Annotated in this window: 105 protein-coding genes and 2 tRNA genes (1 of these 107 running past the window's edge); 71 read left to right on the forward strand and 36 right to left on the reverse strand. The window is 70.9% G+C overall.

The window, feature by feature from the left end; translation table 11 throughout:
- Positions 1–85: 85 nt before the first annotated feature.
- Positions 86–784, forward strand: a complete 699-nt coding sequence (locus ACIQM0_RS08115) for an SIMPL domain-containing protein (protein ID WP_401284537.1) — start codon at positions 86–88, stop codon at positions 782–784.
- A 124-nt stretch (positions 785–908) separates the two neighbouring features.
- On the forward strand, positions 909–2,342 hold the full coding sequence (gene pyk / locus ACIQM0_RS08120) for a pyruvate kinase (protein ID WP_401284539.1): 1,434 nt from the start codon (positions 909–911) through the stop codon (positions 2,340–2,342).
- Positions 2,343–2,348: 6 nt separating this feature from the next.
- Here the strand turns inward: pyk and ACIQM0_RS08125 are convergent, their stop codons facing one another.
- Both ACIQM0_RS08125 and ACIQM0_RS08130 read right to left on the reverse strand, forming a co-directional pair.
- Positions 2,349–3,134: a helix-turn-helix domain-containing protein gene (locus ACIQM0_RS08125; protein ID WP_401284541.1), complete on the reverse strand. Its 786-nt coding sequence runs from the start codon at positions 3,132–3,134 to the stop codon at positions 2,349–2,351.
- Positions 3,135–3,222: 88 nt separating this feature from the next.
- Positions 3,223–3,305: transfer RNA gene (locus ACIQM0_RS08130), tRNA-Leu, on the reverse strand.
- Positions 3,306–3,399: 94 nt separating this feature from the next.
- Between ACIQM0_RS08130 and ACIQM0_RS08135 the strand changes: the two genes are divergently transcribed.
- Positions 3,400–4,050 carry an ANTAR domain-containing response regulator gene (locus ACIQM0_RS08135; protein ID WP_123469404.1) on the forward strand — a complete coding sequence of 217 codons (651 nt, stop codon included), beginning with the start codon at positions 3,400–3,402 and terminating at the stop codon, positions 4,048–4,050.
- Between the two features lie 70 nt (positions 4,051–4,120).
- Here ACIQM0_RS08135 and ACIQM0_RS08140 read toward each other — a convergent pair whose 3' ends face one another.
- The 7 genes from ACIQM0_RS08140 to ACIQM0_RS08170 all read right to left on the reverse strand — a co-directional run bounded on the left by ACIQM0_RS08140 (position 4,121) and on the right by ACIQM0_RS08170 (position 13,290).
- On the reverse strand, positions 4,121–4,837 hold the full coding sequence (locus tag ACIQM0_RS08140; RefSeq protein ID WP_124283812.1) for an ABC transporter ATP-binding protein: 717 nt from the start codon (positions 4,835–4,837) through the stop codon (positions 4,121–4,123).
- The gene (locus ACIQM0_RS08145) at positions 4,834–5,736 is read right to left on the reverse strand and encodes an ABC transporter ATP-binding protein (protein ID WP_401285097.1); all 903 of its coding nucleotides are present in this window, start codon (positions 5,734–5,736) and stop codon (positions 4,834–4,836) included. The genes ACIQM0_RS08140 and ACIQM0_RS08145 overlap by 4 nt, the downstream gene beginning before the upstream one ends.
- A 5-nt stretch (positions 5,737–5,741) precedes the next feature.
- Positions 5,742–7,538: a branched-chain amino acid ABC transporter permease gene (locus ACIQM0_RS08150; RefSeq protein ID WP_401284543.1), complete on the reverse strand. Its 1,797-nt coding sequence runs from the start codon at positions 7,536–7,538 to the stop codon at positions 5,742–5,744.
- 5 nt (positions 7,539–7,543) lie between these two features.
- Positions 7,544–8,473 (reverse strand): branched-chain amino acid ABC transporter permease, encoded by a 930-nt coding sequence (locus ACIQM0_RS08155; protein WP_124283810.1) that lies wholly within the window; start codon positions 8,471–8,473, stop codon positions 7,544–7,546.
- A gap of 101 nt (positions 8,474–8,574) precedes the next feature.
- Entirely contained in the window at positions 8,575–9,786 is a 1,212-nt protein-coding gene (locus ACIQM0_RS08160) for a branched-chain amino acid ABC transporter substrate-binding protein (protein WP_401285100.1), read from the reverse strand.
- Between the two features lie 644 nt (positions 9,787–10,430).
- Positions 10,431–10,901, reverse strand: a complete 471-nt coding sequence (locus ACIQM0_RS08165; RefSeq protein WP_362953760.1) for a hotdog fold thioesterase — start codon at positions 10,899–10,901, stop codon at positions 10,431–10,433.
- Between the two features lie 97 nt (positions 10,902–10,998).
- Complete coding sequence (locus ACIQM0_RS08170) at positions 10,999–13,290, reverse strand: FdhF/YdeP family oxidoreductase (protein WP_401284546.1); 2,292 nt, start codon at positions 13,288–13,290, stop codon at positions 10,999–11,001.
- A gap of 158 nt (positions 13,291–13,448) precedes the next feature.
- Between ACIQM0_RS08170 and polA the strand changes: the two genes are divergently transcribed.
- A complete protein-coding gene (gene polA / locus ACIQM0_RS08175; protein ID WP_401284547.1) occupies positions 13,449–16,160 on the forward strand; it encodes a DNA polymerase I in 2,712 nt (903 codons plus the stop codon).
- Positions 16,161–16,184: 24 nt separating this feature from the next.
- On the opposite strand, the gene ACIQM0_RS08180 is transcribed toward polA, so the two are convergent.
- Positions 16,185–17,057, reverse strand: coding sequence for a DUF4184 family protein (locus ACIQM0_RS08180; protein WP_401284550.1), 873 nt, complete (start codon positions 17,055–17,057; stop codon positions 16,185–16,187).
- A gap of 185 nt (positions 17,058–17,242) precedes the next feature.
- Here ACIQM0_RS08180 and ACIQM0_RS08185 point away from each other — a divergent pair, with 185 nt between their 5' ends.
- From ACIQM0_RS08185 to ACIQM0_RS08195, 3 genes are all read left to right on the forward strand, one after another.
- Positions 17,243–18,940 (forward strand): lytic murein transglycosylase, encoded by a 1,698-nt coding sequence (locus tag ACIQM0_RS08185; RefSeq protein ID WP_401284552.1) that lies wholly within the window; start codon positions 17,243–17,245, stop codon positions 18,938–18,940.
- A 137-nt stretch (positions 18,941–19,077) separates the two neighbouring features.
- Positions 19,078–19,215 (forward strand): SPW_0924 family protein, encoded by a 138-nt coding sequence (locus ACIQM0_RS08190; protein WP_123469382.1) that lies wholly within the window; start codon positions 19,078–19,080, stop codon positions 19,213–19,215.
- 74 nt (positions 19,216–19,289) lie between these two features.
- On the forward strand, positions 19,290–20,297 hold the full coding sequence (locus tag ACIQM0_RS08195; protein WP_401284555.1) for a DUF3068 domain-containing protein: 1,008 nt from the start codon (positions 19,290–19,292) through the stop codon (positions 20,295–20,297).
- Here the strand turns inward: ACIQM0_RS08195 and hrpB are convergent.
- Together hrpB and ACIQM0_RS08205 are read right to left on the reverse strand one after the other, a co-directional pair.
- Positions 20,284–22,794: an ATP-dependent helicase HrpB gene (hrpB, locus tag ACIQM0_RS08200; protein ID WP_401284557.1), complete on the reverse strand. Its 2,511-nt coding sequence runs from the start codon at positions 22,792–22,794 to the stop codon at positions 20,284–20,286. The two genes, ACIQM0_RS08195 and hrpB, sit on opposite strands and share 14 nt — an antisense overlap.
- A gap of 49 nt (positions 22,795–22,843) precedes the next feature.
- Entirely contained in the window at positions 22,844–23,656 is an 813-nt protein-coding gene (locus ACIQM0_RS08205; protein ID WP_401284559.1) for a class I SAM-dependent methyltransferase, read from the reverse strand.
- Between the two features lie 398 nt (positions 23,657–24,054).
- Here ACIQM0_RS08205 and rpsA point away from each other — a divergent pair, with 398 nt between their 5' ends.
- Positions 24,055–25,578, forward strand: a complete 1,524-nt coding sequence (rpsA, locus tag ACIQM0_RS08210) for a 30S ribosomal protein S1 (protein ID WP_363021459.1) — start codon at positions 24,055–24,057, stop codon at positions 25,576–25,578.
- Positions 25,579–25,684: 106 nt separating this feature from the next.
- On the opposite strand, the gene ACIQM0_RS08215 is transcribed toward rpsA, so the two are convergent.
- Complete coding sequence (locus ACIQM0_RS08215; protein WP_401284562.1) at positions 25,685–26,647, reverse strand: right-handed parallel beta-helix repeat-containing protein; 963 nt, start codon at positions 26,645–26,647, stop codon at positions 25,685–25,687.
- Between the two features lie 369 nt (positions 26,648–27,016).
- On the opposite strand from ACIQM0_RS08215, the gene ACIQM0_RS08220 reads away from it, so the two are divergent.
- The 3 genes from ACIQM0_RS08220 (at position 27,017) to ACIQM0_RS08230 (ending at position 29,081) form a co-directional block, all read left to right on the forward strand.
- Positions 27,017–27,955 carry a PAC2 family protein gene (locus ACIQM0_RS08220; protein WP_363068403.1) on the forward strand — a complete coding sequence of 313 codons (939 nt, stop codon included), beginning with the start codon at positions 27,017–27,019 and terminating at the stop codon, positions 27,953–27,955.
- Positions 27,956–28,021: 66 nt separating this feature from the next.
- Positions 28,022–28,624, forward strand: coding sequence for a dephospho-CoA kinase (gene coaE / locus ACIQM0_RS08225; RefSeq protein WP_401284565.1), 603 nt, complete (start codon positions 28,022–28,024; stop codon positions 28,622–28,624).
- Between the two features lie 88 nt (positions 28,625–28,712).
- Entirely contained in the window at positions 28,713–29,081 is a 369-nt protein-coding gene (locus ACIQM0_RS08230; RefSeq protein WP_362953781.1) for a tetratricopeptide repeat protein, read from the forward strand.
- 67 nt (positions 29,082–29,148) lie between these two features.
- Here ACIQM0_RS08230 and ACIQM0_RS08235 read toward each other — a convergent pair whose 3' ends face one another.
- Positions 29,149–29,433 carry a DUF6343 family protein gene (locus tag ACIQM0_RS08235; protein ID WP_401284568.1) on the reverse strand — a complete coding sequence of 95 codons (285 nt, stop codon included), beginning with the start codon at positions 29,431–29,433 and terminating at the stop codon, positions 29,149–29,151.
- 90 nt (positions 29,434–29,523) lie between these two features.
- Between ACIQM0_RS08235 and ACIQM0_RS08240 the strand changes: the two genes are divergently transcribed.
- From ACIQM0_RS08240 to ACIQM0_RS08250, 3 genes are all read left to right on the forward strand, one after another.
- On the forward strand, positions 29,524–30,642 hold the full coding sequence (locus ACIQM0_RS08240; protein WP_401284570.1) for an ADP-ribosylglycohydrolase family protein: 1,119 nt from the start codon (positions 29,524–29,526) through the stop codon (positions 30,640–30,642).
- Between the two features lie 300 nt (positions 30,643–30,942).
- A complete protein-coding gene (locus ACIQM0_RS08245) occupies positions 30,943–31,296 on the forward strand; it encodes a VOC family protein (RefSeq protein WP_401284572.1) in 354 nt (117 codons plus the stop codon).
- A gap of 192 nt (positions 31,297–31,488) precedes the next feature.
- On the forward strand, positions 31,489–32,184 hold the full coding sequence (locus ACIQM0_RS08250; protein WP_401284574.1) for a class I SAM-dependent methyltransferase: 696 nt from the start codon (positions 31,489–31,491) through the stop codon (positions 32,182–32,184).
- A gap of 33 nt (positions 32,185–32,217) precedes the next feature.
- Here ACIQM0_RS08250 and ACIQM0_RS08255 read toward each other — a convergent pair whose 3' ends face one another.
- Positions 32,218–32,565 carry a hypothetical protein gene (locus ACIQM0_RS08255; protein ID WP_401284576.1) on the reverse strand — a complete coding sequence of 116 codons (348 nt, stop codon included), beginning with the start codon at positions 32,563–32,565 and terminating at the stop codon, positions 32,218–32,220.
- A 281-nt stretch (positions 32,566–32,846) separates the two neighbouring features.
- Here ACIQM0_RS08255 and ACIQM0_RS08260 point away from each other — a divergent pair, with 281 nt between their 5' ends.
- The 3 genes from ACIQM0_RS08260 (at position 32,847) to ACIQM0_RS08270 (ending at position 38,423) form a co-directional block, all read left to right on the forward strand.
- The gene (locus tag ACIQM0_RS08260) at positions 32,847–33,956 is read left to right on the forward strand and encodes a slipin family protein (RefSeq protein ID WP_401284579.1); all 1,110 of its coding nucleotides are present in this window, start codon (positions 32,847–32,849) and stop codon (positions 33,954–33,956) included.
- Positions 33,957–34,140: 184 nt separating this feature from the next.
- Positions 34,141–37,113, forward strand: coding sequence for a DEAD/DEAH box helicase (locus ACIQM0_RS08265; protein WP_401284582.1), 2,973 nt, complete (start codon positions 34,141–34,143; stop codon positions 37,111–37,113).
- Positions 37,110–38,423 carry an SWIM zinc finger family protein gene (locus tag ACIQM0_RS08270; RefSeq protein WP_401284584.1) on the forward strand — a complete coding sequence of 438 codons (1,314 nt, stop codon included), beginning with the start codon at positions 37,110–37,112 and terminating at the stop codon, positions 38,421–38,423. The genes ACIQM0_RS08265 and ACIQM0_RS08270 overlap by 4 nt, the downstream gene beginning before the upstream one ends.
- Positions 38,424–38,427: 4 nt before the next feature.
- On the opposite strand, the gene ACIQM0_RS08275 is transcribed toward ACIQM0_RS08270, so the two are convergent.
- Complete coding sequence (locus ACIQM0_RS08275) at positions 38,428–38,736, reverse strand: hypothetical protein (RefSeq protein ID WP_401284586.1); 309 nt, start codon at positions 38,734–38,736, stop codon at positions 38,428–38,430.
- 119 nt (positions 38,737–38,855) lie between these two features.
- Here ACIQM0_RS08275 and ACIQM0_RS08280 point away from each other — a divergent pair, with 119 nt between their 5' ends.
- Both ACIQM0_RS08280 and ACIQM0_RS08285 read left to right on the forward strand, forming a co-directional pair.
- Entirely contained in the window at positions 38,856–39,587 is a 732-nt protein-coding gene (locus ACIQM0_RS08280; RefSeq protein ID WP_401284589.1) for a hypothetical protein, read from the forward strand.
- 33 nt (positions 39,588–39,620) lie between these two features.
- Positions 39,621–39,707 (forward strand) — tRNA-OTHER (locus ACIQM0_RS08285).
- A 316-nt stretch (positions 39,708–40,023) separates the two neighbouring features.
- Here the strand turns inward: ACIQM0_RS08285 and ACIQM0_RS08290 are convergent.
- Complete coding sequence (locus ACIQM0_RS08290) at positions 40,024–40,647, reverse strand: peptidase (protein ID WP_401284592.1); 624 nt, start codon at positions 40,645–40,647, stop codon at positions 40,024–40,026.
- A gap of 30 nt (positions 40,648–40,677) precedes the next feature.
- The gene (locus tag ACIQM0_RS08295; RefSeq protein WP_401284594.1) at positions 40,678–41,889 is read right to left on the reverse strand and encodes a pyridoxal phosphate-dependent aminotransferase; all 1,212 of its coding nucleotides are present in this window, start codon (positions 41,887–41,889) and stop codon (positions 40,678–40,680) included.
- Between the two features lie 85 nt (positions 41,890–41,974).
- On the opposite strand from ACIQM0_RS08295, the gene ACIQM0_RS08300 reads away from it, so the two are divergent.
- Both ACIQM0_RS08300 and ACIQM0_RS08305 read left to right on the forward strand, forming a co-directional pair.
- Complete coding sequence (locus ACIQM0_RS08300) at positions 41,975–42,652, forward strand: winged helix-turn-helix transcriptional regulator (protein ID WP_401284596.1); 678 nt, start codon at positions 41,975–41,977, stop codon at positions 42,650–42,652.
- A 107-nt stretch (positions 42,653–42,759) separates the two neighbouring features.
- On the forward strand, positions 42,760–43,305 hold the full coding sequence (locus ACIQM0_RS08305) for a cupin domain-containing protein (RefSeq protein WP_401284599.1): 546 nt from the start codon (positions 42,760–42,762) through the stop codon (positions 43,303–43,305).
- A 61-nt stretch (positions 43,306–43,366) separates the two neighbouring features.
- Here ACIQM0_RS08305 and ACIQM0_RS08310 read toward each other — a convergent pair whose 3' ends face one another.
- Complete coding sequence (locus ACIQM0_RS08310) at positions 43,367–43,732, reverse strand: nuclear transport factor 2 family protein (protein ID WP_401284602.1); 366 nt, start codon at positions 43,730–43,732, stop codon at positions 43,367–43,369.
- 41 nt (positions 43,733–43,773) lie between these two features.
- Here ACIQM0_RS08310 and ACIQM0_RS08315 point away from each other — a divergent pair, with 41 nt between their 5' ends.
- The 8 genes from ACIQM0_RS08315 to ACIQM0_RS08350 all read left to right on the forward strand — a co-directional run bounded on the left by ACIQM0_RS08315 (position 43,774) and on the right by ACIQM0_RS08350 (position 52,168).
- Positions 43,774–44,436, forward strand: a complete 663-nt coding sequence (locus tag ACIQM0_RS08315) for a nucleotidyltransferase domain-containing protein (protein WP_401284605.1) — start codon at positions 43,774–43,776, stop codon at positions 44,434–44,436.
- Positions 44,437–44,501: 65 nt separating this feature from the next.
- Positions 44,502–45,149: a uridine kinase gene (locus ACIQM0_RS08320; protein ID WP_401284608.1), complete on the forward strand. Its 648-nt coding sequence runs from the start codon at positions 44,502–44,504 to the stop codon at positions 45,147–45,149.
- Between the two features lie 123 nt (positions 45,150–45,272).
- The gene (locus ACIQM0_RS08325; RefSeq protein ID WP_401284611.1) at positions 45,273–46,241 is read left to right on the forward strand and encodes a carbohydrate ABC transporter permease; all 969 of its coding nucleotides are present in this window, start codon (positions 45,273–45,275) and stop codon (positions 46,239–46,241) included.
- A 330-nt stretch (positions 46,242–46,571) separates the two neighbouring features.
- A complete protein-coding gene (locus tag ACIQM0_RS08330) occupies positions 46,572–47,240 on the forward strand; it encodes a carbohydrate ABC transporter permease (RefSeq protein ID WP_401284614.1) in 669 nt (222 codons plus the stop codon).
- Complete coding sequence (locus tag ACIQM0_RS08335; protein WP_401284617.1) at positions 47,237–48,574, forward strand: alpha-L-fucosidase; 1,338 nt, start codon at positions 47,237–47,239, stop codon at positions 48,572–48,574. Before ACIQM0_RS08330 ends, ACIQM0_RS08335 begins: the two co-directional genes overlap by 4 nt.
- Positions 48,575–48,632: 58 nt before the next feature.
- A complete protein-coding gene (locus tag ACIQM0_RS08340; protein ID WP_401284619.1) occupies positions 48,633–50,060 on the forward strand; it encodes a polysaccharide lyase 6 family protein in 1,428 nt (475 codons plus the stop codon).
- Between the two features lie 460 nt (positions 50,061–50,520).
- A complete protein-coding gene (locus ACIQM0_RS08345; protein WP_401284622.1) occupies positions 50,521–51,714 on the forward strand; it encodes an SGNH/GDSL hydrolase family protein in 1,194 nt (397 codons plus the stop codon).
- Between the two features lie 91 nt (positions 51,715–51,805).
- On the forward strand, positions 51,806–52,168 hold the full coding sequence (locus ACIQM0_RS08350; RefSeq protein WP_401284624.1) for a cupin domain-containing protein: 363 nt from the start codon (positions 51,806–51,808) through the stop codon (positions 52,166–52,168).
- A 22-nt stretch (positions 52,169–52,190) separates the two neighbouring features.
- Here ACIQM0_RS08350 and ACIQM0_RS08355 read toward each other — a convergent pair whose 3' ends face one another.
- From ACIQM0_RS08355 to ACIQM0_RS08365, 3 genes are all read right to left on the reverse strand, one after another.
- Positions 52,191–53,492 (reverse strand): MFS transporter, encoded by a 1,302-nt coding sequence (locus tag ACIQM0_RS08355; RefSeq protein ID WP_401284625.1) that lies wholly within the window; start codon positions 53,490–53,492, stop codon positions 52,191–52,193.
- Between the two features lie 47 nt (positions 53,493–53,539).
- Entirely contained in the window at positions 53,540–54,082 is a 543-nt protein-coding gene (locus tag ACIQM0_RS08360; protein ID WP_401284628.1) for a methylated-DNA--[protein]-cysteine S-methyltransferase, read from the reverse strand.
- 80 nt (positions 54,083–54,162) lie between these two features.
- On the reverse strand, positions 54,163–55,176 hold the full coding sequence (locus ACIQM0_RS08365; protein ID WP_401284631.1) for a glycerophosphodiester phosphodiesterase: 1,014 nt from the start codon (positions 55,174–55,176) through the stop codon (positions 54,163–54,165).
- A gap of 209 nt (positions 55,177–55,385) precedes the next feature.
- Between ACIQM0_RS08365 and ACIQM0_RS08370 the strand changes: the two genes are divergently transcribed.
- The 5 genes from ACIQM0_RS08370 (at position 55,386) to ACIQM0_RS08390 (ending at position 62,438) form a co-directional block, all read left to right on the forward strand.
- Positions 55,386–56,261 (forward strand): MHYT domain-containing protein, encoded by an 876-nt coding sequence (locus ACIQM0_RS08370; protein ID WP_401284633.1) that lies wholly within the window; start codon positions 55,386–55,388, stop codon positions 56,259–56,261.
- A gap of 38 nt (positions 56,262–56,299) precedes the next feature.
- Complete coding sequence (uvrB, locus tag ACIQM0_RS08375) at positions 56,300–58,417, forward strand: excinuclease ABC subunit UvrB (protein WP_401284636.1); 2,118 nt, start codon at positions 56,300–56,302, stop codon at positions 58,415–58,417.
- A 130-nt stretch (positions 58,418–58,547) separates the two neighbouring features.
- Complete coding sequence (locus ACIQM0_RS08380; protein ID WP_123469311.1) at positions 58,548–59,126, forward strand: TerD family protein; 579 nt, start codon at positions 58,548–58,550, stop codon at positions 59,124–59,126.
- Positions 59,127–59,247: 121 nt separating this feature from the next.
- Complete coding sequence (locus ACIQM0_RS08385; RefSeq protein ID WP_401284639.1) at positions 59,248–61,173, forward strand: TerD family protein; 1,926 nt, start codon at positions 59,248–59,250, stop codon at positions 61,171–61,173.
- A gap of 263 nt (positions 61,174–61,436) precedes the next feature.
- Positions 61,437–62,438, forward strand: coding sequence for a TerC family protein (locus ACIQM0_RS08390; RefSeq protein ID WP_401284642.1), 1,002 nt, complete (start codon positions 61,437–61,439; stop codon positions 62,436–62,438).
- Between the two features lie 75 nt (positions 62,439–62,513).
- On the opposite strand, the gene ACIQM0_RS08395 is transcribed toward ACIQM0_RS08390, so the two are convergent.
- Positions 62,514–63,170 carry an MBL fold metallo-hydrolase gene (locus ACIQM0_RS08395; RefSeq protein WP_401284644.1) on the reverse strand — a complete coding sequence of 219 codons (657 nt, stop codon included), beginning with the start codon at positions 63,168–63,170 and terminating at the stop codon, positions 62,514–62,516.
- A gap of 10 nt (positions 63,171–63,180) precedes the next feature.
- Complete coding sequence (locus ACIQM0_RS08400; RefSeq protein WP_401284647.1) at positions 63,181–63,873, reverse strand: maleylpyruvate isomerase family mycothiol-dependent enzyme; 693 nt, start codon at positions 63,871–63,873, stop codon at positions 63,181–63,183.
- A gap of 175 nt (positions 63,874–64,048) precedes the next feature.
- On the opposite strand from ACIQM0_RS08400, the gene uvrA reads away from it, so the two are divergent.
- Together uvrA and ACIQM0_RS08410 are read left to right on the forward strand one after the other, a co-directional pair.
- The gene (uvrA, locus tag ACIQM0_RS08405; RefSeq protein WP_401284650.1) at positions 64,049–67,153 is read left to right on the forward strand and encodes an excinuclease ABC subunit UvrA; all 3,105 of its coding nucleotides are present in this window, start codon (positions 64,049–64,051) and stop codon (positions 67,151–67,153) included.
- A gap of 248 nt (positions 67,154–67,401) precedes the next feature.
- Complete coding sequence (locus ACIQM0_RS08410) at positions 67,402–67,830, forward strand: Rieske (2Fe-2S) protein (protein ID WP_363021499.1); 429 nt, start codon at positions 67,402–67,404, stop codon at positions 67,828–67,830.
- 35 nt (positions 67,831–67,865) lie between these two features.
- Here ACIQM0_RS08410 and ACIQM0_RS08415 read toward each other — a convergent pair whose 3' ends face one another.
- Positions 67,866–68,792 (reverse strand): hypothetical protein, encoded by a 927-nt coding sequence (locus ACIQM0_RS08415; protein ID WP_401284654.1) that lies wholly within the window; start codon positions 68,790–68,792, stop codon positions 67,866–67,868.
- 227 nt (positions 68,793–69,019) lie between these two features.
- Between ACIQM0_RS08415 and ACIQM0_RS08420 the strand changes: the two genes are divergently transcribed.
- The 14 genes from ACIQM0_RS08420 (at position 69,020) to ACIQM0_RS08485 (ending at position 83,804) form a co-directional block, all read left to right on the forward strand.
- A complete protein-coding gene (locus ACIQM0_RS08420) occupies positions 69,020–69,631 on the forward strand; it encodes a papain-like cysteine protease family protein (RefSeq protein ID WP_401284656.1) in 612 nt (203 codons plus the stop codon).
- Positions 69,632–69,635: 4 nt separating this feature from the next.
- Positions 69,636–70,538 (forward strand): hypothetical protein, encoded by a 903-nt coding sequence (locus ACIQM0_RS08425; RefSeq protein ID WP_401284659.1) that lies wholly within the window; start codon positions 69,636–69,638, stop codon positions 70,536–70,538.
- Positions 70,539–70,691: 153 nt separating this feature from the next.
- Positions 70,692–72,773, forward strand: a complete 2,082-nt coding sequence (uvrC, locus tag ACIQM0_RS08430; protein ID WP_401284661.1) for an excinuclease ABC subunit UvrC — start codon at positions 70,692–70,694, stop codon at positions 72,771–72,773.
- Complete coding sequence (gene rapZ, locus ACIQM0_RS08435; RefSeq protein ID WP_401284664.1) at positions 72,770–73,735, forward strand: RNase adapter RapZ; 966 nt, start codon at positions 72,770–72,772, stop codon at positions 73,733–73,735. Before uvrC ends, rapZ begins: the two co-directional genes overlap by 4 nt.
- Positions 73,732–74,766 (forward strand): uridine diphosphate-N-acetylglucosamine-binding protein YvcK, encoded by a 1,035-nt coding sequence (gene yvcK, locus ACIQM0_RS08440; protein ID WP_401284667.1) that lies wholly within the window; start codon positions 73,732–73,734, stop codon positions 74,764–74,766. Before rapZ ends, yvcK begins: the two co-directional genes overlap by 4 nt.
- A complete protein-coding gene (whiA, locus tag ACIQM0_RS08445) occupies positions 74,757–75,746 on the forward strand; it encodes a DNA-binding protein WhiA (protein ID WP_024494235.1) in 990 nt (329 codons plus the stop codon). Before yvcK ends, whiA begins: the two co-directional genes overlap by 10 nt.
- A gap of 258 nt (positions 75,747–76,004) precedes the next feature.
- A complete protein-coding gene (gene gap, locus ACIQM0_RS08450; RefSeq protein ID WP_363021506.1) occupies positions 76,005–77,015 on the forward strand; it encodes a type I glyceraldehyde-3-phosphate dehydrogenase in 1,011 nt (336 codons plus the stop codon).
- Positions 77,016–77,123: 108 nt separating this feature from the next.
- Positions 77,124–78,335, forward strand: coding sequence for a phosphoglycerate kinase (locus ACIQM0_RS08455; protein WP_401284670.1), 1,212 nt, complete (start codon positions 77,124–77,126; stop codon positions 78,333–78,335).
- Positions 78,336–78,341: 6 nt separating this feature from the next.
- Positions 78,342–79,118: a triose-phosphate isomerase gene (gene tpiA / locus ACIQM0_RS08460; protein WP_385036946.1), complete on the forward strand. Its 777-nt coding sequence runs from the start codon at positions 78,342–78,344 to the stop codon at positions 79,116–79,118.
- A 113-nt stretch (positions 79,119–79,231) separates the two neighbouring features.
- Positions 79,232–79,468, forward strand: coding sequence for a preprotein translocase subunit SecG (gene secG / locus ACIQM0_RS08465; protein ID WP_072483071.1), 237 nt, complete (start codon positions 79,232–79,234; stop codon positions 79,466–79,468).
- Positions 79,469–79,576: 108 nt separating this feature from the next.
- Positions 79,577–79,912, forward strand: coding sequence for an RNA polymerase-binding protein RbpA (locus ACIQM0_RS08470; protein WP_078617917.1), 336 nt, complete (start codon positions 79,577–79,579; stop codon positions 79,910–79,912).
- Between the two features lie 166 nt (positions 79,913–80,078).
- Positions 80,079–81,746 (forward strand): glucose-6-phosphate isomerase, encoded by a 1,668-nt coding sequence (gene pgi / locus ACIQM0_RS08475; protein WP_401285102.1) that lies wholly within the window; start codon positions 80,079–80,081, stop codon positions 81,744–81,746.
- 4 nt (positions 81,747–81,750) lie between these two features.
- A complete protein-coding gene (locus ACIQM0_RS08480) occupies positions 81,751–82,254 on the forward strand; it encodes a PH domain-containing protein (RefSeq protein WP_363021509.1) in 504 nt (167 codons plus the stop codon).
- On the forward strand, positions 82,251–83,804 hold the full coding sequence (locus ACIQM0_RS08485) for a PH domain-containing protein (protein WP_401284674.1): 1,554 nt from the start codon (positions 82,251–82,253) through the stop codon (positions 83,802–83,804). Before ACIQM0_RS08480 ends, ACIQM0_RS08485 begins: the two co-directional genes overlap by 4 nt.
- Before the next feature lie 93 nt (positions 83,805–83,897).
- Here the strand turns inward: ACIQM0_RS08485 and pgl are convergent, their stop codons facing one another.
- The 5 genes from pgl to tkt are packed head-to-tail and all read right to left on the reverse strand — an operon-like array spanning position 83,898 to position 90,500.
- Positions 83,898–84,683: a 6-phosphogluconolactonase gene (pgl, locus tag ACIQM0_RS08490; RefSeq protein WP_401284676.1), complete on the reverse strand. Its 786-nt coding sequence runs from the start codon at positions 84,681–84,683 to the stop codon at positions 83,898–83,900.
- Positions 84,680–85,711, reverse strand: coding sequence for a glucose-6-phosphate dehydrogenase assembly protein OpcA (gene opcA, locus ACIQM0_RS08495; RefSeq protein ID WP_363021521.1), 1,032 nt, complete (start codon positions 85,709–85,711; stop codon positions 84,680–84,682). The genes pgl and opcA overlap by 4 nt, the downstream gene beginning before the upstream one ends.
- Positions 85,708–87,240, reverse strand: coding sequence for a glucose-6-phosphate dehydrogenase (gene zwf, locus ACIQM0_RS08500; RefSeq protein ID WP_363021522.1), 1,533 nt, complete (start codon positions 87,238–87,240; stop codon positions 85,708–85,710). Before zwf ends, opcA begins: the two co-directional genes overlap by 4 nt.
- 5 nt (positions 87,241–87,245) lie before the next feature.
- Entirely contained in the window at positions 87,246–88,364 is a 1,119-nt protein-coding gene (gene tal, locus ACIQM0_RS08505) for a transaldolase (protein ID WP_363021523.1), read from the reverse strand.
- Between the two features lie 33 nt (positions 88,365–88,397).
- The gene (gene tkt / locus ACIQM0_RS08510) at positions 88,398–90,500 is read right to left on the reverse strand and encodes a transketolase (RefSeq protein ID WP_401284681.1); all 2,103 of its coding nucleotides are present in this window, start codon (positions 90,498–90,500) and stop codon (positions 88,398–88,400) included.
- A gap of 423 nt (positions 90,501–90,923) precedes the next feature.
- Here tkt and ACIQM0_RS08515 point away from each other — a divergent pair, with 423 nt between their 5' ends.
- From ACIQM0_RS08515 to ACIQM0_RS08555, 9 genes are all read left to right on the forward strand, one after another.
- Positions 90,924–91,877, forward strand: a complete 954-nt coding sequence (locus tag ACIQM0_RS08515) for a heme o synthase (RefSeq protein ID WP_385036931.1) — start codon at positions 90,924–90,926, stop codon at positions 91,875–91,877.
- A gap of 97 nt (positions 91,878–91,974) precedes the next feature.
- Complete coding sequence (locus ACIQM0_RS08520) at positions 91,975–92,331, forward strand: hypothetical protein (RefSeq protein ID WP_401284683.1); 357 nt, start codon at positions 91,975–91,977, stop codon at positions 92,329–92,331.
- A gap of 274 nt (positions 92,332–92,605) precedes the next feature.
- Entirely contained in the window at positions 92,606–93,364 is a 759-nt protein-coding gene (locus ACIQM0_RS08525; RefSeq protein WP_363021527.1) for an SDR family oxidoreductase, read from the forward strand.
- Between the two features lie 42 nt (positions 93,365–93,406).
- The gene (locus ACIQM0_RS08530; protein ID WP_401284686.1) at positions 93,407–94,150 is read left to right on the forward strand and encodes a FadR/GntR family transcriptional regulator; all 744 of its coding nucleotides are present in this window, start codon (positions 93,407–93,409) and stop codon (positions 94,148–94,150) included.
- Positions 94,147–95,292, forward strand: a complete 1,146-nt coding sequence (dgoD, locus tag ACIQM0_RS08535; protein ID WP_401284689.1) for a galactonate dehydratase — start codon at positions 94,147–94,149, stop codon at positions 95,290–95,292. The genes ACIQM0_RS08530 and dgoD overlap by 4 nt, the downstream gene beginning before the upstream one ends.
- Before the next feature lie 300 nt (positions 95,293–95,592).
- Entirely contained in the window at positions 95,593–96,111 is a 519-nt protein-coding gene (locus ACIQM0_RS08540) for a hypothetical protein (RefSeq protein ID WP_401284692.1), read from the forward strand.
- The gene (locus ACIQM0_RS08545; protein ID WP_401284695.1) at positions 96,099–96,740 is read left to right on the forward strand and encodes a bifunctional 4-hydroxy-2-oxoglutarate aldolase/2-dehydro-3-deoxy-phosphogluconate aldolase; all 642 of its coding nucleotides are present in this window, start codon (positions 96,099–96,101) and stop codon (positions 96,738–96,740) included. The genes ACIQM0_RS08540 and ACIQM0_RS08545 overlap by 13 nt, the downstream gene beginning before the upstream one ends.
- Positions 96,737–97,606 carry an SMP-30/gluconolactonase/LRE family protein gene (locus ACIQM0_RS08550; RefSeq protein WP_401284698.1) on the forward strand — a complete coding sequence of 290 codons (870 nt, stop codon included), beginning with the start codon at positions 96,737–96,739 and terminating at the stop codon, positions 97,604–97,606. Before ACIQM0_RS08545 ends, ACIQM0_RS08550 begins: the two co-directional genes overlap by 4 nt.
- Positions 97,603–98,619, forward strand: coding sequence for a sugar kinase (locus ACIQM0_RS08555; RefSeq protein ID WP_401284699.1), 1,017 nt, complete (start codon positions 97,603–97,605; stop codon positions 98,617–98,619). Before ACIQM0_RS08550 ends, ACIQM0_RS08555 begins: the two co-directional genes overlap by 4 nt.
- A 22-nt stretch (positions 98,620–98,641) precedes the next feature.
- Here the strand turns inward: ACIQM0_RS08555 and ACIQM0_RS08560 are convergent, their stop codons facing one another.
- From ACIQM0_RS08560 to ACIQM0_RS08570, 3 genes are all read right to left on the reverse strand, one after another.
- Positions 98,642–99,655, reverse strand: a complete 1,014-nt coding sequence (locus tag ACIQM0_RS08560) for a heme A synthase (RefSeq protein ID WP_401284702.1) — start codon at positions 99,653–99,655, stop codon at positions 98,642–98,644.
- Between the two features lie 65 nt (positions 99,656–99,720).
- Complete coding sequence (locus tag ACIQM0_RS08565; RefSeq protein WP_401284705.1) at positions 99,721–100,488, reverse strand: ABC transporter permease; 768 nt, start codon at positions 100,486–100,488, stop codon at positions 99,721–99,723.
- The gene (locus tag ACIQM0_RS08570; protein ID WP_401284708.1) at positions 100,485–101,432 is read right to left on the reverse strand and encodes an ABC transporter ATP-binding protein; all 948 of its coding nucleotides are present in this window, start codon (positions 101,430–101,432) and stop codon (positions 100,485–100,487) included. Before ACIQM0_RS08570 ends, ACIQM0_RS08565 begins: the two co-directional genes overlap by 4 nt.
- Positions 101,433–101,568: 136 nt before the next feature.
- Between ACIQM0_RS08570 and ACIQM0_RS08575 the strand changes: the two genes are divergently transcribed.
- The 9 genes from ACIQM0_RS08575 (at position 101,569) to ACIQM0_RS08615 (ending at position 109,678) form a co-directional block, all read left to right on the forward strand.
- Positions 101,569–102,309: a helix-turn-helix transcriptional regulator gene (locus ACIQM0_RS08575; RefSeq protein WP_401284710.1), complete on the forward strand. Its 741-nt coding sequence runs from the start codon at positions 101,569–101,571 to the stop codon at positions 102,307–102,309.
- Positions 102,306–103,727 carry a Fe-S cluster assembly protein SufB gene (sufB, locus tag ACIQM0_RS08580; RefSeq protein ID WP_145762813.1) on the forward strand — a complete coding sequence of 474 codons (1,422 nt, stop codon included), beginning with the start codon at positions 102,306–102,308 and terminating at the stop codon, positions 103,725–103,727. The genes ACIQM0_RS08575 and sufB overlap by 4 nt, the downstream gene beginning before the upstream one ends.
- Positions 103,728–103,789: 62 nt before the next feature.
- Positions 103,790–104,971, forward strand: a complete 1,182-nt coding sequence (gene sufD / locus ACIQM0_RS08585; protein ID WP_401284713.1) for a Fe-S cluster assembly protein SufD — start codon at positions 103,790–103,792, stop codon at positions 104,969–104,971.
- Positions 104,971–105,288, forward strand: coding sequence for a bifunctional 3-phenylpropionate/cinnamic acid dioxygenase ferredoxin subunit (locus tag ACIQM0_RS08590; RefSeq protein WP_123469247.1), 318 nt, complete (start codon positions 104,971–104,973; stop codon positions 105,286–105,288). Before sufD ends, ACIQM0_RS08590 begins: the two co-directional genes overlap by 1 nt.
- Positions 105,289–105,295: 7 nt before the next feature.
- Complete coding sequence (gene sufC / locus ACIQM0_RS08595) at positions 105,296–106,060, forward strand: Fe-S cluster assembly ATPase SufC (RefSeq protein WP_363021540.1); 765 nt, start codon at positions 105,296–105,298, stop codon at positions 106,058–106,060.
- Entirely contained in the window at positions 106,057–107,325 is a 1,269-nt protein-coding gene (locus tag ACIQM0_RS08600) for a cysteine desulfurase (protein ID WP_363021541.1), read from the forward strand. Before sufC ends, ACIQM0_RS08600 begins: the two co-directional genes overlap by 4 nt.
- Positions 107,326–107,345: 20 nt before the next feature.
- Positions 107,346–107,801 (forward strand): Fe-S cluster assembly sulfur transfer protein SufU, encoded by a 456-nt coding sequence (gene sufU / locus ACIQM0_RS08605; protein WP_306052627.1) that lies wholly within the window; start codon positions 107,346–107,348, stop codon positions 107,799–107,801.
- Positions 107,798–108,136, forward strand: coding sequence for a metal-sulfur cluster assembly factor (locus ACIQM0_RS08610; protein ID WP_363021542.1), 339 nt, complete (start codon positions 107,798–107,800; stop codon positions 108,134–108,136). Before sufU ends, ACIQM0_RS08610 begins: the two co-directional genes overlap by 4 nt.
- 147 nt (positions 108,137–108,283) lie before the next feature.
- Positions 108,284–109,678: a DUF3616 domain-containing protein gene (locus tag ACIQM0_RS08615; protein WP_401284718.1), complete on the forward strand. Its 1,395-nt coding sequence runs from the start codon at positions 108,284–108,286 to the stop codon at positions 109,676–109,678.
- A 486-nt stretch (positions 109,679–110,164) separates the two neighbouring features.
- Here the strand turns inward: ACIQM0_RS08615 and ACIQM0_RS08620 are convergent, their stop codons facing one another.
- Positions 110,165–110,335 (reverse strand): hypothetical protein, encoded by a 171-nt coding sequence (locus tag ACIQM0_RS08620; protein WP_401284720.1) that lies wholly within the window; start codon positions 110,333–110,335, stop codon positions 110,165–110,167.
- On the reverse strand, positions 110,332–110,526 hold the full coding sequence (locus ACIQM0_RS08625; RefSeq protein ID WP_401285104.1) for a hypothetical protein: 195 nt from the start codon (positions 110,524–110,526) through the stop codon (positions 110,332–110,334). The genes ACIQM0_RS08620 and ACIQM0_RS08625 overlap by 4 nt, the downstream gene beginning before the upstream one ends.
- A 147-nt stretch (positions 110,527–110,673) precedes the next feature.
- Between ACIQM0_RS08625 and ACIQM0_RS08630 the strand changes: the two genes are divergently transcribed.
- The 3 genes from ACIQM0_RS08630 (at position 110,674) to ACIQM0_RS08640 (ending at position 112,924) form a co-directional block, all read left to right on the forward strand.
- Positions 110,674–111,504, forward strand: coding sequence for a helix-turn-helix transcriptional regulator (locus tag ACIQM0_RS08630; RefSeq protein WP_401284723.1), 831 nt, complete (start codon positions 110,674–110,676; stop codon positions 111,502–111,504).
- Positions 111,501–111,710 (forward strand): DUF397 domain-containing protein, encoded by a 210-nt coding sequence (locus ACIQM0_RS08635; RefSeq protein WP_401284726.1) that lies wholly within the window; start codon positions 111,501–111,503, stop codon positions 111,708–111,710. Before ACIQM0_RS08630 ends, ACIQM0_RS08635 begins: the two co-directional genes overlap by 4 nt.
- A 323-nt stretch (positions 111,711–112,033) precedes the next feature.
- A complete protein-coding gene (locus ACIQM0_RS08640; RefSeq protein ID WP_401284729.1) occupies positions 112,034–112,924 on the forward strand; it encodes an aminoglycoside phosphotransferase family protein in 891 nt (296 codons plus the stop codon).
- A gap of 207 nt (positions 112,925–113,131) precedes the next feature.
- On the opposite strand, the gene ACIQM0_RS08645 is transcribed toward ACIQM0_RS08640, so the two are convergent.
- A protein-coding gene (locus tag ACIQM0_RS08645; protein ID WP_401284732.1) for a TenA family transcriptional regulator crosses the window boundary here: on the reverse strand, positions 113,132–113,357 show its 3' end. Its footprint extends 485 nt past the window's final position; the window shows 226 of its 711 coding nt (coding positions 486–711); the start codon falls outside the window, past its right edge — the gene reads right to left on this strand; the stop codon is at positions 113,132–113,134.

Below are 113,357 nucleotides of genomic sequence, written 5' to 3' on the forward strand. Positions count from 1 at the left end.
ACCCACGCACGGCACCCGGCAACACCCCCCGCAGGTTTCGTTTCGATGACCACCCGCTGTCGCACCCGAGTGCCACAGTGGACCCATGACCGACACCCCGTACCCCTACGGCACCCCCGACCACCCCCGCCTCGCCGTCCGCGGCGACGCCCGCCTCGAGATCGACCCCGAGATCGCCGGCGTCGGCATCACCGTCAGCGCCCGCGGGAAAGACCGCCGCGCCGCCCTCGACGACCTCACCCGACGCAACACCACCGTCCTCGAACTCGCCCGCACCTACGGACAAGCCGTCGAGAAGCTCGAAACCGGCACCTTCTCCATCACGCCCGAACTCACCCGGCGCGGCCGCGACGAGAAGATCCGCACCTACCACGGACGCGTCCACATCACCGCCGTACTCAACGACTTCACCGCACTCGGTGAATTCACCACCCGCGTCGCCGACCTCGACCTGACCCGCATCGACGGACCCTGGTGGGCCCTGCGCCCCGACTCACCCGCCCACGGCGAAGCCCGCCGCCAAGCCGTACGCGAAGCGGTCCAGCGCGCCCGCGAATACGCCGACGCAGTCGGCGCACGACTGGCCGCCCTCGTCGAACTCGCCGACCTCGGCGCCGAGAACGCCACCCCCGCCATGCCCGCCGCCCCCGGTGGCTACGGCCGCACCCGCGGATTCGCCGGCGCCGCGGCCGAACCCGCCCCCGCGCTCGACCTCGAACCACAGCGCCAGACCGTCTTCGCGCAGGTGAACGCCCGCTTCATCATGACCCCGCCCGCGCTCTAGGAAAATGCTCATCCGAGCACCCCGCCGCACAATTCAACACGTGTCAAAAACCCTTCACCCAAAGGTTGTTGAGCAGTCATGCGGAGCCAATTCGCTACCCGTAGGTAAGGTCTAGGCTCAAACCATGCGCCGAGCAAAAATTGTTTGCACCCTAGGACCCGCCACCGACACATATGACCAGATCAAGGCCCTGGTCGAAGCGGGTATGGACATTGCCCGCCTCAACCTCAGCCACGGCACCTACGCCGAACACGAAGAGCGCTACCACCGAGTACGCAAGGCATCCGAGGAAGCCGGGCGCAGCGTCGGAATCCTCGCCGACCTTCAAGGTCCGAAGATCCGCCTCGGACGCTTCCGCGAAGGACCCGTACTCCTTGAACGCGGCGACGACTTCACGATCACCGTCGAGCCCATGGAAGGTGACCGCCACACCTGCGGCACCACCTATGAAGGCCTCAACGCCGACGTCGCCCCCGGCGAACACATCCTCGTCGACGACGGCCGCGTCACCCTCGAAGTGACCGAGGTCGACGGACCCCGCGTCCACACCACCGTCATCGAGGGCGGCATGGTCTCCGACCACAAGGGACTCAACCTCCCCGGCGTCGCCGTCTCCGTCCCCGCCCTCTCCGAAAAGGACATCGACGACCTCCGCTGGGCCCTGCGCACCGGCGCCGACGTCATCGCCCTCTCCTTCGTGCGCAGCGGACGCGACATCGAACCCGTCCACCGCGTCATGGACGAGGAGGGCCGCCGCCTCCCCGTCATCGCCAAGGTCGAGAAGCCCCAGGCCGTCGAGAACATCGACGACATCGTCGCCGCCTTCGACGGCATCATGGTCGCCCGGGGCGATCTCGGCGTCGAAATGCCCCTGGAGCAGGTGCCGATCGTCCAGAAGCGCGCCATCAAGCTCGCCAGGCGCAACGCCAAGCCGGTCATCGTCGCCACCCAGATGCTCGACTCGATGATCGACAACTCCCGCCCCACCCGCGCCGAGGCGTCCGACGTGGCCAACGCCGTCATCGACGGTACGGACGCGGTCATGCTCTCCGGCGAGACCAGCGTCGGCAAGTACCCCATCGAGACGGTCCGCACGATGTCCCGCATCGTCGAGGCCGCAGAGGAGGACATCCTCGCCAGGGGGCTCCCGCCGCTGACCGACCGCAACAAGCCCCGCACCCAGGGCGGAGCGGTCGCCCGCGCGGCAGCCGAGATGGGCGACTTCCTCGGTGCGAAGTTCCTGGTGGCCTTCACCCAGAGCGGCGACACGGTCAAGCGCCTCTCCCGCTACCGCTCACCCATCCCGCTCCTGGCCTTCACCCCGGACCCGGCGACCCGCGCCCAGCTGAACCTGACCTGGGGCGTGGAGACGTTCCTGGGCCCGCACGTGGAATCGACGGACGCGATGGTGGCGCAGGTCGACGAGGAACTGCTGAAGATCGGCCGTTGCCGGAAGGGCGACGTGGTGGTCATCACGGCCGGCTCCCCGCCCGGCGTCGCGGGCTCGACGAACCTGGTGCGGGTGCACCACATCGGCGAGGACGACAGTCCGAAGTAGCGGTCCTCAGTACTTCGGCCCGACGTGAGCGTCCATGAGGGCGACGGACGCCCGTCGGGCGACGGAGATGTTGTAGTGCTTCCCGGCGCGGGTGCAGTGCGTCCAATCGATGCCGAGCTTGTCGAGGGTGTCGGTGTAGAGGCGCCGGATGTCGTCCGACAGGTTGGTGAACCAGTACCTCGGATACTCGTACCGCTTGCGCACGCCCCCGACCTTCCGGGTCGTCCAGTTCATGTTCCGGCAGCCATCGGAGTGGATGAGGCCGCGGACGAAGCCCCAGGGATGCGCGTCGACGATCTCCTGCTGCCAGGGTTCGAGAATGATCGGACGTTCGTGCTTTCTGCCGGGGCCGTGCTGGGGGAAGAGACACCACAGATGCTTCGAGTACATCTTCACCTCGCGGCAGCCCTTCCGGCGGACCCGGCACACGGAGTTTTCGGGGAAGACGGTACGCATGGCGTTCTCGCACTGGTCCATGAGGCCGGGCCAGGACTCGGAGCAGGTGATGGAGAGGCTGGGGGTCTTCATGGCCCGGTTCTGGATGATGTGCCCATCTCCGAGGTAAAGGCCGAGGAGGTAGGCGTAAGCGGCCTGGTCGAGGTCGCCGTCACATCGGGGGCAGAAGGAGCGGTGGGCCCCGGGACACTCGCCACGTTTGGCGCGGTCCATGTGCTTCCAGTAACTGATCGTGCCTGCCGGTACGTTCAGCTTCCGAGCCACGTCCGCGTTCCTCGCGCCGCCGCGGAGGAGAGTGAGGGCCTTCTGTCGCATCTCGGTTCCGTGGAAGTTCATGTGATAACGATGAGAGATCGACCGCTACTGCATGCAACGAAAAGCGGATGTTCACGAGAACGTGAACATCCGCTTTCTGTGTCAACTGTGCCGAGTGCGGGATTCGAACCCGCAAGCCCTTTCGGGCAGATGTGTTTGAGACATCCGTGTATACCCTTCCACCAACCCGGCGAGGGTGCTGCCCGAAAGTGTACCGGGTCACCCGCTGCCGCCGCTGCTAGGTAGGCTGCTCCGCAGCAGTACCTGCCCTGAACCAAGGAGCCCCGTGACCACCCCCGAGTCGCCCCAGCCCGTCGCCGACGACGACAAGTCGCACGTCCCGCCGCTGACGACCCGCGTCGTCATCGCCGAGGACGAGGCGCTCATCCGCCTCGACCTCAAAGAGATGCTGGAGGAAGAGGGATACGCGGTCGTCGGTGAGGCCGGGGACGGGCAGCAGGCTGTCGAGCTGGCCCGGGAGCACAAGCCGGACCTGGTCATCCTCGATGTGAAGATGCCGGTCCTCGACGGGATCTCCGCCGCCGAGAAGATCGCGGAGGAGTCCATCGCGCCCGTCCTGATGCTCACCGCGTTCTCGCAGCGCGACCTCGTGGAGCGGGCCCGGGACGCCGGAGCGATGGCGTACCTGGTGAAGCCGTTCAGCAAGAGCGACGTGGTGCCGGCCATCGAGATGGCCGTGTCGCGGTTCGCGGAGCTGAAGGCGCTGGAGGGCGAGGTCGCGGACCTGTCGCAGCGGCTGGAGACCCGGAAGCTGGTGGACCGCGCGAAGAGCATTCTGCAGACGGACTACGGGCTGTCCGAGCCCGCCGCGTTCCGCTGGATCCAGAAGACGTCGATGGACCGGCGGCTGTCGATGCAGCAGCTCGCCGAGGCGTTGATCGAGGACGCCGAGGAGAAGAAGAAGGCGGCCGAGTAGCCCCGTACTCGAGAGAAGGCCCGCGCCCCGGAAGCAGTCCGGGGCGCGGGCCTTCTTTGTACGAGCGGGTTCAGTCCTCGCCGAGGTAGGCCTTGCGGACCGACTCGTCGTGGAGGAGGTCCGCGCCGGTACCGGAGAGGACGATCTTGCCGACCTCCATGACGTGGCCCTCGTCGGCCAGGGAGAGCGCGGCCTGGGCGTTCTGCTCGACGAGCAGGATCGTGGTGCCCTGGGACTTGAGCTCGACGATGGTCTCCATGATCTTCTGCATCATGATCGGGGAGAGGCCCATGGACGGTTCGTCGAGCATCAGGAGCTTGGGCTGGCACATCAGGGCCCTGCCCATGGCGAGCATCTGCTGTTCGCCGCCCGAGAGGGTGCCCGCGGCCTGCTTCCGGCGTTCCCCGAGGATGGGGAAGAGGTCGTAGGCGCGCTGGATGTCCTTCTCGATGCCTGCCTTGTCGCTGCGGAGGTAGGCGCCGAGCTGGAGGTTCTCGGTGATCGTCAGCCGGGGGAAGATGTGCCGGCCCTCGGGGGAGTGGGCCAGGCCCAGAGCGACGATCTTGTGGGCGGGGATGCCCGCCAGCGGCTTGCCCTCGAAGAGGATGCGGCCGCCGATGGGCTTGAGCAGCCCGGAGAGGGTGCGCAGGGTGGTGGTCTTGCCCGCACCGTTGGTGCCGATCAGGGTGACGACCTGGCCGGCTTCGACGCTGAAGGAGATGCCCTTGACGGCTTCGATCTTGCCGTAGGCGACGCGGAGGTCCTCGACCTCTAGCAGTGCGGTCATCGGGTGTCCTCCTCCTCGGTGCTGGTGCTGATGGTGTCGGTGGTGCTTACGGCGCCTTTGGTGGCGACGGCCTCTGCGGCTTCGACCTCGGCGAGCTCCTCGGCGCCCGGGGCGCCTTCGAACGGGGTGCCGAGGTAGGCGGCGACGACGCGTTCGTCGCTCTGGACGACGTCGGAGGTGCCTTCGACCAGCTTCTCGCCCTGGACGAGTACGGCGACGCGGTCGCAGAGGTTGAAGATGAAGCGCATGTCGTGCTCGATGACGAGTACGGCGATGCCCTGGTCGCGGATGGCGAAGATGAGCTCTTCGGTGACGCGGGTTTCCTGCGGGTTCATGCCGGCGGTGGGCTCGTCCAGGAGGAGGAGGCCGGGGTCGCTGGCCAGTGCGCGGGCGATCTCCAGCTTGCGCTGGTCTCCGTAGGGGAGGTTGCGCGCGAGGTGGTCGGCCTTGTCCTGGAGGCCGATGAACTCCAGGAGTTCCATGGCGCGTTCCCGGCTGGCGTTCTCGGCCTTGGTGAAGCCGGGGAGGCGCAGGAGGGCGGACCAGAGGCCTTCCTTGGTCCTGGTGTGGCGTCCGACGAGGACGTTCTCCAGGACGGTCATGTTGGCGAAGAGCCGGATGTTCTGGAAGGTGCGGGCGATGCCTGCCTGGGTGACGAGGTGGGGCTTGGGGGGCAGGACGGTGCCCTTGTAGCTGACCTTGCCCTCGGTGGGGACGTAGAGGCCGGTGAGGCAGTTGAAGAAGGTGGTCTTTCCGGCGCCGTTGGGGCCGATGAGGCCGACGATCTCGCCCGCGTTGACGGTGAGGTCGACGTCGTGGACGGCGGTGAGGCCGCCGAACCGCATCGTGACGCCGCTGGCGTCGAGCACGGGGGTGCCGGTCTTCGTGGTGGTGGTCATGGTGGTCACGCCCCCGCCTTGGCGATACCGGCGTCGACGTCGTCCGGCTTCCGGGGTTCCGGCACGTCGAGCTGGTCGGTCTCGTGGAATTCGAGCTGCTTCCTGCGGTCGGCGACCAGTCCTTCGGGGCGCAGGCGCATCAGGAGGATGAGTGCGACGCCGAAGAGGAAGAGCTGGTAGTCCTGCATGAACTGGAGCTTGGCCGGGATGAGGTAGAGCAGTGCCGCGCCGACCAGGGGTCCGCTGAGGGTTCCCATGCCGCCGAGGATGACGGCGGCGAGGAGGAAGGCGGAGTTCGGGGGTACGGAGCCGGCGAACTGGTACTGCTCGGGCGTCACGGTGTAGTTGACGTGTGACTGCACGGTTCCGGCGAGTCCGGCGAGGGTGGCGCCGAGGGCGAAGGCGAGCAGCTTGAGCCGGAAGGCGTTGATGCCCATGGCGGTGGCCGCGGTCTCGTCCTCGCGGATGGCGACCCAGGCGCGGCCGATGCGGGATTCCCCGGAGCGGCGGAAGACGAGGACGACGACGGCGGTGAAGACGAGCATGAGCAGGTAGTAGTTGGCCGACCTGCCGAGGGTGAAGCCGCCGATGTCGTGCTTGAGCCCGAAGTCGATTCCGAAGAGGTTGAGGTCGGGGATGCTCGGGATGCCCTGGGAGCCGTTGGTGAGGTCGGGTCCGCTGTTGCCGTTGAGGTTGTTCACGGTGAGGCGGAAGATCTCACCGAAGCCGAGCGTGACGATGGCGAGGTAGTCGCCGCGTAGTCGCAGGGTTGGTGCGCCGATGAGTACGCCGAAGACGAGTGAGGCCCCGGCGCCGGTGAGGACGGCGGCCCAGAAGGGGAACTCGACGCCGATGGCCGACATGGTCGAGCCGGAGACCAGGGCGGCGGCGTAGGCGCCGACGCCGAGGAAGGCGACGTATCCGAGGTCGAGGAGGCCGGCGAGGCCGACGACGACGTTGAGGCCGAGCGCGACGGTCGCGAAGATGAGGATGTTGGCGCCGATGAGCGCGTATTCCTCTTTCTGCTGGGTGAAGGGGAAGCAGACGGCTGCGACGAGGGCCGCGGTGAGGGTGATGTTGCGGTGCTTCGTGGTCATCGCGGTGATGCGGGAGATGAGTCCGGCACGGTTCAGCGCGGTGAAGGCGAAGGCGGCGGTGATGAGGAACCCGATGAAGAGTTCGGTGTAGTCGGTGTCGATGCCGTAGGCGAAGACGTAGAGGCCGATGCCGAAGGCGATGGCGATGGTGAGGATCTCGGCCCAGGCGGGGAGGGGCGCGGCGCGGCGGGCGGCCGGTGCGCTGAGGCCGTTGCGGAAGCGCTGCCAGCCGGCGTCCGGGTTCCCGGTGTCGGGGAGGGGCTGGTCGGCGGGGAGTCCGTGGGCGGCGATGACGGCGATGAGCGCGCCGATGCCGCTGACCCAGGCGCCGGGTTCGAGGTTGACGACGCCGCCGAGGTCGTAGGTGATGGCGCCGATGGCGTAGGCGGTGGTGCCGAAGGTGCCGAGCGCCAGGAGGCGGACGGGGCTGTTGGTGCCGCCGGGGGTGAGCCAGCCGAGGCCGCGGATGCCGTACCCGGAGAGGGTGAGCAGCAGGGTGAGTGCGGCGCTGATGAGGGTGAGGACCTGGAGGCCGCCGGGGTAGCCGGTGACGGTGAGGTCGCCGGGGAACTGGTCGGTCCAGGTCCAGGCGAGGAAGGTGCCCACGAGGGCGACGGCCGCGCCTGCCGTGGTGGCGATGCGGGCCGCGGGGGCGGGCATCGGGATCAGCGCGGTGGCGGGGGGCGTGGTGGTGTGCGTGGTCATCCGTATCACGCCCGATCCGCGACGCGTTCGCCGAGCAGGCCCTGGGGGCGGAGCAGCAGGACGATGATGAGGAGGACGAAGGCCCATACGTCCTTCCAGGCGCCGCCGCCGAAGAGTTCCATGCCGGGTACGTCGCTCATGTAGCCGGTGGCGAGTGATTCGGCGATGCCGAGTACGACGCCGCCGAGCATGGCGCCGTAGATGTTGCCGATTCCGCCGAGGACGGCTGCGGTGAAGGCCTTGAGCCCCATGATGAAGCCCATTTTGAAGCCGATCTGGCCGTTCTTGAGCCCGTAGGCGACGGCGGCGACGGCTGCGAACGCGGCACCGATGGCGAAGGCCATGACGATGATGCGGTCGGTGTTGATCCCCATGAGCTTCGCGGTGTCGGGGTCCTGGCTGGTGGCCTGCATGCCGCGGCCGGCGCGGGTCTTGGAGACGAAGAGGCCGAGGGCGATCATGCAGACGGGTGCGGTGATGAGGACGAAGATGTCGCCGCGTTGGATGTGGGCGCCGAAGATGTCGATCGCTTCGCCCTTGAACTGGGGGAAGGAACGGTCCTTCTTGGCGTCGGGGTACCACTTCCAGATGGCCTGCTGGAGGGCCAGGGAGAGTCCGATGGCCGTGATGAGCGGGGCCAGTCGCGGTGCGTTGCGCAGCGGCCGGTAGGCGAAGCGTTCGGCGGCTGTGCTGATCGCGACGGAGCAGATGACGCCGCCGATGATCATGAGGGGGATGATTGCGAGGAGGTTGGTGCCGGCCGGCATCCAGAGGTAGACGGTGAGGGCCCCGAAGCCTCCGATCATGAAGATCTCGCCATGGGCGAAGTTGATGAGCTGGATGATTCCGTAGACCATCGTGTAACCGATCGCGATGAGTCCGTACATCGCGCCGAGGATGAGTCCATTGGCCAGCTGTTGCGGCAGTTCGTGCACCGCAGGGCCTCCGTGGAGTGGTTCGGATATGGCACCGCGCGGGAGCGCTCTTGGCGCCCCCGCGCGGTCTGGTGTCAGTCAGTGCGTGACCGGGGAGCTAGTTACGGCTTGTAGGCCTCGCTGAGCTTGGACGTCCACTTGCCGCCGTTGACCTGGTAGGCGGTCATCATGGTGTTGGTGGTGTCGCCGAACTCGTCGAACGAGACGGGGCCGGTGACGCCGTCGAACTTGACCTTGCTCATCGCGGCGAGGACCTTGGCGCGGGCGTCGTCGGGGAGCTTGCCGTCGTTGTCGGCGACGGCGATCTTGACGGCCTCGATGATGGACCAGGTGGCGTCGTAGGTGCCGCCGCCGTAGGCCTCGTAGGCGTCCTTGTATCCGGCCGTCTTGTAGTTCGCGATGAAGGTCTTGGCGGAGTCGAGCTCCTCGACGGGCTTGCCGACGGAGGTGGCGATGTCGCCCTGGGCCTTCTTGTTGAGCTTGATGAAGTCGGCGCTGTACATGCCGTCGCCGCCCATGAGGGGGATCTTGACGCTGTCCTTGAGCTGCTGGCTCAGGGGTGCGCCGGCGGGGTACTCACCGCCGTAGTAGACGGCCTTGGCGCCGGACTTCTTGACCTTGGTGACGACGGCGTTGAAGTCGCGGTCGTCGGGGTTGACGTGGTCGGCGCCGACGATCTTGCCGCCGAGGCCGGTGAAGGTCGCCTTGAAGGAGGCGGCGAGACCGGCGCCGTAGGGCTTCTGGTCGTCGATGAGGTAGACCTGCTTGATCTTCGCGTTGTTGTACAGGTACTTCGCCGCGAAGGCGCCCTGGATCTGGTCCGTGGTGGCGGTGCGGAAGTAGGTCTTGAAGGGGCGCTTCTTGTCGCCGGTCTTCCAGTTCTCGCCCTGGGTCAGTTCGGTGCCCGTGTTGGCGGGGGAGATCTGGGTGAGGCTGGCGTCGTTGAGCGGCTTCTGCATCGACTGGGAGACGCCGGAGTTCAGGGGGCCGACGACGCCGAGGACGGTCTCGTCGTCGATGAACTTCTGGGCGTTCTGCTGGCCGACGGAGGGCTGTGCCTGGTCGTCGAGGGGCTTGACGACGAAGTTGATGCCGGGGACCGTCTTGTCCTTGTTCGCCGTCTTGGCGGCGAGGTCGGCGGAGTTCTTGATGCCGAGGCCGAGGGCGGACAGGTCACCGGTGATGGGCGCGTCGACGCCGATGACGACGGTCTGGTTGCCGCCGCTGTCGCTGCTCTTCTTGTCGTCGTCGCGCGACCCGCAGGCGGTGAGTGTCAGTGCTCCTGTGGTGAGCACTGTGGTGAGGATGAGCAAAGAACGGTGTCGCACGAAAAGTCCTTTCCCTGGCGCGGCCTCCTCTGCTTGAGGTGCCGTGTCGTTCGCCGGGCCGTACTGGTAGGTACAGGGCCGTGCCGCAGACGCGCCCGGCGGCGCGGTGACTGGCGGTGACTCTAAGGGCAGGGGCGGGGGTCGGGGACGGGTCAGTCGAATGATGTGACTGTCTTGTTATGCCCTTGAGGAAGGCTTGAGGTGGCTGTGTGGACATGTACGGCTTTTTACCGGACGGCGAAGTGACCGCATCCTGAGAACGCGCAGCTCTGCTAAGGGGCTTGAAGCGATCTTGCTGCTGTCGCGCAATGGGGCGTGGGAGGGCGCGTGAGTGCGCGCGAAAGTGCCCGGCGCCTGCGGGGCCGGGTTCCCCGGGTTGCGTCGGGGTGGGTGAATATTGCGCGGATGTTACGCAGTGTTACATCGGGGGTGGCGTGGTCGACGCGGGGTGGCGGGCGTGCGGGCGGGGCGTGGCTGCCGAGTGGGCCACAGAACGCGGTTTGTGGTCAAGGGCATTGGCCGGTGGGGATGTGCAAGTTCGGTGTGCGGGGCTGTGGTTGTGGGGGATATGGCGATGCCCGGCCGGTTTGCGGTCCGGCCGGGCAGGGGTGGTGCGGGGGTGTCGGGGGTCAGGCTGATTCGGCCTTGGGCGCGTCACGCAGGAGGCAGGTGAGCCGGGCGGTGCAGACGCGCTTGTCGTGTTCGTCGGTGATGACGATCTCGTACGTGGCGGTGGTGCGGCCGCGGTGCACGGGGGTCGCGACGCCGGTGACGAGGCCGCTCCGTGCCCCTCGGTGATGGGTGCAGTTCAGGTCGACGCCCACGGCGAGCTTGGCGGGGCCGCCGTGGAGCATGGTGCCGACGGAGCCGAGGGTCTCGGCGAGGACGGCGGAGGCGCCGCCGTGCAGGAGTCCGTAGGGCTGGGTGTTGCCCTCGACGGGCATGGTGCCGACGACGCGGTCCGCGGAGGCCTCGGTGATCCGGACGCCCATGCGCTCGCCGAGGTGGCCGGCGGAGAAGAGGGCGGGCAGGTCGACGCCGAGCGCGGCGTACTCGTCGATGATCTCCTGGGGGAACTTGGGTGCGGTGTGCTCGCCCATGGTCCGGCTCCGTCTCTCTGCGGTGGTGCGCTGACGCGTGTGATGTCCGTTGTTCATATCAGACGGCTGAGCGGGCGCTTAGGTTTTGTCGTCGGGATCACGCCGGGCCGGGATGCCGGCCGGCGTCCTCGAAGCGGATCACCACGGACTTGCTGGCGGGGGTGTTGCTGGTGTCGGCGGTGGAGCCGAGGGGGACCAGGACGTTGGTCTCGGGGTAGTAGGCGGCCGCGCAGCCCCGGGCGGTGGGGTAGTGGACGACGCGGAAGCCGGGGGCGCGCCGTTCCGTTCCGTCCTTCCACTCGCTGACCAGGTCGGCGTAGGCACCGTCGGCGAGGCCGAGGGCGGCGGCGTCGTCGGGGTTGACGAGGACGACGCGGCGGCCGCCCTTGATGCCGCGGTAGCGGTCGTCGAGGCCGTAGATGGTGGTGTTGTACTGGTCGTGGGAGCGCAGCGTCTGCAACAGGAGCCGCCCTTCGGGGAGTTCGGGGAACTCGACGGGTGCCGCGGTGAAGTTGGCCCGGCCGGTGGCGGTGGGGAAGCGGCGGGAGTCGCGGGGGCCGTGCGGGAGGGCGAACCCGCCGGGGTGGGCGACGCGCGCGTTGAAGTTCTCGAAGCCGGGGACGACGCGGGAGATGCGGTCGCGGATCGTCGCGTAGTCCTTCTCGAACTCCTCCCAGGGGGTGGTGGAGCCGGGTCCGAGTACGGCACGGGCGAGGCGGGCGACGATGGCGGGCTCGGAGAGCAGGTGGGGGCTCGCGGGGGCGAGGTTGCCGCGGGAGGCGTGCACCATGCTCATGGAGTCCTCGACGGTGACGAACTGCTTGCCGCCGGCCTGGACGTCCTTGTCGGTGCGGCCCAGCGTGGGCAGGATCAGGGCCCGGGTGCCGGTGACGGCGTGGGAGCGGTTGACCTTGGTGGAGACGTGCACGGTGAGGCGGGCGCCGCGCATGGCGGCCTCGGTGACGTCGGTGTCGGGGGTGGCGGCGACGAAGTTGCCGCCCATGGCGAAGAAGACCTTGGCGTCGCCGTCGCGCAGTGCCTCGATGGAGCGGACCACGTCGTAGCCGTGGTGGCGCGGCGAGGTGATGCCGAACTCCTTGTCGAGGGCGTCGAGGAACGCGGGCGCGGGCCGCTCGAAGATGCCCATGGTGCGGTCGCCCTGGACGTTGGAGTGGCCGCGTACGGGGCAGACGCCGGCGCCGGTCCGGCCGATGTTGCCGCGCAGCAGGAGGAAGTTGACGACTTCGCGAATGGTCGGCACGGAGTGCTTGTGCTGGGTGAGACCCATGGCCCAGCACACGATGGTGCGCTTCGAGGCGAGGACCATCGCGAGGGCCTCTTCGATGGCGGAGCGGTCGAGGCCGGTGGCGGCGAGGGTCTCGTCCCAGTCGGCTTCGGCGGCCGCCGCGGCGAACGCCTCGTAGCCGTGGGTGTGTTCGGCGACGAAGGTCTCGTCGACGGCGCCCTCGGTCTCCAGGATCAGCTTGTTGAGGAGCCGGAAGAGGGCCTGGTCGCCGCCGATGCGGATCTGGAGGAAGAGGTCGTTGAGGGCCGCGCCCTTGATCATGCCGAGCGGGGTCTGCGGGTTCTTGAACCGTTCGAGTCCGGCCTCTGGCAGCGGGTTCACCGAAATGATCTTCGCGCCGCCGGACTTGGCCTTCTCCAGGGCGGAGAGCATCCGGGGGTGGTTGGTGCCGGGGTTCTGTCCGGCGACGATGATCAGGTCGGCGTGGTGCAGGTCCTCCAGGGAGACGGAGCCCTTGCCGACGCCGATGGTCTCCGTCAGCGCCGAGCCGGAGGACTCGTGGCACATGTTGGAGCAGTCGGGGAGGTTGTTGGTGCCGAATTCGCGGGCGAACAGCTGGAGCAGGAACGCGGCCTCGTTGCTGGTGCGCCCGGAGGTGTAGAAGAGGGCCTCGTCGGGGGAGGCGAGCGCACCGAGCTCCTCGGCGATGATCGCGAAGGCGCGCTCCCAGGTCACGGCCTGGTACCGGTCGGCCCCCTCGGGCAGATACACGGGCTGTGTGATGCGGCCCTGCTGGCCGAGCCAGTAGCCGCTGCGGGTGGCCAGGTCGGCGACCGGGTGGGCGGCGAAGAAGTCCGGGGTGACGCGGCGCAGCGTCGCCTCCTCGGCGACGGCCTTGGCGCCGTTCTCGCAGAATTCGGCCGTGTGCCGCTTGTCGCCCTCGGGCCAGGCGCAGCCGGGGCAGTCGAAGCCGTTCTTCTGGTTGACCTTGAGGAGGGTCTGCGCGGTGCGGCGCACCCCCATCTGCTGCTGGGCGATGCGCAGGCTGTGGGCGACGGCGGGCAGCCCGGCGGCGGAGTGCGGGGCCGGTTCGACCTGCGGTGCGTCCTGGACCGGGTCACCTGCGGGCGGCTTCGTGGCCATCGTGTTCCCCTTTGAGCCGGCTGCGGACCGGGCGGGGTCCGCTGTGCGTGTTTCCTGGTCCTCCGATCCTGGCACGCGGCGCCGTGCGGCGGCCCGGCGAGCGGCCTCGGGCCGCCGCCGGTCCGGGATTGTCAGTGGTACGTGGCAGGATCGGGGGCGTGGCTGAGACGGCATCGAAGAAGACGGCAGACAACCGACCGCGCCTGCTCCTGATGGACGGGCACTCCCTGGCGTACCGGGCGTTCTTTGCGCTGCCTGCGGAGAATTTCACGACCGGGGCGGGGCAGCCGACGAACGCCGTGTACGGCTTCGCGTCCATGCTGGCGAACACGTTGCGTGACGAGGCCCCGACGCATTTCGCGGTGGCGTTCGACGTGTCCCGCAAGACCTGGCGCTCGGAGGAGTTCCCCGAGTACAAGGCGAACCGGTCGAAGACCCCGGACGAGTTCAAGGGGCAGGTCGAGCTGATCGGGGAGCTGCTCGACGCGATGCACGCCGACCGGTTCGCGGTCGACGGTTTCGAGGCGGACGACGTGATCGCCACGCTGGCCACCCAGGCGGAGGCGGCCGGTTTTGAAGTGCTGATCGTCACCGGCGACCGGGACTCGTTCCAGCTGATCACGGACAACGTCACGGTGCTGTACCCGACGAAGGGTGTCTCGGAGCTGACGCGCTTCACCCCGGCGAAGGTCGAGGAGAAGTACGGGCTCACCCCGCGGCAGTACCCGGACTTCGCGGCGCTGCGCGGTGACCCGTCGGACAATCTTCCGGGCATTCCCGGCGTCGGCGAGAAGACGGCCGCGAAGTGGATCAACCAGTTCGGTTCGTTCGACGACCTGGTGGCGCGGGCCGAGGAGGTCAAGGGCAAGGCCGGGCAGAATTTCCGAGACCACCTGGACGCGGTGCGGCTGAACCGGCGGCTGACCGAGATGGTCCGTGACGTGGCGCTGCCGAAGACCCCGGCCGACCTGGAGCGTGCTCCTTACGACCGCACGGCGGTCACCGGGGTCCTGGATGTCCTGGAGATCCGCAACCCGAGCCTGCGCGAGCGGCTGCTGGCCGTGGACCCGGGCGCCGTCGAGGACGAGGCCCCGGCACCCGCCGCGGGCATCGAGCTGGACGGTTCGGTGCTGGGCGCGGGCGAGGTCGCCCCGTGGCTGGCCGAGCACGGCGGGCAGCCGCTCGGCGTCGCCACGGTCGACACCTGGGCGCTCGGCAGCGGCACGGTCACCGAGATCGCGCTCGCCGCGGCCGGCGGGGCCGCCGCCTGGTTCGACCCCGCGCAGCTCGACGAGGCCGACGAGCAGGCGTTCGCGGCCTGGATCGCGGATGCCGGCCGGCCGAAGGTCATGCACAACGCGAAGAGCGCCATGCGGGTCTTCCCGGAGCACGGCTGGCGGATCGACGGCGTCTCGATGGACACCGCGCTCGCCGCCTACCTGGTCAAGCCCGGCCGGCGTTCCTTCGCGCTGGACGCGCTGGCCGTGGAGTACCTGGGGCGGGAGCTGGCCCCGGCCGCCTCCTCCGACGGGCAGCTGGCCTTCGGCGCGGACGACCAGGCGGAGGCCGACGCCCTGATGACGCAGGCCCGCGCGGTCCTGGATCTCGGGGAAGCGTTCACGACGCGGCTCAAGGAGGTCGGCGCCGCCGAACTGCTCCACGACATGGAGCTGCCGACGTCCATCCTGCTGGCCCGCCTGGAGCGGCACGGCATCGCGGCCGACCGGTCCCATCTGGAGGGCATGGAGGAGCAGTTCGCGGGCGCCGTGCAGCAGGCGGTGAAGGAGGCGCACGCCGCGGTGGGCCGGGAGTTCAACCTCGGTTCGCCCAAGCAGCTCCAGGAAGTGCTGTTCGGTGAGCTGGGCCTGCCGAAGACGAAGAAGACGAAGACCGGTTTCACCACGGATGCCGACGCCCTGGCGTGGCTGGCCGCACAGACCGAGCACGAGCTGCCGGTCATCATGCTGCGCCACCGCGAGCAGGCGAAGCTCCGGGTGACGGTCGAGGGCCTGGTCAAGACGATCGCGGCGGACGGCCGCATCCACACCACGTTCAACCAGACGGTGGCGGCGACGGGCCGGCTCTCCTCGACCGACCCCAACCTGCAGAACATCCCCGTCCGCACGGACGAGGGCCGGGCGATCCGTCGCGGGTTCGTCGTCGGCGAGGGCTTCGAGTCGCTGATGACGGCGGACTACAGCCAGATCGAACTGCGGGTGATGGCCCACCTCTCCGAGGACGCGGGCCTGATCGAGGCGTTCACCTCCGGCGAGGACCTGCACACCACCGTCGCCTCGCAGGTGTTCGGCGTCGAGAAGTCCGCGGTCGACCCGGAGATGCGGCGCAAGATCAAGGCCATGAGCTACGGGCTGGCCTACGGCCTCTCCGCGTTCGGCCTCTCCCAGCAGCTGAACATCGAGGCGGGCGAGGCCCGCGGTCTGATGGACACCTACTTCGAGCGGTTCGGCGGGGTCCGTGACTATCTGCACCGGGTGGTGGAGGAGGCCCGTGCCACCGGCTACACGGAGACGGTCTTCGGCCGCCGCCGCTACCTGCCGGACCTGAACAGCGACAACCGCCAGCGCCGGGAGACGGCCGAGCGGATGGCGCTCAACGCACCGATCCAGGGCACGGCGGCGGACATCGTCAAGGTCGCGATGCTCCACGTCGACCGGGCCCTCACGGAGGCGAAGCTGGAGTCGCGGATGCTGCTCCAGGTGCACGACGAAATCGTGCTGGAGATCGCCGCGGGGGAGCGCGAGCAGGTGGAGCGCATCCTGCGCCACGAGATGTCGACGGCGGTGCGGCTGCGCGCGCCGCTGGACGTGTCGGTGGGCGTGGGCAGGGACTGGGAGTCCGCCGCGCACTGACAGGCAGGGTCAGGTGTATTGCCCTCAGCCGCCGGACGGGCCCGCGTTCCGGGCGCTTCCGGCGGCTGAGGGCGACGGCGTGCCGGTGCCGCCGCGGCCCGGGAGCCGCATCCACACCCCGTACAGCACCAGCCCCACCGCCAGTCCGGCGCCCGCGCCGAAGCACGCGGTGGGGATGATGTCGAGCGGTGTGTCGATGTGCCCGAAGTACGCGTACCAGCGAACGCACCGGTGAACGACGCCCAGCAGCACGCACAGGCCGATGCCGCCGACCGCGTACCACCGCGCCCGGCGGCCGAGCACCGTTACGGACGCCGGGGCCGGCCGTTCACCGGTGCGCCGCAGCGCGGACACGGTGAACCAGGTGAGCACGGTCAGCGCAAAGGCCGAAGTGCCGTACTGCACCAGCTGGAACACCGGGTATCCGCCCACGTCCCGGCCGAGCACCGGCACCAGCCGCACCCCCCACCGGCCGTGGTGGGTGAACGCGTCCCAGACGACATGCGTACCGGCCCCGATGACCGCCGACGCCACGAACCAGGCACCGTCCCGGACATCCCGCGGCCCCCGCCCCGGCGCCCGGCGGGCTCCCCGCACCAGCGCGTACACCCGCCCCTGGCGGTTCCGCGGCAGCAGTGCCACCAGCGGTTCGCGCAGCAGCAGCCACAGCGCGACGGTCGCCGCCGTGATGAGGACATCCACCGTGAACACGCCCCACACCGCATGAGTGACCCGCCCGAACTCCATGGCGCCGGGAATGGCGGTGTCCGCGAAGTATGTGATGTCGGGGGCGAACGAACCGGCGACGAGGGCCGAGGCGACCAGGGGGCCGCGCCCCGTTCCGTCGCGCTGGAGCCCCGGCAGGACGGCTGCGGCATGGCTGAGGGTGAACGGCATGGTGAAAGTATGTGTGAGCTGCCGTCACCGAAGCGCCGCCCGCTGTACACCCTGTGATCCGGAACGTGAGAAACCGGTGAGAAGCGGTAAGGCCGCTGTGTTCGGGCGGCACAAGTTGCCGTAGGGTCGCCTGAGTCCAGGCGCAGGGGAGCGCGGACAGCCGACGACGGGGAGGGCCACACGTTATGGCAGCGCAATTCGGTCGCCGACTGCGCAGAGGGGCGACCACCACTGCTGTGGCCGCCGCCGCTGTCGCGGCACTTTCCGCCTCGCAGGCCCCCGGTTCGCCCCTGGTCGCGGCCGAGGGCGACCAGCCGGCCGCGGGCGCGGCGTCCTCGGACGACAGCGCGGCCTCCGGCAACTCGCCCTACTTCACGGACCTGCCGCCGCTGAACACGCCCAACAAGCCCGGTACCTCCGTCGATCTGCCGGTGACGGGCAGTGCGGAATCGGGCATACCGGCGTCGATCCTGGCGGCGTACAAGAAGACGCAGCAGACCGTCGCGGGCACGGACGCCGCCTGCCGGCTGCCGTGGCAGCTCCTCGCCGCGATCGGCAAGGTCGAGTCCGGCCAGGCCCGCGGCGGACGCGTCGACGCGCAGGGCACCACGCTCTCCCCGATCCTCGGCCCGGCCCTCAACGGCCAGGGCTTTGCCCTGATCAAGGACACCGACAACGGTGCCTACGACGGGGACTCGACGCACGACCGCGCGGTCGGCCCGATGCAGTTCATCCCGTCCACCTGGGAGACCTGGGGCCAGGACGGCAACGGCGACGGCCGCAAGGACCCCAACAACATCTACGACGCGGCGCTCGCCGCCGGACGCTACCTCTGCGCCGGCTCCCGCGACCTGTCGCTCGCCGCGGACCTGGACCGGGCGGTCCTGAGCTACAACCACTCGGACGAGTACCTGCGTACCGTCCGCTCCTGGTTCGAGTACTACAAGCGCGGCACCCACGAGGTCCCGGACGGCAGCGGCGTCCTCCCGGCCGACCTCGGCAGCGGTACGGGCCAGGGCAGCACCGGCTCCACCACGTCACCGTCCCCGTCGACCTCGCCGTCACCTTCGCCCTCGCCCTCCCCGCACGGTTCGCCGTCCCCGAAGCCCCCGTCGAAGCCGAGCCCCACCCCGACGGATCCGGGCGGCCCGGCCGGCAAGCCGTCGTACCCGCCGCCGACTCCCGACCCCACGCCGTCCCAGACCCTCGCCGGGCTGCGGAACGCGGGCAGCGGCACCCTGACCGCCACCGCGGGCGACGCCTTCGCCGAGCGGATCAAGGTACGGGCGCACAACGGCTTCGGCGGCCCGTTCGCCAAGGCGTCGGTGACCTTCACCATCGTCGGTGACACGGATGCCGCGTTCGACCACGGCTTCCGCAGTGTCACCCTGGACACCGGCGCCGACGGCACGGCCACCGCGCCGCTGCTGAAGGCGGGCGAGAAGACGGGCAAGTTCACCGTGCGCGCGACGGCCACCGGCACCTCGCTGCCCGCCGTCACCTACTCCGCGACGGTCACCGCCCGGCAGGCCGACGCGATCGACAGGACCGGCACCACCAAGCTGACCGCCAAGGCCGGCGCCACCTTCGCCGACGTCGAGGTCAAGGCGACGTACAAGGACGCGGCCGCCCACGGCGTCGCCGTCACCGCCACCATGATCACCGACGACGAGAAGCCGGTCGAGAACGACAAGGGCCCGTACTTCAAGGACAAGGCCGGCAAGCCGGTCCGCACCCTCACGGACCTGAGCACCGACGCCGACGGCAAGCTCGTCCTCCCGGAGATCCACGCCGACGACACGGCGGGCACGTACAAGCTGCGCCTCACCACCGAGGGCGGCGCCACCGTCGTCATCGAGCTCACGGTCGAGGCCGCTGCCTGACCGAACAGCGCCCCGGAACAGCCCCTTTGCCGACACCCGGCCAAGGGGCTGTTCTACGTGTTCTCATCTCGCGCCCCGGTTGCTACGGTGCCCCAGCCCTGACGACCCATCAGTTACACGCTTCCGGGAGGCCGAGCATGCGTGCCCTCGTCGCCGCCGCCATCGGACTGGCCGCCGCCCTCGCCCTCGTGCTCACCATCAGCGCGGTGGGCGCACCACCCGGCGAGACCTCGCCCAAACCCCTGCTGACCACCGTCCCGGGCCCCAAGAACTAGCCGTCCGCACCGCACAACGCCGTCCGCACCGCACTATGCCGTCCGCACCACGGAATGCAGAGGGAGGACACCCCATGCGCCGCCGAGCCAGCCTCGTACTCCTGGCCTTCGCCGTCTTCTTCGCCGCGCTCTCGCCACTGCTGCGCTGGTACGCCTTCCCGCGGCTGGCGAAGATCCCACCGAACCAGTACCAGGAGACGGTGCTGGAGGCGAAGCCCGCGACCCTGCTCGACTACAACACCCTCACGGCCAAGAAGGTCGACAAACTCACCATCGTGCAGACCCTCAAGGGCAACGTGGAGGAGTCGGAGAAGATCGAACGCAGCGCCGGCCGCGACGTCGTCGTCTGGGACACCCTCTCCTACGTCCAGGGCCCGGACGGCAAGATGGTCTCCAAGATCCCCGAGCGCTACATCTTCGACGCGCACAGCCAGGCCCCGGTCCACGCCACCGGTGAAATGGTCGACGGCGACCAGGTCAGCCGCGAGGGCATCGAGTTCAAGTGGCCCTTCCTCACCGAGAAGCGCGACTACGAGTACTTCGACGCCCAGACCCGCACCAGCTCACCGATCCACTACAAGGGCACCCAGACCTTCCGTGGCCTGAAGGTCTACTACTTCGAGCAGACCGTCCCGTGGACCAAGGTCCCCATGCCGAAGACGATGCCCATCGAGGGGATCACCCCGGAGCAGATCGCCAAGACCGGAATGACCCGCTGGTACACCACCAAGCGGATGTTCTGGGTCGACCCCGTCACCGGGGCGCCGGTCAACGGCGAGGAGATCCACCGGGAGGAGATGCGGAACGCGAAGGCGATGGGGATGCCCAAGGACACCGTCACCGTGTTCGCCGGGCACGTGAAGATGCGCGAGGACTACATCGCCTCGATCGTCGACCAGGTCAAGTCCCAGCGCGTGCTGGTCCTGCTGCTGACCTCGTACCTGCCCTGGGGCTTCCTCTTCCTCGGCGCCGCGCTCCTGGCCCTCTCGCTCTGGCTGGAGGCCCGCTCCCGGCGGCCGGGCACACCGAGGCCGCACACCGCGCCGGAACCCGTCCCCGACCCGGAACCTACTCCCGCTTGAGCCGGGCCTTCGTGAACCGGGTCGCCTCCACCGTCGTCGGGTCCTCGGGCCACGGGTGCTTCGGATAGCGGCCGCGCAGCTCCGCGCGCACCGCCTTGTAGCCCTCCCGCCAGAACGACGCGAGATCGGCTGTCACCGCCGCCGGGCGGCCGGCCGGGGAGAGCAGATGCACCAGGACCGGAACCCCGGCCACCCGCGGGGTCTCCTGGAGGCCGAACAGCTCCTGGAGCTTCACCGCGAGCACCGGCTGCGCCCCGCCGTACTCCACCCTGATCCGGGAACCGCTCGGCACCTCGATCCGTTCCGGGGCCAGCTCGTCCAGCCGGGCCCCCTCACCGGTCGCCCACGGCAGGAGCCGGCGCAGCGCCTGTCCGGCGTCGATCCCGGCGAGCGCGGAGCGGCGCCGGGCCCGCGACAGCTCGGGCTCCAGCCACTCCCCGGTACGGCTCAGCAGCGCCTCGTCCGACACGTCCGGCCAGGGCTCGCCCAGCTCCCGGTGCAGGAACGCCAGCCGCTCCCGGAGCTGTCCGGTGTCCCGGGTCCAGCGCAGCAGGCCGAGCCCCTCCCGCCGCAGGCCCTCCACCAGGGCCTCGCGGACCAGGGCGGGGTCCGGCTGCTTCAGCGGGCGCGCCGCCAGCTCGATGGCGCCGAGGCGCTCCACCCGGCGGGCCACCACGTCGTTGCCGTCCCAGCGGACCTCCTCGCCCGCGAAGCGCAGATGCCCGGCGGCCTGCCGCGCCGTGTCCTCGTCGATCACCGCGGCGAGCCGGACCCGCGCGGACGCCGACTGGGCCGGACGGTCCGCGACCGCGACCGCCAGCCACGCCGCACTGCGCAGCCGTGAGCCGTCCCGCAGCTCCGCCCCCGTGCCGGACGCCATCAGGAACGCGCCCTCGCCCCTCGCCCGCGCCACCCGCTCCGGGAAGGCCAGGGCCGCCACCAGGCCGACGGCGGCATCGTCCGGGCCGGCGGATCGGTCACCGCCGCCTGTTGTGCCCTTGGACGCGGAGGACAGCCGCCGCACCTCCTGGCGCCAGCGGGCCGCGTAGGAGTCCTTGCCCTGGCGCGCGGTGCGCAGCGCGGCCGCCAGGTCGTCCCCGTACTCCCTGGGCGGTTCCTCGCTCAGCAGCGCCACCACCTCCGCGGCCCGGCGCCCGCCGACCGAGACCGCCCCGTCCAGCAGTGCCCTGGCCAGCCGGGGATGCAGTCCCAGCCGCGACATCCTTACGCCCCGCTCGGTCACCCGCCCGTCCGGGCCCACCGCGCCGACGGCCGTCAGCACCTCGTGGGCGGCGGCCATCGCACCGGCCGGGGGAGCGTCGAGCAGCGCGAGTCCGGTGGCCTCCGGATCGCCCCAGCAGGCCGCCTGGAGGGCGAACGCGGCCAGGTCGGCCACCTTGATCTCGGGGGAGGGGAACCGTGCGAGCCGCCCGTCCTCCGCCTGCTCCCAGCAGCGGTAGACCGTCCCGGGCGCCTCGCGGCCGGCCCGGCCCGCCCGCTGGCGGCCCGACGCCTGCGAGGCCCGTACCGTCGTCAGCGCGCTCAGGCCGCGGGCGTGATCGGTGCGCGGTTCCCTGGCCAGCCCCGAGTCGACGACGGTCCGCACCCCCGGCACGGTCAGCGACGACTCCGCCACCGAGGTCGCCAGTACCACCCGCCGCCCCTGTGACGAACCGGCCAGCACCGCGTCCTGCACCGCGGCGGGGGCCCGCCCGTGCACCTGGAGCACCTCGGCGGCGACGCCCGACAACTGCCCCGCCACCCGGCCGATCTCGCCGACCCCGGGCAGGAAGCACAGCACGTCGCCGTCCCGCTCGGCCAGCGCCCGCCGCACCACGGCGGCGACATGGGTCAGCAGCGCGGGATCGACCCGCATCCCGTGCGGCGGCTTCACCGGCCGGACCGGCGGCGCCCACACGACCTCCACCGGGTACGAGACGCCCTGCGCCTCGACCACCGGTGCGTCGCCGAGCAGCCGCGCCCAGCCCTGCGCGTCCGTCGTCGCCGACGCGGCGACCAGCCGCAGATCGGGCCGGATCGCCGCCCGTACGTCGAGGAGGAACGCGGCCACCGTGTCCGCGTCCAGATGGCGCTCGTGGCACTCGTCGATGATCACCGCATCGATTCCGGACAGCTCCTGGTCGCGCTGGAGCCGCTGGAGCAGCACCCCGGTGGTGACCACCTCCACCACGGTGTCCGGCCCCACCACCCGCTCCCCGCGCACGGTGAACCCGACCCGCTCGCCGGCCCGCTCCCCGAGCAGCCAGGCCATCCGCCGCGCGGCCGCGCGGGCCGCGATCCGCCGGGGTTCCGCGACCACCACCCGGCGGGGCGGTCCGTCGCCGGTCAGCCCGGCCAGGACCAGGGGGACGAGGGTGGTCTTGCCGGTGCCGGGGGGTGCGCACAGCACGGCGACGCCGCGGTCGTCGAGGGCCCGCCGCAGGGCGGGAACGGCGGTGCGGACGGGCAGTCGGTCCAGGGCCTCGGTGCGGATCACGCCCCCAGTCTCGTACGGACCGCCGCCGCGTCCGGCACCGGCCGGTGCCTCAGTCCCGAACGCAGACGAAGATCGCGGTTCCCGGGATCAGCCTGCCGCGCAGCGGCGACCAGCCGCCCCACTCCTGGCTGTTCCAGGCGGGCCACTCCGGCTCCACCAGGTCGACCAGGCGGAATCCGCCCGCCACCACGTCCCGTACCCGGTCACCCAGCGTCCGGTGGTGCTCGACGTACACCGCGTCGCCGTTCTCGTTCTGCTCGACATAGGGGGTGCGGTCGAAGTAGGAGGCGGCGACGGACAGGCCCTCCGGCCCCGGTTCGTCGGGGAACGCCCAGCGGACCGGATGCGTGACGGAGAAGATCCAGCGGCCGCCGGGGCGCAGCACCCGGTGCACCTCGCGGAACACCTGGACCGGGTCCGCGACGAACGGCACCGCGCCGTAGGCGGAGCAGGCCAGGTCGAAGCTGCCGTCGCGGAAGGGCAGCACCCCGGCGTCGGCCTGGACCAGGGGGATGCCGTCGCCGATCCGCAGCGCGTGCTGGAGCTGGCGGTGCGAGAGGTCGAGGGCGACCGGGCGGGCGCCCTGGGCGGCCAGCCAGCGCGAGCACTGCGCCGCGCCCGCCCCGATCTCCAGGACGTCCAGACCCTCCAGGTCGTCGAGCGGGCCCAGCAGCCCGGCCTCCATCTCGTCGATGCCCTCCGGGCCCCAGACGAACCTGTCGTCGCCGAGGAAGGTCCCGTGCTCGGTCTGGTACTCGTCGGCGTTGCGGTCCCACCAGCCGCGGCTGGCCCGGCTGCTCTCGGCCTCGTCCGCGGTGCGGCGTGTCGCCTCGGGTTCTGCCGGGTGGATCTCTTGGCTCATCGTGCCCGTCGCTGTAGTTTGCCTTCACCCCGTGATACGCGGTACGTACCAAGGGGCATCTGTGAGTACGGAACCCGTGTGTCCGGGACATCAGCGGGGCCGATGTGGCCTCGGTGAACACGAGTTGTGCCGGGTATAGGGCGTTCCGCCCCCGGTGTGCGCCTTCGCGCATTGACCGTGCCCTGCTGCCCCCGTATGCTACAAGTTGCGCTGCGAGCCTGCGCGCCTCAGACCTAGCAGGCCGCGCTCGCATCTGTTGTATGTCCCCTCGGTTCACGAGGCGCCTCCCGTTCGCGGGATCGGGCGCTTCCCAGGCTGTCCGGCTTCTGCAGAGGCGATACGGGCTCACGGCGTAGCAGTAACTTCGACTCACTGTCCGTACCGGAGCCCTTTCCCACATGACGAGCAGCACCGAGACCACCGCCACCACTCCGCAGGTTGCGGTCAACGACATCGGCGACGCGGACGCGTTCCTCGCGGCGATCGACGAGACGATCAAGTACTTCAACGACGGCGACATCGTTGATGGCGTCATCGTCAAGGTTGACCGCGACGAGGTTCTCCTCGACATCGGTTACAAGACCGAAGGTGTCATCCCGAGCCGCGAGCTCTCGATCAAGCACGACGTCGACCCGAACGAGGTCGTCAAGGTCGGCGACGAGATCGAGGCCCTGGTTCTCCAGAAGGAGGACAAGGAAGGCCGCCTGATCCTCTCGAAGAAGCGCGCTCAGTACGAGCGTGCCTGGGGCACCATCGAGAAGATCAAGGAAGAAGACGGCATCGTCACCGGTACCGTCATCGAGGTCGTCAAGGGTGGTCTCATCCTCGACATCGGCCTCCGGGGCTTCCTGCCGGCGTCGCTCGTCGAGATGCGCCGCGTCCGCGACCTCCAGCCTTACGTGGGCAAGGAGCTCGAGGCCAAGATCATCGAGCTGGACAAGAACCGCAACAACGTGGTCCTGTCCCGCCGTGCCTGGCTCGAGCAGACCCAGTCCGAGGTTCGCCAGACGTTCCTCACGACCCTCCAGAAGGGTCAGGTCCGCTCCGGCGTCGTCTCCTCGATCGTCAACTTCGGTGCCTTCGTGGACCTGGGTGGCGTCGACGGTCTCGTGCACGTCTCCGAGCTGTCCTGGAAGCACATCGACCACCCCTCCGAGGTTGTCGAGGTCGGCCAGGAGGTCACCGTCGAGGTTCTCGACGTGGACATGGACCGCGAGCGTGTCTCCCTGTCGCTCAAGGCGACGCAGGAAGACCCGTGGCAGCAGTTCGCCCGGACGCACCAGATCGGGCAGGTTGTTCCCGGTAAGGTCACCAAGCTCGTTCCGTTCGGTGCGTTCGTGCGCGTCGACGAGGGCATCGAGGGCCTGGTCCACATCTCCGAGCTGGCCGAGCGCCACGTGGAGATCCCGGAGCAGGTCGTCCAGGTCAACGACGAGATCTTCGTCAAGGTCATCGACATCGACCTCGAGCGCCGTCGCATCAGCCTCTCGCTGAAGCAGGCCAACGAGTCCTTCGGTGGCGACCCGGCCTCGGTCGAGTTCGACCCGACGCTGTACGGCATGGCCGCGTCGTACGACGACCAGGGCAACTACATCTACCCCGAGGGCTTCGACCCCGAGACCAACGACTGGCTCGAGGGCTTCGAGGCTCAGCGCGAGGTCTGGGAGACCCAGTACGCCGAGGCGCAGACGCGCTTCGAGCAGCACCAGGCCCAGGTCATCAAGTCCCGCGAGGCCGACGAGGCCGCTGCTGCCGAGGGCGCTGCCGCCCCGGCCGGCAGCGCTCCGGCTGCCTCCAGCGGCAGCGGTGGCGGCGGCGGTGGCGGTTCGTACTCCTCGGAGTCCGCGGACAACTCCGGCGCCCTGGCGTCGGACGAGGCCCTGGCTGCCCTGCGCGAGAAGCTGGCGGGCGGCCAGAGCTGACGCTCTGACCCTCCGGCCGGTCATCGGCTGCAGTAGATGAAAGTGAGGCCCGCTCCCTTCGGGGGGCGGGCCTCACTCATGTCCGCGACGGGCGCGCGGAGGCGGCTTACGGGGTGACGGAGATGTTGGTCAGGCCCTTGCCGCCGGTCACCGTGTTGCTGCCGCGGACCGTGGTGGCGCAACTCGTGCTGTAGTTGGTGATGTTGAACGCGAGCTGTTTGTCGCCCTTCGAGCCGGACAGGTCCGAGGTGTTGCCGCGGAAGACGGTCCCGCAGCCCCAGCCGCTCTGCTGGGTGTGCGTCTCGTAGCCGTTGTTGGTCGTACGGGAGCCGTGGTTGCCCTCGACCAGTACGTCGTTGCCCTTCACGTCGACCCAGGAGTCGTCGTAGTTGGCCCCGGTCAGCCCGCTGCCGTCGAAGGTGTTGCCGACGATCCGCGTACCCGTGGTGCCCTCCTTGATGTCGACGTTCTCGCCGCCGACGTCCGGGCCGATCGTGTTGTCCAGGATCTGCACCCGGTCGCTGGTGTCGGAGAGATCGCCCGCCGTGCCGACGTAGACGCCCTCGCCCATGCCTCGGCCGTCGTGCCCGGTGTCGTAGATCCGTGAGTTCTTGATGACGCCGTCGCTGCTGGACTTGCGGAAGTGGACGCCCTCCATGTCGAGGTCGTGCACGGTCACCGAGTCGATGACGACACCGTTGGCGCTGTCGGCCATGATGCCCTTCTGGCCGCCGGAGACGGTGATGCCCCGCACGGTCCAGTACGAGGCGCCGTTGAGGTGCAGTCCGTAGCCGCCGCCGGCCGTGAGGACCGCCCCGGCGGAGCCGGTCAGCGTGATGCGTGCGGAGGCGGTGCCGGGGACGGTCGCCTTGAAGTTGCCGGTGTACGTGCCGTCCGCGAGATGGATCGTGTCGCCGGGGCCGGCCGCGGTGAGGGCCGACTTGAGCTGGGCCGCGGTGCTCACCTCGATGACGGTCGCCGCTCCGGCGGTGGCGGCCGAGGCGAGGATCAGGCCGCCGGTGGCCAGTGCGGTGGACAGCAGGGCGGGGAGCGGTGTGCGGGTGCGCATGGGGGTGCCTTCCCGTCGAAGGATTCAAGATCCAGGGTTCTCGTACGTGAACGTGGGGCGAGTTTCTGAACTTGCTGACCGTGAACGTAGAGACGGAGTGACGCCGTGTCAAGGTCTGGACCATTGCGGGTGAGGGGGACGCGCGAGGGGATGGGGAAGGGCGTGGGACGCACGAGTAACTGACGGCTCGTGACACGTCCTTGCCGTGAACTCGGCGTTCACGGCGCGGTGTTCATTAATCTGAACGTCACTGCCTCGCGGCACTGTGCCCGCGGCTACCTGGGTAAACAGCTCGTGGAGGGGTGCGGCCGGGAATGCCCGTGCCCCTCGGGGCGTTCTTCTTCAGGAACACAAGGAGGAGCGGTAACCGTGGCTGATCCGCAGAGTTTGTACGAATGGGAGCCGAAGGGCCTGGCTGTCGTCGACATGGCGCTTGCCCAGGAGTCGGCCGGCCTGGTCATGCTCTACCACTTCGAGGGGTACATCGACGCGGGTGAGACCGGTGAGCAGATCGTCGACGGTCTGCTCGAATCGCTGCCGCACCAGGTGGTGGCGCGCTTCGACCACGACCGCCTCGTCGACTACCGCGCACGGCGTCCCCTGCTGACCTTCCGGCGCGACCGCTGGACGGCGTACGAGACCCCGACGCTGGACGTCCGGGTGGTCCAGGACGCGACCGGGGCCCCGTTCCTGCTGCTGTCCGGGCCGGAACCGGACGTGGAGTGGGAGAGGTTCGCCGCCGCCGTCGAGCAGATCGTCGAGCGCCTCGGCGTGCGTCTCGCGGTCAACTTCCACGGCATTCCGATGGGAGTCCCGCACACCCGCCCGGTCGGCGTCACCCCGCACGGCAACCGCACCGACCTCATGCCGGGACACCGCAGCCCGTTCGACGAGGCGCAGGTGCCCGGCTCCGCCGAAGCTCTCGTCGAGTACCGGCTGATGGAGGCCGGACACGACGTACTCGGTGTCGCCGCCCATGTGCCGCACTACGTCGCCCGCTCCGCCTACCCCGACGCCGCGCTCACCGCCCTGGAGTCGATCACGGCGGCGACCGGACTGGTCCTGCCGGCCATCGCCCACGCCCTGCGCACCGAGGCACACCGCACCCAGACGGAGATCGACCGCCAGATCGGGCAGGGCGACGAGGAACTCGTCTCGCTGGTCGAGGGCCTTGAGCACCAGTACGACGCGGTGGCGGGCTCCGAGACCCGGGGCAACCTGGTCGCCGAACCGGTGGACCTGCCGTCCGCCGACGAGATCGGCCTCGAATTCGAGCGCTTCCTGGCCGAACGGGAAGGCGACAGCTGACCTCCGGCACGACGACCGCCGATTCCGCCTGTCGGGCCCCGCAGCCCTGGTATTAGGCTGCCGCCCATGCTGAAAGTGGGCCTGACCGGTGGAATCGGCGCCGGCAAGAGCGAAGTGTCACGGCTGCTCGTCGGCCACGGAGCCGTCCTCGTCGACGCCGACCGGATCGCACGTGAGGTCGTCGAGCCCGGCACCCCCGGGCTCGACGCGCTCGTCGAGGCGTTCGGCACCGGGATCCTGGGCCCGGACGGCACCCTGGACCGGCCGAAGCTCGGCTCGATCGTCTTCTCCGACGCCGAACGGCTCGCCGTCCTCAACGCGATCGTCCACCCGCTGGTCGGTGCCCGCTCCGCCGAGCTGGAACGGGCCGCGAGCCCCGGCTCCGTGGTCGTCCACGACGTTCCCCTCCTCACCGAGAACGGCCTCGCACCCCTGTACGACCTCGTCGTCGTCGTCGACGCCGCGCCCGGGACCCAGCTCGACCGCCTCGTGCGACTGCGCGGGATGACGGAGCCGGACGCCCGTGCCCGGATGGCCGCGCAGGCCACCCGCGAGGAGCGGCTCGCCGTCGCCGACCTGGTCATCGACAACGACGGACCGGTCGAGGCGCTGGCACCGCAGGTCCGTGAGCTCTGGTCGGAGCTGGAGCGGCGGGCCGCGGCCGGCTGACCCCGGAGCCGGTGCGGCGCCGCCCGGACCGGAATACCGGACCCCGGAGCGACGTTCACGCCGAGGTGGCCGAGGGAAGGATGCGACTGTGCCCGAGAGGAACCCGGAAACCCACGTCATAGACTTCCGCGCGGCCGAGCAACTGCTGGCCGCGCGTGATCCCCGGGGTGCCGTGAAGCTGCTCGACTCGGTGATCGCCTCCCACCCGGAGAACACCGCCGCCCGGCTGCTGCGCGCCCGTGCCTTCTTCGCGGCCGCCCAACTGCGCCCCGCCGAGCTCGAATTCGAACTCGTCCTGGAACGGGAGCCGGACAACGCCTTCGCGCACTTCGCGCTGGCCCGGACCTTCGAGCGGGCCGGCCATCCGGAGCGGGCGACCCGCCACTTCAGGCTGGCGGCGGCGCTCGACCCCAACCCGGAGTACCTGAGGGCCGCCCGCTTCGACACGGAGGGCTGAGCGGCTGCCGGGGGGTGACCTCCGTGCCCGTCATGCCCCTGGCCCGTCCGCGTCGTCGGGCCCGCGGTCAGTCCCCGGACCACCGCCGTTGCCCGTGGTCCGCTCCGTGCGGCGGGACGGTGCGGCCCGGCTGGTAGCGCGGGCCCTGGTGGATGCGGTGGACGATCACGGCCAGATCCACCAGCACCAGGACGAGCAGCACACCGCAGGCGGCCGCCCACCCCGGGCGGCCGGTCAGAGCGAATGCCGTCAGGCCGAGGACGGCCCAGGCCAGGCCCCATACACTCAGCCAGAGCCGCAGTCGCAGAGAACTGCGTGCAGTCGTCGGTTCACTACCGGTACGCATAGCCATCGCCTCTCCTACCAGCATGGACCCGCGACGGCGGAACGCGGCGGACCGGCGAGAGACGCGGACCGACACGAGAGGATGGGGGCGGCGGCGATGAGTGGCACGGCATGGGGGAACGACTCCGTCCGAAGGGCCCGGGTCCGGGGGTGCCTGCTGGGCGGGGCGATCGGGGACGCGCTGGGCAATCCGGTGGAGTTCCTGTCGCTCGCGGGCATTCGGCGGGCCCACGGAGAGCGGGGCGTACGCGGCCTCACGGCCGACGAGGACGGGGCGGTCGGGCGCGTCACCGACGACACCCAGATGACGCTCTTCACGGCCGAGGGGCTGATCAGAGCCCACTCCCGGGCCATGGCCAGGGGAATCGGCGGCGCCGAGACCGCCGTCGTCAGGCACGCCTATCTGCGCTGGCTCGACACCCAGAACCACCCCGCGCCGCCCGCCCCCGAAGGGGACGACATCGTCCGCACCGGCTGGCTCAGGCAGCAGCCCTGGCTGTACGCGCGGCGGGCCCCCGGCAACGCCTGCCTGACCGGGCTCGCGGCCGGGTACACCCCCGACCCGAGGGCCCCGCTCGGCGAGCCCGGCCCGGTCAACACCGGCTCCAAGGGATGCGGCACGGTGATGCGCTCCGCCCCCTTCGGTCTGACCGGCCCGCACGCGGAGGCCGGCTTCGGGCTGGCCGCCCGCTGCGCGCAGATCACCCACGGTCACCTCACCGGCGCCTACGCGGCCGGCGCGCTCGCGGCGATCGTCACCCACCTCCTGGACGGCGACTCCCTGTCCGGGTCCGTGCTGCGGGCCATGGAGCTGCTGGCCCGCCACCCCGGGCACGAGGAGACGACCGCCGCGCTCCGGGCGGCCTACGAGCTGGCCGCCCAGGGCGCCCCGAGCGCGGAGAAGGTGGAGTCGCTCGGCGCGGGCTGGGTGGCCGAGGAGGCGCTCGCCATCGCCGTGTACTGCGCACTGGTCCTGCCGGGCGCAGGTCAGGTGGACGAGGCCCTGCTGCTCTCCGTCAACCACTCCGGCGACAGCGACTCCACCGGGGCCGTCTGCGGAAACCTGCTCGGCGCCCACCACGGTGACGTACACCTCCCGCCGGCCTGGCTGGTGCGCACGGAAGGGCGGGCGGTGATCGCCGAGTTGGCCGACGACCTCTCCCTGGAGTTCGAGCACACGGTCGAGTGGCCGGCCGGCCGCTACCCGGGGTGCTGATCCGGGCCGAGGCGCGGGTCAGCCGGTCAGCAGCTTGGCGCGCAGGGCGCGTCGGCTGCCGCATCCGCCGCATCGACCGGCTGACCGGGCCTCTCCCCGGCCCGCCCCGCCGACCTCAGCACCTCAGCGCCGCCCTGGTCGCACGCCGCTCGGTGTGAGGGACGCGGACGTGAGACTGAGCGTCTGAGCCGGCCCTTTGGCGCTTGAGCTGGCCCGTCTGAGCGCCGGTGTCGGCCCGCGGGGTAGCGGCTGCTCACCCTCGGCCCCGGCAGCCGGCCGAACCTGTTTATGCTCACACCCATGGCACTCGAATGGGAACAGATCATCGTCGACTCCTCCGACCCCCTCGCCCTCGGGCGCTGGTGGGCCGAGGCTCTCGGCTGGGTTGTGGTCGACGAATCCGAGGAGATCATCGAGATCCGGCCCGAGCCGGACCGGATGCCGGGGCTGCTCTTCGTGCCTGTCCCCGAGGGCAAGACGTCGAAGAACCGGCTCCACCCCGACTTCCGCCCCGACGATCAGGAGGCCGAGGTCGCCCGGCTGCTCTCCCTCGGTGCCCGGCGCGCCGACACCGTGCAGGACGAGCAGCACTGGGTGACCCTCCTCGACCCGGAGGACAACGAATTCTGTGTCCTGGGCGAGCGGAAGAGCTGAGCGGGGCCGGGCAGCCGTTCGGGCGGAGGTGCCGGAACGGCGCTTCCGGCCTTCTCGGCGATTGAGCGTTCCACTTGGCGAAACGGGCCAACTGAGCCGCTCAGTCACAGAACGGCTCGTGGCCGAGGTTTCGGCCGGGTTCGGCTCGGTCCGGTACGGGAACGGCCTCCAGGGACGGTTCGTTCGGCGTACATGAGCGGACAGCTGATACGTGAGGGCTATTCAGGGACCGGTCCCGGCGCGATCACCCCGGACGGCTGCGCGGTGGAGCTCTACACCCGGCTGTCCGTCGGCAGCGAACCGGACGTCATCGCCGCGGCCGTCCCCGCCGGATCGAGGATCCTGGAACTGGGCTGCGGGGCGGGCCGGGTGACGCATCCGCTGATCCGCCGCGGGTTCGACGTCACCGCGGTGGACGAGTCGGCGCAGATGCTGGAGAAGGTGCGCGGCGCGCGTACGGTGCAGAGCCCCATCGAGGCCCTGGAGCTCGGTGACGAGACGTTCGACGTGGTGATGCTCGCGTCGTTCCTGGTGCACACGGGCGATCACCGGGTGCGGGACGGACTGCTGCGGAGCTGCCGGAGGTACGTGCGCGACGGCGGGGTGGTGCTCATCCAGCGCGAGGGGCCGGACTACCACACCGGACTGCCGAGGGAGCGTGTCGAACCGGCCGGGTACACCCTGCGGATCGTCTCCTCGCAGCCGGTCGGGGACGGGGTGCGCTCGGTGCGCGCCGAGTACGAGTTCGACGACGCCCAGTGGTCGCAGACGTTCCTGTCACGGCCGCTGTCGAAGGAACAGTTCGAGGAGTATCTGGCGGCGGCCGGACTGGGCGTGGACCGCTATCTCACGGATGACGGCGTCTGGGTGCGGGCCGTGCCCCGTTAGCGGGGCACGGCCGGCCGGGGCGGTGGCCCGGGATCAGTGCACCGTGCTGAAGCTGCGCCAGGGCAGCGAATCGGGCGCCCGCACGTCGGAGAGCGTGGTGGCGAGGTAGGTCGTACCCGGTCCGGTGCAGTCCCGCGTGCGGTACAGGATGATGTCGATCAGGGTCCCGTTGTCCACTTCCTTGGCACCCGCGGGGGCGAGCGGGTGGCAACCCAGCACCGAGGGGCTGTTCACCATGATCACGGCCTCCCGCTCGGTCGTGTAGGTGACCGGACCGACCGCGGTCCGGCCGAGGCCCGAACAGCCCGCGACGGTGAGGGTCAGGAGGGCGGTCCCGGCTGCGATGCCGAAACGGCGGCGTCGGTTGTCGATCACGGGCATGGGCGGGTCCTCGTCTGTCTCGTCCGGCTCATCCGTACGCACTCCGGCACGTACCCCCGTACGCCACGGGGGTACGTGCTCACGCTGGTCACCTTGCCCGCTCGCCGCCCGCCCGGCATCCGGGAGGCGGCCGGGCGGGCTACAGGCGCACGGAATGCACGGAACACGCGGAATGTGTGGACAGGGGTTCGACTGACGCCCGTACCAGGCATACCGTGGTATTAGCGCCTTATCCGGCGTGGAGTGAGTGTTCCGGTGTTTCCGGCTGGCAGGGGGCCGTCATGGTCCAGGAGCTTTTGATCGCTTTGGTTGTGGTGGTGCTGGCGGGTGTCGCGTACATGGCGTCCGCCGCCCGGGTCGTCAAGCAGTACGAACGGGGTGTGGTTCTCAGGTTCGGCCGGCTCCGTAACGACGTACGAGGGCCTGGATTCACCATGGTGCTCCCCGGTGCGGAGCGGCTGCGCAAGGTCAACATGCAGATCGTGACGATGCCTGTGCCGGCCCAGGACGGGATCACCCGGGACAACGTCACGGTGCGGGTCGACGCGGTCATCTACTTCAAGGTGGTCGACGCCGCGAGCGCCGTCGTCGAGGTGGAGGACTACCGGTTCGCCGTCTCGCAGATGGCGCAGACGTCGTTGCGTTCGATCATCGGTAAGAGCGATCTGGACGATCTGCTGTCCAACCGGGAGAAGCTGAACCAGGGCCTGGAGCTGATGATCGACAGCCCCGCGGTCGGCTGGGGCGTACAGATCGACCGGGTGGAGATCAAGGACGTCTCGCTGCCGGAGACGATGAAACGCTCCATGGCGCGCCAGGCCGAGGCGGACCGTGAGAGGCGGGCCCGGGTCATCAACGCGGACGCGGAACTCCAGGCGTCGAAGAAGCTGTCCCAGGCAGCCGCGGAGATGTCCTCCCAGCCCGCGGCACTCCAGCTGAGGCTGCTGCAGACCGTGGTGGCGGTGGCCGCGGAGAAGAACTCCACACTGGTGCTGCCGTTCCCGGTGGAGCTGCTCCGCTTCCTGGAGCGGGCACAGCAGCCGACAGCGCCGCCGCAGGGCGCGCAGGGCGCGCAGGCCGTACAAGGCGCGCAGGGCGCGCCGCCTGTGGAGCCCGTGGCGTCGTCGTCGGCGTCGGCGCCCGAGTCCTCGGCCGATTCCTCACTTGAGGCCTCACCTGAGTCCTCGCCGGCGTCCTCGCAGGCTGAGACGCAGTCCGCGGAGCCCGAGTCCGAGTCCGAGCCCGCGCCTGAGCCCGAGTCCTCGTCCGCACCCCCGTCTCCGTCTCCGTCGCAGGGGTCGGCGCGGACGGCTCGCACGCCCAAGCCCGCCCCGCCTGCCGCGAGGCCCCGGCCACGCCCCAACGGGTCGAAGCCGCTCGCCAGGCACTGAGGCCGCCGCCCACGGGCCCGCCCGCCGTACCCCGTCCGAACCGAGGGGGCGGCGCCGGGCCCGTGGTCGGCTGTCATACCCCCCGCCTAGACTCGCGAGTCAGAGGGATCCGGTGCCGGTCAGGTGCCGGGGACAGCGGGCACAGAGCCCGTGACCAGGGATTCGAGCACGAGGGGAGGGGCCGGTGGCCATCGCATCACCACCGCAGGACGCGGCCGTCGGCCGCCTGCTGCGCTGCGCAGCGGTCTTCCTCCCCGCAGCGCTCCCCAGGGAGGGCCGCATCGCGTTCTGGGACCCGGAAGGGGCCCCGCTCCCCGGCCTCGGTGACACGTCCGGCAGCGGCTCGGCCTCCGGTACGGGCTTCCCGGCCGGTAGCGACGAGCGGGTCTCCGAGATCACCGTCGTCCGACGGCACGGCGGTCAGGGCGACGTCCGCCGTCACACCGTGCCGGCCCTCGTGCTGTCCATCGCCGACGCCGTACCCCTGCTGGCCCGCGCCAGGCACCAGCAGTCCGCCCACCCCGCCACCCGCTGCTGGGGCGCCGCCACCCTCCACGCGCTCCATCTGGTGGCCCGCGGCCGGATGCTTCCCGGCCTGACGCCCGACGATCACGATGCCTGGCGGGCCGGTCCGCGCGCCGCGGAGGACGTCGCCCATCTGCGCGCCGTCGCCGCGGCCATGCCCCCCGAGGGGTACGCGGTGCCGTTCCCGGACCGGACGCCCCTCCAGGTTCCCGATCCCGAGCCGCTCATCGCCTCCTTCCTCGACGCGGTGGCCGACACCCTGCCCCGCACCCCCGCGGCGGCGTTCGCCATGGGGGCGCCCTTCGCCGCCAGGGAGGCCCAGCACCTCCCCGGCGCCCGGGAGTGGGCCGTGGCGGTCGCGGCCGGGCTGGACGCGGGCGTACGGGTGTCGCTGCGCCTGGACCTCTCCGCGTACGAGCTCTTCGACACAACGGATTCCGCCGGCACGACCGGTTCCGACTTCGGCTTTGACTCCGACTCCGGCTCCGGTTCCGGTTCCGGTTCCGGCGGTCCGGCCGCCGCGCGGCACGCCGCCGCGGCCATCACCCAGGTGCACAGCCTCGCCGACCCGACCTATGTCGTCGACGCCGCCGCGCTGTGGACCGGCGGGGCGGGCGAGCCCTTCGGCCCGCGGGCCCGGGTCGATGCCGTGCTCGCGCTGCGCCGCGCCGCCCGCGTCTGGGCCCCGCTGGAACGCCTCCTCGACCAGCCCGTCCCCGATGTACTGGCCCTCACAGAGGACGAGCTGTACGAGCTGCTGAGCGATGCCGGGGCCCGGCTCTCGGCCGCCGGGGTGAGCGTGCACTGGCCCCGGGAGCTGGCCCGTTCCCTCACCGCGGCCGCCGTGGTCCGGCCCGCGCCGGGCACCGCCACCGACGGCACGGCGTTCTTCGACGCCGAACAGCTCTTCGCCTTCAACTGGCAGCTCTCGCTGGGGGACCAGCAGCTCACCGAGGCCGAGATGGACGTGCTGGCCGAGGCCCACCGGCCCGTGGTGCGGCTGCGCGACCAATGGGTCGTCGTCGACCCCGCGCTCGTCCGCAAGGCACGCAAGCGGGAGCTGGGCCTGCTCGACCCGGTGGACGCCCTCGCCGTCGCCCTGACCGGCAGCGCCGAGGTGGACGGCGAACAGGTCGACGCCGTGCCGGTCGGCGCGCTCGCCGCGCTCCGCACCCGCATCGTCGACGACGAGACCACCGTCGCACCGCCGCCCGGCCTCAACGCGACGCTCCGCGACTACCAGTTGCGCGGGCTGGCCTGGCTGGACCGGATGACCTCGCTGGGCCTCGGCGGCTGCCTCGCCGACGACATGGGCCTCGGCAAGACGATCACCCTCATCGCCCTGCATCTGCACCGCGCCCATCGCGCGCCCACCCTGGTGATCTGCCCCGCCTCGCTGCTGGGCAACTGGCACCGGGAGATCAACCGCTTCGCCCCCGGCGTACCCGTGCGCCGGTTCCACGGCACCGACCGCACCCTCGCCGAACCCGACGGCGGCTTCGTCCTCACCACGTACGGCACGATGCGCTCCAGCGCGGCCGAACTGGCCGCGCACAGCTGGGGACTGGTCGTCGCCGACGAGGCGCAGCACGTGAAGAACCCGCACTCCTCGACGGCGAAGGCGCTGCGTACCATTCCGTCCCCGGCCAGGGTCGCCCTGACCGGTACCCCCGTCGAGAACAACCTCTCCGAGCTCTGGGCGCTGCTCGACTGGACCACGCCCGGACTGCTCGGCCCCCTCAAGGCGTTCCGGGCCCGGCACGCCCGGATCGTGGAGAACACCGGCACGGCGGCCGGGATCGGCAACGACGAAGCGGTCGAGCGGCTCTCCAGGCTGGTGCGCCCCTTCCTGCTGCGCCGCAAGAAGTCGGACCCGGGTATCGCACCCGAGCTGCCGCCCAAGACGGAGACCGACCACCCCGTCTTCCTCACCCGCGAGCAGGCCACGCTCTACGAGGCCACGGTGCGCGAGACCATGGCGTACATCGAGGCGTCGGAGGGCATCGCCCGGCGCGGCCTCATCATGAAGCTGCTGGCCTCGCTCAAGCAGATCTGCAACCACCCCGCGCAGTATCTGAAGGAGGAGCCGACCCGGCTCGTCGGCCGCTCCGGGAAGCTCGCCCTGCTCGACGAACTCCTCGACACGATCCTCGCAGAGGACGGCTCCGTCCTCGTCTTCACCCAGTACGTGACGATGGCCCGGCTGCTCTCCGCGCACCTCACCGCACGGGCGATCCCCTCCCAACTCCTGCACGGCGGCACACCGGTGCCCGAGCGGGAACGGATGGTGGACCGCTTCCAGTCCGGCGAGGTCCCGGTGTTCCTGCTCTCCCTGAAGGCGGCGGGCACCGGACTGAATCTCACCCGGGCCGCCCATGTCATCCACTACGACCGCTGGTGGAATCCGGCCGTCGAGGAACAGGCCACGGACCGCGCCTACCGCATCGGGCAGACCCAGCCCGTCCAGGTGCACCGGCTGATCGCCGAGGGCACCGTCGAGGACCGGATCGGCGAGATGCTGCTGGCCAAGCGCGCCCTGGCCGACGCCGTGCTGGGCGCCGGCGAGACCGCGCTGACCGAGCTCAGCGACCGCGACCTGGCCGATCTCGTCTCCCTCCGGAGGCCGTCATGAGCCCCCGCCCGCACTCTCTGCCGTCCGCCCGCGACCCTCGTCCCGTCGCCCGGTCCCGGCCGGGCCCCGACGACCTGCGGCGGACCTTCGAGGCGGTGCCCGCGCGGACGTCCGGCGACGACGAGCCGTTCGCGGACAGCTGGTGGGGCCGGGCGTGGGTGGCGGCGCTGGAAGCCCTCTCGATGGACGCGGCGAGACTCGCCCGCGGCCGTGCGTACGCCGACGGCGGGCACGTCGCCGCGGTCACCGTCACCCCCGGCCGGGTCGTCGCCTATGTGCACGGCAGCCGCCCCCGGCCCTACCGTGCCGAACTGCGGCTGCGCACCTTCACCGACGCCGACTGGGACACCTTCCTCGCCGCGGTCGCCGCCAGCCCCGGCCACCTCGCCGCACTGCTCACCAAGGAGATGCCGCACTCCCTGGCCGACACGGCGGCCGCCTCCGGGGTCGCGCTGCTCCCCGCGGCCGACGACCTCGACCCCAGCTGTTCCTGCCCCGACCACGGCTGGCCCTGCAAGCACGTGTCGGCGCTCTGCTACCAGATGGCCCGGCTCCTGGACGCCGATCCGTTCGTCCTGCTGCTGCTGCGCGGCCGGGGCGAGCGCGAACTCCTGGAGGACCTGGGCCACCGCAACGCCGCGCACTCCGCACGGGAGCGGCCCGAGGCCCCCGCCGCCCCCTCCGTACCGGCGCAGGACGCGCTGGCCTGCCGCTTCCTGCCTCCGCTGCCCGCCCCGTTCCCGGTGGAGCCGCACCCCGGGCAGCCGCCCGCGTACCCGAGCCTGCCCGGCAGCCGGGACCCCCTCGCCCTCGACCAGCTCGCCACGGACGCGGCGGCACGGGCCCACGCCCTGCTCACCACCGGCCTCGACCCGCTCGCCGGGCTCACCCCCTGGCAGGACGCGGTCCGGCTGGCAGCGGCCCGGCCCACCGCGGGGCTCACCGCCACCACCCGCGCCCTCTACCGCGAACTGGCGTCCGCCACCGGCCGTAACACCACCGACCTGGCCCGCGCCGTCGCCGCCTGGCGCCAGGGCGGGGCCGAGGGGCTGGATGTCCTGGAATCGCAGTGGGACCCCCCGGCCGGCCCGTTCGACCGGGCCCGCCCGGCCCTCGCGGCCGCCGGCTTCCCCCGCTTCCAGCCCTGGCGCAACCACCTCACCCACCCCGGCGGCACGCTCCAGCTCCGCTTCGGCCACGACGGCCGCTGGTACGGCTACGAGTCCGACCCGGGGCAGGACGAGTGGTGGCCGCGTGCCCTACCGGACTCCGACCCGGTGGGCGCGCTCCTGGAGCTCAGCGGCGGCTGACGGGTCAGCCCTTCAGGAGCAGCAGCAGACCGATCAGCACGACGGCGACGATCGGCAGCACGATCAGCCGCCCCCTGCGGAACGACTCGTCCTCCTGCTGCGCCAGCCCGCGCCCGGCCCCGTGCGCGGAGGCCAGGTGCTCCCCGGCCATGTCGATGATCCGCTCCGTGGTCAGGAGCGAGGGCCGCCACTCGCAGTGCGCGCAGACCAGGAAGTCGCGGTACGGGTCGTACCGGAAGTCCCGCTCGATGTTGACCGTGAAGACCTGCCCCTGCTCGGTCGTGGCGGTGAAATGACGTATCGCGGCGCCCATGCGGCCTGCTCCCTGTCGATCGATGTCCGGCACTCCCGCCGCACCCCGGTCCGTCCAGCGCCTCCGGTGCGGCAAAAACCGCTGGTGCGGGCCGTGTTGCTGTTGCTAGCTTCCTGGACGTGGCGAAACTCAATCAGATCATCGCAGTGGAGAAGGGCGTCAAGTCCAAGGCTCACCAGGACCTGACGGCGGCGCATCACGGCCTCCAGAAGGCCGGTCTGCTGGCCGGGATCTCCCGGACCTACCGGCCGAAGGACGAGGAGGGCGAGCAGTTGCCGCCCGAGTCGACACCGGTGCAGATCAAGGCCGAGGACGTGCTGCGCGAGACGGCGAAGACGCTCACCCGGCTCTTCGACGTGACCGCCACCAAGGACTGGGCGAACTGCGCGGCCCGCGCCGACATCTCGGTCGACGGCCGGGTGCTGGTGACCGGCGTTCCGGTGTCGTATCTGCTCTTCCTGGAGAAGCAGCTCACGGACATCACCACCTTCATCCGCAAACTGCCGGTGCTCGAGGCCTCGGAGGCCTGGGCCCAGGACCCGTCCACCGACTCCTGGAAGACCGAGCCGGTGCGGACCCTGCGCACCAAGAAGGTGCCCCGCAACCACGTGAAGGCGGAGGCCACCGAGAAGCACCCGGCGCAGGTCGAGGTGTACTACGAGGACGTGCCGATCGGCTACTGGACGACCGTGAAGTTCTCCGGGGCGCTGCCCGCACGGCGGATCAACGAACTGACCGACCGGGTCGAGAAGCTCCAGCAGGCCGTCAAGTTCGCCCGCGAGGAGGCCAACGGCGTGGACGTCACGGACCAGCGGGTGGGTGATGCGGTCTTCGGTTACCTCTTCGGGTGACCGACCATGGAATCCCCGGCGGCGGTCGAAGCCGCCGGGGTGCGCGAGGAGCGCAAAGCTGAAACTGAAGTTTGTCGTGACGACGCGGTTCCGGTGGAGGTTCGAGTCCTCCCCCCGGCACTTCCGTACTTCTTACGGATGCGGGCCGGGGTGGCCCAACTGGCAGAGGCAGGCCGCGATCAATCTCAGACTCCTGCTCCAGACTCAGCATGCGCCACCTATCGCCGAATCGACCGGGCCCGTGCCCGTGTGCGTCGAGATGCCGGTTCGACTCCGGCCCGTGGAGCTTCGGTCCGCGGTGGTCCAAAGGCAGGACACGACGACATAAAACTGACACGGGACCTTAAAAGTGTCGGCGTGCCGTACAGGTGGCATCACAGGGCTCGGGGGTCGGCTACACCCCCGGGCCCGCTCCCGTTTCCGGGCCGGTGGGCCGTCATGCCGCGCGGAGCGAGACCCCGCGTCCGGCGAAGAAGCGCTCGAACTCGGCCAGCGGAAGCTCCGCCGACCGGGTCGCGGCCGTCGTGCCCGACGGATTGTGGAAGTGGACGCCCGTGCCGTCGGCCGTACGGGACGTCAGGAGCACCAGGTGCCCGCCCCGTCCCGGTGCGGGCTGCCGCGGGTGGCGGATCGCGTAGTGCACGGAGGCCATGACGGACCGGCCCTCGTCCAGCAGCGCCGGGATCTCCGCGGACGAGAGGTGCCGGTGGACGGTCGCGTCGAGGCCGTGCCGCTCGCGTACGTACGTGGCGAAGGGGGCGTAGACCAGGCCGCGGATCGCACCGTCCGGGTCCTCGGTGTACGCGCCGTACCCGAGCGCTCCGTCGCGCAGCGCGAAGAGGGGCGGGGCGTCGGCGCCGAGTGCCATGCGCAGACAGGTCATCCCGCACAGATGGCCCGCCCAGCGCGCGTACTCCGCGGGCGACTTCGCGCCCGAGTCCGCCCACGCGGGGTCGGTGGCCGGGTCGAGCCCGCCCTCGACGATCGCCCCGACGAGCCCGAACGAGGCGAACTGGGTGTGGACCGGGACCGGGCAGGTGGGGCAGGTGGGGTGGCTCACGATCGGTATCCGTTCATCTCCGGCGTCCGGTCACTGCCGGTACCCGGTCAGGAAGCGGCCGATCCGGCTGATCGCCGCGTCGAGATCGTCAGCGTACGGGAGGGTCAGGATCCGGAAGTGGTCGGGCCGCGGCCAGTTGAAACCGGTGCCCTGCACGACCTGGATCTTCTCGCGCAGCAGCAGGTCCAGGACGAACTTCTCGTCGTCGACCAGGGGATGAACCTTCGGGTCGATGCGCGGGAAGGCGTACAGCGCGCCCCTGGGCTTCACGCACGACACCCCGGGGATCTCGTTCAGCTTCTCCCAGGCGAGGTTGCGCTGCTCGTACAGCCTGCCCCCGGGCGCCACCAGCTCCCGGATCGACTGCCGGCCGCCCAGCGCGGCCTGGATCGCGTACTGCGCCGGGGCGTTGGGGCAGAGCCGCATGGAGGCGAGCATGGTCAGCCCCTCCAGATAGCTGCGCGCGTGCCGCTTCGGGCCCGACACCACCATCCAGCCCGAACGGAAGCCGGCCACGCGGTACGTCTTGGAGAGGCCGCTGAACGTGAGGCAGACCAGGTCGGGGGCGAGGACGGCCACGCTGTGGTGCTCGGCGTCGTCGTAGAGGATCTGGTCGTAGATCTCGTCGGCGAACACCATCAGACCGTGCCTGCGGGCCAGGTCGAGGATGGATTCGAGGACCTCGCGCGGGTAGACGGCACCGGTCGGGTTGTTCGGGTTGATGATCACGACGGCCCTGGTCCGGTCGGTGATCTTCGACGCCATGTCGGCCAGGTCGGGGTTCCAGTCCGAGGCCTCGTCGCACATGTAGTGCACGGCCTTCCCGCCGGCCAGGGTCGTCACCGCGGTCCACAGCGGGTAGTCCGGGGACGGGATCAGCACCTCGTCGCCGTCCTCCAGCAGGCCCTGCACCGCCATGGAGATCAGCTCGGAGACCCCGTTGCCGAGAAAGATGTCGTCCACGCCGACGTCGGTGAGTCCCATCGCCTGGTAGCGCTGCGCCACGGCCCGGCGGGCGGAGAGGATGCCGCGCGAATCGGTGTAGCCGTGGGCCTGCGGGAGCATCCGGATCATGTCCTGGACGATCTCCTCCGGCGCCTCGAAACCGAACAGCGCCGGGTTGCCCGTGTTGAGGCGGAGCACGCTGTGGCCCGCCTCCTCCAGGGCGTTGGCGTGCTCGATGACCGGACCCCGGATCTCGTAACAGACCTCGTTGAGCTTGCTGGACTGGCGGAACTCCATGCGGTGCCTCCCCGACCCGACTGTGATACTTGGTTTTACCAAGCTTGAGCTTGGAAAGTCCAACAACATGTCTAGACTGCGTCGTATGCCACGTCAGCAACAGCCCGCGCCCCGACCGGCCCGCCGCCGGAGTTACGACCAGTTCTGTGCCGGCGCCCGCGCGCTGGACGCCGTCGGCGACCGGTGGACGCTGCTGATCGTCCGTGAACTGCTGGCCGGTCCGCGCCGGTACACCGATCTGCACGCCGACCTCCCCGGCGTCAGCACGGACGTCCTCGCCTCCCGGCTCAAGGACATGGAGCAGGGCGGGCTGGCCACCCGTCGCAAACTGCCGCCGCCCGCCGCCGCCTCGGTGTACGAACTCACCGAGCGCGGCCACGGACTGCTGCCCGTCCTGGCCGCACTCGCCGAATGGGGCGCGCCCGCGCTCGCGGAGCGGCGGCCCACGGACGCGGTCCGGGCGCACTGGTTCGCGCTCCCGCTTCTGCGCGCGCTGGACGGACCCGGCGGGCCGACTGGTGACGGGGTGCTCGATGTGCACCTCGACGAGGGCGAGTTCCACGTCCGTACGGGAGTACGGGAGGCCGGCGGCGCTGTCTACGGGGACGGTCCGGCCGCCCGCGCCGATGCGCGCATCGTGCTCGACGCCGAGCTCTGCCTCGCGCTGGGGCGCGGCGAGGTGACGTTCGCGGAGGCGGTGAAGGACGGGCGGATCGAGGTGTCGGGCGAGGGGCCGCTGGCCGCGGAGCTGCGTGGCGCATGACGGCGACGGCGGGACGGTTCGCCCGGCCGACACCTGGGTAGCGTCGGGGCATTTGGGATGTCAGGGACACCTGTGACGCCCGTGACACTGACGCAGAGGAGTGGCCCATGAGATCCGGCAGACAACAGGCATGGCTGGGGCGGACGGGACGGCAAGGGCCGGAGGGCCGACAGGGGCCGCGGGGGCGGCTGGGCAAGGCTCTTGTCATCGGGGGCTGTGTGGCGGCGCTCGGCTTCGTGCCGTCGGCGGCCGTCGCCACCCCGGGCAGTGGTGTGACCGGCACCGTCGTCGCGGAGGGCACATCGCCGGGCAAGCTGAAGGTGAAGACGCCGAAGGGCCGTACCGACGTCACCTTCCGGAAGATCACCGTCGAGCCCGGCGGCTCCACCGGCTGGCACACCCATCGCGGTCAGCTGATCGCGGTCGTCCAGCAGGGGACGCTGACGCGCACCCTGGACGACTGCTCGGTCGAGGTGACCCCCGCCGGAACGTCCTTCATCGAGCCGTCCGGGGCCAAGCACCGCCACATCGGACGCAATCTGGGGACCGAGCCCGTCGTCCTCTGGGTGACCTATCTGCTGCCCAAGGGCAGCGAACTCTCCGACGACGCCGACGCCGTGGACTGCGGAAGGAAGGGCGGCAGGAAGAGGTGAAACAGGGCTGAGGCCCGCCCCTGTCGTCCCGTCCGGCCACCGCGTCGGCGGGTGCCGACCGTCAGCGGGCGAGCGTCTCCCCGTAAGCACCGAGGCCGCCGGTCACCAGCCCGTCCCGGAACGTCAGCACCTCGTACACCCGGCCGCCGATCTGGTTGCGGTAGTCGATCACCAGGGTGTCGACGCTCACCCGGACGTCCATCACCTCGAACTTCAGGTCGGGGATGAGTTCGAGCCCGCGCGCCCAGTACGCGCGCAGCTCGGCCTTGCCGCGCACGGTGCCGGAAGGGTCGCCGGTGAACCGGGCGATCATGGGGGAGCTGAAGGTCACGTCGTCGTGATAGTGCGTCAGGACGCGTTCCAGGTCGTGGGAGTTCCAGTCGTCCTGCCACTGCGCGGCGAACGTGCGGGCGAATGCGAGGTCCATGAGGGCAAGCGTACGAGGCGGGGGCGAAGGGGTGGCAGGCCATGAGTGAAGAAGGTCGCGAGAGCCTGGACCCGGTGCGCCGGGCCGCGTTGGCGCGGGAGCTCCTGCGCGCGCTCCGCTCCCACTGCGCCGGTTCGCGGGCGGAACCGAGGGGTTCGCTCGCACGGGGGACCGCCGACGCGTACAGCGACATCGACCTCCTCTGGACCGTGCCCGACGGGCGGTTCGACGCCTGTGTCGCCGCCGTCCCGGATCTGCTCGGCACGGTCCGCGGCGTCGCCTCCCTGCGCGTCGACCCCGAGCTGGGGAACTCCCGCAAGAGGCGGCTGCTCTTCGTCGACTTCGACCGGCTGCCCCTCTTCTGGCGGCTGGACCTGGAGGTCGTCGCGCTGTCCGTCGCCGGCCGGCCCGGCTACGACCAGGACAATCCTGCGGCGCGCCGCGACGACTGGTCGAGGCCCGCCAGCGCGCTCGCCAACGCGGTCGCCGCGGTGAAGGCGGTGCTGCGCGGCCGGCCGCAGACCGCCCGGGGCCTGCTGGAGCGCGGCTTCGCCCGCATCGGGGCGGTGGACGCCGTCACCGGTGACTGGTTCGCCGACATCACCCGCCTCGCCGAGGCCGCTGCCGCGATCGAGCCGGCCCGGGGACCGCTCGCCGAGCGCGTCGTGCGGCTGGCGCAGGACCATCGGGCGGACCTTAGCTGACGGGCCCTGCCCGCGCGGCCCGGGGGATGCGGACAGCCTCGCCGCGACGGGGCGATGATGGACGCGTGCGATTCGAAGCGATCACCTGGGAACGGCTGGCGGACGCCCTCGCCGCGCACGCCGACGCGCTGAAGCCGTCCGACGGCGGGCCCTGGCTCAAGGTCGCCGTCGACGGGGCCCCGGCCGCCGACACCGGTGAGCTGGCCGAGTCGGTCGCACAGGCGCTGCGGCTCCGCGGCCGGGCCGTGCTCCCGGTGTCCACCGAGGGATTCCTGCGGCCCGCCAGCCTGCGGTACGAGTACGGGAAGCAGGACCCCGACTCGTACTTCGGCAGCTGGTTCGACACCGGAGCGCTGTGGCGTGAGGTGTTCGGGCCGCTGGAGCCGGGCGGCAGCGGGCGGGTGCTGCCCGACCTCTGGGATCCGGCGACGGACCGGGCCACCCGGAGCCCGTACCGGCTCCTGCCGGAGGGCGGGGTGCTGGTGATGCACGGGCCGTTGCTGCTGGGGCACTGGTTCCCGTTCGACCTGAGTGTCCACCTGCGGCTGTCGCCGGGTGCGCTGCGGCGGCGCACCGAGGAGGGCGAGCAGTGGACGCTGCCCGCCTTCGCCCGGTACGAGGACGAGGTGGCGCCCGCCGGGAGCGCCGACGCGGTCGTCCGGGCCGACGATCCGCGCCATCCCGCCTGGACGGGGCTGCGGCGGGACGAGTAGCCGAGAGGCCTCGCGCGGGGGCGTATTGCTGCCCGGGTCGTTTCGAGCCGGTGCCGTGGCCAAGCTGGGTGAGCTCGACAAGCAGCTCGCCGACATCCTCCAGGAGCAGGGGATCGCCGCGTCATGAGCCTCGACCAGGCGGAACCGGCCGCCCCTGCGGCGGCCGTACCCTCCCCGCGGAAGACGGGCCGCCGGGACGGCGGGGCCACCGGTTTCCTGGGGAGCAGCCGCAGAGCGGGCCGGTGGTGGACGCCCTGGCTGTTCCTCGCCCCCGCTCTGCTCCTCTTCCTGTACTTCAAGTTCATCCCCATGGCCAACGCGCTGACCATGTCCTTCCAGGAGGTCCAGCCCTACCTGGGAAACAAGTGGGTCGGCACCGAGAACTACGCCACCGTGCTCCAGTCCCACGGATACCGCGAGGCCGCGTGGCACACCGTCCTCCTCGCCGCCGGGCAGACGGCCGGCTCGATGGCGCTCGGCCTCTCCCTCGCCCTGCTGATGGAGGGGCAGAGCCGCCGGCTGAAGGTCGTGCGCTCCGCGGCGTTCCTCCCGGTGGTGCCGATCGCGGTCGTCGCCGAACTGTGGCGGATCATGTACCACCCGACCGGGGACGGCATGCTCAACTCCCTCCTCGGCCTGGTGGGGATGGACCCGTCGGGGTTCATCAACGACCCCGACACCTCGATGGCCTCCATCATGCTCACCGGCATCTGGCGGGGCGCCCCCTACGACATGATGATCATCCTCGCCGGTCTGACGAGCGTGGACCGCGGGTTGTACGAGGCGGCGAAGGTCGACGGCGCGTCCAGGCGGCAGCGGGTGTGGCACGTGACGGTGCCCGGACTGCGGTCGGTGTTCTCGATCCTGTTCATCCTCGCCGCGATCCGCGGACTGCGGGTGTTCACCGAGGTGTTCCTGCTCACCAACGGTGGACCCGACGGTTCCACCGAGGTCGTCATGACCCTCATCTACAAGCTCGGGCTGGAACAGAACCGGCTCGGTGTCGGAGCGGCGGGAGCGGTCCTGCTGTTCGTCGCGACGCTGATCCTGACCGTCGTCGTCCAACTGCTGCGGCGGAGGGAGAGCAAGTGAGTGCGCAGACCGAGACCGCGCTGGGCCTGACCGAGAGCCGGAGCGCCGGCGGCCGGATCCTGAGGGCCGTCGTCCACCTGCTGGTCCTGATCGTCTTCGCGGGGCCCCTGCTGGCCCTGCTCGTCAGCGCTTTCGGGCACGTCAAGGACCCGACACAGCTGAGCGTCATCCCCTCGGGCATCACACTGGACAACTTCAGGATCGCGTTCGACCAGGGGGTGCTCACGTACCTGCTGAACTCGTTCCTCGTGGTCGGCGGCGGGCTGCTGCTCCAGGTGGCCGTCTCCGTCCTGGCCGGGTACGCGCTGGCCAGGAAGGTCTTCCCCGGAGATGACGCTGGTGCTCGTCGCCGTCCTGGCGACGCTGATGCTGCCCGAGGAGATCCTGGCGCTCCCGCTGTCCCTGATCCTCTCCGACCTGCCGGTCCTCCACTTCAACCTCATCGGTACCCTGGCCGGAATGATCGTCCCGCTGGGCGCCTGGGGTTTCTCCATCCTCGTGATGACCGAGTTCATGAAGGACGTGCCGCGCGAACTCGAAGAGGCCGCCCGCATCGACGGCGCGGGAGACCTGCGGATCTTCGCCCAGATCATCCTGCCGATGTGCAAGCCCGCACTCGGCGTCATCGGGGTCTTCGGCTTCACCATGATCTGGGACCAGTACCTGCTGCCCCTCCTCGTCTCCACCGACTCCTCCTCCCTACACGCTCCCGCTGGCGCTGCGGACCCTGCGGATCGACCCCGCGGTCACCCCCGGAGTGGTGATGGCCGCCTCGCTGCTGGCCCTGCTGCCCTCCGTGATCGTCTTCCTGTTCTTCCAGCGCTCCTTCGTCAGCGGTCTGTCCTCCGGCGCGCTGAAGGGCTGACCCCGCGGCCCGCGCCCCGCCCTCGCACGACACCGCCCGACGTACCCGCCCGCCGACCACCGTCCCCGTACGACCGTCCCCGACGCGCACCGCGCACCCACCGGACGCCGATGAGAAGGAGCGATTCCCCATGACCCCGAGCGCCGACACCCCGCAGGCCCAGCCGTCCGGGAGCCAGGATCCCCAAGGGGCCCCGGAGGCGGCCTGGTTCACCGCCGCCCGGTTCGGCATGTTCGTCCACTGGGGGCTGTACTCCCTCGCCGCGCGGCACGAGTGGGTCAAGAACCGGGAGAAGCTGACCGACGAGCAGTACCAGGTCTACTTCGACCACTTCGACCCCGACCGCTACGACCCGGTCCAGTGGGCCAGGGCGGCCAAGGCTGCCGGGATGCGTTACGTCGTCCTCACCACCAAGCACCACGACGGTTTCTGCCTGTGGGACAGCGCCCTCACCGAGTACAAGGTCACCAACACCCCGCACGGCCGCGACCTCGTCGCCCCGTTCGTCGAGGCGTGCCGCGCCGAAGGGCTCAAGGTCGGCCTCTACTACTCGCTGATCGACTGGCACCACCCGTCCTTCCCGGTGGACGGCACCCACCCGCAGCGCGACGACGAGGAGTTCAAGGCCGCCAACGCGGACCGCGACATCCGCGACTACCAGCGCTACCTGCACGGCCAGGTCCGGGAACTGCTGACGTCGTTCGGGCGCATCGACTACCTGTTCTTCGACTTCTCCTACGCCGGGCGCACCTGGTGGGGAGGCAAGGGCCCCGACGACTGGGACTCCCCGAAGCTCCTGGAGACGGTCCGGGAACTCCAGCCGCACGTCCTCGTCAACGACCGGACCGGCCTTCCCGGGGACTTCGTCACCCCCGAGCAGTACCAGCCCTCCGGCCCGATGACCGACAACGGGCGTCCCGCGCTCTGGGAGGCCTGCCAGACGCTCAACGGAAGCTGGGGCTACGACCGCGACAACCTCGACCACAAGAGCGCCGACCTGCTGATCCGCATGCTTGTCGACGGGGTGTCCAAGGGCGGCAACCTGCTGCTCAACGTGGGCCCCACCGGCCGAGGCGATCTCGACCCGCGCGATGTCGCGATCCTCGGCGAGATCGGCCGCTGGACGGAGCTGCACGAGCGGTCGGTCCGCGGCTGCGGCCCGTCCCCGTACACACCCCCCGCCGACTGCCGGTACACCCAGCGCGGCGACCGGCTCTACGTCCACCTGTTCGCCTGGCCGCCCCGCCATCTGCACCTGCCGGGCCTCGCCGGCCGGGTGCGTTATGCCCAGCTGCTGAACGACGCGTCCGAGATCATCCCGGTCCACATCGACCCGGACCGGCCCGCGGCCAACACCGAGATGGGCGGCCAGCCCGCCGGAACGCTCACGCTCCAGATCCCGGTCCGCCGCCCCGACACCCCCGTCCCCGTCATCGAACTGTTCCTGGGCACCCCGGCCGACCGCTGATCCCGACCGCTGATCCGCAGCCGGAACAGGCTCCGTCCACCACACTCACGGAGGCACCATGCAACGCCGCACGTTCCTCAGGAGCACGGCGGTGGCCGCACTGGCCGCCGTACCGCTCACCACCTCGCTGTCGGGGAGCGCGTCGGCGGCCGACATCCCGGTCGCCACCCTGGCCCAGCTCCAGAGCGCCATCAACAGCGCCGCCCCCGGTGACCGGATCGTCGTGGCCGACGGCACCTACACGGTCCCGTCGGGAAGCGCGATCAACATCACGGGCAAGAACGGCACCGCCGCCGCACAGATCACCATCGTCTCCAAGACCCGCGGCGGCGCCGTACTGCGTGGCGAACGCGGCTTCGTGCTCAGCGGTTCGAGCAACATCACCCTCAGCGGCTTCTCCTTCCGGCAGAGCACCACGATGGAGATCCCCGCGAACTGCTCGGCGATCCGGCTGACCCGCAACGACTTCCAGCTCGCGGACACCGGCGACCCGTACTGGCTCGCCGTGCGGGCGGACGACACGAAGATCGACCGCAACCACTTCCACGACAAGACCACCGCGGGCATCTTCATCGTCGTCGACGGCTCCGGCCCGACCGCCATGGCCCAGAACCTGCACATCTTCCGGAACCACTTCTCCGACCACAGCTTCACCGGGGCCAACGGGGGCGAGCCCATCCGCCTCGGCGTCAGCAGCCGGGCCCTGTCCGGAGCCCACGCCGTCGTCGAGTACAACCTGTTCGAGCGCTGTGACGGCGACCCCGAGGCCATCTCGGTGAAGTCCTCGGACAACACCATCAGGTACAACACCATCCGCGACAGCCGCGGCGGCATCGTGCTGCGCCACGGCAACCGTTCCGTGGTGGAGAGCAACCACCTGATCGGAGGCACGGACGGGGTACGCATCTACGGCAACGACCACAGAATCGTCAACAACTACCTCAGCGGGCTGTCCGGCAGGGCCCTGGTGATCGGCAGCGGCACCACCCGTGACCACAACTCCGGTGAGACGGAGGACGAGCGGCGGGGCAACGACGCCTGCGACCGCGCGGTGATCGTGCACAACTCCCTCATCAACAACACCGGAATGCTCTCGGGCGAGACCCGGGCGTACGAGCCGCAGGGTGTGACCGTCGCCGACAACCTGCTGGTCGGCGACTCGGGCAGCCTCGTCGCGATGGGAGCCACCTCCGGCTTCACCTGGCAGACCAACCTGCTGTGGGGCGCGGCCGGAAACGGCAACATCCCCTCCGGGGGCTTCACCCGGGCCGACCCGCTGCTCAGCCAGGGCGCGGACGGTGTGCTGCGGCTGTCGTCGGGCAGCCCGGCGATCGGCGCCGCCACCCTGAGCGGCGCCGCCGTCGCCGAGGACATCGACGGGGACCGGCGCGGCAGCGTACGGGACATCGGCGCCGACGAGTACGCGACGACTCCCGCGCTCCGCCACCCCCTCACGGCGGCGGACGTGGGTCCGAACGCGGCCTGAGCGACCCCGGTGACGGGGCACCGACCAGTCGGCCCGGTCCGCCCGCCCCGTCCGGGCGGACCGCACGAGAACGCCCGAGGGCCCGACCGCGGGAAGGCGGATTCATGACCGAGGAGAGCAGCCGGGGTACGGCGGGCCGCGACCCGCTCCGACCGCCGGCCGGGCCGGACGCGGGAAGGCTCAGGCTGGGCCTGTGCTCGGTCACCTTCCGCCGGCTGCCCGCCGCCGAGGTCGCGCGGCGCGCCGCGGACGCCGGCCTGGAGGTGATCGAGTGGGGGGCCGACGTGCACGCGCCCGCGGGGGAGCCCGGCACCGTCAGCGCGGTCCGTGAGGCCACCGACCGGTACGGGCCGGCCTGTCCCTCGTACGGCTCGTACGTCCGCGCCGGCCGGGGCGAACTGGCCGGGTTCCCCGCCGTCGCCCGCGCCGCGGTGCTTCTCGGGGCGCCCCGGATCCGGGTGTGGGCGGGCGCGACCGGATCGCGGTCCACCCCGCCCGAGGAGCGGCACGAGACCGTGAACTGCCTGCGGGAGGCGGCCCGGATCGCCGCGGACCACGTACTGCTGCTCGCGCCGAGTTCCACGGGGGAACGCTCACCGACACCGTCGCCTCGACCGCCCGGCTGCTGGACGAGGTGGACGCGGACAACGTCCGCACGTACTGGCAGCCGCCGCTCGACACACCCGCTGAAGAGGCGCTGGCGGGGCTGGCATCGCTCGCCGACCGGGTCTGCGCCGTGCGCGCCTTCTCGTGGTGGCCGGGCAACAACCGCCTCCCGCTGGCGGACCGTTCGGACCTGTGGGCGGCCGCCCTCGGCCTGCTGGCCGGCCGGGGTGCCGAGGCGCTCCTCGAGTTCGTGCCCGGCGACGACCCCGCGGTGCTGACGCGGGAGGCCGCCACACTCAGGGCATGCGCGGGCCGAACCCCTCCTCCGGCCTACCGTAGCCACCGAACTCCGGCAGATCACCAGGGACGTTCCGGCGCCCCCGACGTCAGGACGGCAGACATGCACATCAACAACGACGACACGCTCCTGTTCATCGGTGACTCCATCACCGACGCGGGCCGCGACCGTACGGATCCCGCGTCGCTCGGCACGGGCTACGTCCACGAGATCGCGCAGACCCTGCGCGACCGCGCGGACGGCGGACCCGGCCCCCGTGTCATCAACAAGGGGATCAACGGCAATCGCGTGTACGACCTCGAAACCCGCTGGACCGCCGACGTCATCGACCACCGGCCCACCGTGGTCACGGTCAAGATCGGCATCAACGACACCTGGCGGCGCTACGACCACGGAGTGCTCAGCCCGGTCGACATGTTCGAGGCGTGCCTCGACCGGCTGCTCGCGGACACGGCGCGCGAGCTGTCCGCACGGCTCGTCGTCATCACCCCGTTCCTGCTCCCGGCCGGGCCCGACCAGGAGAGCTGGTTCGAGGACCTCACCCCGCGCACCGAGGCCGTCCTGCGGGCAGCCGGGAACAACGGGGCCCAGGTGGTCCGCGCCGACCTCGTCGTGACCCGCGCGGCACAGGACCGGGAACCGGCGGAGCTCGCCCCGGACGGCGTCCACCCGAGCCGTCTCGGGCACCGGCTGATCGCCGATGCCTGGCTCGCCGCGGTCGGCTCCGCCGCCCCGGACCCACGGAGCTGACACGGTCCGGGGCCGGACCTGGCCGGACGCTCCGCGGTCTCGGCCCGGGGCCCTGCCGGAGGCTCCGGGGCGGTCGCTAGAGTGACCGCCCATGACCACGATTGATCAAGCTCCCGCCTCTTTCGCCGTGCACATCCCGGACGCCGTGCTCGAAGCGGAGCCGCTCGATCCCGCACAGATCGTGTCGGGTGATCCGCAGGTCACCGGCAGGGTGCTGTGGGAGTCGGCCGACGGCAAGCAGGTGCGCGGTATCTGGCAGATCACGCCCGGCGTGGTCACGGACACCGAGGCCAACGAGCTCTTCGTGGTCGTCAGCGGGCGCGCGACCGTGGCGGTCGAGGGCGGCGCGACGCTGGAGATCGGACCGGGCGACGCCTGCGTGCTGCGCGAGGGCGACCGTACGACGTGGACCGTGCACGAGACGCTGCGCAAGGCCTACCACATCAGCCTCTGAGGGGTGCCCCGCCCGCCCCGGCTCAGACCGAGGCGGGCCGGGTGAGGGACCGGCGCAGCGCCAGCGCGGCCATCGGCAGCAGCAGACAGGCGCCGGTGAGGTTCAGCCAGCCGTAGCTCGCCTGGGAGACGATGACCCCGGCGACCGCGCCGCCGATGCCCGCCGACGCGTTCATGGTCAGGTCCGACAGGCCCTGTACGGCGGCGCGGGCGGGCTGCGGTACGGAGTCGGTGAGCAGCGCCGAACCGGCGACCAGCCCCGCGGACCAGCCGAGCCCGAGCACGAACAGGCCGGCCGCGGTCCTGCCGTGAGCGGCGCCCGCGGTGCCCGCCAGCAGCGCGGCCAGGGAGAGCAGCCCGACCGCCAGGCCGATGACGGTGAGCCGGCCGAAGCGGTCCGACAGCCAGCCCATCACCGGTGAGAACGCGTACATCCCCGCGATGTGGCCGCTGATCACCAGGCCGATCAGCTGGAGGTCCGCGCCGTGGTGGCCGAGGTCGACCGGGGTCATCACCATGATCGAGACCATCGCGGTGTGCGAGACGGTCACGGTCACCAGCGCCAGCCGGGCCATCGGTGAGGCCCGCACGGCCGCGAGGCCCGCACGCAGCGAACGGTCCCCGGCCGACCTGCTCTCCTCCTTGGGGGCCAGCGCGCGCGCCGTGAGCAGCGGGTCGGGGCGCAGCAGCGCCGCGACCACGAGCGCGGCGAGCAGGAAGATGCCGGCCGCCCAGACGAACGGCCCGGCCGTCTCCGACACGGCGGTGCCGCGGAAGACCCGGCCCGCCGGAGCCGCGATGTTGGGCCCCAGCACCGAACCGATGGTGGTGGCCCAGATGACGGTCGAGATCGCCCGGCCGCGCCGCTCGGGCTCGGCCAGATCCGCCGCGGCGAACCGTGCCTGCAGATTGGCGGAGGAGCCCGCGCCGAACGCGGCCATGCCGAGGAGCAGCAGCGGGAAGTTCCCCACCACGGTGGCCAGCACCACGAGGCCGGCCCCGAGCGCACCGATCAGATACGCCAGTACGAGGCCGGGGCGGCGGCCGCGCGAGGTCATCAGCGCGGCCAGCGGCAGCGAGAGCAGGGCCGTGCCGGTCACCGACGCGGTGGGCGCGAGGCCCGACAGCGCCTCGGAGCCGCTGACCTGTGTCGCCAGTACGGGGGCCAGGGTGATGCCGACGGGCACACCGAGGCCGCCGAGTATCTGGCCGGCGATGAGGACGGCGGTCGTTCTGCGCCGGAGCGCGGGCAGCTCCGCCGCGGTGACCCGCCCGGCGGGAGCCGGCCCGTCGGGGGTGTCGGATGCGTCGAGGGTGTTGGTCACCGACGCAGTGTGCCAGCGGTGGGCCGGCCGGAACAGCGGCGGGCCGGTCAGAACAGCGGCGGGGGCAGCACGCCCTCCAGCGCCAGCAGCTGCCGTTTCGTCTCCAGCCCGCCGCCGAAGCCGCCGATCCCGCCGTCGCGCTCCACCACCCGGTGGCAGGGCACCACGACCGGCAGTGGGTTGGACCCCATGGCCGCCCCGACCGCCTGGGCCGCCCCGGGCTGCCCGGCCCGCCCGGCGAGGTCCCCGTAACCGGCGACCGTGCCGTACGGCACGCCCTCCGACAGCTCACGGAGCACCTGGCGGTTGAACCCGCTCGTCAGCGACCAGTCCAGATCGAGGGAGAAATCCCGCAGCGTGCCCGCGAAGTACGCCGCGAACTGGCGTATCGGCTCGGCCAGCCGGGCGGAGCCGGGTGATTCGACCGGCTCCGCGCCGAGCCGGTCGCGCAACTGGGCCAGCGCCCTGTCCCGTACCGCGGGACGCGCGTGGAAGACCACGCTCACCAGCCCCGCGTCCGTCGCGGCCAGCAGCAGCGGGCCGATGTCGCTCTCCACGACGGCCCACTCGACAACCCCGTTGCTGTTCATGGAGACCACCGTACGGCCGGCCACTGACAACGGGCGCGGGCCGGCCGCGACGGCGGTCCCGGGACGGTCAGCCGGCGGCCTCACGCACCCCCGGCGGCCTCACGTGTTCCGGTGGCCGCCCGCACCACGTCCGGCGCGTTGGTGATGATGCCGTCCACGCCGTAGCCGGACACCCGCAGCGCGTGCGCCGCGTCGTTGACCGTCCACGCGTTGACCCGGAGCGTCTTGTGGTGCGGCCCCTTCAGCGCGTGCACCGCCGTCACGTACGCGCCCGAGACCGAGGTGTACGTCGGGTTGATCTGATCGGTGAACTGGGCGTACGAGGGCAGCTCGGCGACGGCCGGGGTGCCCAGGAAGCCCGTGACGACGTCCGGGCGCTGCTCGTGCACCTCGCGCACACTGTCCGCGCCGAAGCTCTGGATCACGAGGCGGTCGCGGACATGCCCGCCGTCGAGCCACCCCGCCTGGCTCAGCACCCGCAGGGTCGCCCGCTCGATCCCCGGGTAGATCTCGGGGCTCTTGATCTCCAGGAGCAGGTTCTGGCGGTTGTGCCCGATCCGGTCCAGGTACTGCCGGAGCGTGGGCACCCGGGTGCCGGCGTACTGCGGCCCGAACCAGCTGCCCGCGTCCAGCCGGGCGATCTCGGCCGCCGTGAAGTCCTTGACCGCCCACGGCGCGCGGTCCGGGAAGACCTGCTCCGCGTCGGTGGTCCGCTTCAGATCGGTGTCGTGGATGACGACGAGTACGCCGTCCTCGGTGAGCTGGACGTCGTTCTCCACCCAGTCGAAGCCGAGCTCGTGGGCCTTGTCCACGGCCGCGAGGGTGTTCTCGGGGGCGTAGGCCGACGCGCCCCGGTGGGAGATGACGAGCGGGTCGGTGGTCCGGGCCGGGGCGGGGTCGCCCGCCGTCCGGACTCCGCCACCGGTGGCCGCTGCCGTGCCCCGGGCGGGGCCGGCGGGGGTCACCGTCACGGTGTGCCCGGCCGCGGTGGTGTCCGTGACCGGTGTGCCGGTGTTCGACAACAGGAACGTGCCGGCGCCCAGCAGCGCGGCGGCGGCGGCGGCGACGGAGGCGGTTGCGGTGCCTGCGTGCACGTGGACTCCTTGCGTCAGAGTTGCGTACGGCCCGAGACTCGCAGCCGCCGTCGAACAGGGGACGGGCGAAGGGTGGCCACGATGTGAACGCACCCGGGGACCGCGTCATGGACCGGTGCCCCTGTCGATAAAATGCAGTTCTCCTGTTTGTTTGCCGGGCCTCGCGCCTTAGGGTCGTCCGCACCCGGGCTTCTGCGAAGGGTGTGTGTATGCAGGGCACAATCGACGGTTTCAGCTATGGGGCGGTGACCCCCGTCGCGGCGTTCCTCATGGCCTGCCTCGGCGCGGCACTGGGGCTGCGCTGCACCACCCGCTCCCTGCGTACGGAACGTTCCTTAAAGGCCGGCTGGCTGGCTCTCGGTGCGACCTCCATAGGCTCCGGCATCTGGACGATGCACTTCATCGCGATGATGGGTTTCTCCGTCGAGGAGGCACCGATCGGCTACGACAAGCCGATCACGTTCGCCAGCCTCGCCGTCGCGATCGTCATGGTCGGTGTCGGGATCTTCCTTGTCGGGTACCGGGGCGCCACCCCGATGGCTCTGGTGACGGGCGGCACGATCACCGGACTCGGCGTGGCCACCATGCATTACCTCGGCATGGCCGGTATGCGACTTGATGGGCAGTTCGAGTACGACACGATCACCGTGACGCTCTCCGTGGTCATCGCCGTGGTCGCCTCGACCGCCGCGCTCTGGGCCGCCGTCTCGATCCACGGCTTCCTGCCGAGCCTCGGCGCCGCCGTCGTGATGGGCGTCGCCGTCAGCGGAATGCACTACACGGGCATGGCCGCGCTCCGGGTCCACCTGCACCCCGCCACGCTCACCGGTACCACCGCCGGCGAGACCCCGACCGGCCTGCTCGTGCCCATGCTGATCGGCCCGGCCTGCTTCCTGCTGCTCGCCGGGGTCGTCGTGATGTTCGACCCCCTGGTCGTCATGGGCACCCCGGACTGGGGCGACGCCCCGGCCGGACGGGCCCTCGGCATCCCCGCCCAGCGCCAGGTACCCCGGTTCGGCACGCACGCCGACCCGGCGTCCTTCCACTCGCAGCGGCGCGACCCCGTACGGCACCACGACCGCTGAGCCGCCCCGTTGTCAGTGGGGGGTCGTACGGTGGTTGCATGCGGCCCGTTTCGAAGATCGAACGTTCGGTGGCGCCTTTCGAGGTCGTCAGTCCCTACCAGCCCAGCGGCGACCAGCCGGCAGCCATCGCCGAGCTGGAGCGGCGCGTCAGGGCAGGTGAGAAGGATGTCGTGCTCCTCGGCGCGACCGGCACCGGAAAGTCGGCGACCACCGCCTGGATGATCGAGAAGCTGCAGCGCCCCACCCTGGTGATGGCGCCGAACAAGACCCTCGCCGCCCAGCTGGCCAACGAGTTCCGCGAGCTCCTGCCCAACAACGCCGTCGAGTACTTCGTCTCGTACTACGACTACTACCAGCCCGAGGCGTACGTCCCGCAGTCGGACACCTACATCGAGAAGGACTCCTCGATCAACGAGGAGGTCGAACGGCTGCGCCACTCCGCGACGAACTCCCTGCTCACCCGGCGTGACGTCATCGTGGTCGCCTCCGTCTCCTGCATCTACGGCCTCGGTACCCCGCAGGAGTACGTCGACCGGATGGTCCAGCTCAAGGTGGGCGAGGAGATCGACCGCGACCAGCTGCTGCGCCGCTTCGTCGAGATCCAGTACAGCCGCAACGACCTCGCGTTCGCCCGCGGCACCTTCCGGGTGCGCGGCGACACCATCGAGATCTTCCCGGTCTACGAGGAGCTCGCCGTCCGCATCGAGATGTTCGGCGACGAGATCGAGGCGCTCTCCACCCTCCACCCGCTCACCGGCGAGGTCATCAGCGAGGACCAGTCCCTCCACGTCTTCCCCGCCAGCCACTACGTGGCGGGACCGGAGCGCCTGGAGAAGGCCGTCGGCGGCATCGAGAAGGAGCTGGAGCAGCGGCTGGCCGAGCTGGAGAAGCAGGGCAAGATGCTGGAGGCCCAGCGGCTGCGGATGCGCACCACGTACGACATCGAGATGCTGCGCCAGATCGGCACCTGCTCGGGCGTCGAGAACTACTCGATGCACTTCGACGACCGCACCCCCGGCACCGCGCCCAACACCCTCCTCGACTACTTCCCCGAGGACTTCCTCCTCGTGCTCGACGAATCGCATGTCACCGTGCCGCAGATCGGCGCGATGTACGAGGGCGACGCCTCCCGCAAGCGGACCCTCGTCGACCACGGCTTCCGGCTGCCGTCCGCCCTGGACAACCGCCCGCTGAAGTGGGAGGAGTTCCTCGGCCGGATCAACCAGACGGTCTACCTCTCCGCCACCCCCGGCAAGTACGAGCTCTCCCGGGGCGACGGCTTCGTGGAGCAGATCATCCGCCCCACCGGCCTCGTCGACCCGGAGATCGTCGTCAAGCCCACCGAGGGCCAGATCGACGACCTGGTGCACGAGATCCGCAAGCGCACCGAGAAGGACGAGCGGGTCCTGGTCACCACCCTCACCAAGAAGATGTCGGAGGACCTCACCGACTACTTCCTGGAGCTCGGCATCCAGGTCCGCTACCTGCACAGCGACGTCGACACCCTGCGCCGCATCGAGCTGCTGCGCGAACTGCGCTCCGGCGAGTACGACGTCCTGGTCGGCATCAACCTCCTGCGCGAGGGCCTCGACCTGCCCGAGGTGTCGCTCGTGGCGATCCTCGACGCCGACAAACAGGGCTTCCTGCGCTCGGGCACCTCACTGATCCAGACCATCGGCCGCGCCGCTCGTAACGTGTCCGGGCAGGTCCATATGTACGCGGACAAGATCACCCCGGCGATGGCGCAGGCCATCGACGAGACGAACCGGCGCCGCGAGAAGCAGATCGCCTACAACACCGAGCGCGGACTCGACCCGCAGCCGCTGCGCAAGAAGATCAACGACATCGTCGCGACGATCGCCCGCGAGGAGGTCGACACCGAGCAGCTCCTCGGCACCGGCTACCGCCAGGCGAAGGGCGCCAAGGCGCCCGTGCCCACGCTGGGCGTCAAGGCCGGTTCCGGGAAGGCCAAGGGGGACGGGGCGGTGGTCACCGACCGCCCGGCCACCGAGCTCGCCGGGATCATCGAGGAGATGACCGACCGGATGCGCGCGGCCGCGGCGGATCTGCAGTTCGAGGTGGCCGCCCGACTGCGGGACGAGGTGGGGGAGTTGAAGAAGGAGTTGCGCCAGATGCGGGAAGCGGGCCTGGCCTGACCCCGCGAGGCGGGGTGTGTTGCAGAACCGACACAAAACGGCCCGCACCCGATGCGCCGGTGGAGTGACTGCGTAGGGTGCTGGAAACCGCGCAAGGACGGTTTGCGGGGAAGCGGAGAGGGGACAGCGCGTGACGGTCAACATGACCAAGGGCCAGGCCATCAGCCTGCAGAAGAGCGACGGGGGGACCCTGACCGCGGTACGGATGGGGCTCGGCTGGCAGGCGGCGCCGCGTCGCGGTCTGTTCGGTTCGCGCACCCGGGAGATCGACCTGGACGCCTCGGCGGTCCTGTTCGCCGACAAGCAGCCGGTCGACGTCGTCTTCTTCCGGCACCTCGTCAGTGACGACGGCTCCGTCAAGCACACCGGGGACAACCTGGTCGGCGGCGCGGGCTCGGGCGGCGACGACGAGGCGATCCTGGTCGACCTCCAGCGAGTGCCGGTCCACATCGACCAGATCGTCTTCACGGTGAACTCCTTCACCGGCCAGACGTTCCAGGAGGTGCAGAATGCCTTCTGCCGCATCGTCGACGAGACCAACGGCCAGGAGCTCGCCCGCTACACGCTGGACGGCGGCGGGCAGTACACCGCTCAGATCATGGCGAAGGTGCACCGCGCGGGGAACGGATGGCAGATGACCGCCATCGGCACCCCGGCCAACGGCCGCACCTTCCAGGACCTCATGCCGGCGATCCTGCCGCACCTGTAGGCAGGGCCGGACCAGCCGGTCCGTATCGGTAACCGCAGCTCCCGGAGGCATCGGCCGCCGGGAGCTGCATCGCATCGCGGCACCGTGCCGCGATGCGGCAACTCGTCGAGGGGACAGGGCAATGACGGCCGAGCTGGTCCGGGGGCAGAACCACACCTTGCCCCAGACCCGTCTGGAGATACGGGTTTCGGCAGGGGCGCCCGTCGTGGCCGGGGCCACGCTCGGGGACGAGCACGGCACCGTCCACGGCGTCGAGCGGATCGCCCACCCCGGTTCGCCGCACCTGCCGGGGCTCGAAGTGTCCAGGCAGGCGGCGGCCGACCACCGGCTCGCCGTCGACCTCGACGCCCTGCCCGACGGGGTGCACCGGGTCACCGTGCTGCTCGCCCTGCCGCTGGAGGCGGGCGGCCCGACCCGGTTCGGAGCCGTGGCCGCGCCCTTCGTCGCCGTCACCGGACTCGAAGGCACCGAGATCGCCACCTTCACCCTGACCGGCCTGGACACCGAGTCCGCGGTCGCCGCCCTGGAGCTCTACCGACGGCAGGGCGGCTGGAAGGTCCGCGCGGTCGGCCAGGGCTACGCCGGCGGTCTCGCCGCGATGCTCGCCGACCAGGGCGTGGACCGGGCGGCCGAACTGGCCGGTTCGATCCAGGAGGCCGTCGCCCGTGGCATGGCCCGCTCCGTGTCACCGCCCCCGCCCCGCACCCCGGAGGGCGACCGGGTCCGGCACACGGCGGGACCCGCACCCGCCCCGGGCGGCGGGCAGCCCCCCGTCCGGCCCCCGGCCGCCCCGCAGCCCGAGCCCCCGGCCGCCGTTCCGTCCGGCCCCATCGACTACGCGCACCCGCGCCGCCAGTCCGCCGCGCCCCCGCCGCCCCCTCCCGCAGCGCCGCCCGCCGGCCCCGGACAGCCGGCGCGGCCCGTTGCCGGGGACGCGACCGGATGGTCCATGGACGAGCGCCTCTACAACCAGATCTGGGGGATGTTCGAGGACCTGGCCAGGACCACCGCCGCGTACCGCAGCGCCGTCGACTTCGCCGAGTCCCGGATGGACCAGGAGCTGGAGCGCACCCTGTCCGACCCGCGCGGCCGGACGGGCGGCGCGGGCGACCTGGCCCGTGAGCAGGCCCGCGCCAAACGCGACGAGCTGACCGGCCGGGCCCGTGAGGCGCTGGACCGGGACCTCGCCCAGCTGGCCGCCGAGTCCGCCGTGGTGGAACCCGCGCTCCCCGCCCCCTACGCGGGCTGGGACAACCCCGTCTGGCACGCCTACCGGGTTCCGATGGAGATCCCGATGGCGCTGCGGATCGGTGATCTGCACCTGCCGGAGAGCGCCGCCCTGCGCATCCCGCTGCTCGTACGGCTGCCGCTGGAGCGCGGCATCTGGATCGACAGCGGGCGCACGGCCTCCGAGGCCGCCGCCTTCACGGACAGCGACCAGTTGCGCCGGCTGGCCATGGAGAGCGCGGTCCTGCACGCGGCCCGGCTGCTCGCCGTCTACCCGGCGGGCGAGTTCTCGGTCCACGTCATCGACCCGGCGGGCTCCGCCTCGGCCTCGCTCGCCCCGCTGGTCCGCTCCGGGGTGCTCGCGGGCCCGCCCGCGTCCGGGCCCGGGGGAGTGTCCTCGGTCCTCGCCCAGCTCACCCGGCGGGTCGACCTGGTGCAGATGGCGGTCCGGGCCGGCGCCGCGGATTCGCTGCCGCCCGATCTGGACCCGGCCGAGCAGCTGCTGATCGTCAACGACTTCCCGCACGGCTTCGACGACCGGGCCGTCACCCAGCTGCGCTACCTCGCGGACGAGGGGCCGTCCGTCGGCGTCCACCTCCTGATGGTCGCGGACCGGGAGGACGCCTCCGGGTTCGGGCCGGTGCTCGATCCGCTGTGGCGCTCGCTGCTCCGGATCACCCCGGTCGCGGACGACCATCTGGCGGACCCCTGGGTGGGCCACGCCTGGACGTACGAGCCGCTGACGACGCCTCCCGGCAGCGGCGTTCTTGACCTGGTGCTCGCCCGGGTGGCGGCCGCCCGCCGCACCGGACCCCGTTGACCTGCCCCGTCCCCCTCCGTTGCCCCAGTACCGCCCTGACCTGGTGTTTTGGTTCTCTTTTAGCCTTCTCTTTACCTTTCCTTGGTAATTCCTGTACTGTTTCTTGAGCGGAGGGGAGTACTCCCGATCGCGGCGTTCCCGTCAGTACGGACTGTGACCGGTCCCGGGGCGCCGGCCAGGCGCGCAGCCCGCGCGCCCAGGTGGAAGAGACCTCCGGCAGCGACGACGCTGATCAGTAGCCGTAGCGAACTGCCGGAGGCGCAGTGGACGTTTCATGGACCCTCTGGGCGCTGACCATTCTTGGTCTGAGCGCCCTCATCGCCGTCGACTTCTTCATCGGGCGCAAGCCCCATGACGTGTCGACCAAGGAAGCCGGAATCTGGACGGTCGTCTGGATCGCGCTGGCCGCCCTCTTCGGACTCGGCCTGCTCGTCTTCGGCGAGACCCAGGCCTCGGGCGAGTTCTTCGCCGGCTTCATCACCGAGAAATCGCTGAGTGTCGACAACCTCTTCGTCTTCGTGCTGATCATGGCGAAGTTCTCGGTGCCCTCCCACCTCCAGCAGCGGGTGCTGCTCTTCGGTGTACTGATCGCACTGGTGCTGCGGGCGGTCTTCATCGCCGCGGGCGCCGCGGTCATCGCCAACTTCTCGTGGGTCTTCTACATCTTCGGCGCGTTCCTGATCTTCACCGCCTGGAAGCTCATCCAGGAGGCGCGGTCCGACGAGGAGGAAGAGGAGTTCGAGGAGAACCGGCTCCTGAAGACGATCGAGCGCCGCTTCGGTGTCGCCGACCGGTACCACGGCACCAAGCTCTTCATCCGCAACAACGGCAAGCGCGTTCTGACGCCCCTGATGGTCGTCATGCTCGCCATCGGCACCACCGATGTGCTGTTCGCGCTGGACTCGATCCCGGCGATCTTCGGGCTCACCCAGGACCCGTACATCGTCTTCACCGCCAACGCCTTCGCCCTGATGGGTCTGCGGCAGCTGTACTTCCTGATCGGCGGTCTGCTGAAGAAGCTGGTCCACCTCAGCTACGGGCTCTCGGTGATCCTCGGGTTCATCGGCGTCAAGCTGGTGCTGCACGCCCTGCACGAGTCCGGGGTGCACGTCCCCGAGATCTCCATCCCGGTCTCGCTCGGCGTCATCTGCGGCGTGCTGGTGATCACCACGATCACCAGCCTCCTCGCCAACAAGAAGCAGGCCGCGGCGGAGGCCGGGAAGGCCGACGACAGCGCGGACAAGGGCGCCGGAATCGACGCCTGAACCGGCCGCCGGGCCCGGTGACGCCCATGGTGCGGCCCCGGTGACATCCGCTCCGCGGCTGTCACCGGGGCCGTGTCACCAACCGCGGGCGCGCCACTCGGGCAGCCGCGGACGCTCGTCGCCCAGCGTGGTGTCGTGGCCGTGGCCCGGGTAGACCCAGGTCTCGTCCGGCAGCGGGGCGAAGAGCTTGGTCTCCACATCGTGCAGCAGGCTCACGAACGCCTCGGGGTCCTCGAACGTGTTGCCGATCCCGCCCGGGAAGAGGCAGTCCCCGGTGAACAGGTGCGGAGCGCCCTGCGGGTCGTCGTAGATGAGCGCGATCGACCCCGGCGTGTGCCCGGTCAGATGGCGGGCGGTCAGGGCGACCTGCCCGACCCGGATGGTGTCGTTGTCCTCGACGAGCACATCGGTCGGGACCGGAATCCCCTCGGCGTCGTACCGCCCGGCGTACGTACGCGCGCCCGTGGCCGCCACGACCTCGCCCAGCGCCTGCCAGTGGTCGCCGTGCCGGTGGGTGGTGACGACCGAGACGATCGAGTCCTCACCGATCAGCCCCAGCAGGGTGCCCGCGTCGTTGGCCGCGTCGATCAGGAGCTGCTCGCCGGTGGCCCGGCAGCGCAGCAGATAGGCGTTGTTGTTCATCGGGCCGACGGCGACCTTGGAGATCATCAGATCCGTCAGCTCGTGCACGTCCGCCCGCCCGCCGACCTTGACCGCTCCGCTGTACGTCATGCGTCTCAGCCTATAGCGGGGGCAGTACGGGCAGGGACTGTCCGTCCTCGACGGTCAGCGCCGACCCGTCGCGGCGGCCGCTGAGCCAGCCGAGCAGCTCGGACGCCGTCCCGCGGACAACGACCGGGGCGTCTTCCCCTCCGCCACCCGTCGTCCAGGTCCGGCCCGTGCCGTCGGCCACGCCCATGGACACGACGTCCGGGTGTCCGGCGAACCGCTCGGCGAGAAAGTCGATCTCCCGGGCCGTGAAGTCGTCGTGCAGATCCTCCAGCTCGTACCCCACCCCCAGGTCGACGTGGTGCAGCTCGACCTCGATGCGGCGGCGGAAGGGAATCCGGGAGGCGGAGTCCGTCACACCGTTGCGCATCGCGACCGTGCGTGACCAGTCGGCCGGGGCCGAGGCCGCCGCCACGAAACGGGCCGCGCTCTCCGCCAGATCCGCCAGCTGTTCGGCCCGCGGCCGGGGGGCGTCGCGCTCGATGTCACGGTCGCGGGTTTCGCTGTCTGCGTACATCGGCCGGCCCTGGAGAACATTTACCAGCGCGTCGGCGTTACGTGAGAGGTGCGCGACGACATGACCCCGGCTCCAGCCCGGCAGTCGCGACGGCGAGGCGAGCGCGGAGTCGTCCAGTTTCTCCGTGGCGCTGAGCAGCCGGTCCGTCGCTTCACGTAGGGCGTCCAGGTCGTGCACGTGATCAATCATGGGGCCGAGCGTAGCCCCGCCACTCATTTGGGTGAAGGAGTCATCAGCCGTCCGTAAATCGAATGCGCGTGCTATACGCTCGGAGTCGAAAGCTCCGTACATCGCTGTGGCACCCCCCATACCCTGGGGCAGGGGCTCAGTTCCCCCGCTTCTCTCTAGAAAGGTGCGGACCGGCGTGGCCGACCGTCTCATCGTCCGTGGCGCTCGCGAGCACAACCTCAAGAACGTCTCGCTCGACCTTCCCCGCGACTCCCTCATCGTCTTCACCGGACTCTCCGGGTCGGGCAAGTCGTCGCTCGCGTTCGACACGATCTTCGCCGAGGGGCAGCGCCGTTACGTGGAGTCGCTCTCCTCGTACGCCCGGCAGTTCCTCGGTCAGATGGACAAGCCGGACGTCGACTTCATCGAGGGCCTGTCGCCCGCCGTCTCCATCGACCAGAAGTCGACCTCGCGCAACCCGCGCTCGACGGTCGGCACCATCACCGAGGTCTACGACTACCTCCGGCTGCTCTTCGCCAGGATCGGCAAGCCGCACTGTCCCGAGTGCCACCGCCCGATCTCGCGCCAGTCGCCGCAGGCCATCGTGGACAAGGTGCTCGGCCTGCCCGAGGGCAGCCGTTTCCAGGTCCTCTCGCCGTTGGTGCGCGAGCGCAAGGGTGAGTTCGTCGACCTCTTCGCGGATCTGCAGACGAAGGGCTACAGCCGGGCCAGGGTCGACGGCGAGACCATCCAGCTCTCCGAGCCGCCCGCGCTCAAGAAGCAGGAGAAGCACACCATCGAGGTGGTCATCGACCGCCTCACCGTCAAGGACAGCGCCAAGCGCCGGCTGACCGACTCGGTCGAGACCGCGCTGGGCCTCTCCGGCGGCATGGTCGTGCTCGACTTCGTCGACCTCCCCGAGGACGACCCCGAGCGTGAGCGGATGTACTCCGAACACCTCTACTGCCCGTACGACGACCTCTCCTTCGAGGAGCTGGAGCCGCGCTCCTTCTCCTTCAACTCGCCCTTCGGCGCCTGCCCCGACTGCACGGGCATCGGTACGCGGATGGAGGTCGACCCGGAGCTGATCGTCCCGGACGAGGAGAAGTCCCTCGACGAGGGCGCGATCCACCCGTGGTCGCACGGCCACACCAAGGAGTACTTCGGGCGGCAGATCAACGCGCTCGCCGAAGCCCTCGGATTCCGTACGGACATCCCCTGGGCCGGGCTGCCGCAGCGCGCCAAGAAGGCCCTGCTGCACGGCCACAAGATCCAGACCGAGGTCCGCTACCGCAACCGGTACGGGCGCGAGCGCGCCTACACCACCCCCTCCTTCGAGGGCGCGGTGCAGTTCGTCAAGAGGCGGCACTCCGAGGCGGAGAGCGACTCCAGCCGGGAGCGCTTCGAGGGCTACATGCGCGAGGTGCCCTGCCCGACCTGTGAGGGCACCAGGCTCAAGCCGATCGTCCTCGCGGTGACGGTGATGGAGAAGTCCATCGCCCAGGTCGCGGCGATGTCGATCAGCGAGTGCGCCGAGTTCCTCGGCCGCATGAAGCTGAACGCCCGCGACAAGAAGATCGCCGAGCGGGTGCTCAAGGAGGTCAACGAGCGGCTGAAGTTCCTGGTCGACGTCGGCCTGGACTACCTCTCGCTGAACCGCGCGGCCGGCACCCTGTCCGGCGGCGAGGCCCAGCGCATCCGGCTCGCCACCCAGATCGGCTCCGGCCTGGTCGGCGTGCTCTACGTGCTGGACGAGCCGTCCATCGGCCTGCACCAGCGCGACAACCACCGGCTGATCGAGACCCTGGTCCGGCTCCGCGACATGGGCAACACCCTCATCGTCGTCGAGCACGACGAGGACACCATCAAGGTCGCCGACTGGATCGTCGACATCGGCCCCGGCGCCGGTGAGCACGGCGGCAAGGTGGTCCACTCCGGATCGCTCGAGGAGCTGCTGGCCAACGACAAGTCGATCACCGGTCAGTACCTGACCGGCAAGAGGTCGATCGCGATGCCCGACGTCCGGCGTCCTGTCGACCCCTCGCGCCTGCTCACGGTGCACGGCGCCCGGGAGAACAACCTCCAGGACATCGACGTCTCCTTCCCGCTCGGTGTGCTGACCGCCGTGACCGGGGTCTCCGGCTCCGGGAAGTCGACCCTGGTCAACGACATCCTCTACACCCACCTGGCGCGCGAGCTGAACGGCGCCAAGTCGGTCCCCGGCCGGCACACCCGGGTCGACGGGGACGATCTCGTCGACAAGGTGGTGCACGTCGACCAGTCGCCCATCGGCCGTACGCCCCGGTCCAACCCGGCCACGTACACCGGTGTCTTCGACCACGTCCGCAGGCTGTTCGCGGAGACGATGGAGGCCAAGGTCCGCGGCTACCTGCCGGGCCGGTTCTCCTTCAACGTCAAGGGCGGCCGCTGCGAGAACTGCTCCGGCGACGGCACCATCAAGATCGAGATGAACTTCCTGCCGGACGTGTACGTCCCGTGCGAGGTCTGCCACGGAGCGCGCTACAACCGGGAGACCCTGGAGGTCCATTACAAGGGCAAGTCCATCGCCGAGGTGCTGGACATGCCGATCGAGGAGGGCCTCGCGTTCTTCGAGGCCGTGCCGACCATCGCGCGGCACCTGCGGACGCTCAACGAGGTCGGTCTCGGATACGTCAGGCTCGGCCAGTCCGCGCCGACGCTCTCCGGCGGTGAGGCACAGCGGGTGAAGCTGGCGAGCGAGCTCCAGAAGCGCTCGACCGGCCGCACGGTGTACGTGCTGGACGAGCCGACCACCGGTCTGCACTTCGAGGACATCTCCAAGCTCATCAAGGTGCTCTCCGGGCTGGTCGACAAGGGCAACACGGTGATCGTCATCGAGCACAACCTCGATGTCGTCAAGACCGCCGACTGGGTCATCGACATGGGCCCCGAGGGCGGCAACGGCGGCGGTCTGGTCATCGCCGAGGGCACCCCGGAGTACGTGGCCGGCGTCCCCGCCAGCCACACCGGAAAGTTCCTCCAGGGCATCCTGGACGCGGACCGGGTCAGCGAGGCGGCGGTTCCCTCCGCCCGTAAGCCGGCCCGCAAGGCGGCGGCGAAGAAGGCGGTCGCCGCGAACTCCGCCCCCGCCAGGAAGACGGCGACGGCGAAGGCGGCCCGGAACACCAAGGTGAAGGCCACCGGGACGGCCGCGACGAAGACGGCCGCGACGACCAAGACGGCGGCGAAGAAGCCCGCAGCCAAGAAGCCCGCAGCCAAGAAGACGGCCGCGAAGAAGGCGGCCGGCGCGCGCAAGGCCTGACGGCCGGGCGAGGCGGTGGTTCCCGGCACCGGGAACCACCGCCTCGCCGTGTGTCCGGAGCCGGCCGGCCCGCCTCGGGGCCCCGGCCCGAGAGCACGGCTCTGACCAGGCACGACCGGATGCGGCCGGGCCGGGCGCAGGGGCATTCGTCTCCGCCGGTATCGTCGGTTACGTCACCGATGCGCCGCTGCCTCAGCCGTCCCGGGCACCTCTGGCGCACCGAATCCCCTCCGACCAGTGGAGACCGCATGTCCGGCCAGCCCGCCGCCCGCCGTACCGTGCTGAAGGGCGCCGCTCTCGCAGGCGTCGCCGGGCTGGGAGTGGCCGCCTGCTCGACCGACTCGAAGCTCGGGCACGCCCAGACGCCGACCCCCACCGCACCCGTCGAGCTCGGCGCCCCGGACGAGATCCCGGTCGGCCAGTCCAAGCTCTACCGCGAGCAGCGCGTCATCGTCACCTGCCCGGCCAAGGGCCAGTACAAGGCGTTCAGCGCCCAGTGCACCCACGCGGGCTGCCTGCTGGACAAGGTCGAGGAGAACGAGGGGCACTGCCCCTGCCACGGCAGCCTCTTCGACACCACCACCGGCAAGGCCGTGCACGGTCCGGCGACCGTGCCGCTGCCCTCCGTCCCGGTCAGGGTCGAGGGCGGCCGGCTGGTCGCGGGCCCCGACGCCTGAACCGGCCCGAGGCCCCTCGCGCCCGCCGGCCCGTCTCACTCCCAGTCCCAGTCGATGCCGACCAGACCGGGCCGCACCCCCTGCTCCACCAGATGCACCGTCCGGTGCCGGCCGGTGAGGGTGAGGTCCGTCCGGGCGCCGCGCGGCGCCCCCGCGGACACCTGGGCGAAGCGCCGGCACCGCACCGGCAGCGCCTCCTCGTCGAACCGGACCTGGAGCACGTACTGCCCGCCGCCGAAGCTGAAACCGCGCACGTACTCGCCGCACGGCCCTCCCGTACCGTCCTCGAAGCCGTAGCCGAAGAGGTACGTCTCGCCCGCCCGCAGCCGGGTGTCGAAGAGCAGCTCGGCGACCAGGACCCCCGTCTCCGCGTCCCAGCGGACCCGGCCCGTCCGGCAGTTCTCCCGGGCGCTCACCCCGACCCGGGCCGGATCGCAGCCCGGATCGCCGCGGTACACGGCGAGATAGCGGTCGATCCCGTCGCGGTGCGCGCGCACCACATGCTGGGAGTCGCGGCGCTGCATCCGGCGGCCGGGCCCGATCCGTACCCGCTCCTGGTGCCCCACCGTGTGCAGCCCGCCGTCCGCGGGTGACTCCATCGCGGTGAGCAGCCGCTCGACCGCGCCGGACGCGTCCACCAGGGAACGGTACGAGCGGGCCGGCGGGCGGTCGGCCTCCGCGCGGGGCTCCCCGGGCCCCAGCAGCCCGAGCAGCGAGTTCCCCGGCAGCCCCAGCACCTCCTCCAGCGCCTTCACGGCCCGCAGGGACTCGGGGCGCTGCGGGCGCCTGGCCCCCTGCTGCCAGTAACTCAGGCTGGTCACACCGACCTTGACCCCGCGGTGCGCCAGATGGTGCTGCACCCGCTGGAGCGGCAGCCCGCGCACGGAGAGCGCGGTGCGCAGCGCCAGATGGAACGGGCCGGTGTGCAGCACCTGCGCCAGTTCGGCCTCGGTGTGCTGCATGGGTCCTCCAGGTGAACGTTCACGTCGTGCGGGAGCGGGGCCGCGCCGACGGATGCCGGTCCGCAGGTGGCCAGGGGGAGGCGTTCACGTGTCCGCCCCTGGCGTTCACACCGCGATGTTCCCCCGCATTGAAGCGTGTTGACCCGCTCCCGACAACGGTTGATGCTCCTCGACAGCGTCCGGACGCGCTCCTTGGAACCCCACCCCCCCGCCCCGGGAGGACCACCATGCGCAACCGAAGAGTCAGGCCCCGACTGCTGCCGGTCACGGCCGTACTCGCCGCCCTGCTGCTCGCCGTACCCGCGGCGACCGCCACCGCGTCGGAGCGGAACAGCTCCGCACCCACCGCCACCCTCGCCGCGGCCCAGCGGCTGAACATCACCATGCAGGCCCAGCAGAAGACCAACTGGTGCTGGGCCGCGGCGGGCAACACCGTCGCCGCCTGGTTCGGCCGCAACCACACGCAGAACGAGTTCTGCAACGCCGCGTTCGGCCGGGGCCAGGGCTACGAGTGCCCCAACTCGCAGGCCTCGCTCGGCAACGTCCAGGACGGTCTGTCCTGGGCGGGCATCAGCCCCGGTTCGTACGTCACCGGCTGGCTGCGCTATCCCACCGTGCAGGCCGAGATCGCCGCCGGGAGGCCGGTGGAGACCCGCATCCAGTGGTCCTCGGGCGGCGGTCACATGCACGTGCTGTACGGCTACGACGACGCGAACAGCTGGGTCTACTGGGGCGATCCCTGGCCCTCCGACAACCGCTACAACTGGGCCTCGCACGCCTGGTACGTGAACAACAGCGAGTTCTCCTGGACCCATTCGCTCTACCGGATCGGGGCGTGACGGCATGACCTCCACCGGAGTCCCGGTCCACCCCGCCGCACGCACCGCGCGCTCGGCCGCGGCGGCCCTCGCCGCGGCCGGCGTGCTGGCCGGGTCCGCACTGCTCACCGTCGCCGCCCCGCAGGCGGCCGCCGCCACCGGTCCCGCGGCCACTCCGGCGGCCCTGGCGGCGGCCCACGAGGCCGCCACCGACCCCGCCACCCTGGACACGCTGTCCCGGTTCTTCGCCCGGGAGGGCGCGGTCACCCGGGCGGCGGCCGCGCCGCGGATCGAGGGCGCGGCCGTGCCCGTACGCACCCTGGCCGCGGACTTCGTCGCCGGTGAACCGGGGGCCCCGGTCGCCGGCCTGGACTACCTCGCCAGCACCGCCGTCTCCTCGGACGGGCAGAAGGCGTCCCTGTGGACGCTCCCCGAGCCGGGGAAGGACGGGAGGTGGCAGGTGGTGAACATCGCCACCGGCGACGACGAGGCCCGGTACACGGCCGCGGGCGCCCGTACACTGCCCGGCGGCACCGTCTTCCGGGAGCCGCAGATCAACGCCTGGTACGTCCAGAAGGGCAGCCGGGTGCTCCCGCTGGACCAGGACGCGGTGCACGCGGTCGGCGCGCGGGGCACCACCCTGGCCGCCTACCGCACCCGGGTGCGCGCCGCGTACGCGGACAAGCTCCCCGGCTCCGGATACGCCCGCTCGGGCCGGGCGGGCGGCTACGGACCCGCCGCAGCGGAACCGGCCGCCGGACACCCCGCGGCCGCCGCCCGGCCGGGGCCTGCCATCGCGGCGGACACCGGCGCGGACCGGGGCGCGGACACCGCGCTGACGGCCGCCTCCGGCGCCGCGGCGGCGGGCGCCGCCGCCCTGCTCGGCCTCTGTGGCGCGAAGGCCCTGCGCCGCCGCCGGGCCCGGTGACCGGCCCGGCGAGGCGGGGGCGCGGCTGACGGCCGGAGCCGCCCGCGCCCGACGACCCCGTGCTCCGGGGCGCGTACCCCAACGCGCGCTCCGGAGCACGGCGCCGTCCACGGGCACGCCGCGCTGTCACTGCCCGCAAGTAGGGTGGGAGACATGGCAGACCCCTCCAGCTACCGCCCCAAGCCGGGACAGATCCCCGACTCCCCGGGGGTCTACAAATTCCGCGACGAACACCGCCGGGTGATCTACGTCGGGAAGGCGAAGAACCTGCGCCAGCGCCTGGCCAACTACTTCCAGGACCTGGCGGGCCTCCATCCGCGTACGCGCACGATGGTGACCACCGCCGCGTCCGTGGAGTGGACCGTCGTCTCCACGGAGGTCGAGGCGCTCCAGCTGGAGTACTCCTGGATCAAGGAGTACGACCCCAGGTTCAACGTCAAGTACCGCGACGACAAGAGCTATCCGTACCTCGCGGTCACGCTCAACGAGGAGTTCCCGCGCGTCCAGGTGATGCGCGGGGCCAAGAAGAAGGGCGTGCGCTACTTCGGTCCGTACGGCCACGCCTGGGCGATCCGCGAGACGGTCGACCTGATGCTGCGGGTATTCCCCGTCCGCACGTGCTCCGCCGGGGTGTTCAAGAACGCCGCCAGGACCGGCCGCCCCTGCCTCCTCGGCTACATCGGCAAGTGCTCGGCCCCCTGCGTCGGCCGGGTCACCCCCGAGGAGCACCGCGAACTCGCCGACGACTTCTGCGACTTCATGGCCGGCCGCACCGGCGCGTACATCCGCCGCCTGGAGAAGGACATGATGGCGGCGGCCGAGGAGATGGAGTACGAGCGGGCGGCCCGGCTCCGCGACGACGTGGAGGCGCTCAAGCGCGCCATGGAGAAGAGCGCCGTCGTGCTCGCCGACGCCACCGACGCCGACCTCATCGCGGTCGCCGAGGACGAGCTGGAGGCCGCGGTCCAGATCTTCCACGTCCGGGGCGGCCGGGTCCGCGGGCAGCGCGGCTGGGTCACCGACAAGGTGGAGAACGTCGACACCTCCGGACTGGTCGAGCACGCGATCCAGCAGCTGTACGGCGAGGAGGCCGGGGACGCCGTCCCCAAGGAGGTCCTCGTCCCGGCCCTCCCCGAGCACCCCGACGCGGTCTCCCAGTGGCTGGCCGACCGCCGGGGCTCCCAGGTCAGCCTGCGCATCCCGCAGCGCGGCGACAAGAAGGACCTCATGGCCACGGTCCAGCGCAACGCCCTGCAGGCCCTGGGGCTGCACAAGACGAAGCGGGCGTCCGACCTGACGACCCGCTCCCGGGCCCTGGAGGAGATCTCCGAGGCGCTCGGCCTGGACACTGCACCGCTGCGCATCGAGTGCTTCGACATCTCCCACCTCCAGGGCGACGACGTGGTGGCGTCGATGGTGGTCTTCGAGGACGGGCTCGCCCGCAAGGGGGAGTACCGCCGCTTCCAGATCAAGAGCTTCGAGGGACAGGACGACGTCCGCTCGATGCACGAGGTGATCGGCCGGCGCTTCCGGCGCTACCTCCAGGAGAAGGAGCGCACGGGGGAGTGGGAGGACACCCCGGCGGACGCGGACCCCGCGCGGACGGGCCCCGCGCCCACCGGCCCCGCGCCCGCGCACCCCGCGCCCGAAGGCCCCGCGCCCGAAGGCCCCGCCCCGGACGCCGCCGCCGAGCCCCGCGAGGACGACGGCCGGCCCAAGCGGTTCGCCTACCCGCCGCAGCTCCTCGTGGTCGACGGCGGCCAGCCCCAGGTCGCCGCGGCCAAGCGGGCGCTGGACGAGCTGGGGATCGACGACATCGCCGTCTGCGGCCTCGCCAAGCGCCTCGAAGAGGTCTGGCTGCCCGATGACGACGACCCGGTGGTCCTGCCCCGCTCCAGCGAGGGCCTCTACCTCCTGCAGCGCATCCGCGACGAGGCGCACCGCTTCGCCATCACCTACCAGCGCGCCAAACGGGCCAAGCGCATCCGCTCCAGCCCCCTGGACGACGTCGCCGGTCTCGGAGAGACCCGGAAGCAGGCCCTGATCAAGCATTTCGGCTCCGTGAAGAAGCTGAGGCAGGCGACAATCGACGAGATCTGCGAGGTTCCGGGGATAGGCCGCAGGACGGCGGAATCAGTGGCCGTCGCGCTGGCCTCGACCACCCCGGCCACGCCCGCCGTGAACACGGCCACAGGAGAGATCATCGAAGAGGACGACGGGGGCAGCAAGACATGACTGAGCGCGAACATGAACAAGGGCACGACCGCACCGACCGAGCAGACGGAGCAGGACAGATGAGTACGGGCACCCCGGCCGAGACGGGCGACAGCACGGTGGCCATCCCCGAGCTGGTGATCATCTCCGGCATGTCCGGCGCCGGACGCAGCACCGCGGCCAAGTGTCTGGAGGACCTCGGCTGGTTCGTCGTGGACAACCTGCCGCCCGCGCTGATCCCCACCATGGTGGAGCTCGGCGCCAGGTCCCAGGGCAACGTGGCCCGGATCGCCGTCGTCGTCGACGTACGGGGCCGCCGCTTCTTCGACAACCTCCGGGAGTCCCTCGCGGACCTGGAGGCCAAGGGCGTCACCAGGCGGATCGTCTTCCTGGAGTCGTCCGACGACGCGCTGGTCCGCCGCTTCGAGTCGGTCCGGCGCCCGCACCCCCTCCAGGGCGACGGCCGCATCGTCGACGGCATCGCCGCCGAGCGCGACCTGCTGCGCGAGCTGCGCGGCGACGCCGACCTGGTGATCGACACCTCCAGCCTCAACGTCCACGAACTGCGCGCCAAGATGGACGCCCAGTTCGCGGGCGACGAGGAGCCGGAGCTCCGCGCCACGGTGATGTCCTTCGGCTACAAGTACGGGCTGCCGGTCGACGCCGACCTGGTGGTGGACTGCCGGTTCCTGCCCAACCCGCACTGGGTCCCCGAGCTGCGCCCCTTCACCGGGCTCAACGAGGAGGTCTCCGCGTACGTCTTCGACCAGCCGGGCGCCAAGGAGTTCCTCAACCAGTACACGGAGCTGCTCCAGCTCATCGCCGCCGGATACCGCCGCGAGGGCAAGCGCTACGTGACCATCGCCGTGGGCTGCACGGGCGGCAAGCACCGCTCCGTCGCGATGTCGGAGAAGCTCTCCGCCCGGCTGGCCGCCGAAGGGATCGAGACCGTGCTCGTACACCGGGACATGGGGCGCGAGTGACCAGCCGCACCATACGTCTGCGCCGGCTGCGCAGGGCCACCTCCGGGCTGTCCGGCCGCAAGCGCGGCGCACAGCCCAAGGTCGTCGCCCTCGGCGGCGGCATGGGGCTGTCCGCCTCCCTGACCGCGCTGCGGCGGATCACCGGTGATCTGACCGCCGTGGTCACCGTCGCCGACGACGGCGGCTCCAGCGGCCGGCTCCGCGAGGAGCTGGGCGTGCTGCCGCCCGGCGACCTGCGCAAGGCGCTGGCCGCCCTGTGCGGCGACGACGAGTGGGGCCAGACCTGGGCCCAGGTCATCCAGCACCGCTTCCAGTCCAAGGGCGATCTGCACGAGCACGCCGTCGGCAACCTGCTGATCGTCGCCCTGTGGGAGCAGCTCGGCGACCACGTCCAGGCCCTGGACCTGGTCGGCAAGCTCCTCGGGGCGCAGGGCCGGGTGCTCCCGATGTCCGCCGTGCCCCTGGAGCTCCAGGCGCTCGTACGGGGACACGACCCGGAGCGCCCGGACGAGGTGGACACGGTGCGCGGCCAGGCCACCGTGGCGCTCACCCCGGGCGAGGTGCAGTCCGTGCACGTCGTCCCGGCCGACCCGCCGGCCGTCCCTGAGGCGGTCGCCGCGGTCCTGGACGCGGACTGGGTGGTGCTCGGTCCGGGGTCCTGGTTCTCCTCGGTCATCCCCCATCTGCTCGTCCCCGATCTGCTGGACGCGCTGATCGAAACGAAGGCCCGGAAGGTCCTCTCGCTGAACCTCGCGCCGCAACCCGGTGAAACAGATGGCTTCTCTCCGCAGCGTCATTTGGAGGTTTTGGGACGACACGCCCCTAAACTCGCCTTGGACGTGGTGCTGGCCGACGAGGCCGCCGTGCCCGACCGCGAGTCCCTCTCCGATGCCGCGAAACGGCTCGGTGCCGCGGTCGAGCTGGCGCCGGTTGCCTCACCCGACGGCGTTCCGATTCACGATCCGGAGCTGTTGGCCGCCGCGTACGACCGTATTTTTCGGATGCATGGAAGGATCGGCCCATGGCGATGACGCCAGCGGTGAAGGACGAAATCTCTCGGCTTCCCGTAACCCGGACCTGCTGCAGGAAGGCAGAAGTCTCGGCGATTCTTCGGTTCGCGGGTGGGCTGCACCTGGTGAGCGGCCGGATTGTGATCGAGGCGGAGCTGGACACCGCGATGGCGGCGCGCCGGCTGAAGCGGGACATTCTCGAAATCTTCGGGCACAGCTCGGAGCTGATCGTGATGGCACCCGGCGGGCTGCGGCGCGGCTCCCGCTACGTCGTACGGGTGGTGGCGGGCGGCGACCAGCTGGCCCGCCAGACGGGTCTGGTGGACGGCCGCGGCCGTCCCATCCGCGGGCTTCCCCCGCAGGTGGTCTCGGGGGCCACCTGCGATGCCGAGGCCGCCTGGCGCGGGGCCTTCCTGGCGCACGGCTCGCTCACCGAGCCGGGGCGCTCCTCCTCGCTGGAGGTGACCTGCCCGGGGCCGGAGGCGGCGCTCGCTCTGGTCGGTGCCGCCCGGCGGCTCTCCATCGCGGCGAAGGCCCGCGAGGTGCGCGGCGTGGACCGGGTCGTCGTCCGCGACGGTGACGCGATCGGCGCCCTGCTCACCCGACTGGGTGCCCATGAGTCGGTGCTCGCCTGGGAGGAGCGGCGGATGCGGCGCGAGGTCCGCGCCACCGCCAACCGCCTCGCCAACTTCGACGACGCGAACCTGCGCCGTTCGGCCAGGGCCGCGGTGGCCGCGGGTGCCCGTGTGGGGCGCGCGCTGGAGATCCTGGGCGAGGAGGTGCCCGAGCACCTCGCGGCGGCCGGACGGCTGCGCATGGAGCACAAGCAGGCCTCCCTGGAGGAGCTGGGCGCCCTCGCCGATCCGCCGCTGACCAAGGACGCCGTCGCGGGCCGTATCCGCCGGCTCCTGGCGATGGCCGACAAGCGGGCCCAGGACCTGGGTATCCCGAGCACGGAATCCACCCTCAGCGAAGAGCTGGCCGACGGCCTGGTCGGCTGATCAGGGCCCTCGCCGGCGGACCGGAGCAGGAACGCGCCACGTTCCCGGGGGCGTTGACCCTGCGTAGTCGTCGCAGCGGGCGGGGGAGGGCAACCGGAGGCCCGTACTCCTACTGGGGAGTACGGGACCCCGCCGTCCCTCCCGCCCCGCTCGATGTCACTCCCGGGGCCTCGGAGGGGTAGTGTCGTAGGCGGTCGGGGACATCCCATACAACTCGCCGGCGTCGAAAACCGGCGTACCTAACGAGGAGATCGGTTCGTGACGATCCGCGTAGGCATCAACGGCTTTGGCCGCATCGGTCGTAACTACTTCCGCGCGCTGCTGGAGCAGGGTGCGGACATCGAGATCGTGGCTGTCAACGACCTGGGTGACACTGCGACCACGGCTCACCTGCTGAAGTACGACACCATTCTGGGTCGTCTCAAGGCCGAGGTCAGCCACACCGCCGACACCATCACCGTCGACGGCCACACCATCAAGGTGCTTTCCGAGCGCAACCCGTCGGACATTCCGTGGGGCGAGCTGGGCGTCGACATCGTGATCGAGTCGACCGGCATCTTCACCAAGAAGGCCGACGCCGCCAAGCACATCGCCGGCGGCGCCAAGAAGGTCCTCATCTCGGCTCCGGCCAAGGACGAGGACATCACCATCGTGATGGGCGTCAACCAGGACAAGTACGACGCGGCCAGCCACCACGTCATCTCCAACGCCTCCTGCACCACCAACTGTGTGGCGCCGATGGCCAAGGTTCTCGACGAGAACTTCGGCATCGTCAAGGGCCTGATGACGACGGTCCACGCGTACACGAACGACCAGCGGATCCTGGACTTCCCGCACTCGGACCTGCGCCGCGCCCGCGCCGCCGCCGAGAACATCATTCCGACCACGACCGGTGCCGCCAAGGCGACCGCTCTGGTCCTCCCGCAGCTCAAGGGCAAGCTCGACGGCATCGCGATGCGTGTCCCGGTCCCGACCGGTTCCGCCACCGACCTCGTCGTGACCCTGGAGCGCGAGGTCACCAAGGACGAGGTCAACGCCGCGTTCAAGAAGGCCTCCGACGACGGCGACCTCAAGGGCTTCCTGACGTACACCGAGGACCCGATCGTGTCCTCGGACATCGTCGGTGACCCGTCGTCCTGCACCTTCGACTCCTCCCTGACCATGGTCCAGGAGGGCAACACGGTGAAGATCCTCGGCTGGTACGACAACGAGTGGGGCTACTCCAACCGCCTCGTCGACCTGACCGTTTTCGTCGGCAGCCAGCTCTGACCTTCGAACCGGCAGGCACCTCGATGTGAGTACGGGGCTCGAACAGCGCAATGAAGCGCAGTTCGAGCCTCGTTGCATGCTCTCTCGTCCCTCCAAGGAGTCCAGAAGATGAAGACCATCGACGAACTTCTCGCCGAAGGGGTCACCGGCAAGCGCGTATTCGTCCGGGCCGACCTCAACGTGCCGCTCAGCGGCACCACCATCACCGACGACGGCCGCATCCGCGCCGTCCAGCCGACCGTGGAGAAGCTGGCCGCGGCCGGTGCCCGGGTCGTCGTCGCCTCGCACCTGGGCCGCCCCAAGGGCGCCCCGGACCCGGCGTTCTCGCTGGCGCCCGCGGCCACCCGGCTCGGTGAACTGCTCGGGACCGACGTGGCCTTCGCGACCGACACGGTCGGCGAGTCCGCCCGCGCCACGGTCGCCGCTCTCGGTGACGGCGAGGTCGCCGTCATCGAGAACCTCCGCTTCAACGCCGGCGAGACGTCGAAGGACGACGCCGAGCGCGGCGCGTTCGCCGACCAGCTGGCCGAGCTCGCCGATGTGTACGTGGGTGACGGCTTCGGCGCCGTGCACCGTAAGCACGCCTCGGTCTTCGACCTTCCCGCCCGGCTGCCGCACGCGGCGGGCGACCTGATCGCCACCGAGGTCGGCGTCCTGAAGAAGCTCACCGATGACGTGCAGCGGCCCTACGCGGTCGTGCTCGGCGGCGCCAAGGTCTCCGACAAGCTCGGCGTCATCGACCACCTCCTGGAGCGGGCCGACCGCATCCTCATCGGCGGCGGCATGGCGTACACCTTCCTCAAGGCCCAGGGCCACGAGGTCGGCAGCTCGCTGCTCCAGGAGGACCAGATCCCGGTCGTGCTGGAGTACCTCAAGCGCGCCGAGGAGAAGGGCGTGGAGTTCGTGCTCCCCGTCGACGTCGTGGTCGCCCCGGCGTTCCCCGACCTCAAGACCAAGGCCCCGGCCCACCCCACCACCGTCGCCGCCGACGCCATGCCGGCCGGCCAGATGGGGCTGGACAACGGTCCGGAGACCAACAAGCTCTACGCATCGAAGCTCGCCGACGCGGCCACCGTCTTCTGGAACGGCCCGATGGGCGTCTTCGAGCACCCCGATTTCGCCGAGGGCACCAGGGCGGTCGCCCAGGCCCTCGTCGACTCGTCCGGCTTCAGCGTGGTCGGCGGTGGCGACTCCGCCGCGGCCGTCCGCATCCTGGGCTTCGACGAGAACGCGTTCGGACACATCTCGACCGGTGGCGGCGCCAGCCTCGAATACCTTGAGGGCAAGACGCTTCCCGGCCTCGCCGCACTGGAGGACTGACCTTTCATGACCACCCGCACCCCGCTGATGGCGGGCAACTGGAAGATGAACCTCAACCACCTTGAGGCCATCGCTCACGTCCAGAAGCTCTCCTTCGCCCTGGCCGACAAGGACTACGACGCCGTCGAGGTCGCCGTCCTGCCGCCCTTCACCGACCTGCGCTCCGTGCAGACGCTGGTCGACGGCGACAAGCTGAAGATCAAGTACGGCGCCCAGGACATCTCGGCGCACGACTCCGGCGCGTACACCGGTGAGATCTCCGGTGCCATGCTCGCCAAGCTGAAGTGCACTTACGTCGCCGTCGGACACAGCGAGCGCCGCCAGTACCACGCCGAGACCGACGAGGTCTGCAACGCCAAGGTGAAGGCCGCGTACCGGCACGGCCTGACCCCGATCCTCTGCGTCGGCGAGGGCCTGGACATCCGCAAGGCCGGTGAGCAGGTCTCCCACACGCTCGCCCAGCTGGACGGCGCGCTGAAGGACGTCCCGGCCGAGCAGGCCGAGTCCATCGTGATCGCCTACGAGCCGGTCTGGGCCATCGGCACCGGTGAGGTCGCCACCCCCGAGGACGCGCAGGAGGTCTGCGGTGCGATCCGCGGCCGTCTCGCGGAGCTGTACTCGCAGGAGCTGGCCGACGCGGTCCGCATCCAGTACGGCGGCTCGGTCAAGTCCGGCAACGTCGCCGCGATCATGGCGCAGCCCGATGTGGACGGCGCGCTGATCGGTGGCGCCGCACTGGACACCGACGAGTTCGTCAAGATCGTCCGCTTCCGCGACCAGTGAGTATGCGGTAGCGCGGATCCGTCGTACCCTTGCGGGGGCCGAGGAGGGCACAGCCTCCCGGCCCCCGTTGTTCGCATACGCAGTCCAGGAATTCCGGAAAGTAGGGACCAGCCGTGATTTTGGCGTTCGAGATCGCCCTGATCGTCTTCAGCCTGCTGCTGATGCTGCTGGTGCTGATGCACAAGGGAAAGGGCGGCGGTCTCTCCGACATGTTCGGTGGCGGCATGCAGTCGTCCGTCGGTGGCTCCTCGGTCGCCGAGCGCAACCTCGACCGGATCACCGTCGTGGTCGGTCTGGGCTGGTTCGCATGCATTGTGGTGCTTGGTCTGCTCATCAAGCTGGACAACTGACCCGTCGTACGCGATTCCTGTGAGGGTGTAACTCCAATCACTGGACGCGCGTTGGGCCTTACGTAGACTGGGGCATCTTCGAGCACCATCACGCAGGGAGTTACGACCGTGGCAAGTGGCAACGCGATCCGGGGAAGCCGGGTCGGAGCGGGGCCGATGGGGGAGGCCGAGCGCGGCGAGTCCGCGCCACGCGCCCGCATCTCCTTCTGGTGCTCGAACGGGCACGAGACGCAGCCGAGCTTCGCCCATGACGCGCAGGTACCGGAGACCTGGGACTGCCCGCGCTGTGGCTTCCCGGCCGGCCAGGACCGCGACAGCCCGCCGGACCCGCCGCGCACCGAGCCGTACAAGACGCACCTCGCGTACGTGCGCGAGCGGCGCAGCGACGAGGACGGCGAGGCGATCCTCGCCGAAGCCCTCGCGAAACTCCGCGGCGAGATCTAGCTCGCGTTTCCAGAAGTTGTTCACCGGCCGGACACCCCCAGGGTGCCCGGCCGGAATGCTTCCGCCGTGCCGCAGCCCGCCGCCGTCCCGTCCGTCCTCCTGATCAATTAAGTTGGTGGGGCAGCGGGGAACTGCGGTGACGAGGAGAAGTGGGCTGATGTCCGGGATGAACGCACAAAGTCGAACCAGGCTCAACCAGACGCCGGAATGGACGGCGCTGGGAAAGCACCGTGAGCAGCTCGGGACGACCCATCTGCGCGAGCTGTTCGCGGACGATCCGGAGCGCGGCACCGGATACACGCTGCGGGTCGGTGACCTGTACATCGACTACTCCAAGCAGCTGGTCACCGACGAGACGCTCCGGCTGCTCCGCGAACTCGCCGGGGCCACCGGGGTCGCCGCACTGCGGGACGCGATGTTCCGCGGCGACAAGATCAACACCACCGAGGACCGCGCCGTCCTGCACACCGCGCTGCGCGCCCCGCGCGACGCCGTGATCGAGGTCGACGGCGAGAACGTGGTGCCCGCCGTGCACGCGGTGCTCGACAAGATGGCCGCCTTCTCGGAGCGCGTCAGGTCCGGCGAGTGGACCGGTCACACCGGCAGGCCGATCAAGAACATCGTCAACATCGGTATCGGCGGCTCCGACCTGGGACCCGCGATGGCGTACGAGGCGCTGCGCTCCTTCACGGACCGCTCGCTGACCGTCCGCTTCGTCTCCAACGTCGACGGCGCCGACCTCCACGAGGCCCTGCAGGGTCTCGACCCGGCCGAGACGCTCTTCGTCATCGCGTCGAAGACCTTCACCACGATCGAGACGATCACCAACGCCACCTCCGCCCGCGACTGGCTGCTGACCGGTCTGAGGGCCGGTCAGGACGCGGTGGCCAAGCACTTCGTGGCGCTGTCGACGAACGGCGAGAAGGTCGCGGACTTCGGCATCGACACCGCGAACATGTTCGAGTTCTGGGACTGGGTCGGCGGCCGCTACTCGTACGACTCCGCCATCGGCCTCTCGCTGATGATCGCCATCGGCCCGGACCGGTTCCGCGAGATGCTCGACGGCTTCCACCTCGTCGACGAGCACTTCCGCACCGCCCCGGCCGAGGAGAACGCCCCGCTGCTGCTGGGGCTGCTCGGCGTCTGGTACGGCGCGTTCTTCGACGCCCAGTCGCACGCCGTGCTGCCCTACAGCCACTACCTGTCCAAGTTCACCGCGTACCTCCAGCAGCTGGACATGGAGTCCAACGGCAAGTCGGTGGACCGCGACGGCAACCCGGTGGACTGGCAGACCGGACCGGTCGTCTGGGGCACCCCCGGCACCAACGGGCAGCACGCGTACTACCAGCTGATCCACCAGGGCACGAAGGTCATCCCGGCCGACTTCATCGGTTTCGCGGAGCCGGTCGACGGTCTGCTGCCCGGACTGGTCGCCCAGCACGACCTGCTGATGGCCAACTTCTTCGCCCAGACCCAGGCGCTGGCCTTCGGCAAGACACCGGACGAGGTGCGCGCGGAGGGCGTCGCCGAGGAGCTGGTGCCGCACAAGACGTTCCGCGGCAACCACCCGACCACGACGATCCTCGCGGACCGGCTGACCCCCTCGGTGCTCGGCCAGCTCATCGCGCTGTACGAGCACAAGGTCTTCGTCCAGGGCGCCGTCTGGAACATCGACTCCTTCGACCAGTGGGGTGTCGAACTGGGCAAGGTCCTCGCCAAGAAGATCGAGCCGCTGCTGACCGAGGACGAGGCGGCCGAGCGCGAGGCCGCCGAGCGGCTGGACAGCTCGACCGCCGCGCTCGTCGCCGCGTACCGCGAGCGCAGGGGGCGCTGAGTCCATGCCCACGGGGGAGGGGACGGTACGGCTGCGGCCGCCGGTCCACACGCTGGACCCGCGGGTCGTCGGCTGGTGGCGGACCCGGTGGCTGCTGCTGACCGCCGGTCCGGTGGTGGTCCTGGCCGTGCTGGGCGTGTTCCTCACGTCCGCCCGGTTCTGGCTGCTGCTCTGCGCCGCGGTCCTGGCGGCCGTCGGCGCCGGCTGCGCCGTCCTGCTCCCCCTGTGGTGGTTCCGCACCCACCGCTGGGAGGTCACCGACGAGGCGGTGTACGTCCGCACGGGGGTGCTGTGGCAGGAGTGGCGGATCGCGCCGATGTCCCGGATCCAGACCGTGGACACCGTGCGCGGCCCCCTCGAACAGCTCTACCGGCTCGCCACGGTCACCGTCACCACCGCCTCCGCCAAGGGCGCGGTCCGGATCGAGGGCCTCGACCACGAGCTGGCGGCCGAGCTCGCCGAGCGGCTGACCCGGATCACCCAGGACACCCCCGGGGACGCCACATGAGCACGGCGGCGGCCCCGGGCAGCACCGACCCGGGCCAGGAGGCCGTGCCCGGCGCCGACTGGCGGGGCCTCGACGGGCGTACGGTCCTGCTCACCGCGGTCGTCACCGCCGGGGTCGCGGCCGGTGCCGCCGTGCCGACCACACTCGGGCTCTCCGGACGCCTCGGCCTCGGCCCCGCCGTCGCCTGGGTACTGACGGGCGCCGCCCTCCTGATCGCCTCCGGCGCGGGCGCCGACTACATACGCTGGCGCCGCACCCGGTACCGCGTCGGCGCCGACCGCGTCGAACTCCACACCGGCCTGCTGCTGGTCAAGAAGCGCTCGCTGGCGCGCGAACGCATCCGGAGTGTCGACCTCACCGCCCATCTGCTCCAGCGCGTCCTCGGGCTCGTCACCGTCCGGATCGGCACCGGTGAGCACGCCGGCGGCGAATCCACCCTGGAGCTCGACCCGGTCCTGCGGGCCGAGGGCGAACGCCTGCGCCGCGCCCTCCTGGAGCGAGGCCCCACCGCCACCTCCGGCAGCCACCGCGAGGGCGAGCTCGTCTCCCTCGACCCGCGCTGGATCCGCTACGCACCGGTCTCGTTCGTCGCACCCGCGCTCGGCGGCGCGGCGGCCGGGGCCGTGCTGCAGGTCAGCGACTGGTTCGGGGCGCAGGGCCAGGTCATCGAATGGGTCGGTGACCGCTACCGGGACACCTCCCTGCTCTCGGTGATCGTGCTCCTCGCCGTCGCCGGGGTACTCGCCGGGGTCGTCGGCGCGCTGGGCCTCTGGGTCGAGATGTGGTGGAACTACCGCCTCGAACGCGAACCCGGCGGCACCCTGCGCATCCGGCGCGGACTGCTCACCTCCCGGTCCGTCTCCATCGAGGAGCGCCGGCTGCGCGGCGTCGACCTCGTCGAGCCGCTCGGCGTCCGGCTGCTGGGCGCCGCCCGGGTCGACGCCATCACCACCGGCCTGGCCAAGGACGACGAGGAGCAGCACGGCGACCACAACACCCTGCTGCCCGCCGCACCCTGGCCGGTCGCCGGTGCCGTCGCCGCCGCCGTGCTCCGCGAGACCGTGTCCCCGACCGGCGCCCCGCTGACCGCGCACCCCGTCACCGCCCGCGGTCGGCGGCTGCGCCGGGCCTTCTGGGCGGTCCTCGGCCCGGTCCTCGTCCTCGCGCTGCTCGGTGCCCTGCTGACGCCCGTCCTGCTCTGGATCGCGCTCGGCTGCGCTGCCGTCGGCCTCCCCGTGGGGGTGCTGCTGGCCCGGGACGCCTACCGGAGCCTCGGCCACGCCCTCAGCGGCGGATACCTGGTGACCCGCTCGGGCGCGCTGCGCCGCTCCACGGCCGCGCTGGAACGGGCCGGGGTGATCGGCTGGACGGTGCGCCAGTCGTACTTCCAGCGGCGGGCCGGGCTGCTGAACATCACCGCCACGACAGCCGCCGGAGCGGGTGAGTACACGGTGTACGACGCGGACGCTGCCGAGGGGCTGGACTTCGCCTCCGAGGCCGTCCACGGCCTCCTGGAGCCCTTCCTGGAGCGGGTTCCGGCGGGGGAGTGAGACCGGTGCGGCGCGGGGTGAGCCCTGCACGCCGCGGGCCCGGTCCGCTCCGAGGAGCAGGCCGGGCCCGCGGGTACTGCCACTGACGTCCGCTCAGGCGGAGGCCGGCGGATAGAGGGCGCGCGGCAGCTGGGATGCGGCCGCCGCGTCCAGCAGCCACAGCGTGCGGCCGCGTCCGTAGGCGCCCGCCGCCGGGGCCTGGATCTCCCCGGCACCCGACAGGGCGATGGCCGCGGCCTCCGCCTTGTCCTCGCCCGCCGCGAGCAGCCACACCTCGCGGGCCGACCGGATGGCCGGCAGCGTGAGCGTGACCCGGACGGGCGGCGGCTTGGGCGCCCCGTGCACACCGACGACGGTGCGCTCGGTCTCCCGTACCGCGGGCAGCTCGGGGAAGAGCGACGCGACATGCGTGTCCGGGCCGACGCCCAGCATCAGCACGTCGAACACCGGCACCGGACCGTGGTCCTCCGGCCCGGCCGCGGCGGCCAGTTCGGCGGCGTACGCGGCCGCGGCGGCATCGACGTCCCGACCGTACGCACCGTCGGAAGCGGGCATCGCGTGCACCCGGGACGGGTCCAGCGGCACCGAGTCCAGCAGGGCCTTACGGGCCTGCGTGACGTTGCGCTCCGGATCCCCCTCCGGCAGGAACCGCTCGTCGCCCCACCACAGGTCGAGCCGCGACCAGTCGACCGCGTCCCGGGCGGGCGCCTCGGCGAGCGCGGCCAGCAGGCCGTTGCCGTTGCGTCCGCCGGTGAGCACCACGGAGGCATGACCGCGTGCGGCCTGGGCGTCCACGACCTTCGTGATCAGCCGGGCCGCCGCGGCCTGTGCCATCAGCTCCTTGTCGCGGTGCACGACGAGCTGGGGGACGACGCTCACTTCGAGGCCGCCTTCTTCGCCGCCGCCGTCTTCTTGGCCGGAGCGGCGGGCGCGGCGGAGGCGTCGGCCGGCTTGGCGGCCGCTGCCGCCTTGGGCCCCGCCGTTTCCCCGAGCCGTTCCACGCCGAACTTCACCGAGGACTCATAGGTGTTGTCCGGGTCGAGCCGGCGCAGCTCCTCGGCCAGCAGCTCCGCGGTCTCCCGGCGCTTGAGCGCCACCGCGCGGTCCGGCTGCCCCACCATGGAGAGCGTGGCCAGCGAACCGTCGGCCCGGTCCAGCACGATCGTGCCGTTCTTGGTCTCCATCCGGACGGCCGTCAGACCCGGGCCGCCCGACATGGTGCGTTCCACCGGAACCTGGAGCCGGTCCGCGAGCCACATGGCCAGCAGCTCGCAGCTCGGGTTCTCGGACTCGCCCTCGACCGTGGCCGAGACGACGTCCACGGCCTGCTGGTCGAGCGCGGCCGCCAGCATCGAGCGCCACGGCGTGATCCGGGTCCAGGCCAGATCGGTGTCGCCGGGGGTGTACGACTTCGCGCGCACCGCCAGTTCGGCGCTCGGGTGCTCCGCCGAGTACGCGTCCGTGATCCGGCGCTGGGCGAGCGCGCCCAGCGGGTCCTTCGCCGGATCGGGGGGCGCCGCCTCCGGCCACCAGACCACGACCGGCGCGTCGGGCAGCAGCAGGGGAAGGACCACCGACTGCGCGTGGTTGGCCAGTTCGCCGTGGAGCCGCAGCACCACGGTCTCGCCGGTGCCCGCGTCGGAGCCGACCCGGACCTCGGCGTCCAGCCGGGCGTCGCGCCGGCTGCGCGGCGAACGGCTGACCCGCTTGATCACCGCGATGATCCGCGAGGGGTGCTCGCGCGAGGCGTCGCCCGCCGACTTGAGCGCGTCGTACGCGTTCTCCTCGTCGGTGACGATGACCAGCGTGAGGACCATGCCGATCGCCGGGGTGCCGATGGCACGGCGGGCCGACACGAGCGCCTGGTTGATCTTGCTGGAAGTGGTTTCCGTGAGATCGATCTTCATGGCCGGCGCCAGCTCCGTCCGTCTCGTGCGAGCATCTCGTCGGCCTCGGCCGGGCCCCAGGTGCCCGACGAGTACTGCGCGGGCTTGCCGTGCTTGTCCCAGTACTCCTCGATCGGGTCGAGGATGTCCCAGGAGAGTTCGACCTCCTGGTGGCGGGGGAAGAGGTTGGCGTCGCCGAGCAGCACATCGAGGATGAGCCGCTCGTATGCCTCCGGGCTGGACTCCGTGAAGGACTCGCCGTAGGCGAAGTCCATCGTGACGTCCCGGACCTCCATCGAGGTGCCGGGCACCTTGGAGCCGAACCGCACGGTCACGCCCTCGTCCGGCTGGACCCGGATGACCAGGGCGTTGCTGCCCAGCTCCTCGGTCGCGCCGGACTCGAAGGGCAGGTACGGGGCGCGCTTGAAGACGATCGCGATCTCGGTGACCCGGCGGCCGAGCCGCTTTCCGGTCCGGAGATAGAACGGCACACCCGCCCAGCGGCGGTTGTTGATCGTCAGCTTGATCGCGGCGAAGGTGTCGGTCTTCGACTTGGGGTCGATACCGTCCTCCTCCAGGTAGCCGAGGACTTCCTCGCCGCCCTGCCACGCGTGCGCGTACTGGCCGCGCACGGTGTGCTTGCCGAGGTCGTCCGGCAGCTCGACGGCCGTGAGCACCTTGAGCTTCTCGGCGACCAGCGCCTTCGGGTGGAAGGAGCCGGGCTCCTCCATCGCGGTCAGCGCCAGCAGCTGGAGCAGGTGGTTCTGGATGACGTCACGGGCGGCGCCGATGCCGTCGTAGTAGCCGGCCCGGCCGCCGATGCCGATGTCCTCGGCCATCGTGATCTGGACGTGGTCCACGTACGAACGGTTCCAGATCGGCTCGAACATCGTGTTGGCGAAGCGCAGCGCCAGGATGTTCTGGACCGTCTCCTTGCCCAGGTAGTGGTCGATCCGGAAGACCTCGTTGGGCGGGAACACGTCGTGCACGAGCTGGTTGAGCTCCTGCGCGCTCTTCAGGTCGTGGCCGAAGGGCTTCTCGATGACGGCACGCCGCCAGGATCCCTCCTTCTGGTCGGCGAGCCCGTGCTTCTTGAGCTGCTGGACGACCTTGGGGAAGAACTTCGGCGGCACGGAGAGGTAGAAGGCGAAGTTGCCGCCCGTCCCCTGCGCCTTGTCGAGCTCCTGGATGGTCGCCTTCAGGGTCTCGAAGGCGTCGTCGTCGTCGAAGGTGCCCTGGACGAAGCGCATCCCCTGGATGAGCTGCTGCCAGACCTCTTCACGGAACGGGGTACGGGCGTGCTGCTTGACGGCGTCGTGGACCTCCTGGGCGAAGTCCTCGTCCTGCCATTCGCGGCGCGCGAAACCGATGAGCGAGAAGCCCGGCGGCAGCAGGCCGCGATTGGCCAGGTCGTAGACGGCGGGCATCAGCTTTTTACGGGACAAATCGCCCGTGACGCCAAAGATGACCAGGCCCGACGGCCCCGCGATGCGCGGGAGCCGTCGATCCTGGGCGTCACGGAGCGGGTTGGCTCCGGGAACACCAGACAAAGTGGTCAGCCCTCCGAAGGGGCGAGGCGCTTGAGTTCCGCCTCTGTCGAGTTGAGCAGGTCGATCCAGGCAGCCTCGAACTTCTCGACGCCCTCGTCCTCGAGGAGCTGGACGACGTCGTCGTACGAGACACCGAGCCTGCCGATGGCGTCGAGCTCGGCGCGGGCCTGCTCGTAGGTGCCGGCGATGGTGTTGCCGGTGATCTGCCCGTGGTCCGCGGTGGCGTCCAGGGTCGCCTCTGGCATGGTGTTCACCGTGCCAGGGGCGACCAGGTCGTCCACGTACAGGGTGTCCTTGTAAGCGGGGTCCTTCACACCGGTGGAGGCCCACAGCGGACGCTGCTTGTTGGCGTGCGCCTTGTCGAGCACGGACCAGCGGTCCGAGGAGAAGACCTCCTCGAACGCCTGGTAGGCGAGCCGGGCGTTGGCGAGAGCCGCCTTGCCCTTGAGCGCCTTGGCCTCGTCGGTGCCGACCGCGTCGAGCCGCTTGTCGATCTCGGTGTCGACCCGGGAGACGAAGAACGAGGCCACCGAGTGGATCTTGGAGAGGTCCAGGCCCGCGGCCTTCGCCTTCTCCAGGCCCGCCAGGTAGGCGTCCATGACCTCGCGGTAGCGCTCCAGCGAGAAGATCAGCGTGACGTTGACGCTGATGCCCTTGCCGATGACCTCGGTGATCGCCGGCAGACCGGCCTTCGTCGCCGGGATCTTGATGAGCGTGTTCGGCCGGTCCACCAGCCAGGCCAGCTGCTTGGCCTCGGCGACGGTGGCATCCGTGCGGTGCGCCAGGCGCGGGTCGACCTCGATGGAGACCCGGCCGTCCTGGCCGTCCGTGCTGTCGAAGACCGGACGCAGGATGTCGGCGGCGTCACGGACGTCCGCCGTGGTGATCATGCGGATGGCCTCGTCGACCGTGACCTTGCGGGTCGCGAGGTCGGTGAGCTGCTGCTCGTAACCGTCGCCGTGCGAGATCGCCTTCTGGAAGATCGAGGGGTTGGTGGTGACACCCACGACGTGGCTCTGGTCGATCAGCTCGGCCAGGTTGCCCGAGGTGATCCGCTTGCGCGACAGGTCATCGAGCCAGATCGCCACGCCCTCGTCGGAGAGGCGCTTGAGTGCGTCTGTCATGAGAAATGCATCTCCTACTAGTCGTTAACGGCGTCAGCGCGCGGCGGCCGCGAGGGATTCCCGGGCGGCGGCGACGACGTGCTCGGCGGTGAAGCCGAACTCGCTGAAGAGGACCTTGGCGTCGGCCGAGGCACCGAAGTGCTCCAGCGAGACGATCCGGCCGGCGTCCCCGACGTACCGGTACCAGGTCAGCGCGATGCCCGCCTCGACGGCCACGCGGGCCTTCACCGACGGCGGCAGGACGCTGTCCTTGTACGCCTGGCTCTGCTCCTCGAACCACTCGACACACGGCATCGAGACCACCCGGGTCGGGATGCCGGCCGCCTGCAGCTCCTCGCGCGCCCCGACGGCGAGCTGCACCTCGGAACCGGTGCCGATGAGGACGAGCTGGGGCGTCGCGACGTGCCCGTCGGGCGTCTGTGCGTCGAAGAGCACGTAGCCGCCCTTGGCCGCGTTCTCGTTCGCCTCGTACGTCGGCACGCCCTGGCGGGTCAGCGCCAGGCCGTGCGGGGCACCCTTGCCGAACACCTTGGTGTAGCGGCGCAGGATCTCGCGCCAGGCGATCGTGGTCTCGTTGGCGTCGGCCGGGCGGACGACGTTCAGGCCCGGGATCGCGCGCAGCGAGGCCAGGTGCTCCACCGGCTGGTGGGTCGGGCCGTCCTCGCCGAGACCGATGGAGTCGTGCGTCCACACGTAGGTCACCGGCGCGTGCATCAGCGCGGACAGGCGTACGGCGTTGCGCATGTAGTCGGAGAACACCAGGAAGGTGCCGCCGTAGACGCGGGTGTTGCCGTGCAGCGCGATGCCGTTCATGGCGGCGGCCATGGCGTGCTCGCGGATGCCGAAGTGGATCGTGCGCCCGTACGGGTCGGCGCCCGGCAGCGGATTGCCCGCCGGGAGGAACGACGACGTCTTGTCGATCGTGGTGTTGTTCGAGCCCGCGAGGTCGGCGGAGCCGCCCCACAGCTCGGGGACGATCTCGCCGAGTGCCTGGAGCACCTTGCCGGAGGCGGCGCGGGTGGCCACACCCTTGCCGGTCTCGAAGACCGGCAGGCTGTCCTCCCAGCCCTTGGGCAGCTCGCCCGCACGGATGCGGTCGAACTCGGCGGCGCGCTCCGGGTTCGCGGTGCGCCAGGCGCCGAAGGTCTTCTCCCACGCGGCCTTGGCCTCGCGGCCGCGGTCCAGCGCCTCACGGGTGTGCGCGATGACCTCGTCGGCGACCTGGAAGGACTTCTCCGGGTCGAAGCCGAGGACCTTCTTGGTCGCGGCGACCTCGTCGGCGCCGAGGGCCGAGCCGTGCGCGGCCTCGGTGTTCTGGGCGTGCGGAGCGGGCCACGCGATGATCGAGCGGGCCGCGATGAACGACGGGCGGGTGGTCTCGGCCTTCGCGGCCTGGAGCGCCTCGTACAGACCCGCCGGGTCCAGGTCACCGCTGGGCAGCTGCGCGACACGCTGGACGTGCCAGCCGTACGCCTCGTAGCGCTTGAGGGTGTCCTCGGAGACCGCGGTCTCCGTGTCGCCCTCGATGGAGATGTGGTTGTCGTCCCACAGGAGGACCAGGTTGCCCAGCTTCTGGTGCCCGGCCAGCGAGGACGCCTCCGCGGAGATGCCCTCCTGGAGGCAGCCGTCACCGGCGATGGCCCAGATCATGTGGTCGAACGGGGAGGTGCCGGGGGCCGCCTCGGGGTCGAACAGGCCGCGCTCGTAGCGGGAGGCCATGGCCATGCCGACGGCGTTGGCGACACCCTGGCCCAGCGGACCGGTGGTCGTCTCCACGCCCGTGGTGTGGCCGTACTCCGGGTGGCCCGGCGTCTTCGAGCCCCAGGTGCGGAAGGCTTCGAGGTCCTCCAGCTCCAGGCCGTACCCGGCCAGGTAGAGCTGGATGTAGAGGGTCAGGCTGCTGTGGCCCACCGAGAGCACGAACCGGTCACGGCCGGTCCACTCCGCGTCGGCGGGGTCGTGCCGCATCACCTTCTGGAAGAGGGTGTACGCGGCGGGAGCCAGGCTCATGGCCGTACCCGGGTGGCCGTTTCCGACCTTCTGTACGGCGTCCGCGGCGAGAACGCGGACAGTGTCCACGGCCCGCTGGTCCAATTCGGTCCACTGGAGGTCTGTGGTGGTCGGCTTGGTGCTCACCCTGAGTCAGGGCTCCTCTCCACTGTTGTAAACCGGTGGCTGTGACCGCACCGGACATTGTCGAGCCTACCCCCGTCGCAACCCGCGATTTCCGGGTAATCCCAGGGTGCGGGCGGCCCGCCGGATTCGCCTCCCGTATGAGCGCGGAGGCTCACCGATGCGCCACTCCGATGAGCGCGGGGACCCACTCCTGAGGTGCGCCGACGCGCCCTTGGGCGGGTCCTCCGCAGGCCCGGGAATCCCGGCGTGTCACCCGGATGAGCCAAGCCCTCCGCGCAGGTGCCGCAACGGCTCTCCACGCCACATCAACACGACCCCACCCCCGCGAAGATCGGCATGTCCCCAACGTCTACAGTGGACTGGTTCGCGCAAGTCTTTACTGGGCCTTCACGCCCGGAGCTTGCTGGGATTTCTCTGTCAGGGGTGTGCGTGACGGCCGTCGAGTCCCGACCCGCAGGGGTCGCCTTGACTCCGAGCCCAGGGGGCCATCGCCCATTCGGGGCCCGTGTCAAGGCATTCGTGGCACTGACCAAGCCTCGGATCATCGAGCTGTTGCTGATCACCACTGTTCCAGTGATGTTCCTGGCCGCTCAGGGTGTACCCGACCTGTGGCTCGTGCTCACTACCACCATCGGCGGCTACCTGTCCGCCGGCGGTGCCAATGCATTGAACATGTACATCGACCGCGACATCGACGCGTTGATGGACCGTACGTCGCAGCGACCGCTGGTCACCGGCATGGTGAGCCCGCGCGAGTGCCTGGCCTTCGGTATCGGCCTCGCGGTGATCTCGACCGTCTGGTTCGGTCTGCTGGTGAACTGGCTGTCGGCGGCACTGTCGCTCGGCGCCCTGCTCTTCTACGTCGTCGTGTACACGATGCTGCTGAAGCGCCGCACCTCGCAGAACATCGTCTGGGGCGGTATCGCGGGCTGCATGCCGGTCCTCATCGGCTGGTCGGCCGTGACGAACTCGGTGTCCTGGGCCGCGGTGATCCTCTTCGCCGTCATCTTCTTCTGGACGCCGCCGCACTACTGGCCGCTCTCCATGAAGGTGAAGGACGACTACGCGCGGGTCGGTGTCCCGATGCTTCCGGTCGTTGCCACCAACCGGGTGGTCGCCCGCCAGATCGTGCTCTACAGCTGGGTCATGGTCATCGTCTCGCTGCTGCTGACCCCGCTGGGTTACACCGGCTGGTTCTACACGGTGGTGGCCCTGCTCACCGGCGGCTTCTGGCTCTGGGAGGCGCACGGCCTGCAGAGCCGGGCCAAGGCCGGCGCGGCCGGGGCGAAGCTCAAGGAGATGCGGCTGTTCCATTGGTCGATCACCTATGTGTCGCTGCTGTTCGTCGCCGTCGCGGTGGACCCCTTCCTGAGGTAGTCCGCTCCTTCTGCCTCCGCCGACGGGCGGGGTGCGTGGCCCACGCCACGCGCCCCGCCCGTCGCCAGTTCAGCTACCCGTCGGTAGCATCCTGTCCATGGCAGAGACGGCTGAGACCCAGCAGGTGGACGGCAAGCAGGCGGCGCGCGCGGAGCGCAGGGCGGCGCGGCTCGCCAAGCGGATCGGCGCCTTCGCGAAGGCGCACGGCGGCGCCGAGGGGCAGCTCGCCTACATCGGGGAGTCGGGCACCCGCATCGTCCTCGTCGGCGAGGACGGCGGCTGGGGCGATCTGGTCGCCCCCTCGTACGCGGTCGCCGAGAGCGCCGCGCGGAAGTCCGGGATCACGATGCACGAGTCCTTCGACGGCGAGTTCGCCGCCAAGGTGCGCACGGGTCCGTACGAGTGGACGCGGATGGCCGGCATCCAGGTCGGCGGCCCTGCCGACAAGGGCTGAGGGGCGAGCGGGCCGCGCAGGCCGAACAGACACCACGGCGGAGGCCGGTCGGACACCGGTCCGACCGGCCTCCGCCGTTTCCGTGTCCGCCCACCCGTGACCCAAGTTTCACTTAATTAGTAATTAATCTTGACGGGGAGTCGGGTGAGCCGTCACAGTCCTGTCCGAGGCGCCGCCCCGTGATCTCCGTCCGGGCCCGGCGGTTGCGCCCGCGCCGGCACCTCGTCACTGGAGTCACGACAGCACCGCTGAAACCGAGGAGCCGACCCGCACGATGAACGGAAACCCCCGCTTCGCCGACAAGGTGGCCGTGGTCACCGGAGCCGCCTCGGGCATCGGCGCGGCCACCGCCGAACGGCTCGCCGCGGAGGGCGCCGCGGTGATCCTCGCGGACATCGCGGAAGGCCCCGGCGAGAGCGTCGCGAGAGGCATCCGCGCCCGGGGCGGCCGGGCCCGCTTCGTCCGCACGGACGTCTCCGAGGAGGGCGACTGGCAGCGCGCCGTGGCCGCCGCGCACACCTTCGGCCCCGTCGGCGTCCTGGTGAGCAACGCCTACACGGTCGACGTCACCCCCGCCCACGAGATGACCCTCGCCTCCTGGGAGCGGCAGCTCGCGGTCAACCTCACCGGCACCTTCCTCGGCTTCCGGGCGGTCCTGCCCGACCTGCGCGCACAGCGCGGCGCCGCCGTGCTGACCTCCTCGGTCCACGCCCACAAGGGCATCCCCGGACACCCCGCGTACGCCGCGTCCAAGGGCGCGCTGCTCTCGCTGTGCGGACAGCTCGCGGTGGAGTACGGGCCCGAGGTGCGGGTCAACGCCGTACTGCCGGGTCCCATCCTGACCGGCGCCTGGGACCGGGTCGGGGAGGAGGACCGCCGCAAGAGCGTCGCCGAGACCGCCGCGGGCCGGTTCGGCACCCCCGAGGAGGCGGCCGCGGCCATCGCCTTCCTCGCCGCCGACGAAGCGTCCTACATCACCGGATCGAGCCTGCTCGTGGACGGCGGCTGGTCCGTCGTCAAGGCCTCGGCCTGACCGCCACCGTCCCCCGTCGCACTACAGAAAGGCACCACAGACATGACGCCGTACGCGCGCCGCGGAGTGCACGGCCAGACCGTGGAGACTCTCGCGCGCCGGGTCCTGAGCGGCGAGATCCCCGAAGGGGCGACACTCGACCTCGTGGCGCTCCAGAGCGAGCTCGACGTCAGCCTGACCGCCCTGCGCGAGTCCCTGAAGGTCCTCGCGGCCAAGGGGATCGTGGACGCCCGCCAGAAGCGCGGCACCTTCGTCAGGGCCCGCGCGGACTGGAACCTGCTCGACGCGGACGTACTGCGCTGGCAGTTCGCCGGCGGCACCGAGCCGGGCACCGACCCGGCACTCCTGCGCAACCTCGGCGAGGTCCGCGGCATCGTCGAACCGGCCGCGGCCCGGCTGGCCGCCGGCCGCCGGACCGACGCGGACCTGGCCGTCCTCGAAGCCGCGATCACCGCGATGGGCGAGCAGGAGGGCGGCCCCGCCCACGCGGTCGAGGCGGACCTCGCCTTCCACCGCGCCCTCCTCGCGGCCACCCACAACGAACTGCTGGAACGCATGGAGATGGTCATCGAGTCCGGCCTCGCCCACCGCGACGAGATCGTGCACAGCTCCCAGCACGGCGAGGACCCGGTCCCGAGCCACCGAGCCGTCCTGGACGCCGTCCGCGACCGGGACCCGGCCGCCGCGGAGCACGCCATGCGGGCCCTGCTCGACCAGGCCGTACGCGACCTCGACCGGGTGCACGGCACCGGCGAAGGCACCGAAGAGGGGACCGTGAACCGGTGAAGATCACCCGTATCGAGACCTTCCTCGTCCCGCCGCGCTGGCTGTTCTGCCGGATCGAGACCGACGAGGGCGTCGTCGGCTGGGGCGAACCCGTCGTCGAGGGCCGCGCCGAAGTGGTCAGGGCCGCCGTCGGCGTCCTCGCCGAATACCTCGTCGGCCGGGACCCGCTGCGCATCCAGGACCACTGGCAGGTCCTCAGCAAGGGCGGCTTCTACCGGGGCGGCCCGGTGCTCTCCAGCGCCGTCGCCGGAATCGACCAGGCGCTGTGGGACATCGCCGGGAAGGTGTACGGAGCCCCCGTCCACGCCCTGCTCGGCGGCCCCGTCCGCGACCGGGTCCGGGTCTACGCCTGGGTCGGCGGCGACGAACCCGCCCGCCTCGCGGAGGAGGTCACCGCCCAGGTCGAGGCCGGCTTCACCGCCGTCAAGATGAACGCGGCCGGCCGCACCTCACCGCTGACCACCCCCGCAGAGACCGCCGCCGTCGTCGAACGGGTCGCCGCCGTCCGCGACGTGCTCGGCCCCGGCCGCGACGTCGCCATCGACATGCACGGCAGATTCGGACCGGCCGGGGCCCGCCGGGTACTGCACGCCATCGAGGCACTGCACCCGCTGTTCGTGGAGGAACCCCTCCTCCCCGAGCAGGGACATCTGCTGCCCGCCCTCACCGCCGCCACCTCCGTCCCCATCGCCACCGGCGAACGGCTCTACGGGCGCGCCGAGTTCCTGCCCGCGCTGACGGCCGGGATCGCGGTCGCCCAGCCGGACCTCTCGCACGCCGGCGGCATCTCGGAGGTCCACCGCATCGGCTCGCTCGCCGACACCTTCGGGGTGCAGCTCGCCCCGCACTGCCCGCTGGGCCCCATCGCGCTCGCGGCCAGCCTCCAGATCGCGTTCGCCACCCCGAACTTCCTCATCCAGGAGCAGAGCCGGGGCATCCACTACAACAAGGACGCCGACCTGCTGAGTTACGTCGTGGACACCGAGCCGTACCGCTTCGACGCCGGCCACGCCCGGCGCACCGACCGGCCGGGGCTCGGCATCACCGTCGACGAGAACGCAGTCCGCGCGGCGAGCCGCTCCGGACACGCCTGGCGCAACCCGGTGTGGCGGCACGACGACGGATCGTTCGCCGAATGGTGAGCGCCCCGGCCGGCTGCGGATCGAGACCGACCCCGCGCACGGCGGCCGGTGGACCTCGCCGCGGGCGGCCGGCCGCGAATGGCTCCGGCACCGGGCGGAGCCGCGCCGCCCCGGCGTCCGTCCCGGCGACGCCTTCGCCGACGCCGGCGGTCTGGAGGAGTGCGTGCCGACGGTACGCGGCACCCCCGACCACGGCGACGCCTGGTCCAGGCCCTGGCAACGGGCGGCCGACGGCACCGAGTCCGCCGACTGCCCCGACTTCCGGATCAGCGGCGCGTCCACGCCGACGGGGACCGCGCTATGGCCGGCTACCGGCTCACCGCGGAACCCGGCTACCGCTTCCTGTGGGCCGCCCACGCCCTGCTGGACCTCGCACCGGGCGCCCGCACCGGGATCGCGGACGGCGCCCCCGTCCGCCCCTACCCGGACGGCGGCGACCGGTGGACCCCCTGCGCCTGGCCCTCGGGCCTCGACCGGATCGGCCCGGACGACGGGACGGCCGTCGGCGCGGTCGTCGACACCCGGCAGGTGTCCGTCCACGACGGAACGGCCGTGCTGCGGCAGGCCGTCGAGGCCGGGGACCAGCCGGTGTCCGTCGCGCTGTGGCGCAACCTCGGCGGCTTCCCCGAGCACGGCCCGTACCCCTCGGTCGGCGTCGAACCGGTGCTCGGCCGGGTCTTCGGCCTCGCGGCCGCCGGGGAGGGCGACGCCGCCGTCGTCCCGGCCGGCGGCGTGGTCCGCTGGCGTCTCACCGTGACGGCGCACACCATGACAGACGTACCGAACAATCAGAAGGGAACCCGTACGTGGAGCTGCTGACCGCGCTGCGCACCCACCGGATCGTCGCCATCGTGCGCGGCGCCGACGCGGACGCCGCACTCAGGACCGTACTCACCCTGGCCGAGGAGGGACTCCCGCTCATCGAGGTCTCCCTCAGCGGACAGGACGCACTCGGTGTCATCCGCCGGGCCCGCGCCGCCCTCGGCCCGGCCGCACCGCTCGGCGCCGGCACCGTGCTGACCGCCCAGGACGCGCAGGCGGTACGCGACGCGGGAGCCGACTTCGTCGTCACCCCGGCCGTCTGCGAGGGCGTCACAGAGGCCAGGCGCATCGGGCTGCCCGTACTGGCCGGAGTGATGACCCCGAGCGACATCGTCGCCGCGCAACGGCTCGGCGCCGACGCGTACAAGCTCTTCCCCGCCGCGCAGGCCGGCGGCCCCGGCTATCTGTCGGCGCTGCGCGGGCCGTTCCCGGACGCGCCGTTCGTCCCGGTCGGGGGAGTGGACGCCGAAGCGGCCCGCGACTACCTCGCCCGGGGCGCCACCGCGGTGGGCGTCGGCTCCCCGCTGATCGGCGACGCCGCCGACGGCGGCGGCACCGACGCGCTGCGCGAGCGCATCCGCGCCTTCCTCGCCGCGGTACGCGTCCCGTCGGGCACCGGGCGATGAGCGCCGGCGCACCGGCCGCGCTGTGGCCGGACCGGCTCGGGCTCGGCGAGGGCATCCGGGCGGTCGACGGCCGCATCGTCCTCGTCGACATCCTGACCGGCCGGCTGCTGACCGGCCCCGCCGACCGCACCGCCCCGCTCGTCCCGCTGATCCGGCTCGACGAACCGCTGGGCGCGGTCGCCCCCGTCCACGGGCGCCCCGGCCACTGGATCGCGGCCGCCGGCACCGGCATCTGCCTGATCGCCCCGGACGGCGTCCCGCGGTGGCTGGCCCGGCCCGAGGACGGGGCCGCCCCCGCGATGCGGATGAACGACGCCACCGCCGATCCGCGGGGCCGGTTCTGGGCGGGCAGCATGGCGTGCGACGCCGCGGAGGGCGCCGGCTCCCTCTACCGGGTCGGCCACGACGGCACGGTGGACCGGGTGCTGGACGGGCTCACGGTGCCCAACGGCCCGGCGTTCACGGCGGACGGCGGTGCGATGTACCTCGCGGACAGCGCGAAGGGCGTCATCCGCCGCTACCCCGTGGACCCGGACAGCGGGCTGCTGGGGGCGCCCGACACCTTCGCCGCGTTCGACCGGGGCAGCCCGGACGGCATGGCGGTCGACGCCGAGGGCGGCCTGTGGACCGCGGTCTGGGGCACCGGAACCGCCCACCGCTTCCGCGCCGACGGCACCCCCGACCGGCAGATCCGGTTCCCCGCCGTCCAGCCCGCCGGGCTCTGCCTCGACGGCGACACCCTGTACGTCACCAGCGCCCGGCACGGACTCACCGCGCCCGGTCCGCTGGACGGCGCGGTGTTCTCCGTACGGGTCGATGTTCCGGGCCTGCCCACCGCCGCCTACCGGCAGGGGAGTTCCGTATGACCGCCGCGATCCGTGCCTGGGCCGGACGGCCCGCCCGCCCCCCGGTGGCCTGCGTCGGGGAGACGATGGCCGCGCTGGTCCCGGACCCCGTCGCCCCGCTGGAGGGGGCCGCCCGGCTCGGCGTACGCATCGCGGGCGCCGAGTCCAACGTGGCGGTGTACCTCGCCGACCACGGGGTGCCCGCCCGCTGGGTCTCCGCGCTCGGCGACGACCCCTTCGGCCGCCGGATCCTGAACGAGGTGGCCGCGGCCGGGGTCGATGTCAGCGGGGTCCGCACCGACCCGCACCGCCCGACCGGACTCCTCGTCAAGGACCCCGGCACGGACTCCACCCGGGTCCACTACTACCGCCGCGGCTCGGCGGCCTCCGCCCTGACGGCGGACGTGCTGAACGACGACGCGGTACGCACCGCCGGGCTCGTGCACCTCAGCGGCATCACCCCGGCGCTCTCCCCGGACTGCCACGCCCTGGTCGCCGCGCTGCTGGAGGTCCCCGCCGCCGAACGGCCCCGCCCGGTCAGCTTCGACGTCAACCACCGCCCCGCCCTCTGGCCGGACGGTACGGCGCCCGACGTGCTGCTCGGCCTCGCCCGGCAGGCGGACATCACCTTCGTCGGCCTCGACGAGGCGCAGGCCCTGTGGGGTGCCGGGCTGACCGACGCGGCCGCCGTGCGCGCGCTGCTGCCCCAGCCGCGCGTCCTCGTCGTCAAGGACGGCGGGCGGGCCGCCACCGCCTTCGACGGCGACCGGACGCACACCGTGCCCGCGCCCCGGGTCGCGGTCGTCGAACCGGTGGGCGCCGGCGACGCGTTCGCCGCCGGGTTCCTCGCCGGACTGCTGCGCGGCGAGGACACCGTACGGGCGCTGCGCCTCGGCCATCTCACCGCCGGCGCCGCACTGCGGGTGACCGGCGACCACGGCCCGCTGCCGGAGCCGGCCCGGCTGGCCGCGCTGCTGGACGCGGGGGACGCGGAAGGGGAGGGACGCCACGTGTCGTGCTCGGTCAACGGGTAGCGACCGGGGGCGTGGCCGGAGCTCAGCCCGCCGCGGCGGGCTCCGGCTGCTCGGCCGCCGGGCCGGGCACCTCGGCCACGTCCACCGGCCGCTCGCGCTGCGACAGCAGGACGCGCAGCACTCCGATCCACACCAGGCACGAGCCGAACATGTGCAGCCCGACGAGGATCTCCGGCGTGTCCGTGAAGTACTGGACGTACCCGATCACGCCCTGCGCCATCAGGATCAGGAAGAGGTCCCGGGCGCGGTGCAGCGGGCCGACGGGCGCGTCGACGGCCTTCAGGACGAACCAGAGCGCGACGGTCAGCGCCACCACGACCCAGGCGAGATCGGCGTGCAGCTGCGCGATCATCCTCCAGTCGATCGGGATGCGGTGGACGTCGCTGGAGTCCCCGGCGTGCCGGCCCGCGCCGGTGACCACGGTGCCGACCGCGATCAGCAGCCCGGCCGCCACCACCAGCAGCCAGGTCAGCTGCGAGACCGCCTTGCCGACCAGCGGACGGGGCGCGGTGTCGCCCTCCCCGATGCGGTGCCAGGTCAGCAGGGCGATCGTGAGGAGCGCGGTGGAGAGCAGGAAGTGCGCCGCGACGGTGTACGGGTTGAGGCCGACCAGGACCACGACGCCGCCGAGGACGGCGTTGCCCATGACCACCCAGAACTGCGCCCAGCCGAGCCGGGTGACGCCGCGCCGCCACGGCTTCGCCGACCGGGCGGCGATGATCGCCCACCCGACCGCCGCGCACAGGACGTACGTCAGCATCCGGTTGCCGAACTCGATGACGCCGTGGAAGCCCATCGCGCTCGTCGCGGTGAGGCTCTCGTCGGTGCACTTGGGCCAGGTGGGGCAGCCGAGACCGGAACCGGTCAGCCGCACCGCACCGCCGGTGACGACGATGGCGACGGCCATCACGACGGCCGACATGGCCGCGCGGCGCACTGTCCGGGGGGACGGCGTCCAGCGTTCGGCGATGTACTGAAGCGGGTTCCGTACGGCTTGAGCGACTTCGGCTCGGGTCAGCTTGGGCACGGGGACCATCGTAGGCGGCCGCTTGTGCAAGCTTTCACGAGGGGGACGAACCGTGACCTGTCGCGTGTCCGGGGTCACTCCCAGCGGAAGAAGCGCGCCGCCGCGCCGAGGCCCAGCACCGCCCAGACGGCCAGGATGCCGAGGTCGCCCCACGGCATCGCCGCACCGTGCTGGAGGACGTCGCGCAGGCCGTCGGACAGGGCCGCGATCGGCAGCAGCCCCAGCACCGACTGGACGGCTTCCGGGAACTTGTCCAGCGGCACGATGACCCCGCCGCCGACGAGCAGCAGCAGGAAGACCAGGTTGGCCGCGGCGAGGGTCGCCTCCGCCTTCAGCGTCCCGGCCATCAGCAGGCCGAGCCCGGAGAACGCGGCGGTGCCGAGGACGAGCAGCAGCAGGACGGCGAACGGGTTGCCGTGCGGCGACCAGCCCAGCGCGAAGGCGATCACCGTGAGCAGCACCACCTGGAGCACCTCGGTGACCAGCACGGCCAGCGTCTTGGCGGTCATCAGCGCCCAGCGGGGCAGCGGGGACGCGCCGAGCCGCTTGAGCACCCCGTAGCGCCGCTCGAAGCCGGTGGCGATGGCCTGGCCGGTGAACGCCGTGGACATCACGGCGAGCGCGAGGATGCCGGGGGTCAGGAAGTCGACCGACGCGCCCGAGCCGGTGTCCACGATGTCGACCGCGCTGAACAGGACCAGCAGCAGGGTCGGGATGACCACCGTCAGCAGCAGCTGCTCGCCGTTGCGCAGCAGCATCCGCGTCTCCAGCGCGGTCTGCGCGGCGATCATGCGGGGCAGCGGGGCCGCGCCCGGCCGGGGGGTGTACGTACCGGCGCTCATGCGCGCAGCTCCTTGCCGGTCAGTTCCAGGAAGACGTCCTCCAGGGTGTGGCGCTCGACGGAGATGCCGGAGGGCATCACGCCGTTCTGCGCGCACCAGGAGGTGACGGTGGCCAGCAGCTGCGGGTCGATCTGGCCGGTGATGCGGTACGCGCCGGTGCTGAGCTCGACCGCCTCCGAACCGTCGGGCAGTGCCTTCAGCAGGGAGCCGAGATCGAGACCGGGGCGGCCGGTGAAGCGCAGGGTGTTCTCCGCGCCGCCGCGGCAGAGCGTCTCCGGGCTGCCCTGGGCGATGAGCCGGCCCGCGTCGATGATCGCGACGTCGTCGGCGAGCTCCTCGGCCTCGTCCATGAAGTGGGTGGTGAGCACGACGGACACGCCGTCGGCGCGCAGCTCCCGTACGAGGTCCCAGGTGGAGCGGCGGGCCTGCGGGTCGAGGCCCGCGGTCGGCTCGTCGAGGAAGACCAGCTCGGGGCGGCCGACGACGGCCATCGCGAGGGCGAGCCGCTGCTGCTGTCCGCCGGAGAGCCGCCGGTATGCGGTGCGGCCGCAGCCGCCCAGGCCCAGGCGCTCGATCAGGGCGTCCACGTCCAGTGGGTGGGCGTGGAGTTTCGCCGTGTGGCGGAGCATCTCGTCGGCGCGTGCGCCGGAGTAGACGCCGCCGGACTGGAGCATCACGCCGATCCGTGGGCGCAGCCGCGCCGCGTCGGTGACGGGGTCGAGACCGAGGACCCGGACCGTCCCCTCATCCGGACGGCGGTATCCCTCGCAGGTCTCGATCGTGGTGGTCTTCCCGGCGCCGTTGGGGCCGAGGACCGCGGTGACCGCACCGGCGCCCACGCACAGGTCGAGGCCGTCCACCGCGGTCCGGTCGCCGTACCGCTTCACCAGGCCACGGACCTGGACAGCCGGGCCGGACGGGGGTGGGGCGGGCTCGCTCTTCATGGGTGGTAAGTCTAGGCAGCCGCCGTCCGGGCCCCCGTTCCGGGGCTTGATTAGGTAACCCTAAGTGATTGATTCCACGGGAGATCGTTCCGGACCGTGGTTGTCAGGGCCGGATGAATTACGCAACAATGGCGTTGTGAAATACGTTGGCGAGGCTCCGCAGGAGGAACTCGCGACCGGTGAGCGCTCGACGCGCAACCGGATCGCGCGCTCCGTCCTGGACCACGGCCCGTCCACCGCCGCCGATCTCGCGAAGCGCCTGGGGCTCACCCAGGCCGCCGTCCGCCGACAGCTCGACGCCCTCGTCTCCGACGATGTCGTGGAGGCCCGCGAGCAGCGGGTGTACGGGACGCGGACCCGTGGCCGCCCGGCCAAGGTGTTCGCCCTGACCGACTGCGGCCGGGACGCCTTCGACCAGTCCTACGACGCGCTCGCCGCGGACGCCCTGCGCTGGATCGCCGAGACCGCGGGCGACGACGCGGTCATGGCGTTCGCCCGTGCCAGGGTCGCCGACCAGTCGGCGGCCTACCGCGCGGCGATCGACGCCGCGGACCCCGAGACCCGTACGGAGGCCTTGGCCAAGGCCTTGTCCGCCGACGGGTACGCTGCTACGGCGCGTAGCGCGCCGGGCCCGCAGCAGGGCGAGCAGCTGTGCCAGCACCACTGCCCGGTCGCACACGTCGCCGAGCAGTACCCACAGCTGTGCGAGGCGGAGACGGAGTTCTTCTCCAGCCTCCTGGGGACGCATGTGCAGCGTCTCGCCACCATCGCCCACGGCGACGGGGTGTGCACGACCTACATCCCGCGCAGCGGTCACCCCACCTCACAGACCACTGAATCAGCATCCACAAGCAAGTCCGGGAGGAACCCCGCATGACGCTCCCTACGGAGACTGCCCACCCTGAGCTCGATGGCCTGGGCACGTACGAATTCGGCTGGGCCGACTCCGACGCGGCAGGCGCGGCGGCCAAGCGCGGCCTCTCCGAGGCTGTCGTCCGCGACATCTCGGACAAGAAGAACGAGCCCGAGTGGATGCTGAAGCTGCGGCTCAAGGGCCTCAAGCTCTTCGGCAAGAAGCCCATGCCGAACTGGGGCTCCGACCTGTCGGGCATCGACTTCGACAACATCAAGTACTTCGTGCGCTCGACGGAGAAGCAGGCGGAGTCCTGGGAGGACCTGCCCGAGGACATCAAGAACACGTACGACAAGCTCGGTATCCCGGAGGCGGAGAAGCAGCGCCTCGTCGCCGGTGTCGCCGCGCAGTACGAGTCCGAGGTCGTCTACCACCAGATCAACGAGGAGCTGGAGGCGCAGGGTGTCATCTTCATGGACACCGACACCGCGCTGAAGGAGCACCCGGAGCTCTTCAAGGAGTACTTCGGCACCGTCATCCCCGTCGGTGACAACAAGTTCGCCTCGCTGAACACGGCCGTGTGGTCCGGTGGCTCGTTCATCTACGTGCCGAAGGGCGTGCACGTCGAGATCCCGCTCCAGGCCTACTTCCGTATCAACACGGAGAACATGGGCCAGTTCGAGCGGACGCTGATCATCGTCGACGAGGACGCCTACGTCCACTACGTCGAGGGCTGCACCGCGCCGATCTACTCCTCGGACTCGCTGCACTCCGCGGTCGTCGAGATCATCGTGAAGAAGGGCGGCCGCTGCCGCTACACGACGATCCAGAACTGGTCGAACAACGTCTACAACCTGGTGACCAAGCGCGCCGTCGCCTACGAGGGCGCGACCATGGAGTGGGTCGACGGCAACATCGGCTCCAAGGTCACCATGAAGTACCCGGCCATCTACCTGATGGGCGAGCACGCCAAGGGCGAGACCCTGTCCATCGCCTTCGCGGGCGAGGGCCAGCACCAGGACGCCGGCGCCAAGATGGTCCACATGGCCCCGAACACCTCGTCCAACATCGTCTCCAAGTCGGTGGCACGAGGCGGCGGCCGCACCTCCTACCGCGGTCTGATCGAGATCGGCGAGGGCGCGCCGGGCGCGAAGTCCAACGTGCTCTGTGACGCGCTGCTGGTCGACACGATCTCGCGCTCCGACACCTACCCCTACGTCGACGTCCGCGAGGACGACGTGTCGATGGGGCACGAGGCGACCGTCTCCAAGGTCTCCGAGGACCAGCTCTTCTACCTGATGAGCCGCGGCATGACCGAGTTCGAGGCAATGGCGATGATCGTGCGCGGCTTCGTCGAGCCGATCGCGAAGGAACTCCCGATGGAGTACGCCCTTGAGCTCAACCGGCTGATCGAGCTGCAGATGGAGGGTTCGGTCGGCTAGTACGCCGACGACCGAATCCCCCTGACATCTGTCTGACTGAGAAAGCGAGCACTACGACAGCCATGGCTGAGGCTCAGAACATTCCGGCGGGCTCCACCACCGCCGGCTCCATCGCGGTGGCCGCCGAGTCGACCGTCGCCACGCGCATGAGCGCCCCCCCGTCCTTCGACGTCGCGGACTTCCCGGTCCCGCACGGCCGCGAGGAGGAGTGGCGGTTCACGCCGCTGGAGCGGCTGCGCGGTCTGCACGACGGCACGGCCATCGCCACCGGCAGCGGTGTGAAGGTCGCGATCGAGGCGCCCTCGGGCGTCACGGTCGAGACCGTCGGCCGCGACGACGCCCGGCTGGGCAAGGCCGGTACGCCGGTGGACCGGGTGGCCGCCCAGGCCTACTCGTCCTTCGAGCAGGCCTCCGTCGTCACCGTCGACAAGGAAGCCGTGCTCACCGAGCCGATCCGGATCACGGTGCACGGCGAGGGCGGGGTGGCCTACGGCCACCAGGTCATCCAGCTGGGCGCCTTCGCCGAGGCCGTCGTCGTCATCGACCACACCGGTGACGCGGTCCTCGCCGCCAACGTCGACTACGTCCTGGGCGACGGTGCGAAGCTGACCGTCGTCTCCGTCCAGGACTGGGACGAGAACGCCGTCCACGTCGGCCAGCACAACGCGCTGGTCGGCCGGGACGCCTCGTTCAAGTCCATCGTCGTCACCTTCGGCGGCGACGTCGTCCGCATCCACCCGCGGATCGCCTACGCGGGCCCCGGCGGCGAGGCCGAGCTCTTCGGCCTGTACTTCACCGACAAGGGCCAGCACCAGGAGCACCGCCTCCTGGTCGACCACAACGCCCCGCACTGCAAGTCCAACGTGGCCTACAAGGGCGCGCTGCAGGGCGACGGCGCGCACGCCGTGTGGATCGGTGACGTCCTGATCCAGGCCAGCGCCGAGGGCACCGACACCTACGAGATGAACCGCAACCTGGTTCTCACCGACGGTGCGCGGGTCGACTCGGTGCCGAACCTGGAGATCGAGACCGGCGAGATCGTCGGCGCCGGCCACGCCTCCGCGACCGGCCGCTTCGACGACGAGCAGCTGTTCTACCTCCAGTCCCGCGGCATCCCCGCCGAAGAGGCCCGCCGCCTCGTCGTGCGCGGCTTCTTCGCCGAGCTGGTCCAGCAGATCGGCCTGCCGGACGTCGAAGCCCGTCTCCTCGACAAGATCGAGACCGAGCTGAAGGCGTCGGTCTGATGGCCTTCGTCAAAGTCTGTGCGCTGAGCGAGCTGGAGGACGACACCCCCAAGCGGGTGGAGCTCGACGGCACGCCGGTGTCCGTCGTCCGCACCGAGGGCGAGGTGTTCGCGATCAACGACATCTGCTCGCACGCGAACGTCTCGCTGTCCGAGGGCGAGGTCGAGGACTGCATGATCGAGTGCTGGCTGCACGGATCGAGCTTCGACCTGCGTACCGGCAAGCCGTCCGGCCTTCCCGCGACGCGCCCCGTCCCCGTATACCCCGTCAAGATCCAAGGGGACGATGTGCTCGTCTCCGTCACCCAGGAGACCTGAGTCACCCATGGCAACGCTTGAAATCCACGACCTGCACGTCACCGTCGAGGCCGACAACGCCACGAAGGAGATCCTCAAGGGCGTCGACCTGACCGTGAAGCAGGGCGAGACCCACGCCATCATGGGCCCCAACGGGTCCGGCAAGTCCACCCTCGCGTACTCCCTCGCAGGCCACCCCAAGTACACGATCACCAGCGGCACGGTGACCCTGGACGGCGAGAACGTCCTGGAGATGACCGTCGACGAGCGCGCCCGCGCCGGTCTGTTCCTCGCCATGCAGTACCCGGTCGAGATCCCCGGTGTCTCGGTCTCCAACTTCCTGCGCACCTCCGCCACCGCCGTCCGCGGCGAGGCCCCCAAGCTGCGTACCTGGGTGAAGGAGGTCAAGGAGGCGATGTCCGAGCTCCACATGGACCCCGCCTTCGCCGAGCGCAACGTGAACGAGGGCTTCTCCGGCGGCGAGAAGAAGCGCCACGAGATCCTCCAGCTGGAGCTCCTCAAGCCGAAGATCGCGATCCTCGACGAGACGGACTCCGGTCTGGACGTCGACGCGCTGAAGACCGTCTCCGAGGGCGTCAACCGGGTCCGCGAGTCCGGCGAGGTCGGCACGCTGCTGATCACGCACTACACGCGCATCCTCAAGTACATCAAGCCCGACTTCGTGCACGTCTTCGCCAACGGCCGCATCGCCGCGTCCGGTGGCGCCGAGCTCGCCGACACGCTGGAGAACGAGGGCTACGAGGCCTACACGAAGGGCGGCGCTTCCGCGTGACTGACGCCCGACAGGGGCTCTCCGGCCTCCTCGACACCGAGGCGATCCGCAAGGACTTCCCGATCCTGGACCGCACGGTCCACGACGGCAAGAAGATCGTGTACCTGGACAACGCGGCGACCTCGCAGAAGCCGCGCCAGGTGCTCGATGCCCTCAACGAGTACTACGAGCGGCACAACGCCAACGTCCACCGCGGCGTGCACGTGCTCGCGGAGGAGGCCACGGCGCTGTACGAGGGCGCCCGTGACAAGGTCGCCGCGTTCATCAACGCACCCAGCCGCAACGAGGTGATCTTCACCAAGAACGCCTCGGAGTCGCTCAACCTCGTGGCCAACATGCTCGGCTGGGCCGACGAGCCCTACCGGGTCGACCACGAGACCGAGATCGTCATCACGGAGATGGAGCACCACTCCAACATCGTGCCGTGGCAGCTGCTCTCGCAGCGCACCGGCGCGAAGCTGAAGTGGTTCGGCATCACCGACGACGGCCGGCTCGACCTGTCCCACATCAACGAGATCATCACCGAGAAGACGAAGATCGTCTCCTTCACGCTGGTCTCGAACATCATGGGCACGATCAACCCGGTCGAGCAGATCGTCCGGCGCGCCCAGGAAGTCGGCGCGCTGGTCTGCATCGACGCCTCGCAGGCGGCCCCGCACATGGTGCTCGACGTGCAGGCGCTGCAGGCCGACTTCGTGGCCTTCACCGGCCACAAGATGGTCGGTCCGACCGGCATCGGTGTGCTCTGGGGACGGCAGGAGCTCCTGGAGGACCTGCCGCCGTTCCTCGGCGGCGGCGAGATGATCGAGACCGTGTCGATGAACTCGTCGACGTACGCCCCGGCGCCCCACAAGTTCGAGGCCGGTACGCCCCCGATCGCCCAGGCCGTCGGCCTCGGCGCGGCCGTGGACTACCTCTCGGCGATCGGCATGGAGAACATCCACCGCCACGAGCAGGCCATCACCGAGTACGCGGTGAAGCGGCTCCTGGAGGTCCCGGACCTCAGGATCATCGGTCCGGCCACCGCCGAGGACCGCGGGGCCGCGATCTCCTTCACGCTCGGCGACATCCACCCGCACGACGTGGGTCAGGTACTCGACGAGCAGGGCATCGCCGTCCGGGTCGGACACCACTGCGCACGGCCGGTCTGCCTGCGGTACGGAATTCCTGCGACGACGCGAGCGTCGTTCTATCTGTACTCCACGCCCGCCGAGGTCGACGCCCTGGTGGACGGCCTGGAACACGTCCGGAACTTTTTCGGTTAGACAGCGGCGAGGGTTGACTGGTGAAGCTTGATTCCATGTACCAGGAAGTGATCCTGGACCACTACAAGCACCCCCACGGGCGTGGCCTGCGGGACGGCGACGCCGAGGTGCATCACGTCAATCCGACGTGCGGTGACGAGATCACGCTGCGCGTGCGGTACGACGGCGAGACCATCGCCGATGTGAGCTACGAGGGCCAGGGCTGCTCCATCAGCCAGGCCAGCGCCTCCGTGCTGAACGAGCTGCTGGTCGGCAAGGAACTGGGCGAGGCCCAGAAGATCCAGGCCGCGTTCCTGGAACTGATGCAGTCCAAGGGACAGCTGGAGCCGGACGAAGCGATGGAGGAGGTGCTGGAGGACGCGGTCGCGTTCGCCGGCGTCTCCAAGTACCCGGCCCGGGTCAAATGCGCGCTGCTGAGCTGGATGGCGTGGAAAGACGCGACGGCGAAGGCGCTGTCCGAAGGGAAGACGGCATGAGCGACAACGAGACCCTGACCACCAAGCCGGCCTCCGAGGAGGAGGTCCGCGAGGCGCTGTACGACGTCGTCGACCCCGAGCTGGGCATCGATGTCGTCAACCTGGGCCTGATCTACGGCATCCATGTGGACGACGCGAACATCGCCACCCTCGACATGACCCTGACGTCGGCGGCCTGTCCGCTGACCGATGTCATCGAGGACCAGGCGAGGTCCGCCACCGACGGCATCGTCAACGAGCTCCGGATCAACTGGGTCTGGATGCCGCCGTGGGGTCCCGACAAGATCACGGACGACGGCCGCGAGCAGCTGCGCGCGCTGGGCTTCAACGTCTGAGCGACACCGTGTGCGTGTGAACGGCCCCCGGCTCCTTGAGCCGGGGGCCGTTCGGCGTTGTTCGTCCGCCGTATCCCCGGCGTCCGCCCGCCGTTGGCGCGAGAATCAGAACCTGATTCTCGACACCCCGCCGACGAGAGGCACACCGTGCTGCATCAGCTTGTCCTCCCTCACCGCCGGACCGTCGCCGCCGCGGGAGGTGCACTGGCGCTGGCCGCCCTGGGGCTGGGCGCACCCGCGCACGCCGCGAGCTACGGAACGCCGACGATCACGCTGTCCGCCGGCTATCTCTCCGGCGCCGTCGGCGCGACCGCAGACCCCGTGGTGACGGTCACCGTCGGGCAGAGCGGAGCCGATGTGTCGGCGCTCGGCGTGGCGGCGTCCGCCAGCTCCACGTCCTCCGTCGCCGGGACCGGCGATGTGACGGTGACCGGCGCGGGCGCCACCCGGCAGCTCCGGGTCGCCGCGCACGCCCGCGGCTACACCGACCTCACGATCAAGGTCACCGGCCTCGGCGGCAAGACCGCCACCAAGTCCCTGCACTACGCGGCGTCCGCCGCCGTCCGGAACGCGGCCGACACGCGCTACCTCACCGGCTCCTCGGACGCCTCGGCCGCCGTCGACGCCGGTGGCGGCTATGTGGTGGTCGCCGACGACGAGACCAACACCCTGCGCCTCTACGACAGTTCGGTCTCCGGGGCGCCCGTCCGTACCTGGGACGTCGCCTCGAAGCTCGGGGTGTCCAAGGAGATCGACATCGAGGGCGCGGCCCGGGTCGGCAACACGATCTACTGGACCGGCTCGCTCGGCAACAACAAGGACGGTGAGTACAAGTCCGACCGCAACACCGTCTTCACGACCACGGTGAGCGGCTCCGGCGCCGCCACCCAGCTGACGGTCGGCGGGAAGTACAAGAAGCTCCGCGACGACCTCGTCGCCTGGGACAAGGCGAACGGCAACCGCTACGGCTTCGCGGCGGGGACGAAGGACGGCGAGGCGCCCAAGCAGATCGACGGGTTCAACATCGAGGGCCTGGAGTTCGCACCCGGCTCGACGACCACCGCCTACCTCGGCTTCCGTGCCCCGCTCGTCCCGCCGAAGGACGGCGGCAAGGCGCTGATCGTGCCCGTCACCAACTTCGACAAGGTGGCCGGCTCAGGAGCGAAGGCGACGATCGGCACCCCGATCGAGCTGGACCTCGGCGGACTCAGCATCCGCGACATCCGCAAGAACTCCGCCGACCAGTATCTGATCGTGGCCGGCTCCTGGGCGGCGGACGACAACTCCGACCCGTACGCCCTCTACTCCTGGGACGGTATCGCGGGCCACGCACCGGTCAAGCGCCTCGATCTGCCGACCACCGACCCGGGCGGCTGGGAGGCCGTCGTCGACGTCCCCGACCTGAACACGCCCGGCGCACGCGCCCAGCTGATCACGGACGCGGGCTCGGCCGATCTGTACGGGGACGGCACGGAGGCCAAGGACCTCGACCACGACGAGTGGAAGAAGTCCCGCGCCACCTGGTTCACCGTCAACGGCTGACCCACAGCGGCGAACCCCACGGTCCGCCCTCCGCACGGCCGCGCCCGCCGGTCCGCCCGGCGAGCGCGGCCGTTTCGCTGTCCGCCGACGCCACGCTCCGGCCGAAGGCGCCGCCCGGCGAGCGTCACCAGGAGGCCGAGCGCGGGGTCCACCACGGTGAACACGTCGGGGCACCCGGATTCCAGCCGGGCCATGGCGTGCTCCTGCTGGCCGAGGTCATCGCCCCAGGCCCGGAGCGCGTCGCGCACACCGGAGCTCTGCCGGATGACCGTGCGTACGTCCATTCCGCCGGACCACCCGGAACCGCACGCGGCGCCGCGCCCGTCCACGAGCCGCAGCGCCTGCCGCCGCAGCCACCGCAGGGCGAGCCGGCGATTCCTCACCACGGCCCCGCCGAGCGACACGGCACGCTGCCCGGTCGTCGCGGTGACCTCCACCGCGTACCCCGCACCGGTCACGCGGCGCACTCCCCACCCGGGCGCCGCTTCACGACCGCTCCCCGTGCGCGGCGGCGAGGTGCCGCTTGCGCAGCACCCGGCAGTCGGTCGCCCGGCTCTCGTCCCGCTCACGCCGGGCCACGGCTTCGGCCAGATCGAACTCCTGGCACTGTCGGCACTCGGCGGTCCCGGAAGGCTCGGCGCTGCTGTGGTCGGTCATGCCACTTCCCCCCGGCTCCTGGCGTTCTCGTACGCGGTACGGGCGCGGAGGCGCTCGTCGCGGGTGGCGGGGCGGACGTGTTCGGGGACGGCTTCCCACTCGGGACCTCCGCCGATGGGCCGCAGCGACCAGTAGGGGCCGGAGACCCCTCGGAACTCCCCGATGCGGTCGTTACGGCTGCTGTCCGCCATGAGCGTCCCGGCGGACGGGAGTTGGGCGCGTTGCTGCTCAGACACCGCCGCTCCTCTCTGTAGTCGTTTCACTACCAAGGGCGTTCAGCGTGGCTTAGAGTCAGGGGGTCTTCAACTTACGCAGAATGACAGGCAAGTAGGTAACGGATGGTGAACCGAAAGGAACTTGATCCCGAGCGGTCGCCCAGCGCAGCGTTCGGGGCACTTCTTCGCAGTTTGAGGGATGAACGAGGCTGGACACAGGACGAGCTGGCAGAGCGCATCGGGTGTTCCGGGGCGCATATTTCCGCAGTCGAAACTGGGCGGCGGACTCCAACTCAACAGTTCGCGGCAAGTGCTGACAGGGCTCTCGGAAGCGGAGATCGACTGCAACGTCAGAGCCGGGCCGTCCGGTACAGAGCGTTGCTCGAAGGATTCCCGGAGTACGTGGCGCACGAGGCGCGCGCTGTGGAGATCAGGCTCTATGAAGTCGGTGTGATACCTGGTCTGCTCCAGACACAGGAATACGCCTCAGCGCTCGGAGACAGCACAGTGAAACGGGGCGTTGCCTCCCGGGAGCAGGCCGACGAACGAATTTCCCTGATCGCGCAGCGTCAGGCGTCGCTGACACGAACGCCGTCCCCGCTGGTATTTGTCGTCCTCGACGAGAGCTGCCTTCTGCGTCCCATCGGTGGCAGCGCACTCATGGACGCACAGTTCACGCGGCTGATGGAGTTCGCCGAGTTGCCGAACACCGTGCTTCAGGTTGCCCCGTTCGCCATCGGGGCCCGCCGCCCGATGACGCTGCCGGTAACGTTGCTCACGATGCCGGACCGCTCGCTCGTGTCGTACGCGGAGTCTGCCAATCGGGGTCACCTGGAGCGGGACAGTAGCTCGGTAGTGCCCCTGTTGACGGACTACCATCAACTACAGGCCGAAGCGCTGCCCCGAGCGGCGTCCGTGGCCATGATTAACCAGTTACGAAAGGGCAACCCGTGACGACCGAATCCCCCCGTTGGTTCAAGTCCTCATTCAGCGAGAACGGTGGCCAGTGCATTGAGGTTGCCACCAACCTCGTTACCCCGCACGGTGTGGTCCCCGTGCGTGACTCCAAGAACCTCGCCGGCCCGGTTCTCAACGTCGCCGCCGCCTCGTTCGCCTCCTTCGTGGCAGGTGCCAAGTCCGGAGAGTTCGACGCTGTCTGACCGCTGTATGGATGTTCCGCCTTGCGTGGGTCCAGTTGTGCGCCGAAGGGCCCTCGCAGGCGGTATCCGCAGCTATGACTCCTGAGCTCGCTCGCGGGCCGCGACCTGCTGCAGTTCGCCGTAGCGGTGAAGTGCTCCCGGATCGCCGATGTGTCCGGCCGCCGCGATGGGCGGAGGTGGCAGGTGCGTTCGGGGCGAGCTGGGGCCGCGCAGCAGTCGGTCCTGCTCGTCGCTGATTCTCTCGGCTCGTTGTTCGCCCAGTGAGGCCGCCGGTTGATCGCGGGGGCGGCGGTTCTCCCCTCGCCTCGGTACTGTGGCTTCGCATGACCGAGATCGAGATCACCGCAGACCTGGTCCGCGACCTGCTGGAGGAGCAGCATCCAGACCTTGCAGGGCTGGCCATCCGGGAGGTGGCGGGCGGCTGGGGCAACCAGATGTGGCGCCTCGGGGACGAGCTGGCCGTGCGTATGCAGCGCATGGACCCCACCCCGGAGCTGCAGCTCAAGGAGCGGCGCTGGCTGCCCGTGCTGGCCCCGCGCCTGCCGCTCCCGGTGCCGCTTCCGGTGCGGTTCGGTGAACCGTCCGAGCGCTTCCCCAAGCACTGGACCGTGATGACGTGGGTTCCGGGCGAGCCGCTGGACCACGGCTCGATCAGCCGCGGCACCCACGCGGCCGACACGTTGGCGGGTTTCCTCCGGGCGCTCCATGTGGAGGCGCCGCCCGAGGCGCCCGTCTCCACCAGCCGCGGTGCCCATCCCAGGAACTGCACGGACGGCTTCCAGGCCTTCTTCCAGGGTGTTGCCCTCGACGACATCGCCGCCGACGTCCGGGCTGTCTGGGACGACGCCGTCGCGGCCCCCGCGTGGGAGGGCCCGCCGGTGTGGGGGCACGGCGATCTCCATCCCGCGAACGTCGTCGTCTCGGACGGAACGCTCTCGGGCATCGTCGACTTCGGTGACATGTTCGCCGGCGATCCGGCGTGGGACCTCGCCGCCGCCTGGGTGCTGCTGCCCGCGGGCACGGCCTCACGGTTCTTCGACACGTACGCGCGTGCGGACGAGGCGGCGATCCGGCGTGCCCGCGGGCTGGCCGCTATGAAGAGTCTCTTCCTGATGCTCATGGGGCAGAACGGGGATCAGGGCCTTCCCGGCGGAAAGCCGCACTGGGGACCTGCGGGCCGGGCGGCACTTGATCGTGTTCTGAAGGGCGTCTGACGCGCGCTCGTTGCTCGCTCCGTGCGGTTCCGGGCCGGTCACGTGCGGCGATGCCCTGAAGGCGAAGGCGCCTCCGAGACCGGCCCGCCCGCGCGGGACCAGGCAGAGGCCTTCGGCCCAGTCGCCTCAACATCGACGGCCTGGCGGCTGCTCGCCGGCGGTGACGAGTTCACCGCGCTCGCAGCCTTCCTGCTCGCCCAGCCGTGATCAGTTCTGCTGTGAACGACCCAGTTCGGACAGATCGCTGTAGAGGCGGTTCAGCGCGTACGCGCCCAGGCCGAGGCCCTGGTCGATTCGGCGTCGTGCGGCTGGATCTTGGTAGTGGGGTTCCAGCAGCAGGAAGAAGTCCTCTGCGTGTTGTTCGTCGATTTCGGAGTGGAGGCCGTAGTGCGTCAGATCGGCTTGAGCGACCCAGCCGCGGTTCACCGCCGCG

This window comes from Streptomyces sp. NPDC091387, assembly GCF_044756945.1.
GTDB lineage: Bacteria > Actinomycetota > Actinomycetes > Streptomycetales > Streptomycetaceae > Streptomyces.

Excerpts from the sequence above, each read along its gene's own strand:
- ACIQM0_RS08115 (WP_401284537.1), top strand. The coding sequence starts at position 86 with ATGACCGACACCCCGTACCCCTACGGCACCCCCGACCACCCCCGCCTC.
- pyk (WP_401284539.1), top strand. The coding sequence starts at position 909 with ATGCGCCGAGCAAAAATTGTTTGCACCCTAGGACCCGCCACCGACACA.
- ACIQM0_RS08125 (WP_401284541.1), bottom strand. The coding sequence starts at position 3,134 with ATGAACTTCCACGGAACCGAGATGCGACAGAAGGCCCTCACTCTCCTC.
- ACIQM0_RS08140 (WP_124283812.1), bottom strand. The coding sequence starts at position 4,837 with ATGACCGCACTGCTAGAGGTCGAGGACCTCCGCGTCGCCTACGGCAAG.
- ACIQM0_RS08145 (WP_401285097.1), bottom strand. The coding sequence starts at position 5,736 with ATGACCACCACCACGAAGACCGGCACCCCCGTGCTCGACGCCAGCGGC.
- ACIQM0_RS08150 (WP_401284543.1), bottom strand. The coding sequence starts at position 7,538 with ATGACCACGCACACCACCACGCCCCCCGCCACCGCGCTGATCCCGATG.
- ACIQM0_RS08165 (WP_362953760.1), bottom strand. The coding sequence starts at position 10,901 with ATGGGCGAGCACACCGCACCCAAGTTCCCCCAGGAGATCATCGACGAG.
- ACIQM0_RS08170 (WP_401284546.1), bottom strand. The coding sequence starts at position 13,290 with ATGGCCACGAAGCCGCCCGCAGGTGACCCGGTCCAGGACGCACCGCAG.
- ACIQM0_RS08180 (WP_401284550.1), bottom strand. The coding sequence starts at position 17,057 with ATGCCGTTCACCCTCAGCCATGCCGCAGCCGTCCTGCCGGGGCTCCAG.
- ACIQM0_RS08185 (WP_401284552.1), top strand. The coding sequence starts at position 17,243 with ATGGCAGCGCAATTCGGTCGCCGACTGCGCAGAGGGGCGACCACCACT.
- ACIQM0_RS08190 (WP_123469382.1), top strand. The coding sequence starts at position 19,078 with ATGCGTGCCCTCGTCGCCGCCGCCATCGGACTGGCCGCCGCCCTCGCC.
- ACIQM0_RS08195 (WP_401284555.1), top strand. The coding sequence starts at position 19,290 with ATGCGCCGCCGAGCCAGCCTCGTACTCCTGGCCTTCGCCGTCTTCTTC.
- ACIQM0_RS08205 (WP_401284559.1), bottom strand. The coding sequence starts at position 23,656 with ATGAGCCAAGAGATCCACCCGGCAGAACCCGAGGCGACACGCCGCACC.
- rpsA (WP_363021459.1), top strand. The coding sequence starts at position 24,055 with ATGACGAGCAGCACCGAGACCACCGCCACCACTCCGCAGGTTGCGGTC.
- ACIQM0_RS08215 (WP_401284562.1), bottom strand. The coding sequence starts at position 26,647 with ATGCGCACCCGCACACCGCTCCCCGCCCTGCTGTCCACCGCACTGGCC.
- coaE (WP_401284565.1), top strand. The coding sequence starts at position 28,022 with ATGCTGAAAGTGGGCCTGACCGGTGGAATCGGCGCCGGCAAGAGCGAA.
- ACIQM0_RS08235 (WP_401284568.1), bottom strand. The coding sequence starts at position 29,433 with ATGGCTATGCGTACCGGTAGTGAACCGACGACTGCACGCAGTTCTCTG.
- ACIQM0_RS08240 (WP_401284570.1), top strand. The coding sequence starts at position 29,524 with ATGAGTGGCACGGCATGGGGGAACGACTCCGTCCGAAGGGCCCGGGTC.
- ACIQM0_RS08245 (WP_401284572.1), top strand. The coding sequence starts at position 30,943 with ATGGCACTCGAATGGGAACAGATCATCGTCGACTCCTCCGACCCCCTC.
- ACIQM0_RS08250 (WP_401284574.1), top strand. The coding sequence starts at position 31,489 with ATGAGCGGACAGCTGATACGTGAGGGCTATTCAGGGACCGGTCCCGGC.
- ACIQM0_RS08255 (WP_401284576.1), bottom strand. The coding sequence starts at position 32,565 with ATGCCCGTGATCGACAACCGACGCCGCCGTTTCGGCATCGCAGCCGGG.
- ACIQM0_RS08260 (WP_401284579.1), top strand. The coding sequence starts at position 32,847 with ATGGTCCAGGAGCTTTTGATCGCTTTGGTTGTGGTGGTGCTGGCGGGT.
- ACIQM0_RS08270 (WP_401284584.1), top strand. The coding sequence starts at position 37,110 with ATGAGCCCCCGCCCGCACTCTCTGCCGTCCGCCCGCGACCCTCGTCCC.
- ACIQM0_RS08275 (WP_401284586.1), bottom strand. The coding sequence starts at position 38,736 with ATGGGCGCCGCGATACGTCATTTCACCGCCACGACCGAGCAGGGGCAG.
- ACIQM0_RS08295 (WP_401284594.1), bottom strand. The coding sequence starts at position 41,889 with ATGGAGTTCCGCCAGTCCAGCAAGCTCAACGAGGTCTGTTACGAGATC.
- ACIQM0_RS08300 (WP_401284596.1), top strand. The coding sequence starts at position 41,975 with ATGCCACGTCAGCAACAGCCCGCGCCCCGACCGGCCCGCCGCCGGAGT.
- ACIQM0_RS08305 (WP_401284599.1), top strand. The coding sequence starts at position 42,760 with ATGAGATCCGGCAGACAACAGGCATGGCTGGGGCGGACGGGACGGCAA.
- ACIQM0_RS08310 (WP_401284602.1), bottom strand. The coding sequence starts at position 43,732 with ATGGACCTCGCATTCGCCCGCACGTTCGCCGCGCAGTGGCAGGACGAC.
- ACIQM0_RS08315 (WP_401284605.1), top strand. The coding sequence starts at position 43,774 with ATGAGTGAAGAAGGTCGCGAGAGCCTGGACCCGGTGCGCCGGGCCGCG.
- ACIQM0_RS08325 (WP_401284611.1), top strand. The coding sequence starts at position 45,273 with ATGAGCCTCGACCAGGCGGAACCGGCCGCCCCTGCGGCGGCCGTACCC.
- ACIQM0_RS08330 (WP_401284614.1), top strand. The coding sequence starts at position 46,572 with ATGACGCTGGTGCTCGTCGCCGTCCTGGCGACGCTGATGCTGCCCGAG.
- ACIQM0_RS08335 (WP_401284617.1), top strand. The coding sequence starts at position 47,237 with ATGACCCCGAGCGCCGACACCCCGCAGGCCCAGCCGTCCGGGAGCCAG.
- ACIQM0_RS08340 (WP_401284619.1), top strand. The coding sequence starts at position 48,633 with ATGCAACGCCGCACGTTCCTCAGGAGCACGGCGGTGGCCGCACTGGCC.
- ACIQM0_RS08350 (WP_401284624.1), top strand. The coding sequence starts at position 51,806 with ATGACCACGATTGATCAAGCTCCCGCCTCTTTCGCCGTGCACATCCCG.
- ACIQM0_RS08360 (WP_401284628.1), bottom strand. The coding sequence starts at position 54,082 with ATGAACAGCAACGGGGTTGTCGAGTGGGCCGTCGTGGAGAGCGACATC.
- ACIQM0_RS08370 (WP_401284633.1), top strand. The coding sequence starts at position 55,386 with ATGCAGGGCACAATCGACGGTTTCAGCTATGGGGCGGTGACCCCCGTC.
- uvrB (WP_401284636.1), top strand. The coding sequence starts at position 56,300 with ATGCGGCCCGTTTCGAAGATCGAACGTTCGGTGGCGCCTTTCGAGGTC.
- ACIQM0_RS08385 (WP_401284639.1), top strand. The coding sequence starts at position 59,248 with ATGACGGCCGAGCTGGTCCGGGGGCAGAACCACACCTTGCCCCAGACC.
- ACIQM0_RS08395 (WP_401284644.1), bottom strand. The coding sequence starts at position 63,170 with ATGACGTACAGCGGAGCGGTCAAGGTCGGCGGGCGGGCGGACGTGCAC.
- ACIQM0_RS08400 (WP_401284647.1), bottom strand. The coding sequence starts at position 63,873 with ATGATTGATCACGTGCACGACCTGGACGCCCTACGTGAAGCGACGGAC.
- ACIQM0_RS08410 (WP_363021499.1), top strand. The coding sequence starts at position 67,402 with ATGTCCGGCCAGCCCGCCGCCCGCCGTACCGTGCTGAAGGGCGCCGCT.
- ACIQM0_RS08415 (WP_401284654.1), bottom strand. The coding sequence starts at position 68,792 with ATGCAGCACACCGAGGCCGAACTGGCGCAGGTGCTGCACACCGGCCCG.
- ACIQM0_RS08420 (WP_401284656.1), top strand. The coding sequence starts at position 69,020 with ATGCGCAACCGAAGAGTCAGGCCCCGACTGCTGCCGGTCACGGCCGTA.
- ACIQM0_RS08425 (WP_401284659.1), top strand. The coding sequence starts at position 69,636 with ATGACCTCCACCGGAGTCCCGGTCCACCCCGCCGCACGCACCGCGCGC.
- uvrC (WP_401284661.1), top strand. The coding sequence starts at position 70,692 with ATGGCAGACCCCTCCAGCTACCGCCCCAAGCCGGGACAGATCCCCGAC.
- rapZ (WP_401284664.1), top strand. The coding sequence starts at position 72,770 with ATGACTGAGCGCGAACATGAACAAGGGCACGACCGCACCGACCGAGCA.
- whiA (WP_024494235.1), top strand. The coding sequence starts at position 74,757 with ATGGCGATGACGCCAGCGGTGAAGGACGAAATCTCTCGGCTTCCCGTA.
- ACIQM0_RS08455 (WP_401284670.1), top strand. The coding sequence starts at position 77,124 with ATGAAGACCATCGACGAACTTCTCGCCGAAGGGGTCACCGGCAAGCGC.
- tpiA (WP_385036946.1), top strand. The coding sequence starts at position 78,342 with ATGACCACCCGCACCCCGCTGATGGCGGGCAACTGGAAGATGAACCTC.
- pgi (WP_401285102.1), top strand. The coding sequence starts at position 80,079 with ATGAACGCACAAAGTCGAACCAGGCTCAACCAGACGCCGGAATGGACG.
- ACIQM0_RS08480 (WP_363021509.1), top strand. The coding sequence starts at position 81,751 with ATGCCCACGGGGGAGGGGACGGTACGGCTGCGGCCGCCGGTCCACACG.
- ACIQM0_RS08485 (WP_401284674.1), top strand. The coding sequence starts at position 82,251 with ATGAGCACGGCGGCGGCCCCGGGCAGCACCGACCCGGGCCAGGAGGCC.
- opcA (WP_363021521.1), bottom strand. The coding sequence starts at position 85,711 with ATGAAGATCGATCTCACGGAAACCACTTCCAGCAAGATCAACCAGGCG.
- tal (WP_363021523.1), bottom strand. The coding sequence starts at position 88,364 with ATGACAGACGCACTCAAGCGCCTCTCCGACGAGGGCGTGGCGATCTGG.
- ACIQM0_RS08520 (WP_401284683.1), top strand. The coding sequence starts at position 91,975 with ATGGCAGAGACGGCTGAGACCCAGCAGGTGGACGGCAAGCAGGCGGCG.
- ACIQM0_RS08525 (WP_363021527.1), top strand. The coding sequence starts at position 92,606 with ATGAACGGAAACCCCCGCTTCGCCGACAAGGTGGCCGTGGTCACCGGA.
- ACIQM0_RS08530 (WP_401284686.1), top strand. The coding sequence starts at position 93,407 with ATGACGCCGTACGCGCGCCGCGGAGTGCACGGCCAGACCGTGGAGACT.
- ACIQM0_RS08540 (WP_401284692.1), top strand. The coding sequence starts at position 95,593 with ATGGCCGGCTACCGGCTCACCGCGGAACCCGGCTACCGCTTCCTGTGG.
- ACIQM0_RS08550 (WP_401284698.1), top strand. The coding sequence starts at position 96,737 with ATGAGCGCCGGCGCACCGGCCGCGCTGTGGCCGGACCGGCTCGGGCTC.
- ACIQM0_RS08555 (WP_401284699.1), top strand. The coding sequence starts at position 97,603 with ATGACCGCCGCGATCCGTGCCTGGGCCGGACGGCCCGCCCGCCCCCCG.
- ACIQM0_RS08560 (WP_401284702.1), bottom strand. The coding sequence starts at position 99,655 with ATGGTCCCCGTGCCCAAGCTGACCCGAGCCGAAGTCGCTCAAGCCGTA.
- ACIQM0_RS08565 (WP_401284705.1), bottom strand. The coding sequence starts at position 100,488 with ATGAGCGCCGGTACGTACACCCCCCGGCCGGGCGCGGCCCCGCTGCCC.
- ACIQM0_RS08570 (WP_401284708.1), bottom strand. The coding sequence starts at position 101,432 with ATGAAGAGCGAGCCCGCCCCACCCCCGTCCGGCCCGGCTGTCCAGGTC.
- sufB (WP_145762813.1), top strand. The coding sequence starts at position 102,306 with ATGACGCTCCCTACGGAGACTGCCCACCCTGAGCTCGATGGCCTGGGC.
- sufD (WP_401284713.1), top strand. The coding sequence starts at position 103,790 with ATGGCTGAGGCTCAGAACATTCCGGCGGGCTCCACCACCGCCGGCTCC.
- ACIQM0_RS08590 (WP_123469247.1), top strand. The coding sequence starts at position 104,971 with ATGGCCTTCGTCAAAGTCTGTGCGCTGAGCGAGCTGGAGGACGACACC.
- sufC (WP_363021540.1), top strand. The coding sequence starts at position 105,296 with ATGGCAACGCTTGAAATCCACGACCTGCACGTCACCGTCGAGGCCGAC.
- ACIQM0_RS08610 (WP_363021542.1), top strand. The coding sequence starts at position 107,798 with ATGAGCGACAACGAGACCCTGACCACCAAGCCGGCCTCCGAGGAGGAG.
- ACIQM0_RS08620 (WP_401284720.1), bottom strand. The coding sequence starts at position 110,335 with ATGACCGACCACAGCAGCGCCGAGCCTTCCGGGACCGCCGAGTGCCGA.
- ACIQM0_RS08625 (WP_401285104.1), bottom strand. The coding sequence starts at position 110,526 with ATGGCGGACAGCAGCCGTAACGACCGCATCGGGGAGTTCCGAGGGGTC.
- ACIQM0_RS08630 (WP_401284723.1), top strand. The coding sequence starts at position 110,674 with ATGGTGAACCGAAAGGAACTTGATCCCGAGCGGTCGCCCAGCGCAGCG.
- ACIQM0_RS08640 (WP_401284729.1), top strand. The coding sequence starts at position 112,034 with ATGACCGAGATCGAGATCACCGCAGACCTGGTCCGCGACCTGCTGGAG.